Origin of the sequence: Gordonia cholesterolivorans (assembly GCF_039531975.1) — a bacterium.
GTDB classification, from domain to species: Bacteria; Actinomycetota; Actinomycetes; order Mycobacteriales; family Mycobacteriaceae; genus Gordonia; species Gordonia sihwensis.
In genome coordinates, this window is the sequence record NZ_BAAARB010000011.1 from 1 (window position 1) to 114,182 (window position 114,182).

The 114,182-nt window shown below is 68.6% G+C and carries 105 protein-coding genes and 1 riboswitch (1 of these 106 running past the window's edge); of the genes, 31 read left to right on the forward strand and 74 right to left on the reverse strand.

The annotated features are described in order from the left end of the window. Positions 1–233: 233 nt before the first annotated feature. From ABFX36_RS11175 to ABFX36_RS11190, 4 genes are all read right to left on the reverse strand, one after another. Positions 234–1,205: a sigma-70 family RNA polymerase sigma factor gene (locus ABFX36_RS11175; protein WP_062366042.1), complete on the reverse strand. Its 972-nt coding sequence runs from the start codon at positions 1,203–1,205 to the stop codon at positions 234–236. Positions 1,206–1,256: 51 nt separating this feature from the next. Then, on the reverse strand, positions 1,257–1,697 hold the full coding sequence (locus ABFX36_RS11180; protein ID WP_006896212.1) for a VOC family protein: 441 nt from the start codon (positions 1,695–1,697) through the stop codon (positions 1,257–1,259). Between the two features lie 109 nt (positions 1,698–1,806). Continuing rightward, complete coding sequence (locus ABFX36_RS11185; RefSeq protein WP_006896211.1) at positions 1,807–2,337, reverse strand: MOSC domain-containing protein; 531 nt, start codon at positions 2,335–2,337, stop codon at positions 1,807–1,809. 4 nt (positions 2,338–2,341) lie between these two features. Beyond that, positions 2,342–2,716 carry a nuclear transport factor 2 family protein gene (locus tag ABFX36_RS11190; protein WP_278125010.1) on the reverse strand — a complete coding sequence of 125 codons (375 nt, stop codon included), beginning with the start codon at positions 2,714–2,716 and terminating at the stop codon, positions 2,342–2,344. A 71-nt stretch (positions 2,717–2,787) separates the two neighbouring features. Here ABFX36_RS11190 and ABFX36_RS11195 point away from each other — a divergent pair, with 71 nt between their 5' ends. Next, positions 2,788–3,666, forward strand: coding sequence for a LysR family transcriptional regulator (locus ABFX36_RS11195; protein ID WP_346076341.1), 879 nt, complete (start codon positions 2,788–2,790; stop codon positions 3,664–3,666). A gap of 15 nt (positions 3,667–3,681) precedes the next feature. Here the strand turns inward: ABFX36_RS11195 and ABFX36_RS11200 are convergent, their stop codons facing one another. Further along, entirely contained in the window at positions 3,682–4,908 is a 1,227-nt protein-coding gene (locus tag ABFX36_RS11200) for a multidrug effflux MFS transporter (RefSeq protein ID WP_346076343.1), read from the reverse strand. A 66-nt stretch (positions 4,909–4,974) separates the two neighbouring features. On the opposite strand from ABFX36_RS11200, the gene ABFX36_RS11205 reads away from it, so the two are divergent. Continuing rightward, positions 4,975–6,099, forward strand: coding sequence for a class I SAM-dependent methyltransferase (locus ABFX36_RS11205; protein ID WP_346076345.1), 1,125 nt, complete (start codon positions 4,975–4,977; stop codon positions 6,097–6,099). 10 nt (positions 6,100–6,109) lie between these two features. Here ABFX36_RS11205 and ABFX36_RS11210 read toward each other — a convergent pair whose 3' ends face one another. The 9 genes from ABFX36_RS11210 to ABFX36_RS11250 form a co-directional block, all read right to left on the reverse strand. Further along, the gene (locus ABFX36_RS11210; protein WP_346076347.1) at positions 6,110–6,709 is read right to left on the reverse strand and encodes a TetR/AcrR family transcriptional regulator; all 600 of its coding nucleotides are present in this window, start codon (positions 6,707–6,709) and stop codon (positions 6,110–6,112) included. Between the two features lie 106 nt (positions 6,710–6,815). After that, a complete protein-coding gene (locus ABFX36_RS11215) occupies positions 6,816–8,327 on the reverse strand; it encodes an aldehyde dehydrogenase family protein (protein ID WP_346076349.1) in 1,512 nt (503 codons plus the stop codon). A gap of 109 nt (positions 8,328–8,436) precedes the next feature. Continuing rightward, the gene (locus ABFX36_RS11220) at positions 8,437–10,287 is read right to left on the reverse strand and encodes an ABC transporter ATP-binding protein (RefSeq protein ID WP_346076350.1); all 1,851 of its coding nucleotides are present in this window, start codon (positions 10,285–10,287) and stop codon (positions 8,437–8,439) included. Then, positions 10,284–12,056, reverse strand: a complete 1,773-nt coding sequence (locus tag ABFX36_RS11225; protein ID WP_278125019.1) for an ABC transporter ATP-binding protein — start codon at positions 12,054–12,056, stop codon at positions 10,284–10,286. The genes ABFX36_RS11220 and ABFX36_RS11225 overlap by 4 nt, the downstream gene beginning before the upstream one ends. Continuing rightward, positions 12,053–13,033 (reverse strand): alpha/beta hydrolase, encoded by a 981-nt coding sequence (locus ABFX36_RS11230; RefSeq protein WP_278127456.1) that lies wholly within the window; start codon positions 13,031–13,033, stop codon positions 12,053–12,055. Before ABFX36_RS11230 ends, ABFX36_RS11225 begins: the two co-directional genes overlap by 4 nt. Before the next feature lie 89 nt (positions 13,034–13,122). Continuing rightward, the gene (locus ABFX36_RS11235; protein ID WP_346076352.1) at positions 13,123–13,869 is read right to left on the reverse strand and encodes a hypothetical protein; all 747 of its coding nucleotides are present in this window, start codon (positions 13,867–13,869) and stop codon (positions 13,123–13,125) included. Positions 13,870–14,254: 385 nt separating this feature from the next. Further along, positions 14,255–15,409 carry an acetyl-CoA C-acetyltransferase gene (locus ABFX36_RS11240; RefSeq protein ID WP_346076354.1) on the reverse strand — a complete coding sequence of 385 codons (1,155 nt, stop codon included), beginning with the start codon at positions 15,407–15,409 and terminating at the stop codon, positions 14,255–14,257. 31 nt (positions 15,410–15,440) lie between these two features. Then, the gene (locus ABFX36_RS11245; RefSeq protein ID WP_346076356.1) at positions 15,441–16,283 is read right to left on the reverse strand and encodes an SDR family oxidoreductase; all 843 of its coding nucleotides are present in this window, start codon (positions 16,281–16,283) and stop codon (positions 15,441–15,443) included. Then, entirely contained in the window at positions 16,280–17,548 is a 1,269-nt protein-coding gene (locus tag ABFX36_RS11250; protein ID WP_222111779.1) for an acyl-CoA dehydrogenase family protein, read from the reverse strand. Before ABFX36_RS11250 ends, ABFX36_RS11245 begins: the two co-directional genes overlap by 4 nt. A 42-nt stretch (positions 17,549–17,590) precedes the next feature. Here ABFX36_RS11250 and ABFX36_RS11255 point away from each other — a divergent pair, with 42 nt between their 5' ends. Continuing rightward, the gene (locus ABFX36_RS11255) at positions 17,591–19,135 is read left to right on the forward strand and encodes a FadD3 family acyl-CoA ligase (RefSeq protein ID WP_346076359.1); all 1,545 of its coding nucleotides are present in this window, start codon (positions 17,591–17,593) and stop codon (positions 19,133–19,135) included. Positions 19,136–19,154: 19 nt separating this feature from the next. Here the strand turns inward: ABFX36_RS11255 and ABFX36_RS11260 are convergent, their stop codons facing one another. After that, a complete protein-coding gene (locus tag ABFX36_RS11260; protein WP_308128729.1) occupies positions 19,155–19,508 on the reverse strand; it encodes a hypothetical protein in 354 nt (117 codons plus the stop codon). 60 nt (positions 19,509–19,568) lie between these two features. After that, positions 19,569–21,104, reverse strand: coding sequence for an AMP-binding protein (locus ABFX36_RS11265; RefSeq protein WP_346076361.1), 1,536 nt, complete (start codon positions 21,102–21,104; stop codon positions 19,569–19,571). Positions 21,105–21,151: 47 nt separating this feature from the next. Here ABFX36_RS11265 and ABFX36_RS11270 point away from each other — a divergent pair, with 47 nt between their 5' ends. Both ABFX36_RS11270 and ABFX36_RS11275 read left to right on the forward strand, forming a co-directional pair. Then, a complete protein-coding gene (locus tag ABFX36_RS11270) occupies positions 21,152–22,024 on the forward strand; it encodes a LuxR C-terminal-related transcriptional regulator (protein ID WP_346076363.1) in 873 nt (290 codons plus the stop codon). Between the two features lie 179 nt (positions 22,025–22,203). Then, the gene (locus ABFX36_RS11275) at positions 22,204–22,605 is read left to right on the forward strand and encodes a hypothetical protein (protein WP_006896197.1); all 402 of its coding nucleotides are present in this window, start codon (positions 22,204–22,206) and stop codon (positions 22,603–22,605) included. 57 nt (positions 22,606–22,662) lie between these two features. Here ABFX36_RS11275 and lysS read toward each other — a convergent pair whose 3' ends face one another. The 3 genes from lysS to ABFX36_RS11290 all read right to left on the reverse strand — a co-directional run bounded on the left by lysS (position 22,663) and on the right by ABFX36_RS11290 (position 25,783). Beyond that, a complete protein-coding gene (gene lysS / locus ABFX36_RS11280) occupies positions 22,663–24,195 on the reverse strand; it encodes a lysine--tRNA ligase (RefSeq protein WP_006896196.1) in 1,533 nt (510 codons plus the stop codon). 49 nt (positions 24,196–24,244) lie between these two features. After that, complete coding sequence (locus ABFX36_RS11285; protein WP_006896195.1) at positions 24,245–24,658, reverse strand: hypothetical protein; 414 nt, start codon at positions 24,656–24,658, stop codon at positions 24,245–24,247. 225 nt (positions 24,659–24,883) lie between these two features. Continuing rightward, positions 24,884–25,783 carry a hypothetical protein gene (locus tag ABFX36_RS11290; protein ID WP_157225323.1) on the reverse strand — a complete coding sequence of 300 codons (900 nt, stop codon included), beginning with the start codon at positions 25,781–25,783 and terminating at the stop codon, positions 24,884–24,886. A gap of 205 nt (positions 25,784–25,988) precedes the next feature. Here ABFX36_RS11290 and ABFX36_RS11295 point away from each other — a divergent pair, with 205 nt between their 5' ends. Then, the gene (locus ABFX36_RS11295) at positions 25,989–27,659 is read left to right on the forward strand and encodes a TIGR03767 family metallophosphoesterase (protein ID WP_006896193.1); all 1,671 of its coding nucleotides are present in this window, start codon (positions 25,989–25,991) and stop codon (positions 27,657–27,659) included. 32 nt (positions 27,660–27,691) lie between these two features. Here ABFX36_RS11295 and ABFX36_RS11300 read toward each other — a convergent pair whose 3' ends face one another. After that, positions 27,692–28,189 (reverse strand): MarR family transcriptional regulator, encoded by a 498-nt coding sequence (locus ABFX36_RS11300; protein ID WP_006896191.1) that lies wholly within the window; start codon positions 28,187–28,189, stop codon positions 27,692–27,694. Between the two features lie 56 nt (positions 28,190–28,245). Here ABFX36_RS11300 and ABFX36_RS11305 point away from each other — a divergent pair, with 56 nt between their 5' ends. The 4 genes from ABFX36_RS11305 to ABFX36_RS11320 all read left to right on the forward strand — a co-directional run bounded on the left by ABFX36_RS11305 (position 28,246) and on the right by ABFX36_RS11320 (position 32,155). Beyond that, positions 28,246–30,030 carry a chloride channel protein gene (locus ABFX36_RS11305; protein ID WP_346076368.1) on the forward strand — a complete coding sequence of 595 codons (1,785 nt, stop codon included), beginning with the start codon at positions 28,246–28,248 and terminating at the stop codon, positions 30,028–30,030. Beyond that, on the forward strand, positions 30,027–31,025 hold the full coding sequence (locus ABFX36_RS11310) for a cytochrome c oxidase assembly protein (RefSeq protein WP_346076370.1): 999 nt from the start codon (positions 30,027–30,029) through the stop codon (positions 31,023–31,025). Before ABFX36_RS11305 ends, ABFX36_RS11310 begins: the two co-directional genes overlap by 4 nt. Beyond that, positions 31,000–31,455 carry a hypothetical protein gene (locus ABFX36_RS11315; RefSeq protein ID WP_346076371.1) on the forward strand — a complete coding sequence of 152 codons (456 nt, stop codon included), beginning with the start codon at positions 31,000–31,002 and terminating at the stop codon, positions 31,453–31,455. The genes ABFX36_RS11310 and ABFX36_RS11315 overlap by 26 nt, the downstream gene beginning before the upstream one ends. Before the next feature lie 112 nt (positions 31,456–31,567). Continuing rightward, entirely contained in the window at positions 31,568–32,155 is a 588-nt protein-coding gene (locus tag ABFX36_RS11320; protein WP_006896183.1) for a TetR/AcrR family transcriptional regulator, read from the forward strand. Between the two features lie 26 nt (positions 32,156–32,181). Here ABFX36_RS11320 and ABFX36_RS11325 read toward each other — a convergent pair whose 3' ends face one another. The 13 genes from ABFX36_RS11325 to hpt form a co-directional block, all read right to left on the reverse strand. Continuing rightward, positions 32,182–32,655 (reverse strand): MaoC/PaaZ C-terminal domain-containing protein, encoded by a 474-nt coding sequence (locus ABFX36_RS11325; protein ID WP_006896182.1) that lies wholly within the window; start codon positions 32,653–32,655, stop codon positions 32,182–32,184. Then, positions 32,652–33,458, reverse strand: a complete 807-nt coding sequence (locus ABFX36_RS11330) for a type III pantothenate kinase (protein WP_006896181.1) — start codon at positions 33,456–33,458, stop codon at positions 32,652–32,654. Before ABFX36_RS11330 ends, ABFX36_RS11325 begins: the two co-directional genes overlap by 4 nt. A gap of 14 nt (positions 33,459–33,472) precedes the next feature. Continuing rightward, entirely contained in the window at positions 33,473–33,898 is a 426-nt protein-coding gene (gene panD / locus ABFX36_RS11335; RefSeq protein WP_006896180.1) for an aspartate 1-decarboxylase, read from the reverse strand. An 8-nt stretch (positions 33,899–33,906) separates the two neighbouring features. Further along, positions 33,907–34,800, reverse strand: a complete 894-nt coding sequence (gene panC, locus ABFX36_RS11340; RefSeq protein ID WP_045537706.1) for a pantoate--beta-alanine ligase — start codon at positions 34,798–34,800, stop codon at positions 33,907–33,909. Then, positions 34,797–35,702, reverse strand: coding sequence for a Rossmann-like and DUF2520 domain-containing protein (locus tag ABFX36_RS11345; RefSeq protein WP_428832055.1), 906 nt, complete (start codon positions 35,700–35,702; stop codon positions 34,797–34,799). Before ABFX36_RS11345 ends, panC begins: the two co-directional genes overlap by 4 nt. Before the next feature lie 154 nt (positions 35,703–35,856). Beyond that, positions 35,857–36,792: a DUF6779 domain-containing protein gene (locus ABFX36_RS11350; RefSeq protein ID WP_006896177.1), complete on the reverse strand. Its 936-nt coding sequence runs from the start codon at positions 36,790–36,792 to the stop codon at positions 35,857–35,859. A gap of 62 nt (positions 36,793–36,854) precedes the next feature. After that, the gene (locus tag ABFX36_RS11355) at positions 36,855–37,415 is read right to left on the reverse strand and encodes a DUF3180 domain-containing protein (protein ID WP_062366064.1); all 561 of its coding nucleotides are present in this window, start codon (positions 37,413–37,415) and stop codon (positions 36,855–36,857) included. Further along, positions 37,412–37,921 (reverse strand): 2-amino-4-hydroxy-6-hydroxymethyldihydropteridine diphosphokinase, encoded by a 510-nt coding sequence (gene folK / locus ABFX36_RS11360; RefSeq protein ID WP_346076379.1) that lies wholly within the window; start codon positions 37,919–37,921, stop codon positions 37,412–37,414. Before folK ends, ABFX36_RS11355 begins: the two co-directional genes overlap by 4 nt. Then, the gene (folB, locus tag ABFX36_RS11365; RefSeq protein ID WP_222111785.1) at positions 37,918–38,316 is read right to left on the reverse strand and encodes a dihydroneopterin aldolase; all 399 of its coding nucleotides are present in this window, start codon (positions 38,314–38,316) and stop codon (positions 37,918–37,920) included. Before folB ends, folK begins: the two co-directional genes overlap by 4 nt. Next, entirely contained in the window at positions 38,309–39,154 is an 846-nt protein-coding gene (gene folP, locus ABFX36_RS11370; RefSeq protein WP_346076466.1) for a dihydropteroate synthase, read from the reverse strand. Before folP ends, folB begins: the two co-directional genes overlap by 8 nt. Before the next feature lie 53 nt (positions 39,155–39,207). Next, positions 39,208–39,858, reverse strand: a complete 651-nt coding sequence (folE, locus tag ABFX36_RS11375) for a GTP cyclohydrolase I FolE (RefSeq protein WP_231650312.1) — start codon at positions 39,856–39,858, stop codon at positions 39,208–39,210. Between the two features lie 50 nt (positions 39,859–39,908). Next, positions 39,909–42,236 (reverse strand): ATP-dependent zinc metalloprotease FtsH, encoded by a 2,328-nt coding sequence (gene ftsH / locus ABFX36_RS11380; RefSeq protein WP_222111786.1) that lies wholly within the window; start codon positions 42,234–42,236, stop codon positions 39,909–39,911. 217 nt (positions 42,237–42,453) lie between these two features. Then, complete coding sequence (gene hpt / locus ABFX36_RS11385) at positions 42,454–43,017, reverse strand: hypoxanthine phosphoribosyltransferase (protein WP_006896170.1); 564 nt, start codon at positions 43,015–43,017, stop codon at positions 42,454–42,456. Between the two features lie 251 nt (positions 43,018–43,268). Between hpt and ABFX36_RS11390 the strand changes: the two genes are divergently transcribed. Together ABFX36_RS11390 and ABFX36_RS11395 are read left to right on the forward strand one after the other, a co-directional pair. After that, the gene (locus ABFX36_RS11390; RefSeq protein ID WP_346076383.1) at positions 43,269–44,012 is read left to right on the forward strand and encodes a DUF8020 domain-containing protein; all 744 of its coding nucleotides are present in this window, start codon (positions 43,269–43,271) and stop codon (positions 44,010–44,012) included. A 263-nt stretch (positions 44,013–44,275) separates the two neighbouring features. After that, positions 44,276–44,944, forward strand: coding sequence for a DUF8020 domain-containing protein (locus ABFX36_RS11395; RefSeq protein ID WP_346076385.1), 669 nt, complete (start codon positions 44,276–44,278; stop codon positions 44,942–44,944). A 1-nt stretch (position 44,945) separates the two neighbouring features. Here the strand turns inward: ABFX36_RS11395 and tilS are convergent, their stop codons facing one another. From tilS to dacB, 3 genes are read right to left on the reverse strand one after another with little or no spacing between them, the layout of a single operon-like run. Further along, positions 44,946–45,899 carry a tRNA lysidine(34) synthetase TilS gene (tilS, locus tag ABFX36_RS11400; protein WP_346076387.1) on the reverse strand — a complete coding sequence of 318 codons (954 nt, stop codon included), beginning with the start codon at positions 45,897–45,899 and terminating at the stop codon, positions 44,946–44,948. Positions 45,900–45,904: 5 nt separating this feature from the next. Further along, entirely contained in the window at positions 45,905–46,999 is a 1,095-nt protein-coding gene (locus ABFX36_RS11405) for a zinc-dependent metalloprotease (RefSeq protein WP_346076389.1), read from the reverse strand. Positions 47,000–47,018: 19 nt separating this feature from the next. Beyond that, complete coding sequence (dacB, locus tag ABFX36_RS11410; RefSeq protein WP_346076468.1) at positions 47,019–48,332, reverse strand: D-alanyl-D-alanine carboxypeptidase/D-alanyl-D-alanine endopeptidase; 1,314 nt, start codon at positions 48,330–48,332, stop codon at positions 47,019–47,021. A gap of 176 nt (positions 48,333–48,508) precedes the next feature. Here dacB and ABFX36_RS11415 point away from each other — a divergent pair, with 176 nt between their 5' ends. After that, positions 48,509–48,988, forward strand: a complete 480-nt coding sequence (locus ABFX36_RS11415; protein ID WP_006896164.1) for an inorganic diphosphatase — start codon at positions 48,509–48,511, stop codon at positions 48,986–48,988. A 456-nt stretch (positions 48,989–49,444) separates the two neighbouring features. Here ABFX36_RS11415 and ABFX36_RS11420 read toward each other — a convergent pair whose 3' ends face one another. The 3 genes from ABFX36_RS11420 to ABFX36_RS11430 form a co-directional block, all read right to left on the reverse strand. After that, a complete protein-coding gene (locus tag ABFX36_RS11420) occupies positions 49,445–51,139 on the reverse strand; it encodes an MDR family MFS transporter (protein WP_346076391.1) in 1,695 nt (564 codons plus the stop codon). After that, positions 51,139–51,615, reverse strand: coding sequence for a MarR family winged helix-turn-helix transcriptional regulator (locus tag ABFX36_RS11425; protein WP_346076393.1), 477 nt, complete (start codon positions 51,613–51,615; stop codon positions 51,139–51,141). Before ABFX36_RS11425 ends, ABFX36_RS11420 begins: the two co-directional genes overlap by 1 nt. Before the next feature lie 153 nt (positions 51,616–51,768). Beyond that, complete coding sequence (locus ABFX36_RS11430; protein WP_346076395.1) at positions 51,769–53,004, reverse strand: aminotransferase class V-fold PLP-dependent enzyme; 1,236 nt, start codon at positions 53,002–53,004, stop codon at positions 51,769–51,771. A gap of 17 nt (positions 53,005–53,021) precedes the next feature. Next, positions 53,022–53,135: riboswitch (SAM riboswitch) on the reverse strand. A gap of 298 nt (positions 53,136–53,433) precedes the next feature. Between ABFX36_RS11430 and ABFX36_RS11435 the strand changes: the two genes are divergently transcribed. Both ABFX36_RS11435 and ABFX36_RS11440 read left to right on the forward strand, forming a co-directional pair. Continuing rightward, positions 53,434–54,009 carry a hypothetical protein gene (locus ABFX36_RS11435; RefSeq protein WP_278125069.1) on the forward strand — a complete coding sequence of 192 codons (576 nt, stop codon included), beginning with the start codon at positions 53,434–53,436 and terminating at the stop codon, positions 54,007–54,009. Positions 54,010–54,031: 22 nt separating this feature from the next. Further along, a complete protein-coding gene (locus ABFX36_RS11440) occupies positions 54,032–55,138 on the forward strand; it encodes an isochorismate synthase (RefSeq protein ID WP_278125071.1) in 1,107 nt (368 codons plus the stop codon). A gap of 2 nt (positions 55,139–55,140) precedes the next feature. On the opposite strand, the gene ABFX36_RS11445 is transcribed toward ABFX36_RS11440, so the two are convergent. Genes ABFX36_RS11445 through ABFX36_RS11455 form a run of 3 tightly spaced genes read right to left on the reverse strand, consistent with a single transcriptional unit; the run spans position 55,141 to position 57,246 of the window. Next, positions 55,141–56,340: an O-succinylhomoserine sulfhydrylase gene (locus ABFX36_RS11445; protein ID WP_278125072.1), complete on the reverse strand. Its 1,200-nt coding sequence runs from the start codon at positions 56,338–56,340 to the stop codon at positions 55,141–55,143. 13 nt (positions 56,341–56,353) lie between these two features. Next, positions 56,354–56,767 (reverse strand): rhodanese-like domain-containing protein, encoded by a 414-nt coding sequence (locus ABFX36_RS11450; RefSeq protein WP_006896154.1) that lies wholly within the window; start codon positions 56,765–56,767, stop codon positions 56,354–56,356. Then, positions 56,764–57,246, reverse strand: coding sequence for an Rv0361 family membrane protein (locus ABFX36_RS11455; protein WP_045538260.1), 483 nt, complete (start codon positions 57,244–57,246; stop codon positions 56,764–56,766). Before ABFX36_RS11455 ends, ABFX36_RS11450 begins: the two co-directional genes overlap by 4 nt. A gap of 203 nt (positions 57,247–57,449) precedes the next feature. Here ABFX36_RS11455 and ABFX36_RS11460 point away from each other — a divergent pair, with 203 nt between their 5' ends. Further along, positions 57,450–58,841, forward strand: coding sequence for an FAD-dependent oxidoreductase (locus tag ABFX36_RS11460; protein WP_278125074.1), 1,392 nt, complete (start codon positions 57,450–57,452; stop codon positions 58,839–58,841). Positions 58,842–59,141: 300 nt separating this feature from the next. On the opposite strand, the gene ABFX36_RS11465 is transcribed toward ABFX36_RS11460, so the two are convergent. After that, positions 59,142–59,645, reverse strand: a complete 504-nt coding sequence (locus tag ABFX36_RS11465) for a hypothetical protein (RefSeq protein ID WP_006896151.1) — start codon at positions 59,643–59,645, stop codon at positions 59,142–59,144. Between the two features lie 176 nt (positions 59,646–59,821). On the opposite strand from ABFX36_RS11465, the gene ABFX36_RS11470 reads away from it, so the two are divergent. Then, a complete protein-coding gene (locus tag ABFX36_RS11470) occupies positions 59,822–60,808 on the forward strand; it encodes a FecCD family ABC transporter permease (protein ID WP_006896150.1) in 987 nt (328 codons plus the stop codon). Then, positions 60,805–61,869 (forward strand): FecCD family ABC transporter permease, encoded by a 1,065-nt coding sequence (locus ABFX36_RS11475; protein ID WP_222111716.1) that lies wholly within the window; start codon positions 60,805–60,807, stop codon positions 61,867–61,869. Before ABFX36_RS11470 ends, ABFX36_RS11475 begins: the two co-directional genes overlap by 4 nt. 21 nt (positions 61,870–61,890) lie before the next feature. Here ABFX36_RS11475 and purT read toward each other — a convergent pair whose 3' ends face one another. The 3 genes from purT to ABFX36_RS11490 form a co-directional block, all read right to left on the reverse strand. After that, a complete protein-coding gene (gene purT, locus ABFX36_RS11480; protein WP_278125078.1) occupies positions 61,891–63,408 on the reverse strand; it encodes a formate-dependent phosphoribosylglycinamide formyltransferase in 1,518 nt (505 codons plus the stop codon). Positions 63,409–63,712: 304 nt separating this feature from the next. Then, positions 63,713–65,191, reverse strand: a complete 1,479-nt coding sequence (locus ABFX36_RS11485) for an HNH endonuclease signature motif containing protein (protein WP_346076400.1) — start codon at positions 65,189–65,191, stop codon at positions 63,713–63,715. A gap of 55 nt (positions 65,192–65,246) precedes the next feature. Beyond that, complete coding sequence (locus ABFX36_RS11490) at positions 65,247–66,683, reverse strand: aminotransferase-like domain-containing protein (protein ID WP_346076402.1); 1,437 nt, start codon at positions 66,681–66,683, stop codon at positions 65,247–65,249. Positions 66,684–66,807: 124 nt separating this feature from the next. On the opposite strand from ABFX36_RS11490, the gene ABFX36_RS11495 reads away from it, so the two are divergent. Continuing rightward, the gene (locus tag ABFX36_RS11495; RefSeq protein WP_278125084.1) at positions 66,808–67,449 is read left to right on the forward strand and encodes a pyridoxamine 5'-phosphate oxidase family protein; all 642 of its coding nucleotides are present in this window, start codon (positions 66,808–66,810) and stop codon (positions 67,447–67,449) included. Here ABFX36_RS11495 and ABFX36_RS11500 read toward each other — a convergent pair. Both ABFX36_RS11500 and ABFX36_RS11505 read right to left on the reverse strand, forming a co-directional pair. Continuing rightward, on the reverse strand, positions 67,371–68,978 hold the full coding sequence (locus tag ABFX36_RS11500; protein ID WP_278125085.1) for an adenylate/guanylate cyclase domain-containing protein: 1,608 nt from the start codon (positions 68,976–68,978) through the stop codon (positions 67,371–67,373). The two genes, ABFX36_RS11495 and ABFX36_RS11500, sit on opposite strands and share 79 nt — an antisense overlap. A 12-nt stretch (positions 68,979–68,990) precedes the next feature. Continuing rightward, positions 68,991–70,277: an adenylosuccinate synthase gene (locus ABFX36_RS11505; RefSeq protein WP_006896143.1), complete on the reverse strand. Its 1,287-nt coding sequence runs from the start codon at positions 70,275–70,277 to the stop codon at positions 68,991–68,993. Between the two features lie 80 nt (positions 70,278–70,357). Here ABFX36_RS11505 and ABFX36_RS11510 point away from each other — a divergent pair, with 80 nt between their 5' ends. Both ABFX36_RS11510 and ABFX36_RS11515 read left to right on the forward strand, forming a co-directional pair. Continuing rightward, positions 70,358–71,014 carry a hypothetical protein gene (locus ABFX36_RS11510; RefSeq protein ID WP_278125088.1) on the forward strand — a complete coding sequence of 219 codons (657 nt, stop codon included), beginning with the start codon at positions 70,358–70,360 and terminating at the stop codon, positions 71,012–71,014. Beyond that, on the forward strand, positions 71,011–71,790 hold the full coding sequence (locus ABFX36_RS11515; protein ID WP_346076405.1) for a site-2 protease family protein: 780 nt from the start codon (positions 71,011–71,013) through the stop codon (positions 71,788–71,790). The genes ABFX36_RS11510 and ABFX36_RS11515 overlap by 4 nt, the downstream gene beginning before the upstream one ends. Positions 71,791–71,830: 40 nt before the next feature. Here ABFX36_RS11515 and ABFX36_RS11520 read toward each other — a convergent pair whose 3' ends face one another. The 3 genes from ABFX36_RS11520 to ABFX36_RS11530 all read right to left on the reverse strand — a co-directional run bounded on the left by ABFX36_RS11520 (position 71,831) and on the right by ABFX36_RS11530 (position 74,446). Beyond that, entirely contained in the window at positions 71,831–72,763 is a 933-nt protein-coding gene (locus tag ABFX36_RS11520; protein WP_346076407.1) for a cation diffusion facilitator family transporter, read from the reverse strand. 64 nt (positions 72,764–72,827) lie between these two features. Beyond that, positions 72,828–73,982 carry an FUSC family protein gene (locus ABFX36_RS11525; protein ID WP_411815640.1) on the reverse strand — a complete coding sequence of 385 codons (1,155 nt, stop codon included), beginning with the start codon at positions 73,980–73,982 and terminating at the stop codon, positions 72,828–72,830. A gap of 20 nt (positions 73,983–74,002) precedes the next feature. Then, positions 74,003–74,446: a DUF3151 domain-containing protein gene (locus ABFX36_RS11530; protein WP_346076409.1), complete on the reverse strand. Its 444-nt coding sequence runs from the start codon at positions 74,444–74,446 to the stop codon at positions 74,003–74,005. Between the two features lie 240 nt (positions 74,447–74,686). Here ABFX36_RS11530 and ABFX36_RS11535 point away from each other — a divergent pair, with 240 nt between their 5' ends. After that, positions 74,687–75,685, forward strand: a complete 999-nt coding sequence (locus ABFX36_RS11535; protein WP_346076411.1) for an Rv0361 family membrane protein — start codon at positions 74,687–74,689, stop codon at positions 75,683–75,685. A gap of 91 nt (positions 75,686–75,776) precedes the next feature. On the opposite strand, the gene fbaA is transcribed toward ABFX36_RS11535, so the two are convergent. Continuing rightward, positions 75,777–76,811 carry a class II fructose-bisphosphate aldolase gene (fbaA, locus tag ABFX36_RS11540; protein ID WP_006896136.1) on the reverse strand — a complete coding sequence of 345 codons (1,035 nt, stop codon included), beginning with the start codon at positions 76,809–76,811 and terminating at the stop codon, positions 75,777–75,779. Positions 76,812–76,960: 149 nt separating this feature from the next. On the opposite strand from fbaA, the gene ABFX36_RS11545 reads away from it, so the two are divergent. Next, a complete protein-coding gene (locus tag ABFX36_RS11545; protein WP_006896135.1) occupies positions 76,961–77,665 on the forward strand; it encodes a DedA family protein in 705 nt (234 codons plus the stop codon). Positions 77,666–77,769: 104 nt separating this feature from the next. Continuing rightward, positions 77,770–78,648: a DUF559 domain-containing protein gene (locus tag ABFX36_RS11550; RefSeq protein WP_346076414.1), complete on the forward strand. Its 879-nt coding sequence runs from the start codon at positions 77,770–77,772 to the stop codon at positions 78,646–78,648. Between the two features lie 30 nt (positions 78,649–78,678). Here ABFX36_RS11550 and ABFX36_RS11555 read toward each other — a convergent pair whose 3' ends face one another. Genes ABFX36_RS11555 through ABFX36_RS11565 form a run of 3 tightly spaced genes read right to left on the reverse strand, consistent with a single transcriptional unit; the run spans position 78,679 to position 80,895 of the window. After that, positions 78,679–79,359, reverse strand: coding sequence for a TrmH family RNA methyltransferase (locus ABFX36_RS11555; protein WP_006896133.1), 681 nt, complete (start codon positions 79,357–79,359; stop codon positions 78,679–78,681). Then, a complete protein-coding gene (gene pyrE / locus ABFX36_RS11560) occupies positions 79,352–79,918 on the reverse strand; it encodes an orotate phosphoribosyltransferase (protein WP_006896132.1) in 567 nt (188 codons plus the stop codon). The genes ABFX36_RS11555 and pyrE overlap by 8 nt, the downstream gene beginning before the upstream one ends. Positions 79,919–79,971: 53 nt before the next feature. After that, on the reverse strand, positions 79,972–80,895 hold the full coding sequence (locus ABFX36_RS11565; protein WP_006896129.1) for a hypothetical protein: 924 nt from the start codon (positions 80,893–80,895) through the stop codon (positions 79,972–79,974). A 69-nt stretch (positions 80,896–80,964) separates the two neighbouring features. Between ABFX36_RS11565 and ABFX36_RS11570 the strand changes: the two genes are divergently transcribed. Next, a complete protein-coding gene (locus tag ABFX36_RS11570) occupies positions 80,965–82,176 on the forward strand; it encodes a M20 family metallopeptidase (RefSeq protein WP_006896128.1) in 1,212 nt (403 codons plus the stop codon). A gap of 187 nt (positions 82,177–82,363) precedes the next feature. On the opposite strand, the gene ABFX36_RS11575 is transcribed toward ABFX36_RS11570, so the two are convergent. Genes ABFX36_RS11575 through ABFX36_RS11605 form a run of 7 tightly spaced genes read right to left on the reverse strand, consistent with a single transcriptional unit; the run spans position 82,364 to position 90,573 of the window. Further along, complete coding sequence (locus tag ABFX36_RS11575; protein ID WP_006896127.1) at positions 82,364–82,741, reverse strand: PPOX class F420-dependent oxidoreductase; 378 nt, start codon at positions 82,739–82,741, stop codon at positions 82,364–82,366. 29 nt (positions 82,742–82,770) lie between these two features. Then, positions 82,771–83,463, reverse strand: a complete 693-nt coding sequence (locus ABFX36_RS11580) for a response regulator (protein WP_006896126.1) — start codon at positions 83,461–83,463, stop codon at positions 82,771–82,773. Next, the gene (locus ABFX36_RS11585; RefSeq protein ID WP_006896125.1) at positions 83,463–86,006 is read right to left on the reverse strand and encodes a sensor histidine kinase; all 2,544 of its coding nucleotides are present in this window, start codon (positions 86,004–86,006) and stop codon (positions 83,463–83,465) included. Before ABFX36_RS11585 ends, ABFX36_RS11580 begins: the two co-directional genes overlap by 1 nt. A 10-nt stretch (positions 86,007–86,016) precedes the next feature. Then, positions 86,017–86,673 (reverse strand): potassium-transporting ATPase subunit C, encoded by a 657-nt coding sequence (locus tag ABFX36_RS11590; RefSeq protein WP_346076419.1) that lies wholly within the window; start codon positions 86,671–86,673, stop codon positions 86,017–86,019. Positions 86,674–86,677: 4 nt separating this feature from the next. Then, entirely contained in the window at positions 86,678–88,774 is a 2,097-nt protein-coding gene (gene kdpB / locus ABFX36_RS11595) for a potassium-transporting ATPase subunit KdpB (RefSeq protein ID WP_045538766.1), read from the reverse strand. Next, on the reverse strand, positions 88,774–90,462 hold the full coding sequence (gene kdpA / locus ABFX36_RS11600) for a potassium-transporting ATPase subunit KdpA (RefSeq protein ID WP_346076422.1): 1,689 nt from the start codon (positions 90,460–90,462) through the stop codon (positions 88,774–88,776). Before kdpA ends, kdpB begins: the two co-directional genes overlap by 1 nt. 12 nt (positions 90,463–90,474) lie before the next feature. After that, complete coding sequence (locus tag ABFX36_RS11605; RefSeq protein WP_081598092.1) at positions 90,475–90,573, reverse strand: potassium-transporting ATPase subunit F; 99 nt, start codon at positions 90,571–90,573, stop codon at positions 90,475–90,477. A 311-nt stretch (positions 90,574–90,884) separates the two neighbouring features. Between ABFX36_RS11605 and ABFX36_RS11610 the strand changes: the two genes are divergently transcribed. Next, positions 90,885–91,499: a hypothetical protein gene (locus ABFX36_RS11610; protein ID WP_006896120.1), complete on the forward strand. Its 615-nt coding sequence runs from the start codon at positions 90,885–90,887 to the stop codon at positions 91,497–91,499. A gap of 9 nt (positions 91,500–91,508) precedes the next feature. Here ABFX36_RS11610 and ABFX36_RS11615 read toward each other — a convergent pair whose 3' ends face one another. Then, the gene (locus ABFX36_RS11615) at positions 91,509–92,864 is read right to left on the reverse strand and encodes an HNH endonuclease signature motif containing protein (RefSeq protein ID WP_346076425.1); all 1,356 of its coding nucleotides are present in this window, start codon (positions 92,862–92,864) and stop codon (positions 91,509–91,511) included. Positions 92,865–93,273: 409 nt separating this feature from the next. Between ABFX36_RS11615 and ABFX36_RS11620 the strand changes: the two genes are divergently transcribed. Further along, the gene (locus ABFX36_RS11620) at positions 93,274–94,209 is read left to right on the forward strand and encodes an alpha/beta hydrolase (protein WP_346076427.1); all 936 of its coding nucleotides are present in this window, start codon (positions 93,274–93,276) and stop codon (positions 94,207–94,209) included. 116 nt (positions 94,210–94,325) lie between these two features. On the opposite strand, the gene clpB is transcribed toward ABFX36_RS11620, so the two are convergent. The 7 genes from clpB to ABFX36_RS11655 all read right to left on the reverse strand — a co-directional run bounded on the left by clpB (position 94,326) and on the right by ABFX36_RS11655 (position 103,761). After that, positions 94,326–96,878, reverse strand: a complete 2,553-nt coding sequence (clpB, locus tag ABFX36_RS11625; RefSeq protein ID WP_346076429.1) for an ATP-dependent chaperone ClpB — start codon at positions 96,876–96,878, stop codon at positions 94,326–94,328. Between the two features lie 261 nt (positions 96,879–97,139). After that, the gene (locus tag ABFX36_RS11630; protein ID WP_346076431.1) at positions 97,140–97,850 is read right to left on the reverse strand and encodes an MTB12 C-terminal domain-containing protein; all 711 of its coding nucleotides are present in this window, start codon (positions 97,848–97,850) and stop codon (positions 97,140–97,142) included. Between the two features lie 120 nt (positions 97,851–97,970). After that, positions 97,971–98,651: a response regulator gene (locus ABFX36_RS11635; protein ID WP_346076433.1), complete on the reverse strand. Its 681-nt coding sequence runs from the start codon at positions 98,649–98,651 to the stop codon at positions 97,971–97,973. After that, on the reverse strand, positions 98,648–99,886 hold the full coding sequence (locus ABFX36_RS11640; RefSeq protein WP_346076435.1) for a sensor histidine kinase: 1,239 nt from the start codon (positions 99,884–99,886) through the stop codon (positions 98,648–98,650). The genes ABFX36_RS11635 and ABFX36_RS11640 overlap by 4 nt, the downstream gene beginning before the upstream one ends. A 742-nt stretch (positions 99,887–100,628) precedes the next feature. After that, positions 100,629–101,270 (reverse strand): hypothetical protein, encoded by a 642-nt coding sequence (locus ABFX36_RS11645; RefSeq protein ID WP_006896112.1) that lies wholly within the window; start codon positions 101,268–101,270, stop codon positions 100,629–100,631. Positions 101,271–101,702: 432 nt separating this feature from the next. Then, entirely contained in the window at positions 101,703–102,383 is a 681-nt protein-coding gene (locus ABFX36_RS11650; RefSeq protein WP_278125117.1) for a potassium channel family protein, read from the reverse strand. Continuing rightward, entirely contained in the window at positions 102,376–103,761 is a 1,386-nt protein-coding gene (locus tag ABFX36_RS11655) for a TrkH family potassium uptake protein (RefSeq protein WP_006896110.1), read from the reverse strand. The genes ABFX36_RS11650 and ABFX36_RS11655 overlap by 8 nt, the downstream gene beginning before the upstream one ends. 106 nt (positions 103,762–103,867) lie before the next feature. Here ABFX36_RS11655 and ABFX36_RS11660 point away from each other — a divergent pair, with 106 nt between their 5' ends. Together ABFX36_RS11660 and ABFX36_RS11665 are read left to right on the forward strand one after the other, a co-directional pair. Continuing rightward, positions 103,868–105,340 carry an amidase gene (locus ABFX36_RS11660; RefSeq protein WP_062366524.1) on the forward strand — a complete coding sequence of 491 codons (1,473 nt, stop codon included), beginning with the start codon at positions 103,868–103,870 and terminating at the stop codon, positions 105,338–105,340. A 29-nt stretch (positions 105,341–105,369) separates the two neighbouring features. Continuing rightward, positions 105,370–106,074, forward strand: a complete 705-nt coding sequence (locus ABFX36_RS11665; RefSeq protein WP_039867311.1) for a GntR family transcriptional regulator — start codon at positions 105,370–105,372, stop codon at positions 106,072–106,074. Positions 106,075–106,079: 5 nt separating this feature from the next. Here ABFX36_RS11665 and ABFX36_RS11670 read toward each other — a convergent pair whose 3' ends face one another. From ABFX36_RS11670 to ABFX36_RS11680, 3 genes are read right to left on the reverse strand one after another with little or no spacing between them, the layout of a single operon-like run. After that, on the reverse strand, positions 106,080–107,552 hold the full coding sequence (locus ABFX36_RS11670) for an NAD-dependent succinate-semialdehyde dehydrogenase (protein ID WP_346076440.1): 1,473 nt from the start codon (positions 107,550–107,552) through the stop codon (positions 106,080–106,082). Positions 107,553–107,576: 24 nt separating this feature from the next. Further along, positions 107,577–110,498 (reverse strand): FAD-binding and (Fe-S)-binding domain-containing protein, encoded by a 2,922-nt coding sequence (locus tag ABFX36_RS11675; protein ID WP_346076442.1) that lies wholly within the window; start codon positions 110,496–110,498, stop codon positions 107,577–107,579. A 4-nt stretch (positions 110,499–110,502) separates the two neighbouring features. Then, complete coding sequence (locus ABFX36_RS11680; protein ID WP_006896105.1) at positions 110,503–111,789, reverse strand: aspartate aminotransferase family protein; 1,287 nt, start codon at positions 111,787–111,789, stop codon at positions 110,503–110,505. A 77-nt stretch (positions 111,790–111,866) separates the two neighbouring features. Between ABFX36_RS11680 and ABFX36_RS11685 the strand changes: the two genes are divergently transcribed. Next, the gene (locus ABFX36_RS11685; protein ID WP_346076445.1) at positions 111,867–112,841 is read left to right on the forward strand and encodes a D-2-hydroxyacid dehydrogenase; all 975 of its coding nucleotides are present in this window, start codon (positions 111,867–111,869) and stop codon (positions 112,839–112,841) included. Here the strand turns inward: ABFX36_RS11685 and ABFX36_RS11690 are convergent. Beyond that, positions 112,823–113,755 carry a LysR substrate-binding domain-containing protein gene (locus tag ABFX36_RS11690; RefSeq protein WP_062366518.1) on the reverse strand — a complete coding sequence of 311 codons (933 nt, stop codon included), beginning with the start codon at positions 113,753–113,755 and terminating at the stop codon, positions 112,823–112,825. The two genes, ABFX36_RS11685 and ABFX36_RS11690, sit on opposite strands and share 19 nt — an antisense overlap. Positions 113,756–113,889: 134 nt before the next feature. Between ABFX36_RS11690 and ABFX36_RS11695 the strand changes: the two genes are divergently transcribed. Beyond that, positions 113,890–114,182 carry the beginning of a Glu/Leu/Phe/Val dehydrogenase dimerization domain-containing protein gene (locus tag ABFX36_RS11695; protein WP_346076448.1) on the forward strand. The gene runs 955 nt beyond the window's last position, so only the first 293 of its 1,248 coding nucleotides appear in the window; its start codon is at positions 113,890–113,892; the stop codon falls past the right edge of the window.

Below are 114,182 nucleotides of genomic sequence, written 5' to 3' on the forward strand. Positions count from 1 at the left end.
CCGCGGCATCGATCAGTGCGAGTAGTTCGGCGGGCCGCTCCGGCAGCGCACCGGTGGCAACGACAGTCGCGATCGAATCGGTGATCGGACCGCTCATCACTGCCACCTCCCCCGAGTGTTTCAGCTGGTCAAACCATGTTTTCTTGACCTACCAGAACTCTACCAACGGGGTATGACAGAACACATTAGGGAATCGATCATATGTGCCAATCTGCTTCAGCCAGTCCCCACCCTCACCGGTCCTCAGCGGCGCCCGACAGCGTCTCCGGCAGGCCCGCCAGCGAGAACAGTTCGGGCTCGAAGAAGGCACCGACGTGCGCCACCCGACCGTCGACGATCGTCAGGACATCGAGTTGGAAACGACGCCAGACGTCGCCGTCGCGCATGAACATCCCGGCCGCCGGCAACCCGTTGCAGGACGTCTTGATCATCCTGATGTCGCCGGCTTCCTTGGCCGGGCACTGGCTGAGGGTGAGCACTCCGATGTTCTCGGCGCCGAGATACCAGCCCGGGAACGGCGGCATCTCCCACACCGCATCGGCGGCGAGCACGTCCACCACGCCGGGGATGTCGTGCCGCTCGAAAGCAGCGCAGAACTCGTCCCACACCTGCCGCTCGTGGTCGGACAGCTCTGCGACGCGCCGGCCCTCGAGCCGGGTGCCCTCGCCGACCGCCCTGCGTGCGCGCGACAACGCGCTGTTGGCCGCCGCGACTGTCATGTCGAGTGCTTCGGCGGTCTCGGCCGCACTGAACGCGAGCACGTCGCGCAGAATCAACGCCGCACGCTGACGCGCCGGAAGCTCCTGCATGGCGGCGACCATCGCCAGCCCCACCGACTCCCGCGCCGTCACCGTCGACGCGGGATCGCCCAGCGCGCCGTCCGGCAGCGGCTGCAGCCACGGGATCTCATGGTTCGGGATCACCGGTTCACGGGGATCGGAGGCCTCGGTGCCCAACCCGCTCGGCAGAGGCCTCCGCGCCCGGCTCTCCAGGGCGTTGAGACAGGTGTTAGTCGCGATCCGATACATCCACGTGCGGACCGACGACCGTCCTTCGAAGCTGTGAAAGGCCTGCCACGCACGCAGATACACGTCCTGCAGCACATCTTCGGCGTCGGTGGCCGATCCCAGCATGTGATAGCAGTGCACGAGAAGCTCGGCGCGCAGGGCGCTGGTGGCCGCTTCGAAGTCACGGTCGTCGGTCATCGCCTCGTCAACTCCTCCGCCGCTCCTGGGCGGCCACTGATGTACCGGTCGTCACTGCGCCTGCTGCTGCGCGGCGTACGCCTCGGGTCCGGTCTCCACCGCGGCCGGATCCATCCACATGATCTCCCAGCCGTGGCCGTCGAGATCGTAGAACGAGCTTCCGTACATGAACCCGTGGTCTTCCACGTCCCCGGCCGTCGCACCGGCTTCCAGGGCCTTGCTCACGATGCCGTCCACCTCCTCACGGCTCTCCGCGCTCAGGCACAGGATCGCGCCGCTGGTGGTCGTGGCGTCGATGATCTGCTTGGTGGGCACGAAACTCTGGTAGAAGTCGCGGCGCAGCAGCATCGCGACGATGGTCTCGCCCAGCACCATCGCGGCGGCGTTCTCATCGGTGAAGCGGTCGTCGAACGTGTATCCCATCTTCCCGAAGAACTCCCGGGACGCGTCCAGGTCGGCGACGGGCAAGTTCACGAAGATCATCTTGTGCATCGGGGTCTCCTTGCAGTCTGCGGCGTCCCTCTCGGAGGCCGTCATAGAGATAGACAGCCCGGCCCGGCAGAACTGATCGGTCGACGCGAGATCTATTTCCGCGAAGAGCTCACAGATCCCGGATCGCGGGGGCGTCCGGGACGGTCAGCACCTCGATCGGATCGCCCGCGGTGATCGTTCCTCGCTCGACGACGCGCAGGTAGGGCCCCACGCGGCGGGCCTGAGCGAATCGTTTCACCCACCCGCGGCCGTCTTCGCCCATCCATCGTGCGAACGTCTGACAGGGGATCCGCGGCGACGTGACCTCGACGATCACCTTCTCGCCGATACGCCATCGCTCACCGATCCGCGCACCGTTCACATCGATTCCGACCGTCCGCAGGTTCTCCCCGAAGAAGCCGGGCGGAATCTCCCGGCCGAGCTCGGCCGCCCAGTAGTCGGCGTCCTCCTGCGCATAGACGTACAGCGCCTTGTCTGGGCCGCCGTGATGCTTGCGATCGGCCTGCACATCGGCGAACGCCCCGTATTCGCCGATCCGGACCGGCCCGCTGACCGGCCGCTTGTCGATGGCCGTGGTCCCCACACTGCCTGGATCGGGATGCAGGGCTGCTACGACGCAGATCGCGGTGACTTCGGCCATGCGGTCAGCCTACGGCGAGGATCTCCCGGGGATCGAAGGTGACGTTCACACGAGTGATGAGACCGGCCTCGACATGCGTCCAGTTCACGACCGCGGTCGGAGGCGCCCCGGCCATGCCGAGATCGAACCAGGTGATGACGTCGGTGTCGTCGGCGAGCCGTTTGCGGATCTCGAGGCTGTCGGTCCCGGCCGCCATGCCGTTCAGCCCCTGCAGGAACTCATCGGGTCCGGATGCCGTGCCGAGAACTCCGACGAACTCGCAGTCGTCCGCCAGATGAGGCCGCAGGTCGGAGAAGTCCTTGCGCCGCCAGCAGTCGACGTAGAGTTCCGCGATCTGGAGCGGAGTGCGTGCGGGGACGGCAGATGATGTATCAGTCATGTCTTCACTGTCCGCCCGCATACGGGTATACGTCCAACAGCTGGTACTTCTGCGAACTAGAATCACTGATTATGGAGCTGCACCAGCTGCGATATCTCGTCGCGGTCGCCGACCACGGCTCGTTCACCGCCGCCGCCGAGGAGTTGCTGGTCAGCCAATCGGGAGTCAGCGCCCAGGTCGCAAAGCTGGAGAAGGAACTCGGGCATCGCCTTCTCGACCGCTCCGGCCGGACCGTCGTCCCGACCGCGGAAGGCGATGAGATCCTGGTCCACGCGCGCGCAGTCGCGCGGGCAGTCCAGGCGGTCCGGACCACCGCTGACGAGCTCACCGGTCTCGTCCGCGGGCACGTTCGGCTGGGCACCGTGATCGGCTGCACCATCCCCGGCTACCTGCGTGGGTTCGCCGACTTCCGGAGTGGCCACCCCGACGTCTCGGTCACCGTCACCGAGGACAACTCCGACCGGCTGATCGCCGATCTGGAACGCGGCCGGCTCGACGTCGCGGTGGTGGCGCACGCCGCACCGCTGCCGGCCGCCCTCGGACCTCGCACCCTGATTCGCGAGCCGTTGGCGGCCGTGGTTCCGAACCGTCATCCGTGGGCCGACTACGACCGTGTCCCGCTGTCGGAACTCGCCGACGTCACCGTGCTCTCGCTCCCCGAGGGCACCGGTGTCCGGGCGGCCCTCGCCGAGACCGCCGCAGCCGAGCAGGTGCCCATCGTTCCGGCCGTGGCAGCGCATTCGCCCGCCGCGGTGCTGGCGCTCGCCGAACTCGGCAGCGGCGTCGGACTGCTCACCGCGTCGATGGCCGCCGGCCATCCGGGGGCGGTCGCGATCCCGGTGGCGCGCTCGCGGCGGACGTCGCTCTCGCTGGCCCGCCGACCGGACCCCTCCGCGGCAGCCCGGGCCATGACTGCAGCGCTCGTCCGCCGGCTCACCCCCGCGCAGTGATCTCCGGCCCGGCGGTCAGCGGATCGTAGTCGCGAACGACCCCGCGGCCAGAACGGTGCAGCCGAACACGACGATCGCCATCGGCGTCGCGCTGGCCTCCCCACCGATACCGACCAGAGGCGAGACGATCGCACCGACTGTGAACTGAAGGGACCCGAGGACCGCGGAGCCGGTGCCCGCGCGCTCCCGGACCTCGCCGAGTGCCAACGCGGTCGCGTTGCCGGCAGTGAAACCGAAACTCGAGGTGAGGCAGAACATCAGTACCAGCAGCAGCCAGTGGACGCCGGGCACGGCCAGTGCGACGACCAGCATCGCGACGCCCACAGCCGAGAGCACGGCCACTCCCGAGGCGAGCAGGGCGTGCGGGCGGAACCGCCCGAGAAGCCGGTTGTTGGTCCAGCCCGCGATACCGATGCCCACCGCGTTCACGGCGAACAGCACCGAGTACATCCCGGGCGAGAATCCCATCACCTCTTGGATCACGAACGGCGAGGCCGAGATGTACGCGAACATCGCACCGAACCCGATGCCGAAGGTCAACGTGTAGCCGAGGTAAGGGCGGTTGCCGAGAACCGCCCCGATGCCGCAGCCGATCGCCCGCGGCTCGATCGGATGCCTGCGCGGCGCGGGCAGCGTCTCGGGGACGAAGGCGACGACGGCCATGAGCATCACCGCCGCCAGGCCGGCGAGGACGAAGAACACACCGCGCCACCCGATCGGCCCCACGAGCGCTCCGCCGAGCAGCGGCGCGACCACCGGCGCCGCACTGGTGATGATCATCATCACGCTGAACAGTTTCGCCGAGCGGTCCCCCGAGGTCCGGTCCGCGATCACCGCACGAGCGACCACGACACCGATCCCGCCGGTGACTCCTTGCAAGAAGCGGCAGGCGATGAGGACGATGATCGACGGTGCGAGTGCGCACCCGAGCCCCGCGACGGCCAGCAGAACGGTACCGACGATCAGCGGCCTGCGGCGTCCGAGTCCGTCCGAGAGCGGTCCCACCAGCAATTGCCCCGCCGCCAGACCGAGCATGAAGGCGGTGAGCGTGAGCTGAACCGACGACGGCGACGCCTGAAGATCGTCCGCCACCCGCGGGAGTCCGGGCAGATACATGTCCGTCGCGAGCGGAGCGATGGCCGACAGCAGGGCGAGGCTGAGCAGCATCGCCAGACCGATGCCGCTGCCGGGAGCGCTCGCACCGTCGAGGCGGGACGTCCGGTCAGACGTATCCGATGACATGAGTCGAAGCTACCGGCCACCGCCGGTGATGCCGGATCCGCCGCCGCGGGCCGGTAACCTGCGGGCGTGGACTTCTCCCTGCTGCGACGTGCCCCCGACGTCGAAGGCCCCGGTCTCGTCGCAGCCGATGCCGCCGACCGGTTGATCCTGGACGAGGCGGCCGATCTGCTCGCGGCCGCACCGGACGGCACGGTGGCGGTGATCGACGACGCCTACGGCGCCCTCGCACTCGGCGCGGTCGACACGGGGGCGACCGACGTCCGCAGTCATCAGGACCTGATCACCGGCGAACGCGCTCTGCAGCGCAACGCCGAGGCGATGGGTGCGGGTGCGGACATCCGCCGTCTGCCCTCTGTCGCCGACGCCGTCGCCGGCGCCCGGGTGGTGCTGGCACGACTGCCCCGCGGCCTCGACCGGCTCGCCGAGGTGGCTGCGCTGATCGCCGCCCACGCCGACGCGGACGTGACCGTGGTGGCCGGCGGCCGGATCAAGCACATGTCGGTCGCGATGAACGACGTGCTCGGCGAGTTCTTCGATCGCGTCGACGTCAGCCACGCCCGGCAGAAGTCGCGAGTTCTGTTCGCCCGCCGACCGCGCGCCCGGCTCGCCGACGAACGAGCCCGTTCGTGGCCGCAGACCCGGCGGGACGGCGACCTCGGTCTCACCGTCGCGGCCCACGGCGGCGTGTTCGCCGGAGCCCGCGTGGACGTCGGCACTCGATTCCTGCTCTCGGTACTCGACGGCGCACGACCCGATGCGGCCACCGCGGTCGACCTCGCCTGCGGCAACGGCGTGGTCGGCGCCGCGCTCGCGCGGTCGCGGCCCGGTCTCACCGTTCTCGCGACCGATCGGTCGGCCGCCGCGGTGGCGAGCGCACGAGCGACGGCCGAAGCGAACGGTCTCGCCGACCGCGTCCTCGCGGTTCAGGCCGACGGTCTGGAGACGACCCCGGACGGGACCGAGGAATTCGTGGTGCTGAATCCGCCGTTCCACAGCGACGCCGCTCTCTCGACGGGTATCGCCCACTACCTCTTCGCGGAGGCCGCCCGCGCCCTGCGGTCCGGTGGCGAGCTGTGGTGCGTGTGGAACTCGCACCTGCGCTACCGCCGGTCACTCGAGCAGATCGTCGGCCCCACCAGGCAGATCGCGCGGAATCCGAAGTTCACCGTCACCGCGTCGGTAGCGCGCTGACCCGCCCGATTCAGCGCGGAAGGATTCCGTCGAGCACGATCGACAGGTACTGGTCGGCGATCTGCTCGACGGTCTTGGCACCCCCCGGCCGGTACCAGCGCACCGCCACCCAGACCGTGTCGCGGATGAACCGATAGACGAGTTCGACGTCGAGGTCTTCGCGGAAGTCACCTTCCTCGACGCCACGCCGCAGGACCGCCGCCCACAGGGCACGGAACTCCACGTTCCGTTCGGCGATGTAGTCGAACCGCTCCTGCCCGATCAGTTGCCGGGATTCGTTCTGGTAGATCGCCACGGCGGTGTGCTGGGAGTCGATGGCCTCGAAGGACACGATCACGAGCCGACGGATAGTATCTGTCGCGGACAGCCCGGCTTCGGTGATCTCCCGATAGCGTGCGAACAACGCGTCGAGGAAGCTCCGGAGCAACTCGTCGACGATCGACTCCTTGGAGTCGAAATGGTGGTACAAGCTGCCGGACAGGATGCCTGCGGCGTCGGCGATGTCACGGACCGTCGTCGAGCGGAGCCCGCGTTCAGCGAAGAGCTGACCGGCGATCCCGAGCAGTTCATCGCGGCGGGTGGGTCCGGTCGCGGTTGTCTTCGACGCCAACGTGCCTCCTCGTACGACTTCTCCCACCCTAGCAAGTGCTTGCTTGGCTGGGGAACGTCGCCGGGATACGGCCGCGCGCGAACACGCTGCGCGCGCGGCCGCCGGCTCAGCGCTTCTTGTTCGACTTCTTGATCGCGCGACGGTTGAGGAACCGCCACACCTTCATCTGCATCGCGGTCATCCGCGCGTCCCGCTTGGTGAACGGCGGCGTCATGACCTCGGCGAAGGAGATCGGCAGCGACGACACGGTGACGGCGCGGGCATGACTGAACGTGTTGAACCCGAACTCACCGTGGTAGTTGCCCATGCCCGACCGTCCGACGCCGCCGAACGGCAGCCCCTGGGAGAGCATGTGCAGTCCGAAGTCGTTGCCGGAGATGGAACCGCTGCGGGTGTTGTCGGCGACCGTCCGCAGATTCGCGTTGTCGTCCCCGGCCCAGTAGAGGGTCAGCGGGTGACCCGCCGAGTTGATCTTGTCGATCGCCTCCGACAGTTCGCGGTACGGGTAGACGGTCAAGACCGGGCCGAAGACCTCGTCGTCCTCGATCTTCATTCCGGGCTTCACTCCGGTCAGCAGAGTCGGCGGAATCTTGCGCTCCTGTGCGTTCGGCAGTTCCTCGCCGACGGGCAGCACCTGCCGCTTGGTGGCGCCGAGGCTGACCGCGTCGTCGATGAGGCCGACGATCCGCTGGTAGTTCTTCTCGTTGATGGTGGAGGTGTAGTCGCCGTTCCCGACGATCGTCGGGAAGTTCGCCGTCCACCGCGCGATCACCTTGTCGGTGAACTCGCCCACCTTGTCCTCGGGTACGAAGACGTAATCGGGACACAGGCACACCTGGCCGCCGTTGATCATGCGGGCGTCGGCCAGGAAGTGCGCCGCCTTGGTGATGTCGGTGCCGCGGTCGACGATCGCCGGATTCTTGCCGCCGAGCTCAAGAGTGACCGGAACGAGGTTCTTCGCGGCCTCCTGCGCCACCGACGAACCGACCTCCGGCGAACCGGTGAAGAACATGTGGTCGACCTTCAGCTTCGCGAAGTCCGAACCGCCGCCGTGCTTGCTGGTGATGACCGCGAGCTCCTCGATCGAGAAGTAGTCGGGGGCCACCCGGGCGATGACGTCGGTGGTCTTCGCGGTGATCGACGACGGCCTCATGAGGACGCGGTTGCCCGCGGCGAACGCGGACGCGGCGGGCACGATCGTCAGCTGCAGCGGGAAGTTCCACGGCCCCATGATCGCGACGACACCCAGCGGGTCGCGGCGCAGCCGCTGGGTGAATCCGACCATCCCGGCCACCCTCGCCACGTTGGTCTCGCGCATCCACTTCTCGGCACTGCGGCGCTGGTGCGCGAGGTCGATCATGCAGCCGGCCACGTCGGCCGCGATCGAGAGATCTGCGGGCCGGGACCCGAAGTCCTCGGTCAGGGCCGCGGTGATCTCGTCGGCGTGGTCGAGCAGCAATTGGCCCAGGCGATTGATCCGGTCGATGCGCGTCTTCGCATCCGGAATGCCGTCGCGCAGGAATGCGGCCTTCTGGATGTCGACCAGTTCTTCCATGGTGTGCGCCTCGGACGACACCTTGTCTCCCGCACGCACTGCCACATCTGCCGGCTTGGTCATTCCACTCTCCACTCGTGAGTCACTGACGTTCTGTGAGACAAATTCTCGTAGTCATCCCAAGTGTAGCCACCGGGTGGCGCGAATCACAGGGCGGGCGGTACGGCGCCGGTCAGCGGTACATCCTGGCGAACTCGCCGTCCGCGGCGAGGAGTTCATCGACTGTCCCGGCCTCTGCGACACGGCCGTCCACGAGCACAGCGACGACGTCGGCGATCGCGAGAGTCGACATGCGGTGGGTCACCACGATGGTCGTGGTGTGTTCACGCAGCGCTGAGACGCCCTCCTGGATCAGGACCTCCGACCGCGGGTCGGCCGAACTCGTCGCCTCGTCGAGGATCAGAATGCGCGGGCGTGCGGCGAGCGCCCGGGCCACCGTCACGAACTGCTTCTCCCCGGAGCTGAGACTCTCGTGGTCTCCCGACACCTCGGTGTCCAGGCCGTTCGGCAGAGCACCGACGAGCCGTTCCATCACCGACGACGTCGGCGTGCCTCCGTCGGCGGAACCGAACGCGATGTTCTCGCGGACCGTCCCGGTGAAGAGCCAGGGCTCCTGTGCCACGACAGCCATCTGCGACCTCACCTGAGACCTGCTCATCGTGGTGATGTCGACGCCGTCGATCGTGATCTCCCCGCCGGAGGGCTCGTAGAAGCGCTGCAGCAACGACGTCAGTGTGGTCTTCCCCGACCCGGTGGCACCGACCAGCGCCAGCGTCCGTCCCGGCGGGAGTTCGAGGTCCACCCCGCGCAGAACCGGGCCGCCGGGTTCGTATTCGAACGACACGTTCCGGAAGCGGATGTGCGGCGGCGGTGCGTCGTCGGTGACCGGCGACGGTGCGACGTCGTCGACGGCCGGACCGACCTCATCGGCAGCGCCGAGGAACTCGCGGACTCGAGTGAACGATACGATCCCGGACTGGATCCGCGGAAGGTTCGACGCCAGTTCGGAGACCTGATTCGACAATTGCTGGGTGTACATCACGATCGCTTGCAGCGCACCGAGGGTGAGCGCACCGTCGAGCATCTTCAGTGCGCCGAGTACCGCGATGGTGACGAAGACGAGGGCATTGCAGAGCGACATCGCAGGAGACAACGTGCCGCTCCACGTCTGCCCCGACCGAGTGGCGTGTGCGAGTCGGCCGTTCAGTCGGTCGAACTCGCGCACTGGTCGCTCGTACGCGTCGTACACCGTGAGCATCTCCCGCGCGCTGTAGACGTCCTCGATGTGCGAGGTGAGCGACGATGTGGTGGCCCACTGCGTCTGCATGTGCGGACGGGCGCGCCGGATCACGAACACCGACAGTGCGACCATCACCGGAATCACCGCGAGAGCCACGCCCAGGAAGAACAGCGACACCAGTCCGAGCGCCACGATCACCGCGAGGCACGTCAGCACGATCACCGGTACTGCGACGAACGCAGGACCGATCATCGTCGCCAGATTGTCGACGTCGACCGTGGTGGTGTTGACGACGTGACCCCGACGCCCGCCGTCGACCGCGCTGAGCGGCAGCCGATGGATCTTCTGCTCCAATTCCGTACGCAGACCCCGGACCGTGTCCTGAACGAACGAGTTGAGGAGCAGTCCGCCGGCCGAACGAGCGACGAGGATGACGATGATCAGGACGATCGACCAGCCCACCCAGTGATCGATGACGTCCCAGTCCATCCGGTGGCCGGGGACGGCTCCGCTGCGCTCGATCAGATTCGCCGTCGCCGTGTCGCCCTCGGCACGGTACTCGGCGACGACCTGCTCGGTAGTGCGGTCGGCAGGCAGTGCGGCTCCGAGAGCGCCGGCGAAGACCGCATTGGTGAGCTTGGCCAGCGCCGCGGGCAGCAGCACGCCGCACAGCGTCCCGATCACGGAGCACAGCAGCGCTGGAAGTAGCTGCCTGCGGCCCCGCCCGCAGACGCGACCGAGTTCCCGCATGAGCATCCCGTAGACGCGGATCGGCCCGGTCATCGTGCCGCCTCCGGCACCCGAGCGTCGGCGTCCGGTACTCGACGCCCCTGGGCCGCGGCGAGTTCGCGATACACCTCGCAGCTGTCGAGGAGTTCTCCGTGAGTGCCGACGCCCACCGTGCGGCCCCGGTCGAGCACCACGATCCGGTCGGCGTCTGCGACCGTCGCGACCTGCTGCGCCGCGATCAGCAGCGTCGTGTCAGGCAGGGCCTCACGCAGGCCACGCAGCACCGCGGCCGCCGTCGGCCGGTCCATCGCGGACAGCGCGTCGTCGAGCAACAGGACACGGGGTGCTCGGACGATCGCGCGGGCGAGAGCCAACCGCTGCCGCTGTCCGCCGGAGAAGTTACGTCCGCCCTGCGCGACAGCGGTGTCGAGTCCGTCGCGGTCGCGTAGCGCGCCCCCGATCCGAGCCGCGTCAAGGGCCCGCCACAATCGGTCATCGGCCGCGTCGCCGTCGGCGAGACGCAGGTTCGACCGCACAGTTCCGGCGACGAGCTGATGATCGCCGCGGATCAGCACCACGTCTCGCCGCAGTGCGGCCAGGGGCAGATCGGTCACCCGGACACCGCCGAGATCGACGTGTCCCAACGTGGCGTCGACGAGCCGCACCACGATCGCCATCAGGGTCGACTTGCCGCTGGAGGTGCCGCCCACCACGCCGGTGATACCGCCCGCCGGACAGTCGACGGTGATCTCGGCCAACGACGACTGGTGCGCCCCGGCGTATCGGACCCCGACCCCGGCGAAGTCGACGGGCACCGCTTCACCGAAGGCCGGCGACTGGGCCGTGCCTCCGGCGTCCGCCTCCGCGGAATCGAGGACTTCGCGGATGCGCCCGCCGCTGGCCTGGGCTCGCGGCCACAGCATGATCACGGGCAGAAACAAGACCAGCCCCGAGACCACCTGCGACAGGTAGCCGGTGAACGCGGTGAGATCACCGATCGTCATCTTCCCGGCACCGATCAGGTCCGCCGACCACATCGTGGTCATGGCGACCGCGATGTTGGTGATCGCGAGCGCCACCGGGAACAGCAGCGCCTGCGCTGCTCCCACCCGGCGCGCCAACCCGGTGAGGTCGTCGTTCGCCTCCCGGAATCGGACGCCGACAGTCCGTTCCCTCCGGAACAGTCGAATCACCCGGACGCCGACGAGCTGTTCGCGGAGCGTGAGATTGACCCGGTCGATCGCGCGCTGCAGTCGCGCCGCCAGCGGTGCGACCACCAGGACGAAGCCTCCGATGACCAGGGCCAGGAAGACCGCGGTGAGCGCGACGACGGGCATCAGCCGCCACGACTGGCGGAACGATCCGACCACCGCGCCCACCGTGATCAGCGGGGCGGTGACCGCCGTCGCCGCGAACGCGAACACCGCCTGCCCCACCGCGTTGGCATCCACCGTGGACCGAGTCAGCAGCGAGTGGGTTCCGAATCCGCGGTACTCCTCGGCGTCCATGCGCGCCGACTTCCGGAACATCCGCGACCGCAGTTCGGCCGAGGCGTCCGCCGCCAGCCGCGAACTCAGCGCCACCGCCACCACCGAGGAGAGGGCTCCGCAGGCCACGATCGCGACCATCAGCAGACCGGTTCGCTCGATGTAGCCGACGTTTCCGGCGATGACGCCCGAATCGACGATCCGTGCGTTGAGCGCCGGCTGGCTGAGCACGGCGATCATCGAGACCAACTGCATGGCGATGATCCCCGCGCACAGCCGTTTATGGTCGGAGATCGCCGACCGGACGAGCGCGACGGCGGCGTGCCCGGAGGTCACGCGCCGATGGCGCGGCCGAGCTGTGGCCAGGACTTGTGGAGCTGGTCCTGCCAGTACGGCCAGGAGTGGGTTCCGCCCAGCGGACGGTCGACGGTGGCCGGGATGTGCAGTTGCTGCAACCGGGCCGCCAGCTCCTCGGTGCAGAACTTGGTCGCGGCCTCGATCCCACCGCCCACCAGCAACCGATCACCGAGCACCTGCGGATCTGGAACCTCAGTGAGGTTGTCGTGGGAGCCGGGCAGGCCGGTCGCCGTGCTCAAGTACAGCGACAGTCCGCGCAGACCGGCCGCGTGGATCAGCGGATCGTTCTTCTTCCACAGGGGACCGTTGTACGGTCCCCACATGTTGCGGGCATCGGCTTCACCGCGCACCTCGGTGACGATCCGGATGAACAGCTGGCCGTGCTGCGAGGAGGTGCTGGCACAGCCGCTGTACGAGCCGACCGCCTTGTACAGCCCCTTGTTCTGGATGGCGAGGTTCAGCACCGAGGTGGCGGACGACGAGATGCCGGCGATCGCGTTCTTTCCCGTGGTCCGGTACCGGCCATCGATGGCGCCGGGCAGTTCCTTCGCCAGAAAGGTCGACCACTTGTTGACGCCGAGTTTCTCGTCGGGCTTGATCCAGTCCGTGTAGTAGGAGAAGGCGCCCTGCATCGGAATGACCACGTAGACGTGCTTGTTCTGGAAGAACTTGACCACGTCGGTGTTCCGCTGCCAGGTGGCGGTGTCCTCGCCGCCCCCTGCTCCGTTGAGCAGATACAGCACCGGTGCGGGCCGCGAGGTGTCCTTCGGAGAGAGCACGGTCAGGGGGATGTCGCGGCCCATCGCCGCCGAGTGAACGCTGATGTTCGACTCCCGCGGACTCGTGACCGCAGACGAGGCACCGGGCGCGGCGTGGGCTACGCCTCCGCTCACAATCGAGCCCGCAAGTGCGACTGCGGCTGCCAGCGCGACCGACATCCGTCGGCGTTCGGTCAACTTCACTGTTTCTCTCCTCCTCGCGACGTGTCGCGTGACTTCCTTCTCACGGCCCCGCGCGGCAGCGACGCCGCGCAGACCTGTCGATCTCATCGGTCCGCCGCGCGCCGGAAGCCTGTCGGTCCCGGTTCGCAGATCAGGCCGTACAGCGTGGTCCCGCCGGGATGCGCGCCGCTCGGTCCGGCGGGAGGGAACTCCGCTGTGGCGAACTGCCTCAGCCGCCATCCCCGGAAGAACGCATCCCGCAGTCGTTCGACACCGGTCCAGACGTAGAACGAGCAACCGTGCAGTGAGCAGTACTCCTCGACGGGCCGCACCAGAGCAGGCAACAGGTCCGCTCCGCGGGAATCCGGTGTCAGTGCGGCGATCGGAATGCTCACCGAGCCCTCCTCGGGCGCGGGTATGAGGTCCATACGCGACAGCTCGACGAGGCGGCGCGCCACGGCGGGATGAGCGGCCAGCCGCTCGGCGTCGGCGCGCAGTTCGACCGGATCCGCCGGATCCCTGCCGTCCGCGGGGTACCAGCCGAGGACTCCGCGGAGTCGTCCGGCGCACTCGTCATCGCGCTCGTCACCGCGGACGCCGACCGCGCATCCCGACCGGACCATCGGCCGGAGCAGGACCGTCGCCAGCAACCTCCGGACTGTCGGGTCGTCGACCGTATCGCCGAGCACCCAGTTGAAGATCGGCACCTCACCGAGCGCGTCCCCGACCAGTGCAGCGGCCTCCGGCAGTGCGTCCGGGGTCAGTACTGTCGCCGCCGGCCGCGCGACTGCGCACGCGGCCGGGCCGTGACTCCGCGTGGGAGTCACGGCCCGGCTGTCCGTGGACATCATGGCGTTACCGCGACTGAGGCCTCAGGCCTTGCCGTTGTCGTTGCTGATGCCGTAGCTGCCACCCTCGTTGGTGGAGCCGGCGTCGGCCAGCACCGCGTTGATGGTCTTCGCGAGGTCGAGCAGCGGGTCGATGTTGCCCATCGTGGTTTCCTTTCAAATGGAGACTTCGTACGTGATGCACGCGATACACGGCGCAGTGGTGCGCTGTGACTCACTTCTAAAGCATCTGTTCGGACGATACTCACGAGTAGGGCTCGGCCGGTAAATCGGACGTGATTAAGACACGATGAATTGTCACAAATCTTGGCTAACACCGGCGTTTCGCCGCCGTGCGCTCGAGACACGCCCGAGAGCGCGGAACATCAAATCCGTGCGCCGTCTCAGCTCAGCCGAGGCGCTCGATGACGGTGACATTGGCGGTACCGCCGCCCTCGCACATGGTCTGCAGTCCGAATCGGCCGCCGGTGCGCTCCAACTCGTTCAGCATGGTGGCGAACAGTTTGGCTCCGGTCGCGCCGAGCGGATGCCCCAGCGCGATCCCGCCGCCGTTCGGATTCACCCGAGCCGGATCGGCTCCGGTCTCCTTGAGCCACGAGAGCACGACGGGCGCGAAGGCCTCGTTGATCTCGACGACGTCGATGTCGTCGATGCTCATTCCGGTCTTCTTCAGCGCGTACTCGGTGGCCGGAATCGGCGCCGAGAGCATCATCACCGGATCGTCGCCGCGCACCGACATGTGGTGGATGCGCGCGCGGGCCGTGAGACCGTACTGCTTCAACGCCTGCTCGGACACCACGAGAGTGGCCGACGCTCCGTCGCAGATCTGCGACGCGACGGCCGCGGTGAGCTGCGACCCCTCGGCCAGGACGTCGAGCGAGGCCATCTTCTCCAGGGAGGTCTCGCGCGGGCACTCGTCGACCACGCAGTCGCCCAGCGGCACGTACTCGTTGTCGAAGCGACCCTCGGCGATGGCCGTCTTGGCGCGCTGATGGCTCGCGAGCGCGAACTCCTCCATCTCCCGCCTGCTGATGTCCCACTTCTTGGCGATCATGTCGGCTCCGACGAACTGACTGATCTCCTGATCGCCGAAGCGCTGCGTCCAGCCCTTCGACTCGGCCGTGGGAGTGGTGAAGCCGAACGGCTGGCCGGCGATCATCGCCTGGCTGATCGGGATCGCGCTCATGTTCTGCACACCGCCGGCGATGACGACGTCCTGCGTCCCGCTCATCACGCCCTGTGCGGCGAAGTGGATGGCCTGCTGGCTCGAGCCGCACTGACGGTCGACGGTGGTGCCGGGGACTCCCAGCGGCAGTCCGGCCGCGAGCCATGCGGTACGTGCGATGTTGCCGGCCTGCGGACCGATGGTGTCGACACAGCCGAAGACCACGTCATCGACCACCTCGGGGTCGATGCCGGTGCGGTCGACGATCGCCTTGATGACATGTGCGCCCATGTCGGCGGGGTGGACGGCGGCGAGTGAGCCGTTGCGCTTGCCGACGGGAGTGCGGACCGCGTCGACGATGTAAGCGGAAGTGGTCATGGGAGAGCTCCTAGAGAATCACGGGGTCGGGTCAGGCACGCTGGCTGGAGACGGACACGATCTCACCGGTCATGTACGTGGTGTAGTCGCTCGCGAGCATCGCGATCACCGACGCGATCTCCCAGACCTCGGCGGCGCGGCCGTAGGCCTCCCGCGCGGCGAGTTCATCGAGGAGATCGTCGCTGGTGACCTTCGCCAGGAAGGGATGCTTGGCGATCGAGGGCGAGACCGCATTGACGCGGACTCCGTAGTCGGCGGCCTCGACGGCCGAACAGCGGGTGAGCGCCATCACGCCGGCCTTGGCCGCGGCGTAGTGGGCCTGACCGCGCTGCGCCCGCCAGCCGAGGACCGAGGCGTTGTTCACGATCACCCCGCCCCGAGGCGACCGGGACTGCGCCGCGTCGTTCTGCGCCGCGTTGCGGAAGTAGCGCAGTGCGGCGCGCGTGGCGCGGAACGTGCTGTTCAGCGTGATGTCGAGGACGCGGTCCCACTGCTCGTCGGTCATATCCGCGACGGGTGTCTCGCCGCCGAGGCCGGCGTTGTTGACCAGGACGTCGATGCGGCCGAGTTGCTCGGCGGCATCGGTGATCAGCGCATCCACCTGTCCGGTGCTCGAGACGTCGCAGACGAAGGAGGCCACCTGCTGCTCGGGGAACTCGGCCGACAGCTTCTCCACCGTCTCGCCGAGGCGGCGCTCATGGAAGTCGGAGACGAGGACGTCGGCGCCTTCGAGCAGGACCCGACGTGCGGTCGAGAATCCGATACCGGTGCCGGCGGCCGCGGTGACGATCACCTTTCTGCCCGTCAGCAGGCCGTGGCCGCCGACCTCCTCGGGCGCGGTCGCCAGCGGCGAGACGGGTCGGGTATCACTCATGCGCGTGCCTCTCGGGGAAGGCCGAGCACTCGCTCGGCGATGATGTTGCGCTGCACTTCGTTCGAGCCGCCGTAGATCGTGTCGGCACGGGTGAAGAGCAGAAGTCGTTGCCACTCGTCGAGTTCGACGTTCTCGGGGTCGGTGATGTCGTTCGCGCGACCCTCGGTGGTGGCGGGCGGACCGATCAACGAGGGCGCACCGACCACCGCGACCGCGAGCTCGCCGAGGTCGCGATGCCAGTTGCCCCAGAGCAGCTTGGTCACCGACGCCGCGCCGGCCTCCGACACGATGTCGCCGGCGAGCGTGCGCCGCGCATTGGCCTCCATCACGGTGAGGCCGACCTTGGCCCGGCGCAGCCGCTCGGCGACGGCCGGATCGTCGATCGACCCGTTGGCCCGGGCGACGGCGACGATGTCGTCGAGTTCCCTCCGGAAGCCGACCTGCTGACCCAGTGTGGAGACGCCGCGCTCGAACTGCAGCAGTCCCATCGCGACCTTCCATCCGTCGCCGGGTTCGCCGACGATCAGGTCGGCGCTGGTGCGCGCGTCGTCGAAGAACACCTCGTTGAACTCGGAGGTGCCGGTGATCTGCTGGATCGGCCGGATGGTGACGCCCGGTTGATCGAGCGGGACGAGCAGAAAGCTCAGTCCCCGGTGTCGCGTCGAGCCCTTCTCCGTGCGGGCGATCACGAACGCCCACTGCGACAGATGCGCCAGCGAGGTCCAGATCTTCTGGCCGTTGACCACCCACTCGCCGGACGCGTCGTCGAGAACCGCGGTGGTCGCGACCCCGGCGAGGTCGCTGCCCGCGCCCGGTTCCGAGTAGCCCTGCGCCCACAGTTCGGTCACGTCGACGATGCCGGGCAGGAAGCGCGCCTGCTGGGCCGGTGTGCCGTACTCGATGAGCGTCGGGCCGAGGAGTTCCTCGCCGAGATGGTTCACCCGCGCCGGAGCGTTGGCTCGCGCATACTCCTGGTGGAAGATGATGCGCTGCTCGATGGTCGCGCCGCGGCCGCCGTGGCGCACCGGCCAGCCGAGGCACGTCCAGCCCGCCGCTGCGAGATGGCGATCCCACTCCAGCCGCTCGGCGAAGAACTCGTGTTCGCTTCCGGGGCCGCCGCGACCGCGGAGCTCGGCGAAGTCGCCGACGAGATTGGCTTCGAGCCAGTCCCGAACCGCCGCCGCGAAGACTTCCGCGGCGTTCGGCGTCGCCGCTGCCCATTCGCCCAGATCGACGCTGCGATCGGCGAGATTGATCGTCGTCATGACCGCTAGCTTAACCTACCAAGCATTTGCTAGGTTTTGGATATGCTCCCGAATCCGCTCACCACTCCCGCCGCCCTGCATCGCGCCGAGAGGCAGTGGCCCGACGGCGTCGCGATCGTCGACGACCAGTGGGGCGAGCGCGTCTCGCTGACCTGGCCGCAGTTCGCCGACCGCGTCCGGCGGTTCGCGGCGGGCCTCATCGGGCTCGGCGTCGAACACGGCGACCGGGTCGCGGTATGGGCGCCCAACAGTCACCACTGGCCGATCGCCGCGCTCGGAATTCAGTACGCCGGCGCCGTTCTGGTCCCGCTGAACACTCGCTACACCACAAGCGAGGCCGGTGACATCATCGACCGTTCCGGCGCGAGCGTCGTCGTCGTCTCCGGTGAGTTCGCCGGCATCGACCGCCTCGGCGAAGTGCTGTCGTCGTCGATCCCCGAAGGTCGTACCGTGATCTCGATCCCGCTCGGCGACGCTGCCGAGAGTCCGGGCGCGGTGCCGTGGGAGTCGCTGCTGGAGTCCGCGACCGACGACCTCGTCCGGCAGGCCCGGGCAAGGGCCGAGGCGGTGCGGGAGGACGACCTCTCCGACATCCTGTTCACCTCCGGAACCACCGGGGCCCCGAAGGGCGTGATGGCCGAGCACCGCCAGACGCTGCACGGATCACATGCCTGGGGCGACAACGGCGGCCTCCGCGACACCGACCGCTACCTGATGGTGAACCCGTACTTCCACACCTTCGGCTACAAGGCGGGGATTCTGCCGTCGATCCTGTTCGGCGCCACGATGTTCCCCCTGGCCGTCTACTCGCCGAGCGCCTCCATGGAGTCAGTCGCACGCGAGCGGATCACGGTGTTCCCCGGCGCCCCGACCATCTTCCAGACGATTCTCGACGACCCGGCCCGTGCGGACTTCGACCTCTCGAGCCTGCGGCTCATCGTGACCGGTGCGACCATCGTTCCCGTGGTCCTGGTGGAGCGACTGCAGTCCGACCTCGGCGTCGACACCGTCATCACCGCGTACGGCCAGACCGAGACGAGCGGATTCATCACCACCTGCCGCCCGGACGACGACGCGCAGACCGTCGCCGAGACCTGCGGCCGCGCCTTCTCGGGCATGGAGGTGACACTGTCGGAGCAGGGCGAGGTGCTCACCCGCGGACTCATGGTGATGCGCGGCTACCTCGACAACCCCGAGGCCACGGCGGAGACCATCGACGCCGACGGCTGGCTGCACACCGGCGACATCGGCACCCTCGACGACCGCGGCAATCTCACCATCACCGACCGCCTCAAGGACATGTACATCTGCGGCGGTTTCAACGTGTACCCCGCGGAGGTTGAACAACTGCTCTCACGGTTCCCCGACGTCACCGAGGCCGCCGTCATCGGGGTCCCCGACGAGCGCCTCGGCGAGGTCGGCAAGGCCTTCCTGACCGTCCGCCCCGGAGCGTCGGTCGAGCCCGAGGCGGTGATCGCCTTCGCTCGCGACCACCTCGCGAACTTCAAGGTCCCGCGCGTCATCGAGATCGTCGACGCATTCCCTCGCAACGCCGCGGGCAAGATCCTCAAGCGCGAGATGCACTGACTGCTCGCAGCGCGGCCGGTCAGCCGCGCTGCGAGCGCGAGAACTCCGTCTCGCACATCGAGACGCCGAAGTCGTGCATCCCGACGACGGCGACGCCCATCGCGATCAGTGTCACCACACCGACGATCACCCACGTCCGCGTGCGCTGCGACAGCGAGACCGCAGCCAGGGACCCCACCACGACGACGGCGAGATAGGCCGTCCACGCGATCCACGCCCCGCGCGCCGCGGCATCGGTATGCGAATCCTGCAGAGCCGGCAGACAGCGATCGACCCCGTCGTCCATCAGGATCAGGCCACCCACCGACGCGATGGCTCCGACCACTGATCCGAACAACGCGGCGATACCGGTCCGAATCCAGACATTCTGCACATGACAACTGTGCCACATCCAAAACCGGTCAACCGGTACGTTTCCATCTTCGGCGAGTGATCACCCCTCGCGGCGCAGGACGAAGCGCTGGATCTTTCCGCTCGGCGTCTTGGGGAGCGCGTCGACGAAGTGCACCGTCCGCGGATACGCGTGCTTGGAGTACTCGTCGCGGACCAGGTTCTTGAGCTCGGTCGCGAGAGCGTCGCCCGCGGCGTAGCCCTCCGAGAGCACGACGAAGGCCTCGACCACTTCACCGCGGATCCCCTCCGGATCCGGCCGGCCCACCACCGCGACCTCGTTCACCGCGGGATGGCCCGCGAGGACGCTCTCGACGTCGAACGGGCCGATCCGGTAACCGGCGGCCAGGATCACGTCGACGTCGCGCGACGTGAAAGAGAAGTAGCCCTCGTCGTCGACCTTGCCGGTGTCGGCGGTCAGGTACCACTTGCCGTCGGCGGTGAAGCGTTCGGCGGTCTTCTCGGGAGCCGCGTCGTAGCCGGAGAACCACAGCAGCGGGCTGGCCTGCACGTCGAGCGCGATCTGCCCTTCGGCGATGCCGCCGGTGAAGCCCGGCATCGCCTGCCCCATCGAGCCCGGCTTGAGCGGCTCGGCCAGTTCCGGATGCCAGTGGTTGCCGATCACCATGCCGAGCTCGGTCTGCCCGTAGTGGTCGCGCACCTCGCAGCCGAGGTTCTCGACTCCCCACGACACGATGTCGGGCGTCAGCGGCTCCCCCGCCGACGACGCCCGTCGCAGGACGATCCCGTCGAGGTCGGCACTCGCACGCATCGCGCGATAGATGGTCGGCGCCGCCGCGAAGTTGGTGACGCCGAACTCGCGGATGACGGCGACGGTCGACTCAGGGGTGAAGCCCTGGTTCAGCAGCAGGCTCGTCCGGCCCGCCACCATGGGCGCCAGCAGTGCGTAGTAGAGGCCGTACGCCCACCCCGGATCGGCGGCGTTCCAGAACACATCGTCGGCGTTCACGTCGAGCGAGTAGTGCAGATACGTCTGGAACGCCGCGAGGCTGAAGAGCGGAACCGGGACACCCTTGGGCTTGCCCGTGGTGCCGGAGGTGTACAACTGCGCCAGCGTGGCCTCGCCGCCGATGGCGACCGACTCGGCCAACGGCTCGGCCGAGACCGATTCGGCGACCAGCTCGTCGACGTCGAGGACCGTCACCGCATCGATCGGATCCACCTTGTCGCGCTGCGAGGCGTCCGTGATCACGAACTGGGCGCCCGAGCCCTCGGTCCGCAGTTCGATGGCCCCGGTCGCGAAGGCGGTGAACAGCGGCACGTGCACTGCGCCGAGCCGCCACAGCCCGAGCAGCGTCACCACCAGCGCACGACGTTTGCCGAGCAGCACCGGCACCCGATCCCCGCGCCGCACGCCCCGCCCGGCCAGCACGGTCGCCATCGCGCGAGACTCGTGGGCGAGCTGGGCCCAGGTCATCGACTCGAAGGTCAGGTCCGGCTCGACGAGCGTGAACGCGACACCCTCCGGATCGTGCCTGTCGCAGAGCAAGTGCGCCGCACTCGCGTCCGGCGCCCGGTACTCCTCGAGCCAGGCCCGGGTCTGCTGCTCTGCATTCATACGACTCTCCACTCGTGTCGACGGCATGATCTGGGACAATCATTCTTGTGACCCGTGACACCGACAACCCTCCGAAGAGGGGTGCGCCCCACGACGAGCTGGCTCGGCAGCTCCGGCGCCCGCTCGAGCGGCTCCGCCGGCACACCGGCGCCAGTCTCGCCTTCGCCGGCCGCGTGGTGCCCGACGCCGCCTCGGGCGACGGGCACGCCGTCGAGCTCAGCTACTTCGACGGCGACGTGGTCGGTCCGCTCCGGGGAGTCCAGCTCGACTACGGTCACGGTCTCGGCGGACGGGTCCTGACGAGGCGCCGGGCCACCGCGGTGCACGACTACGTCCAGTCGCCGCTGATCACGCACACCTATGACGCGATCATCCGCGCCGGACAGCTGTATTCGATGGTCGCCGCACCGATCATCGTGGGCCGCAAGCACATCGGAGTCCTGTATGCGGCGCGTCGGAGCCGGCACGATCAGCTCGACGCCACACTCGACGTCGTCACCGACGAGGCCCGCGCCGTCGAGCAACAACTCACCGTGGCCGAGGTGCTCGGGGCGATCCGCACGGACGACGAGGAGCGTGAGCTGACCGCGTGGCGGAGCCGCGTGCAGGCCTCGTACACCGAACTGCGTACCCTCGCGGCCGACATCGACGACGCCTCGGTGCGCGCGCGGATGCTGGAGATCGCCGCGCAGTTGGCGGGCGAGGCGCCCGCAGAGGAACTGCCCGTCCGTCTCACCGCCCGCGAACAGGACGTGCTCAGTCTCCTCGGCGCGGGGCTCACCAATCCGGCGATCGCCGCGCGGCTCGGCATCGGACTGCACACAGTCAAGGGTCACGTGAAGTCGCTGCTGGTGAAGCTCGACGCGAACTCCCGCTTCGAAGCGGTCGTCAACGCCCGTCGAATCCGTCTCCTCCCCTGACTTCGCCGTGTGAGTGAAATCGCAGTTCACCGCGGCTGAGCGTCATTCGTACGACCGACCAGCGGGCTAACGGTTCGCCGATCCCTCGTGACATTCCGGGTAGCGGTCGACATACACCGACACACGCAGGACGACACCGCGGCCCGGCCGCTGCCGCTGCACCTGCGAGAGGAGTGGTCATGATGCGAAATCCCATTCGCAGCACGACACGGATCGCCGCGGCGGTCGCCATCGCCGCATCCGTAGCGGTCGGAGCCGGAGCGGTCAGCGCCGGTGAGGCCGCGGCCGACGGCTTCCCGAACGGACCGTACTGCAACGGCCCGGCGAAGGTGCTCGCGGAATCGGCATGGTCGCAGGTCGCGATCTGCCCGGTTCAGGGACCCACCGGCTGGGAGTACAGCGGGAAGGGCAAGGTCACCGGGAACACCATCGACCTGTGGGGAGCCACCCAGAACGGCTACGGCTTCCACGCCTACAACAACGGCTACACCTACCACGTGCACCGCGACCGGTTGCTGATCACCGGCCCGAACGGAGGTGTGGTCTCCAACGAACCGTGGATCAGCTACATGGAGCGCTGACCGCGTGCGTCGGTCGCCGGCCGGTCGGGACGCGATCCCGGCGGCCGGTGACTGCCGCTACTGAATCGGCTTGACGAGCGGGAACAGCACCGTCTCGCGGATTCCGAGGCCGGTCAACGCCATCAGCAGCCGGTCGATGCCCATGCCGGTGCCCGCGGTGGGCGGCATGCCGTGCTCCATCGCGGCCAGGAACTCCTCGTCGAGGACCATGGCCTCATCGTCGCCGGCCGCGGCCAGCCGCGCCTGGTCGACGAAGCGTTCACGCTGAATCACCGGGTCGACGAGTTCGGAGTAGCCGGTCGCCAGCTCGAAGCCGCGCACGTACAGGTCCCACTTCTCGACCACGCCGGGAACCGTGCGGTGCGAGCGCACCAGCGGCGAGGTCTCCACCGGGAAGTCGCGGACGAAGACCGGCTCGTCGAGCTGAGAGCCCACCAGGTGCTCCCAGAGCTCCTCCACCAGCTTGCCGTGTCCGTAGCCCTTGTCCTTCGGGACCTCGAGCCCGACCCGGTCGGCGATAGCCAGCAGCTCCTCGACGGAGGTCTGGGCGGGGACGATCTCCTCGCCGAGGGCCTCCGACAGCGACGGGTACATCGACAGCGAGGTCCACTCGCCGGAGAGGTCGTACGTGCTGCCGTCGGGCATGGTCGGCGTCAGGGTGCCGAGCGCACCCATCGCCACCGACTGGACGAGTTCGCGGGTCATCACGGCGGCGTCGTCGTAGGTGCCGTAGGCCTGGTAGGTCTCCAGCATCGCGAACTCCGGCGAATGCGTGGAATCGGCGCCCTCGTTGCGGAAGTTGCGGTTCACCTCGAAGACGCGTTCGATGCCGCCGACCACGCAGCGCTTGAGGAACAGTTCCGGCGCGATACGCAGGTACAGATCCATGTCGAAGGCGTTGGAGTGGGTCACGAAGGGGCGTGCCGCCGCTCCGCCGTGCAGCGTCTGCAGCATCGGCGTCTCGACCTCGAGGAAGCCGCGGTCGGTCAGGAACTTGCGGAGCTGCGCCATCACCTCGATCCGGGTGCGCGCGATGGCCCGCGCCTCGGGACGGACGATGAGGTCGACGTACCGCTGGCGGACGCGCGACTCCTCGTTCATCTCCTTGTGCGCCACCGGCAGCGGTCGGAGCGCCTTCGACGCCATCTCCCACGAGTCGGCCATGATCGACAGTTCGCCGGTGCGGGAACTGATCACCTCGCCGTGGACGAAGACGATGTCGCCGAGGTCGGTGTCGGCTTTCCACCGCGCGAGCGACTCCTCGCCGACGCCGTTGAAGCTCACCATCGCCTGCAACTGCGTGCCGTCGCCCTCCTGCAGGGTCGCGAAACAGAGCTTGCCCTTGTTGCGGAGGAAGATGATGCGGCCGGCGACGCCCACCTCGACCCCTGTCTCGGTGCCGGCTTCCAAATCCGGGTACTCCGCACGGATCTCGGCGAGGCTGTGCGTGCGCGCGACGGCGACCGGATACGCCTGCCGCCCCTCGTCGAGGATGCGCTCACGCTTCTCCTGACGGACCCGCACCTGCTCGGGGGTCTGGTCGGCGGCTGCGGTCTTGGTGGTCGGCGCGCTGGAAACCTGGTCACTCACGCACCCAAGGTTAAGCGGCCCACCAGGGGCAAGACCAATCAGCGGGTCATTACGGCGTATCGAACAGTCCGAGCACGTCAGCGCCGACGGAACCGTTGATCCCGCGCTCGCGCAGCGCGGCGTGCCCGCCGACCACGAACCGTGCGCCGAGGACGCCGCGCGCCTGCAGATGCCATGCCAGCATCTCGGCGTCGTATCCGTCGTCGCTCACCAGCACCCACCGCGCGTCGACGGTGGCCGTGCGCAGGCGATCGGGCGAGTCCGGGGAGAGCAGATCGAGGGCGTCGTCCACGTCGAGCGCCATCGCGCCCACGAGTGCGCCGGCGGCCGATCGTGCGACGGCGCTGCGAAGGTCGACGGCCACGGCGCCGTCGGCGAGCGTCGCGAGGTACTCCTCGGCCTGCAGGGACAGCGGAGCGTCGGTGTACGAGGTGGTGACGGGTGCAGAGAATGCGAGAGTCATGGAGAGGTGATCCTGTGATCGAACGAGCGGGGGTTGGCGAAATCGGCCGACCGCGTAAGCGCGGTGTCAGCCTCGACAACACTCCTGACAGCTCTTGATCACGACGACGAGTTTGCCACAGCTTCGCGCCGTTGACCAGACTCGGCGCAGTCGTGAGTTAAATTCGCTGCCTGCGCTTATGCCGTATTGCGTTACCCGAATCGGGTAATGGAATACGGCACAGGCTCACTCGAGCCGATGCCGGCCGCGGTGCGGCAGGGGCGGTCGACCGTCTGCCCCCCATCCGAGCCGGATGGTCCGCTTACGGCCATAGGCGATCGCGTCCAGGTCGCGCTCGAGGTCGCTGTCACGAGCGCGCGCGGTGTCGTGGTGTGCTCGGCCGTCGAGTTCCACGATCAACCGCCAGTCCGGATACTCGACGTCGCGGAACCCGCGTCGTCCGACGCCGGTCGGCGTCTGCCGCACCGACGCCGGCAGTCCGTGGGCCCGTTCCACATCGCGTAGATAGCAGTGTTCGAGCACCGAGCACGTGCCGTCGCGGACGTCGAAGAGCACACGCTCGAGGAAATCCCGCCTGCTCGTCCGCTGCCTGCTCGCCAGCGCCGCGAGGAGCCGGTCCGCCGTCGTCGCACGGGCCTGGACGGCTCCGGAGAGGCACGCGACGGCGTCGAAGTCGGTCCGCGCCCGGCCGGCCACATCGAGTACCGCGTGCTCGGGCCGCACACGCGGCGGGTGCGTGTGCATCAGCGCCCGCTCCGCCAGGTGACGGCTGTAGTGGACCACCACGCCCGGCCGACTCGACAGCCGTCGTCGGGCATCCACGACGACATGGATCGGACCCGAGGCGGTCGACGACGAGGCGGCGAGAATCGCCGACTCGTGACTCAGTGCCGCAGGCATCGCCCACAGCACCGCGATCCATTGGCGTTGCCGCTCAGTCGGCGGTCCGGTGTGCGTCACGTAGACACCGGGGCATGCGGCGACCCAGTCCCAGCTCCGCAAGCGTTGCCTGACGAACGCGGACGTCAGTTCGCACTCGAGGACCTGTCGTCGCGCGACCACACCCTCCTGATTCGCCAGCAGATGTGTGAGCGCCACCCGTGGTCGATCCCCCGATTCCCCCATCCGTCGAGTGTGAGCCGGGCCCGGTCGCCACGGACGACGTTCGGGTCGCCTGTGGACAACGGGCGACCCGAAAGCCATGTGCCGTACGCCGTTACCCGATTCGGGTCAGGAAGTACGGCGTAAGGCGAACGCCCGGTCAACTACTTCTGACACGAATTCGTCGCAGACGCATAATCCGAGTGTGCTCCGCATTACAGTGTCTGCCATGCCGTCGAACCGCTTGTCCCGCCGCCAGTTCCTGCGTGCGAGCGCAGCGACCGCCGGAGCCGTCGCCGCGGGCAGTGTCCTGGCCGGACACGTCCACGCCGACCCCGCCTCCGCCGCGAACACCGCGGGTACCACCCTCGCGCAGGTCGCGGCTCCGGGGCGGGCTCGCAAGGGCGGCTACCGGCAGCTGGTCGCGGGCAAAGGCTGGCCGCTGTTCATCCGGCAGGAGCTGGCGGCTGCCAAGCCCGGACGCGAGACGGCCCGGAGCGCCCTCGCCTCGTTCGTCCAGCTCACCGACATCCACATCGCCGACGTGCAGAGCCCCGCGCGGTTCGAGTACGTCCATCCCGTGCAGGCCCCGGCCTTCCGCCCGCACGAGGCGCTCGGCACACAGGGCGCCGTCGCGCTGGTGAAGCGCATCAACGCTCTGGCGCGCGGGCCGTTCACCGGAAGGTCGTTCGACTGCGTCGTCTCCACCGGCGACAACACCGACAACCACGAGATCGTGGAGCTCGGTTGGTTCCAGCACATCCTGTCGGGCGGTTCCATCACCCCGAACACGGGGGCGAAGAACCGATTCGAAGGACTGCAGGCGCTGGGGTCGTCGCTCTACTACCGTCCCGAACTCGACTCGTGGGACATCTACAAGGACCGCGGCTTCATCCAGATCCCCGGCCTGCTTCACGCCGCGATCAAGACGCACTCCAGCCCAGGCCTCGACATGCCGTGGTACGCGGTGTTCGGCAACCACGACGATCAGCTGCTCGGCACCGTGCCGAACAACATCGTCGACTGGCTGTACCACTCGAACGTCAAGTACGACCTCCCCGACACCGATCCCACGGCGGCCGCCATCGGCAGGGCGCTGAGCACCGACCCGGCGGCGCTCGGTCCGCTGCTCGCGAAACTGCGCACCACCGGCCCCGTGATCCCGGTGACGGCCGACGCCGGCCGACGGCCGTTCTCGCCGCGGGAATTCATCCGCAGGCACTTCGACCCCGCGATCAAGGGCGCGGGTCCGCTCGGGCACGGTTTCGCCGATCCCGACGGGCCGTCCTGGTACCGATTCGACATCTCCGAGAACGTCCTCGGACTCGCACTCAACACGACGAACAGTCTCGGCATCGCCGACGGGTCGATCAGCCAGAAGCAGCTCGACTGGATGAACCGCACCATCGCCGCCAACCGCGACAAGCTCGTGATGGTGTTCAGCCATCACACATCCAAGACGATGACCGCGAAGCTGCCCAACCCGGAGACTCCCGGCGAACAGCAGTACGGCGGCGACCACCTCGTCGCGCAGCTCCACCGGCACACCAACGTGATCGCGTGGGTGAACGGCCATACGCACCGGAACGAGATGATCGCCCACCGCGGCGCCACGCCGAAGAACAGCTTCTGGGAGATCAACACCGCCAGCCACATCGACTACCCGCAGCTGGCCCGGATCATCGAGGTCGCCGACAATCGCGACGGCACACTCAGCATCTTCACACCGCTGATCGAAGCCGACAGCCGCTACACCGCCGACCCGTCCGACCTGTCACCTGCGGGGCTGGCCAGCCTCTACCGCGAACTGTCGTACAACGACATCCACCGCGACGACGCGCTGCTCGGCGCCCCGAACGACCGCAACTGCGAGCTCTTGCTGCCGAACCCGCTGCACTGAGCCGGAGAACCCGAACACCTTCTCCGAGATCGCTAAGCCCAGAGGTCTTGAGCCCGCGACACCGCAGGCTCGCCGCCGACCTCGGAGAATGCCGTGAGTGCGCGGACCAGTTCATGCCGCTGCTCCGCGGTGAGACGGCTGATGACCTGCTCGATCTCGGCACGTCGGCGATCAGTGACCTCCCGCACCGTCGCCGCCCCGTGAGAGGTCAGCGTGACGATGAGTTCGCGCCGCGTCTGTTCGCTCGGAGTCCGTTCGACCAGCCCGGCGTGAGAGAGCCGATCGATCATCCGCGATGCGGTCGACGGCTGGACCGCAAGTCTGTGCGCCAGCGATGAGAGGTTCATCGGGCCACTGTTCGACAGCAGCACCAAGACGCGGAACTGGGCGATGGTGATCGAATCATCCACTTGAGCAATAGATTTCGCCGATAGCGAGACCAGAAGACGCGAGGCGGTCAATACGGCGTCGGCCACGTCGTCGACGCTGATCGAATGTCCGTCCGCGGGGCGTCCTGCTGCTGCCGTCACAAGAGAAAACTACCCTACCCATCGATTAGCCGATGCAACTGTTGCATACTGCAATCGTGCTTGCGTTCACTTCTGGAAGTCCGAACGGCGCGATCATGCCGCGCCGGACGCCGTTCCCGACATGGCTGCGCGAGTCGTCCACGGGCATCGTCCCGGTGGCGGTCTCGGTGGGAGTGGCCGTCGGTGTGGCCGCCGTCGGATTCCGGTGGCTCATCGTCGGCGCCACGATGTTGTTCACCGGTTACACCGACTTCTCGGCGCAGGGCCGGGTCGGGCACAACGGTGTACCGGCGTTGGGCTTCTGGTTCGTCGTGTTGACTCCGGTGATCGCCGGGCTCGTCTACGGGCCGTTGGTGTCGTGGCTGGCGCCGGAGGCGCGCGGCCACGGGGTGCCGGAAGTGATGTTCGCGGTAGCCGAGCGCGGCGGCCACATACCGGCACGGATCCCGATGGTGAAGTCACTGGCGTCGGCCCTGTGCATCGGCGGCGGAGGGTCGGTGGGCCGTGAGGGACCGATCGTCCAGATCGGCGCCGCACTGGGCTCGACGGCGGCGCAACTGCTGAAACTGAACACTCCTCGCATGCGGTTGCTGGTCGCATGCGGCGCATCGGCGGGGATCTCGGCGACGTTCAACGCCCCGCTGGCCGGGCCGTTCTTCGCGATGGAACTGATCCTCCGCGACTTCGCCGCCGAATCGTTCGCCGCAGTGGTCCTGGCCAGTGTGACCGCGAGTGTCGTCGGCCGGTCGCTTCTGGGCGACAGTCCGTTTCTGACACTGCCTTCGTTCACTCCGCACGGCGGCGTGGAATATCTTCTGTTCATCGTTGCGGGCGCGGTTCTCGGGCTCGTCGGTGTCGCCTTCTCGAAGGTCCTCTACCTCATCGAAGACGTCTGCGACTGGGCGTGGCGAGGCCCCCAATGGCTCCGACCGGCCGTCGGCGGGCTCCTGCTCGGCGGCGTACTGTGGGTGCTTCCGCAGCTCTACGGCGTCGGATACCCCGTGCTGGAGAACGCCATCGCCGGCCGATACACGGTGGCATTGCTGATCGCGCTGATGGTGGGGAAGATGCTGGCGACCAGCCTGACCATCGGTATCGGCGGGTCCGGCGGAGTGTTCGCGCCCACCCTGTTCATCGGGGCCGTCGGCGGCACCGCCGTGGGCGCGGCCGTTCACGGACTGCTGCCATCGATGACCGGCTCACCGGGGGCCTACGGCTTGATAGGCATGGCCGGCGCATTGGCCGGAGCCACCCGGGCTCCGATCACGGCGGTCGTCATCATCTTCGAGCTGACCGGCGAGTACTCGATCATCCTCCCGCTCATGGCCGCCGTCGCCGTGTCCACCGGTGTCGGCAAGCTCCTCTCGAAAGACACGATCTACACGCGCAAACTGACCCGTCGCGGGGTCGACATCGTCTCAGGGCATCGTCACCGCCCTCCGACCGTCCGGGTCGCGGACGTCGTGAGCTCGCCACCGGCGACGCTGCATGAGACGGCCACGTTGGCAACGGCAGCCGAGGCCCTCCAACGGACAGAGGTCGGCGCGGTACCGGTCGTAGACGACTCCGGGGTCTACCGCGGCATCCTCAGCGCGCAGGCCATCGCGGACGCACTCACTCGCGGATACGGTCCGACCACCGTCCGCGAGCTGGTGACGACGTGCCCGACCGTGACGGCCGACGCGCCCCTCGGCCAGGCCATGCCCGTGCTGGACGCCGCCCCCGCCATCGGCGTACCGGTGATCTCGGCCGACGGAGCCCGGCTGGCCGGGTGGCTCACGCATAAGGACGTGCTCCATGCCTCATCACCCCCGGCACAATCACCCCCGGCGCAGACATGAGAACGGCGGCGCCTCCCCCGGCCTGGCCCCAGGTCCTGACGGTCTGGACCGCGACCCCCGTGGCCACAGCGCTGATCGCGGTGCTGACCGCGGCATATGTTCTGTGCGTCCTGGTCCGACTGCGCGGCGGACGGCCATGGCCGCGATCCTGCCTGCTGTGGTGGTTCGCCGCGGTCGCCACAACGATCGTCGCGCTGAACAGCCCGCTGGCCACGTACTCGGGCAACCTGTTCTGGGCGCACATGATCGTGCATCTGCTGTTGATCACCGTCATTCCGGCGCTGCTGGTCGCCGCGGCACCGATCCGGCTGATCCGCTCGAGTTCGGCGAGAACACGGACGGCAGTCACGTCAGCGGTGTCCAGTACGCCGTTCCAATTGCTCACTAGGCCGGCTGTGACCGTCCCGCTGTACGCGGCCGTGCTCGTGACCACCCACCTGACCGGATTTCAGCAGGCCATGGCCCAGCACATGTGGATCCATCACGCCGAGACAGTCCTCTACCTCGTCACCGGCTATCTGCTTCTGCTTCCTCTGCTCGGCAACGAGTACGTCGGCCGCCACCTGGTCTTCCCGCTGCGCGCCGCCACGATCATCGCGTGCATGGTCCCCGACGCGATCGTCGGAGTGACATTGATGATGTCGCCGCACATCATCGCCCCCGCGTACAGCCGATCGCGCCCCGACTGGGGACCTACCGCGCTGGCCGACCAGACCGCGGCCGGAGCGATCATGTGGGTCGCGGGAGACGGACTGATGATGGTCCTCATCCTGGTCATCGCCCGCGAATGGGTGGCGACGAGGGAGTCGAGCTTCGGCGGCTGGCTCGACGGAGTCCGCGCCCGCGCGACCCTCGGCGCGAACACCGCCGCGCTCGACGACGACGCCGCCGCTCTGGACGCCTACAACGCCAGGCTCGCCGCACTGCACCACATGCCACGGCCACACCACCAATCAGAGGAGTCCGTCCATGACGATCGACCACATCGCCGCTGACCGCCCGGCCGGCGGAACCCGGCTGCGGTACGCATGCCTCACGCTGTGCGCATTGCCGCTGCTCGCCGGCTGCTACAGCGGCGGCACCGAGCGACACGACGACGCCCCGCCGCCACCGCCCAACGAGGCCGCGATCCTGAACGACGCGTCGCCCCAATCCATCATCGACACCTACCGTCGCGGGGGTCTGCAGGTCTCGAACGACCACGACACGACCGCGACCGCCTGCGGCGAGGCCCATTGTCAGGCTGCCGCCGCAACGGACCAGGTCACGGTGATGCAGTTCAGCACCACGCGCGAGGCCACCACCTATCACCAGACCCACCCCGACACGTTCCTCGTGGAGAACATCGTCGTCACTCTGCCGTCCGCCACGCCGGCCGACGCCCGCGCTCAGTACGAGCACCTGACCACCATGGCCGTCGAGTAGGCCGATCAGCGCTGCCTCCCCCGCGCTCTGCTATACGTTCGTACCGTACGCATTGCAGATGTAACGACGACGCGTCGGCATCGTAGAATCTGCGGCGGACGAGGAGGAGACGATGAGCGATCCCAGGGCGGGCGAAGCGGACCTGACTGCGAAGGCCAAGATCCGCAACGCGGCACTCGATCTGTACGCCGAGCACGGCGAGGAGCGGGTGTCGATGCGAGCCGTGGCCGCTGCCGCCGGAGTCACCGTCGGACTGGTCCAACACCATTTCAAGACCAAAGACGGTCTGCGGCGGGCCGTCGAAGAACTGATCGTCGAATACCACCGCGCGGCGATCGCAAGCGTGCCGAACGACGGCACGCCGGCGGAAGTGGCTGCGGCACGAGACGCCGCCGTACGCGCGATGCTCAACGACAATCCGGTCGTCGTCGGCTACATGCGCCGCGTTCTCCTCGACCCGAACAGCCCTACGACGCTGCTGCGCCAACTGACCGAACTCGCACGCGACGAGGTGAGCAAGATGCGCGACGCCGGACTGGCCTCGACGCGGCGCAGCGTCGCGGAACAGACCGTGGCCATGATGGTCCGCAACGTCGGACAACTGTTCCTGCAGCCGATGGTCGACGCGATGTGGGGCCAACTGGTCGACGGTCCGGCCGACGACGCGAAGCCCGCGCTCACGGTCGACGCCCGAAACTGAGGCCCGTACGCCGGGCGGCGGAGAGTTCAGTCGGCGGGTGCCGGCGGACGCGCGTGGAGATAGGACGCCGAGTGCGTGCGCAGGACCGGCTTCCCCTCCACCGTCAGCTCGGTGTCGACCTCGACCAATGCCCGGTCGCGGTCGTCGAAGGTGACGCCGGTGACGGTGAGTGTCCCGGTCAGCACGTCGCCGGGACGCACGGGCCGGAGAAAGGCGACGTCGCGGATCTCCTTGCCCGCGATCACCGCCCAGTGGTCGTAGACGGCCAGGACACTCAGGCGTTGCATGATCGCGAAACTCTGCACACCGCTGGCGATCAGGCCGCCGTAGGGGCTCGAGGCGGCGATGTCCTCGTCCACATGAAATCCCTGGGGATCCCAGCGCTGCGCGAAGTCGACCAGGTCGTCGGCGGTGAGGGTGTACTCCCCGAGCCGATAGACCCGCCCGACCTCGATGTCGCGACCGTACGCGACGGTCCGGCTGCCGGTCTCAGCGGTCATGCCCGCCCCCTTCCGATGCGGCGGCTGCGCTCGTGGACGCGCCGCAGTCCGTCGAGCGCGAGGTACGGGTGATGTTCGGCGATGGTGCGACACTCGCCCACCATCAGCGGCGCCATGAATCCGGTCGCCACAACGGTCACGTCGGGGCCGTCGAAACCCGGCACGTCGCGCCGGATGCGTTCCACCAGACCGTCGACCTGACCCGCGAAGCCGTAGATGATGCCCGACTGCAACGCCTCGACGGTGTTCTTCCCGATGACGCTGCGCGGCGGCATCAGCTCTACTTTGCGGACGGTGACGGTGTGCTCGCTGAGCGCTTCGACGGAGAGGTCGACGCCCGGGGCGATGACCCCGCCGAGGAACTCGCCCTTGGCCGAGACCGCGTCCACCACGGTCGCGGTGCCGAAGGCGACCACGATGCACGGTCCGCCCGGATAGTTCTCGTGCGCGGCCAGACTGTGGGCCACGCGGTCGGTCCCGACCTCCTTCGGGTTGTCGACCAGCAGCGGCACACCGGTGCGGACCCCCGGTTCGAGCAGCACATGCGGACCGCGCCCGAAGTATCGCGGCAGCATCTCCCGCATCTCACGCAGCAGCGACGGCACGGTCGACAGACCGGCCACGCCCGTCACCTGCTCGATGTCGGGCCCGAGGAGCCCGCGCAGCTGCAAGGCGAACTCGTCGGCGGTCATGTGCGGCTGCGTGTGGATCCGCCAGTCGCGGATCAGTTCCGCGTGGTCGCCGGAACCCGCGAACACCCCGAGATGGATGTTCGTGTTCCCGACGGTGACGGTGAGGAGCACGGGGTCCGCCGGCCTCAGACCGCGGCAGTCGCGAGCCGGCGCGGGTCCTTCAGCCCGGAGCCCTCCGGAACGTCGGCGGGATCGTCGCCCAAGGTGACCGGACGGTTGTCGGCGTCGACGAAGACCACGTGCGGCGCGTACTCGGCGAGCTCGGCTTCGTTCATGATGCCGTAGGCGATGATGATCACCAGGTCACCGGGGTGGACCAGGTGCGCTGCGGCACCGTTGATCCCGATGACACCGCTGCCGCGCTCGCCGGCGATCACATAGGTCTCGAGCCGGTTGCCGTTGTCGATGTCGACGATGCACACCTGCTCGCCCTCCATCAGGTCCGCGGCGTCGAGCAGATCGGCGTCGATGGTCACCGAGCCGACGTAGTGCAGGTCGGCCTGGGTGACGGTCGCGCGATGGATCTTCGACTTCATCATGGTGCGGAACATAGCTGTCCTTACCCTTCTTCTCGCTGCGTGAAGCCGGTGCCGATGGCGACGCCGACGTTGTCGATGAGTCGTGCCGGTCCGACGCGGGCGGCGACCAGAAGTCGGCCGTCACCCTCCTCCGGCGGTTCTTCCAGACCCCGCCCACGCAGTTCGAGGTAGTCGACCTCGATCTGCGGGGCGGTGGCCAAGACGGCGTGTGCCGCGGCGAGGATCGCTTCGCGGCCGCCCTCGGCCGCGTGCGTTCCCGCCAGCAGTGCCGCCGACAGCACGGTCGCGAGTTCGCGCTCCTCTGCCGACAGGTAGCGATTGCGCGACGAGAGAGCGAGGCCGTCGGCCTCGCGCACGGTGGGCACCCCGATGATCTCCACGTCCATGTTCAGGTCGTTGACCATCTGGTTGATCAGCACCAACTGCTGGTAGTCCTTCTCTCCGAAGTACGCGGCGTGCGGTGCGACGATGTTGAGCAGTTTGTTGACGACGGTGAGCATGCCGGCGAAATGCGTGGGTCGCGACGCACCCTCGAGGATCGCCCCCGTCTCGCCGGGCTGCACCGTGGTGCGCGGGCCGGTCGGGTACATCGACGACGCCGTGGGCGCGAAGACGAGTTCCACTCCGAGCGGTTCCAGCAGGGCGCAGTCGGCGTCGAAGGTGCGCGGATACGCGTCGAGGTCCTCGCCGGCACCGAACTGCAGCGGATTGACGAAGATCGAGACGACGACGACGTCGCACCGCAGCTTCGCGGTCTTCACCAGCTGGAGGTGCCCCTCGTGCAGCGCCCCCATCGTCGGCACCAGCGCGACACGCTTGCCCGCGGCGCGCAGCGCCTTCGTGACGCGGTGCAACTCGGCCGGGTCGCGATGCACCGTCGTCCGGCCGGGAGCGTAGAGATCGGATGCGGTCACGCGTATTCCTCCAGGAGCTCGTGCAGTTCGCGGCTCGCGCCGCTCTGAACGGCGGCCCGCGCCGAGAGCGCACGGTAGCCGTCCACCAGATGACGGTCGGGCAGTGCCGCCAGCGCGGCGAGATGGCGACGGACCGCCTCGGTGTCGTCACGCGCCACGGGGCCGGTGAGCGCGTCGCCGCCCATCTCGAGCACGTTCTCGAGCGAGGCGCGGACCAGCGGCCCGAGCACTCGCTGCGCGATCCCGGAGTCGGGCCCGTCGACGGTGGCGGTGGCGCTCCGCTCCCCCGCCGGCCCGGTGATGGCCGCGGTCAGTGCGGTCAACGCATCGGTGACCAACGCGATCAGATTGTTCGCTCCGTGCGCGAGAGCGGCGTGGTACAGGGTTCGGTCGGCCTCGGCGACGCGGACGGGAGTGCCGCCCATCTCGAGCACCAGCGATGCGGCGATGGCGTCGCCGATCTCGTCGGCAGAGGTGATTCCGAAACACGCCGACGCCAGCCGGGCGGTGTCGTCGGACGTGCCGACGAAGGTCATGGCGGGGTGCAGCGCGACGGTGACGAGACCGAGGCGGGCGAGCGGTTCGAGGATCGCCACTCCGTGCGCACCCGCGGTGTGCGCGACGATGGTGCCCGGCCGCGGACCGGCGGCGGCGACGGCGTCGACGACGCTGGGCAGTTCCGTGTCCGGAACCGCCAGAATCAGAAGCTGTGAACCGGCGACGACGCCGGGGAGATCGAGCACGCGGGCTCGCGGCAGGCGGAGCGCAGCGCGATCGCGCGACTGGGGAGACCGTGCGGTCAGCGAGGCGACATCGTGGCCCGCGGAGGCGAGGGCTTCGCCGAGGGCGGTGCCGACACGACCGGCCGAAATGATTCCGACGCGCAGGCGCGCCGGGGCCATCGGTGAACTCACCGCCGTTCCTCCATTCGTTCCAGTCCCGGCTCGTGATCTCGGAGCCTCGGGTACCAGACGTTCGCCACAACGATAGGCGCGCCACGACGGTCGAGGCTACGCGGTGTGACAACTTTCACCGGATCGGCGCCGGCTGTGAAGTTCAGTCGCGGCGGCGTCGGCCCCCGCGACCGCGGTTCTCCGCCGAACTCGCGCGGAGCTGGCTCAGCAGTTCACTGGCCGGACGTCCCGCCGAGTGCGCACCGTCGTCGCTCGACGGTGCCGCACGGCGGCCCTGCGGCTGCGGTTCCGGCTCGGGTGCGGCGGGCTGCTGCGGCGCCGTCGGCGGGACTGCCGGCGGCTCGTAGGCCTGGGCGCCGTAGGCGACCCGCTCGATGGGTCCGGTCTCGGTCTGCGGCTCGGGCGAGGCCGCGTCGGCCGGATCGTCGGTGACCACCGGGATGATCTCGGTGAGCTCGCCGGGATCGACCTCTTCGACGTCCTGCGGCTCCTCCGGCACATGCCTGCCCGGGTCCGACGGCGGCGCGGTGGTCGCGAAGTCGCGCTCAGCGGCCACGCGATCGTCGGCCGAAGCCGCCGCGTAGCCCGCTCCGGCGAGTCCCGATCCCAGTTCACGCGGGCGCTCCAGGCCGATCGCCGCACGCATGTCGGGCAGCGGGGTGCCGAGCAGTTGTTCGAGGCTCGCGCGCAGTGCGAGCACCTGCGCCTTGAGTTCTTCCAGTTCGACGTTCGACTCGGCCGCGATCTCCTGGCGGATCGCGGTCTCCACATCCGACTCGTACTGGCGGCGCGCCGCGATCTCGCGTTCCAGCTGAAGCTCGTAGACCAGGCGCAGGTCCCGGCTGCGCGACTCGGCGACGTCGGCCTGCCGCCGGTACTTCGTCACCAGCACGGCGCCGATCACCGCGGCCCACAGCGCCGCGATCACGGCCAACGTGGCGGGAACGGAGAAATTATCACCGATCACCATCAGCAGGCTGGCGACCAGCGCCAGCACGACGAACAAACCGATGAGCCATTGTCCGGCCGACGACGGTCGTCTCTTGGCGGCCTCTTCGGATCGTTCCTTAGTGGTCATGAAGGCAAACTTACCGCCCTTGACACGCCGACAGCCGTCACCGGGTGGCCCGTGTCGGAGAATCAGGCCGGTGCGGGCGGACTGTCGGGTGTGGTCTCGGCATTGTCGGCGGACGGGTCGTCCGGCGCTCGGCAGCAGTGTTCCAGCCACAGTGCCGCGGCTACCAGAACCACGCCCCCGACCAGCCCGACGATGGCTCCGACCCGATCGGCGCGCGCCGCTTCCAGGATCCCGTTCTGCAGGAGGAATACCAGAATTCCCGTCCAACCGCCGGTGGCGACGGCGCCGAGGATCGCCGACGCCTTCGCCAGCGCTACGAGACGCGCGGCGTTGATCGGATGCAACTGCCCCTTGGCCGGGCCGACCTCCTTCTCCGCCACCCGTTTGCGGACGACGAAACCGATCACACCTTCGAGCGCCGCGAGCACGTACAACGAGATGCCCGACGGCCACGGCAGGCTCGGGAAGGCTCCGTAGTTGTAGTGGATGAGGATCCAGAGGGCCACTCCGGCGACCACGGCGACCAGCACCAGATCACGGATTCGGGTGAAGCCCAGCTTGTGACGCTCACCGTCGTCGTCGCTGTGGGACGGATCGGGTCCGAGGGGGGTCGGCAGTGTCATCCGAGTTCTCCCGCTCGCCGAACCCCCGCGACCTCGGCAGGATCGAGCGCGGAGACCAGATCGGCCACCGCCCGCACACCGTCGGAGGTCCACAGCCGCGCCTGCGGCTCCACCTCCAGCCACGGCACGAGCACGAACGCGCGGTCGGCCGCCCGCGGATGCGGCAGCGTCAACTCCGGGTCGTCGGAGACGACCGTTTCTCCGTCCACGTCCACCGAGACGACGTCCACGTCGAGCGTGCGCGGCCCCCAGCGCACCTTGCGCACCCGCTGCGCGGACTCTTCGAGCCGCCGGCACAGCTCCAGCCACTCCCGCGGGGTGCGGGCGCCCTCCGCCACCACGGTGATGTTCGCGAAATCGTCCTGCTCCACGCCGCCCCACGGCGGAGTCAGGTACAGCCCCGACACGCCGCGCAGGTCGGCACCGAGCGCCTCGACCACACTCCGCAGGTGCGCGTGGCGATCACCGATGTTGGATCCGGCCGACAGAACCGCGCGCGAGGTCACGACGTCCCCTGTCTAGCGGCGGCCACCGATCGAGTCTTCACCGACCGGCGCGTCACGACGGCGACATCGTCGAAGGCCAGGGGAATCGGCGCGGACGGCTTGTGCACCGTCACCTCGCACGCCGATATGCGCCCATCCTTCATGACGGCGTCGGCGATCTCCGCGCCGACGGTCTCGATGAGATCCCGAGGCGGGCCGGCGACGATGTCGTGCGCCAACTGCGCCAGCGCACCGTAGTCGACGGTGTCGGCGAGGTCGTCGCTGGCCGCGGCCGCCTGCAGATCGAGCCAGAGCGTCACGTCGATGACGAACTCCTGACCGTCGCGGCGCTCATGGTCGAAGACCCCGTGGTTGCCGCGCACACGCAGTCCGCGCAATTCGATGCGATCAGCCATGGTCCCTGCCTCTCCGGCCGCCGCCCCGCCAGGCGAGGGCCACTTCGATGGCGTCGCGGCTGGAGGCGACGTCGTGCACCCGGACTCCCCACGCCCCGCCCGCGGCGGACAGCGCCGAGATCGCCGCGGTGGCCACCTCGCGGCCGCTCGGCGGACGGTCGACGCCGTCGCGCCGGAGAAGGGAACCGAGGAAACGTTTGCGGGAGGCGCCGATCAGCACGGGGAAGCCGAGTCCCACCAGCGTCGGCAGCGCGTGCAGCAGCGCCCAGTTGTGATCGGCGGTCTTGGCGAAACCGAGTCCGGGGTCGAGGACGATCTGATCGGGATCGACGCCCGCCGCGACCGCCACGTCCACCTGGCCCAACAATTCGCCGGAGACTTCCGCGACCACATCGCGGTATCCGCCGGCCTCGTCCACCCGATGCGTGAAGTGGCGATCGTCGCCGGGTGCGTCGTCGGCCGGGCGCCAGTGCATGAGAATCCAGGGCACGCCCGCCTCGGCCAGCACCGCGCCCATGTCCGGGTCGGCACGACCGCCGGAGACGTCATTGATGATCGCCGCACCGGCTTCGAGCGCATCGGCGGCAACTGCCGCGCGCATCGTGTCGACCGACACCCGCGCACCGGCCGCGACCAGCTCGCGGATCACGGGTACGACGCGGGCCGACTCGGTGGCCGGATCGACCCGAACCGCTCCCGGCCTGGTCGATTCGCCACCGACGTCGATGATGTCCGCGCCCGCCTCGAGCAGAGCCACACCGTGCGCCACGGCCCGATCTCGCTGCAGATAGCGGCCGCCGTCGGAGAACGAATCGGCGGTCACGTTCAGCACCCCCATGACGAGGGTGCGATCGAGCTCGTCGGTCTCCGAACTCACCGGACGCTGCGGGCTCACCGCGTTATGAGGTCGAGTGCTTCGCCGCGGGAGACCGCACTGGTCTTGAACAGGCCGCGCACGGCCGACGTGGTGGTCCGGGCGCCCGGCTTGCGGATGCCGCGCATCGCCATGCACAGATGCTCCGCTTCGATCACCACGATGACGCCGCGCGGGTTCAGCTTGCGGACCAGTGCGTCGGCGATCTGACTGGTGAGCCGTTCCTGCACCTGAGGGCGCTTGGCGTACAGGTCGACGACGCGTGCCAGCTTCGACAACCCCGTCACCTGACCGGTCTCGCCCGGAATGTAGCCGACGTGCGCCACACCGTGGAAGGAGACCAGGTGATGCTCGCACGTCGAGTACATCGGGATGTCCTTGACCAGCACCAGCTCCTCGTGGTCTTCGTCGAAGACCGTCGCGAGCACCTCGTCGGGATCGGTGTAGAGGCCCGCGAACATCTCGCGGTAGGCGTTCGCCACACGCGTCGGCGTCCGCTTGAGCCCCTCGCGGTCCGGGTCCTCGCCGACGGCGAGCAGCAGTTCCCGAACCGCGGCCTCGGCGCGGGCCTGATCGAAGACCCGCTCGCCGGCCGCCGCCGGTACGCCCAGCGCGTCGACGGCGTGCTCGTTCAGATCACCGTCGTGATCGATGCTGCTGGTGGTCATCTCCCCCTGCTCTCCGTTCACTGGACTCCGGCGTTCAACTCGCGTCTCCTTCACTGACCGTCGCGCGAATCATCTGCCGGCGGCCAACCGGGTGCCGACCAGTCGCGGGGAGCGCCGTAATCCGGCCGAGTACCGTGGCCGTGCCCCTGCCCGGGCTGCTGATCGGAGCCGGGCGTCCCGTACTGGCGCGGTCCGTCGTGCGGTGCCCCGTACTGCGGCGCCCCGTAGTGGGGTCCGCCGTTCTGGGTTCCGCCGTTCTGGGGCGTCCCGTTCTGGTGCGGCGCGTTCGGTTCCGGCGGCCCGGACGGCTGCTGACCGTAGGGCGTGCCGTACTGCGGTGCCTGCGCGTGAGGCGGAGCACCGTACTGCACCGGCTGACCGAAAGCGGGCGCCGCCGGATCGGCCTGGCGGGCCGGAACCGGTACCGGCTCCTCCACCGGCGGCCACGGCTCGCCGCGCTCGGCCGCCAACTCGCCGGGAGTCTTGATCGGCGGTTTGGTGCTCGGGATCCGCTCACCGAAGATGTCGAACTTGGTGATGCGCGGGCGCTTGCCCACCTCCCCGAGGATCGCCTCGAGATCCTTGCGGACCAGGGTCTCCTTCTCCAGCAGAGCGCCGGCCAGCACGTCCAGCACATCGCGGTACTGGTTCAGGATCGACCACGCCTCGGTGTGCGCGGCCTCGATCAGATTCCGTACCTCGTCGTCGATCTCCGCGGCGACGCCCACCGAGTAGTCCGGTGTCGACCCCATGCCGCGGCCGAGGAACGGATCGCCCTGCTCCTGGCCGTAGCGGACGGCGCCGAGCTTGGCGCTCATGCCGTACTCGGTGACCATCGCCCGCGCGATCTTGGTGGCCTGGTCGATGTCGGAGCTGGCTCCAGTGGTGGGCTCGTGGAAGACGAGCTCCTCGGCGGCACGACCGCCCATGGCCATCACCAGCCGGGCGATCATCTCCGATCGGGTCATCAGGTCCTTGTCCTGCTCCGGAACGGCCAGGGCGTGGCCGCCGGTGCGTCCGCGGGCCAGGATGGTGACCTTGTAGATCGGATCGAGGTCGGGCATCGCCCACGCGGCGAGCGTGTGACCGCTCTCGTGGTAGGCGACGACCTTCTTCTCGTGCTCGCTGATGATCCGGCTCTTGCGGCGCGGGCCGCCGATCACGCGGTCGACGGCCTCCTCCAGCGCCTCGCCGGTGATGACCGTCTTGTTCTCGCGCGCCGTCAACAACGCCGACTCGTTGATGACGTTCGCGAGATCGGCACCGGACATGCCCGGGGTGCGCTTGGCGAGCCCGTCGAGGTCGGCGTCCGGCGCGATCGGCTTGCCCTTCGCGTGCACGGCGAGGATCGCCTTGCGCCCGGCGATGTCGGGGTTGCCGACCGGGATCTGGCGGTCGAAGCGGCCGGGACGCAGCAGCGCCGGGTCGAGGATGTCGGGCCGGTTGGTCGCGGCCATGACGATGACGCCGGAACGGTCACCGAAACCGTCCATCTCGACGAGCAGCTGGTTCAGCGTCTGCTCGCGCTCGTCGTGCCCGCCGCCGAGTCCGGCGCCGCGCTGTCGGCCCACCGCGTCGATCTCGTCGACGAAGATGATGCACGGGCTGTTCTGCTTGGCCTGTTCGAACAGGTCGCGCACACGCGAGGCGCCGACACCGACGAACATCTCCACGAAGTCCGAGCCGGAGATCGTGAAGAAGGGCACGCCGGCCTCGCCGGCCACGGCGCGCGCGAGCAGCGTCTTACCGGTGCCGGGCGGACCGTACAGCAGCACACCCTTCGGGATCTTGGCGCCGAGCGCCTGGTATCGAGCCGGGTTCTGCAGGAAGTCGCGGATCTCGTCGAGTTCCTCGACGGCCTCGTCCGCACCCGCCACATCGGCGAAGGTGGTCTTCGGCATGTCCTTGCTGAGCTGTTTGGCCTTCGACTTCCCGAAACCCATCACCCCGCCGCGTCCACCCTGCATCCGGCTCATCACGAAGAAGAAGAGCCCGAAGAGGATCACCATCGGCAGGACGAAGATCAGGATCGACTGCCAGATCCCGGAGTCCTTGGTGACGTTCGTCTGGTACTCGGACCCGGTGTCGACCACGGCGTTGAAGATCCGGCTGGTGACGCCGGCCGGGTACTGGGTCGAGATCTTGCTGGCCTCGGAGTCCCCGACCTTGATCGGATCCTTCAGTTCGATGCGGAGCCGCTGCTCCCGGTCATCGATCTGGATCGACTTGGTGTTCTTCTTGTCCAGCTGGGCCATTGCGACCGACGTGTCGACATCGGTGTACTCGCGATCGGAATTCCGCATCATGCTGAAGCCCCAGATGGCGAACAGAATGACGGCCACGATGGCCAGATTCCGGAACAGTGTCTTGCGATTCATGCGTGTACGCGTGGGCGCGGGTCGTTGTGTTCGGTGTTCACCACGCCGCCGTGCCCATTTGTCCTTCCCGTCGGCTCGAAATACGAGGCTACCTGTAGAGGGCCGGATCGTCGCCGCCGTACGGCCTGCTCCGTCGAGCCCCGGCCCGCGTTGGCGGCTGAAGACTCAACGTCGCAGGTGGTCCGGTTGTTCCGCCGACCGTGCCGCGGCCACCCGATCAGGACGAGTAGACCGACGGATGGAGCCTGCCGACGTACGGCAGGTCGCGGTAGCGCTCGGCGTAGTCGAGTCCGTATCCGACGACGAACTCGTTGGGGATGTCGAAGCCGACGTCGGCCACGTCGAGCGTGGCTCGCACCGCGTCGGGCTTGCGGAGCAGCGTCACCACCTCGAGCGAACGCGGCGAACGCGTCGCGAGGTTCTTGATGAGCCACGAGAGCGTGAGGCCCGAGTCGATGATGTCTTCGACGATCAGCACATCCCGGTCGGTGATGTCGCGGTCCAGGTCCTTGAGGATGCGCACCACCCCGGACGAGGAGGTCGACGAACCGTAACTCGAGACGGCCATGAACTCGAGCTGCGACGGGATCGGCAGGGCGCGGGCGAAGTCGGTCATGAACATCACGGCGCCCTTGAGGACTCCGATCAAGACCAGATCGTCCGGAGCGTTCCGATACCGGTCGCCCACCGCACGGGCCATCTCCACCGTTCGAGCACGGATCTGTTCCTGGGTGATCAGGACTTCTTCGATGTCGTCGCCATAGCTGTCGTCGCGCTCCACCCCTATAGCTTCGCACGGCCCGCGGCGCCGTTGAGTCCGGGTTCTCGATGAGCGAACTGTGGAAGTGAGTGCGGGAGGAGGTCCGGAGCGCGTCCGCAGCGGCGATTCCGTGACACAAGTGACGCGTTTCTCACGCATTCTGCGCACATCTGGTTCGGATCGCCCTGTTCGCGCCCTTCGTAGTGGAACGTTGTCGGCGACTGAGCCTCGTGGCCGCGACGTCATCGAACCACCTGGAAAGAAGTACGAGCATGTCTGTCCGAAACGCACCGCGGGCGATCATCGCGGCCATCGCTGCCGTCGCCGCGGTACTCCCCTTCCTCGCCGCGCCCGCGCACGCGGCGCCGAACGACCCTCGGCCGCACGCCCGAGTGCAGTCGAGCCGCGACCACGTCATCGTCACAGTCGCCAACGCCTCGGTCAGCCGCGAGGACGACACCCTGATGCTTCGAGACCGTTCCGGACGGGTGCTCGAACGGTTCCCCCTCACGTTCATCGCGCCCGATGACCGCACGTACCCCATCGACGCCGATGTCTCCGGACGCACCGTGCGACTGACCCCGTCCAGGGACCTCGCGCGGTCGTCGCGGACCGACGCGGCGCTTCTGGAGAAGGTCCGCGTCGCCGACGCCAACGGCTACAGGAGCAAGGACGAACGCGACGACGCCGCTTTGTCGCGCCTGAGCCGCGAAGTGACCACCGGCGCCACCGTCTCGACCGTGATCGGCGCCGCCTTGGGCGCAGTCCTCGGAGGTGCGGCCGGCTGCCTGTTCGGCCTCGCGGCGGGACCGCTCGGGTGCTTCTTCGCCGGAGTGCCGCTCGGCGCGACCGCCGGCGCCGGTCTCGGTGTGATCATCTCGGGCGGCGTCGCCGGGGCGGCCGTGCTCCACTACTTCGACACCGTCAACCGGCCCTTCAAGGACCTCACGCCGCCGACGTCCACGTCGCCCTCCACAACGGCACGCGCGTCGGCGGCCACTCCCTCCAAACACTGATCCGTCAGCACTGACTCGGCGACCGCCGAGCAGACCGCGGCCCGCCCGGCTATCCGGGCGGGCCGCTCGGCGTCGTCCGAAGGAACCCTTTTGGCGTATCCCCCGTCACATAAGTCACAGTGTGTGCCGTTCTGGCACATATTTGTCGGGGAAGTCTTAGTTTTCTCTCAGCTCAGTTGCGATCCGGCGTCGAGACCGTCACTTCCGGTGCCGGGTCACGATCGGGGGTTCCGGGCTCACAGCCAGTCACATGAGAGGGAGTCATGTCTCTTCGCACATCACTACGCAGCGTCTTCATCGCCTTACTCGCGCTCGCCACGGCCTTGCCGTTCCTGGCGTCGCCCGCGCATGCCGCACCGCAGCAGCCACGCGCACAGGTCCAGCGCAACGCCGACGACGTCACCGTCAAAGTCTTCGGGGCAACGGTCGCCGTGGAGGGCGGCAACCTGGTGTTCCGTAACGCGTCCGGCAAAGCGCTCGACGTGGTTCCGCTGACTTACGTCGGCAAGGACGCCCGCACGTACCCGATCGACGCGACGGTCAAGGGCGACGTCGCCACGCTGGTGCCGTCGAAGGACGCGGCGCGGTCGACGACCACACCGGCGAGCGTCCTGGAAGCGGGTAAGAAGCCGGCTCAGCGGGTCATCTGCGGACCGCAGACCCGCAAGCAGCGCGATAAGGAAGCGCTGGACCAGATGAACTCCGAGCTCGGCACCGCGGCCACCATCGGCGGCATCGCCGGCGCGATCATCGGCGCGGTCCTCGGCCTCATCCTCGGAGCCGGTAATCCGGGGATCGCCTTCATCGCGGGCCCCGTCGGCGCACTGCTCGGTGCAGGAGGCGCGGTCGCGGGTGCCGCCATCAATGGCACGTTTGCCCGCTACTTCAAGACCATCAACAGCCCGTTCAAGCCGAAGGTCTGCAACATCTGACTCATCTCGGTACTCGCTTCACCGTGAGCTCTTGAGCCCGCCTCGTCACGACGAGGCGGGCTCGCTCGTCGCCGCCCACCGCGACCGGCCCCTGTCCGCGCCAGTCCGTGATGAGCGCGTCCACGGAACGGACCACCCGGTAGACGGGGTCGTTCGCCCCCACCGATCGGAGCCACCCGCGGAGCACGCGGGTCCGCAGCGCGGCCGGGGCCGAGCGCAGCGGTTCCACGTCCAGCACCCGGCCGTAGGCACACTGTTCCAGCAGTTCGGTGGCCGGTGGGTCGAGTGCGTCGGCGTCGTCCTGCAGCTGCGACGCGGTGCGCGCGAGTGACTCGGCGGCACCGCCTCCGATGACCTCGTCGAGCAGAGGCAGCACCTCCTTGCGGATCCGCACCCTGGTGAACCGCGGATCATCGTTGTGCGGATCGTCCCAGACCGGGAGTCGCCACCCGGCGCAGGCCTCGCGGGTGTCCGCACGCCGCACACCGAGCAGCGGCCGTCCCCAGGGCGCGGACCACTCCCGCATCCCGGCGATCGACCGGGCCCCGGAACCTCGGGCCAGCCCGAGCAGGACCGTCTCGGCCTGGTCGTCGAGCGTGTGGCCCAGCAGTACGGGCCGGGCGTCGCGGGCCTCACCGAGCGCCGCGTACCGCGCGCGACGCGCGGCCGCCTCGAGTCCCCCCGCACCCTCCACGGTCACCTCGCGGACCTCGGCCGAGGCACCCACTTCGCGGGCCGTCTCGGCGGCTCGCGCAGCCACGGCGGCCGAGCCGGTCTGCAGCCGATGGTCGATCACCACCGCGTGCACGGTGAGGCCGGCCCGGATCGCGGCGGCCGTCAGAGCGAGTGAGTCCGCACCGCCGGACAGCGCGACGCACACCGCGTCGTCGTCCAGGTGCCGATCGGCGAAACCGCGGACCGCGCCGATCAGCGTCTGCTGCGCTCGCCTGGTCATCGCCGCTAGCCGAGCACCCGCTCGATCCAGTCGTCCGGCGCGTCGATCTCCGACATGAGCGGCATCGTCTCGGGCGACGACCAGACGGTGTTGAACCGGTCCATTCCGACGCGGTCGACCACATGGTCCACGAAAGCCTTGCCCCGCACGTACTGCGCCATCTTCGCGTCCATCCCGATCAGCGCGCGGATGAGCCGCTGCAGCGGATTCCGGGGCGCCTTGCGACGCTGGTCGAAGGCCGCGCGGATGGTCGCCACCGTCGGCACCTGCGCGGGACCGACAGCGTCCATGACGTGATCGGCATGTCCTTCGAGCAGCGTTCCGAGCACCAGTACTCGCTCGAACGCCGCGTACTGTTCGGGCGACTGCAGCAGTTGCATGAGACCGATCACGCCCTTCTCACGCGGCTTGCCGCTGCGGACCGACTCGGTGATCCGGGTGACGAGCTCGGCCACCGACTCGTCGCCTTCGCCGGTTAGCGCTCCGACGTTGGTCCTCATGTAGTCGGCGAGCCACGGGTTCGCCGAGAACTGCACCCGGTGGGTCACCTCATGCAGGCAGACCCACAACCGGAAGTCGGACGGATCCACGCGGAGCTGACGTTCCACCGCGATGATGTTCGGAGCCACCAGCATCAGCACGCCCGGTTCCCCGGTCTGCGGATCGGGACTGAATGGGTCGTACTGACCCAGAATCGCGCTCGAGAGGAAGGCCAGCAGACCTCCGGCCTGCACTCCCGCGATCCGTCCGGTGAAACCGGGCCGGTGCGGGCGGACCTCCGGTTGCCGCGTGGCCGCATCGTCCGGACCGAGCATCGCCGGCATCGAGCGCGCGGCGGCGTCGATCCACCCCGATCGGTCCAGGATCTGCGCGGCGGGGACGGCGAGTCCGTCGGCAAGACCCGTGACCTCCCGTACCGGGCCCTCCGCACGCACCGCCGCGTCCGACAGTTCGGCGTACGCCTGGTCGGAGGTGTAGCGCGTGATCCGCGGGCCGGGCCGGGCGACTCGCTTGCCCACCGTGGCGGCCAGGCCCCAGTCGATGTTCTCGACCGGCGTGGCGGAGGACTCGTCGGAAGCCGAGTGCTCGGGAACGTTCATTGATCTTCCTTCCGGTCGGTCAGCCGCGGCAGCCGCAGTCGCGGAGCGCCCCGACCACCGCGTCCACGGCCGGACGCGCGTCGGCCGGTGAGGTCCCGCCGGAGATCATCGCGAACGCCAGGACTCTGCCGTCGACCGTCTGCACTGTTCCGGTCAACGAACTGACGCCGGTCAGTGTTCCGGTCTTGCCGCGAACCCATCCCGCCCCGTCGGTCGACGCCGGGAAGAACCGGTCGGCCAGGGTTCCGGTGCCGTGAGCGACGGGCAGCGAGTCGAGCAGCGAGCGCAGCTTCGGCCGACCGTTCCCGGCGGCCGCCGACATCAGTTCGTCGAGCAGCGACGCGGGCACGCGATCGGAGTACGAGAGGCCCGAGGAATCCACCAGCGTCGCATCCCCCACGTCGAAACCGTTGGTGCGGAGGGTCTTCAAGACCGCCTGCGCTCCGCCCGAGATGCTCGGCTCACCGCCGGTCGCCTCCGCCAGCTCGATGCCGAGCGACTCGGCGAGAACGTTGTCGCTGTACCGCATCATGTCGCCGACCCGGACCGTCAACGGTGCCGACTTCACCGAGGCGATCACCGGCGCACCCGACGGGGCCGTGGTCTCGGCGACCGGGCTGTTGAGTCCGAGCGCCTCGGCGAGTGCGCGGCCGGCGGCGAGCGCCGGCTGATCGGTGCGCGGCGAGTACTCGTCGTTCGGCTTGAGTCGGCCGCCGTCGACCATCAGCGACTCGATCGGCGTGATGTCGCCGCCCTCGATGTCCCGACGGTCCCAGGTCTTCTGCATCGTCGGGCCGGTGAACAGCGAGGTGTCGACGGCGATGGACGTGACGTGCCTGCCGCTCCGCTTGATCTGCTCGGCCAGATCGGAGATCCGGCCGGGCGAGGAGTAGAACGACGGCTCGCCCGCAGGCGTCGACGTCAGAGTCGGATCGCCCGCTCCCACCAGGATCGCTTCACCGTTCGCGCCGACGACCACCTCGGTGGTGACGCGCGAATCGTGCGGCAGGGCCAGCAGCACGGCCGATGCGGTGAGGATCTTGGCGTTGGAGGCGGGCACACGTGGTTCGTCGGCGCCCTGCGACCACAGCACTTTGCCGGTCAGCGGGTCGGACACCTGCCCGGTCAGTTTGCCCAGTGCCGGATCCTTCAAGGGCTTCGCCAGTTGCTTTGCGACCCCCGCGGCCGTCGGGACCGGCGCGTTCGGCGACACCGGGACGATGGCCGGGTCCAGCGATGCCGCAGCCGGACGGGCCGGGGTTCCGGGAGGAACCGGATCGGCCCGGTTCTGGTAGAGCCACCAACCGACGCCCGCGCCCGCCACCAGCACCATCACCAGCACGACGATCAGGATCCAGCGCAGCACTCTGCGCGGCCGCCGGGCGGCGGGACTTGTCGGCTGGGCCACGTATCCTCCGGTCTGCGGTCTGCGTTCGACGGTGTTAACAGTATCCTTGACAGCCGTTGAAGCAATTTCCGGACAGTCCGTCAGCAACGCCAGGAGGCAGCATGGAGTTCGAAGTCACCGTCGAGATCCCCAAGGGTGGCCGCAACAAGTACGAGGTCGATCACGAGACGGGCAAGGTCTACCTCGACCGCTACCTGTACACGCCGATGGGCTACCCGGCCGACTACGGCTACATCGACCACACCCTGGGCGAGGACGGCGATCCGCTGGACGCGATGGTGCTGCTCACGGAGTCGGTGTTCCCGGGTGTCATCGTGAAGGCGCGGATCGTCGGCATGTACACGATGACCGACGAGGCAGGCGGCGACGACAAGCTGCTCGCCGTTCCGGCCGGCGACCCGCGCTGGGACCACATCCAGGACATCGACGATGTCAGTGAGTTCGAGCTCAACGCCATCTCGCACTTCTTCGAGCACTACAAGGATCTCGAGCCGGGCAAGGAAGTGACCCCCGGCGGCTGGGTCGGCAAGGCCGAGGCGGCCAAGGTGGCCCAGGCGGCTGTCGACCGCTACCAGGGCTGAGCCCTCCCCGCACAGACCGAAGAGGAGCAGAGCGCACCCGCGCCCTGCTCCTCTTCCGTCTGCGGCTCGTCCCCCGTTTCGACTCGCTGCGCTCGCTCAACAAGCCTGGGGAGAGCCACCCAGCCCCCGGGCTCATCGAGTAAGCGAGCACGCGCATCGAGACCCCACACAGTTTCGACTCGCTGCGCTCGCTCAACAAGCCTGAGAACACTCGCTCAACAAGCCCGCGAACAGCCACCCAGCCCCAGGCTCATCGAGTAAGCGAGCGAGCGCAGCGAGCACGCGCATCGAGACCCCACACAGTTTCGACTCGCTGCGCTCGCTCAACAAGCCTGGTGAGAACGCTCGCTCAACAAGCCTGAGAAAAGCCACCCAGCCCCCAGGCTCATCGAGTAAGCGAGCGAGCGCAGCGAGCACGCGCATCGAGACCCAGCAACACGCAGCGACTCGCTCCGGTCAGTCGGCCGCGACCGGCTTCGGGTCGTCGCTCTTGCTCTCGGGCGACGGCGGGCGGCGGAGCGAGACCTCCGACCACGTCACCGTGCCGATGATCGACAGGATCGACAGGATCGAGACCGACAGGAACACCTTGTCCATCGAGTCCGCGAAGCCGCGCTTGATCGGCTCCGACAACTCCTTCGGAAGCTTCTCGATGACGGAGGTGTCCTTCATCGTCGCCCCGGCGCCGCCGCCGGCACCGGGGTCCTCCGCCGCGGTGATCAACGAGTGACCGAAGGCCGCGACCTGCGGATCATGGCTGGTAGCCGCCTGCTGGACGGCCGCGGTGAACTCAGGAGTGCCCGACGCGTCTTTGAGCTGATCGGCGATGTTGGGGCCCATCGTCGAGAACAGCAGCGAGAAGAAGACCGCGACGCCGAGCGTGCCGCCGATCTGCCGGAAGAAGGTCGCGGTGCCGGTCGCCATACCGGTGTCGCGGACCGGCAGGATGCTCTGCATCGCCAGCATGAGCGGCTGCGTCAGGTTGCCGAGGCCGAAACCGAGTCCGGCTGCCGCCAGCATCACGAGGTACAGCTGGGTCTGCGTGTCGACGAAGTGCAGCAGGAACGACATCGTCGTGATCAGGATGGAGCCGATGATCGGAAACACCTTGTATCGCCCGGTACGCGAGATCAGCTGGCCGGCCATGATGGAACCGATCATCATGCCGGCCACCATCGGCAGCATCTGCAGACCGGCGACCATCGGGCTCGAGCCACGGAGCACCTGGAAGTACTGGGGCAGCATCGAGATACCGCCGAACATGACCGCACCGACGATGAGGGAGACGAGGATGCCCTGTGCGAAGACCCGGTTCTTGAAGACGCGGAGCGGGATGATCGCCTCGTCGCCCATCTTGTTCTCGATCACAATGAACGCGGCGATACCCGCGGCGCCGATCAGGTAACAGATGACGCTGTTCAGCGACGTCCAGCCCCAGTCACGGCCCTGTTCGGCGACGATCAGCAGCGGCGCGACGGCCACCGCGACAGCGGTAGCGCCCCAGTAGTCGGTGCGGTGTCCGGTCAGCTTCTGCTGCGGGTAGTTCAGCACCTTGTAGACCACCACCAGTGCGATGAGGCCGATCGGCACGTTCACCAGGAACACCCAGCGCCAACCGGAGACGCCCAGGATCGAGTTCGCGCCGGCGAGGAAACCGCCGAGCACCGGGCCGAGCACGCTGGACGTGCCGAAGACCGCCAGGAAGTAACCCTGGTACTTGGCGCGTTCCAGCGGTGCGACGATATCGGCGATCGTGGTGATCGCCAGCGTGAACAGACCGCCCGCGCCGAGACCCTGGAGCGCACGGAAGCCGGCCAGCTCGTACATCGACGTCGACATGCTGCACAGGAGCGACCCGATGATGAAGATCGTGATCGCGAGCAGGAAGAACTGCTTGCGTCCGTAGATGTCCGACAGCTTGCCGTAGAGCGGCGTCACGATCGTCGAGGTCACCAGGTAAGCGGTGGTGACCCACGCCTGCAGGTCGTATCCGTGCAGGTCGTCGGCGATGGTGCGGATCGCCGTCGACACGATCGTCTGGTCGAGCGCGGCGAGGAACATGCCGATCATGAGTCCGCTCATGATCGTGAGGACCTGACGATGCGTCAGGTTCCGGCCGGGGAAGTCCGCGGCGGCAGTTGGTGAACTCATCAATCAGCTTTCGTGGTGCAGGGGAAGATTCGGGTTTCGACCGCGTCGACGAACCGGCCGAGGAGGCGGACGAATATCTCGAACTCCTCCGCGGACCAGTCCTCCACGGTTTCGCCGACGAGTCGTCGTCTCGACTCGGCGATCTCGCAGACCTTCTCCCGGCCGTCGTCGGTGAGGACCAGCTGCGACGCACGCCCGTCTTCGGGGTGCGCCTCGCGCCGGACGAATCCTTCCTTCACCAACTGCGCGACGTGCCGACTGGTGGTCGAGGGGTCTGTCACCAGCCGATCGGCGAGGTCGCGCGAGCGCATCGGGCCGTTCCGCAGGACGAAGAGCGCTCGGTACGCGGCGGTCTCGAGTGAGCCATTGCGTTCGTTCCAGATTCCGGTGTGCAGCGCCCGATCCCTGAGCCGCGTGTATCGGCTGAGGGCGACGAACATCTCGTCGAGCTGTTCGGGCGTCGCTTTCACTCTCATCCCTCTTCGTTGCAGTCTGCAATCAACTAATTGCGCTCTGCAAGTATGAGAGGTGCCGGCTCCCGGCCGCAACTGAGAAATTTCGGCATAAATGGACGTACGTCCCGCGCCCGGCGAACCCCACCGCGCCCGCTGTGAAAGCGGACGAGAAATCTACCGCCGCACCAGATCCGACAGCGCTGCCAGCAGACGATCGACATCGTCCGACGACGTCCCGAGACCGAAGCTGGCCCGGACCGCACCGTCGGGGTAGCCCAGCTTCCGCAGCAGCGGATGCGCGCAGAACTTGCCGTCGCGCACGCCGATCCCCCGCGTCACCGACAGATATTCGGCGACACTGCGCGGGGAATGGTTCTCCACGGTGAAGCCGGCGATGCCGACGCGGTCGGCCGCATCGTCGAAGACCCGCAGCGGATGCACGCCGGGCAGCAGCGCCAACCCCTCGTCGAGACGCTGCTGCAACCGGTGCTCGTGATAGCCGATCTCCTCGAAACCGATGTCCTGCAGGGCCTGCGCCGCCGCTGCGAGCGCCACCACCCCCAGCGTGTTGGGAGATCCGGCTTCGTGACGAGCGGCACCGGTGTGCCACGCGACTCCGCCGTCGAGGTCGACGTCGGCGGTGGCGCCGCCGCCGGCCAGGTACGGTTCCGCCGCATCGAGCCAGTCGCCGCGGCCCACCAGCACGCCCGCACCGAACGGCGCGTACAGCTTGTGGCCGGAGAAGACGAGGTAGTCGATGCCCCAGGACGCGATCGAGACGGCGCGGTGCGGGACCAGTTGCGCGGCGTCCACCAGAATGCGCGCGCCGTGCCGATGCGCCGCCGCGGCCAGCCGTCCGATCGGCAGCACCTCGCCGGTCACGTTCGACGCACCGGTGATCGCGAGCAACGCGGCGGGCGCGGCAGCGAGTTCTGCTTCGAGCCGCCCCACCGTCTCTTCGACGGTGCGGGCCGCCGGCACCACGCGAGCACGGCCGGTCCGGGTCCAGGGCAGCAGGTTGGCGTGGTGCTCGATGTCGAGCACCACCACGTCGCCGGGGGTGACGTGCGCGGCGAGATTGACGGCGTCGGTGGTGTTGCGCGTGAACACCACCGCGTCGTCGCTTCGACCGCCGACGAACCGCCGGACGGTCTCCCGAGCCTGTTCGTATCGCGCTGTCGTGACCTGAGAGAGATGGCCCGCGCCCCGATGCACGCTCGCATACTCGGTCAACGCGCCGGAGAGCCGTTCCGCGACAGACACGAGAGCCGGGGCCGATGCCGCGTAGTCGAGGTTCGCGTAGACGGTCTCGCCCCCTGCGGTGGTCGGCACCGTGGTGTCGGCACCGACCACCGGCGCGAGGGGACGAATGGGTGCCGGGCACACGGCCCGGTCGAGGATTGCGGTCATGACACGACTCCAGTAGATCTCCGCACTTGCCGGACGTCGGTCGACGCCGGCCGGGTCGTCACCTGGAGCACCCCACCGCGGTGGAGGGTTGCCGACCGGCCAGCCAGGGCTTCGCACCGGTTCTCGTGACCCGCCGTCAAGGATGCCGGTACGCGTCATTCGCGGAAAGCATTAAAACCACGGCGGGTGTAATCACCGGCGGATCCGCAGTTAGCGTGGTTTCAACATCCCTGTTCAGAAAGGCCTCCCGTGGTTCATCCGTCCGACCCGCAGTATCCGAGCGGCGCTCCCGGCCGGCCCCTGCCACAACCGCCCCTGACACAACCGCCACAGCCGTCGCCGTACGGGCCGCCCCACCGGTACGGACCCGCGCAGCCGCCGTACGCACCGAACCCCTTCCCGCCCGGCCCGTGGCCGCAGCAGCCGCCGGTGAAGGGTCCGAAGCCGATGTTCTTCGGCATCGTGGCGGTGACCGCACTGGTGGTCGCCGGACTGACGACGCTGCTGATCCTCGCCCCCTGGGACTCCGACAGCGACACCGGTGCGGCGCCGGAGACCACGCGGACGTTCGCGCTCAAGGGCGGGACGTCCGTGGAGGTCCGGGTGCCCGCCGGCTGGACCGCCGTCACCGACACCAACGACGGCGCGCCCGTCGTGGTGCTGCGGGCCGCCGACGACGACCGGGTGCTGTCGCAGATGTCCGACGACCTCACCTCGCTCGGCGAATCCGGCTCGGGGACCCCGGTACACACGGTGGTGGTGTTCGCCGACAGTTGCTCCGGAACCGCCTCCGTCGGCGAGTGGAAGACCAAGAGCCGTGACGACTCCGCGAACGGCCACACCGAGCAGTGGCTGTACGCGACCTCGAGCGTCGACGGTCGCACCTGCGTCAACATGTCGGGTGCCGACGCGGGCGCCGACCCCGTCTCCGCCGGATCCGCGGGCCGCGACCTCCTCAAGCGGTTGATCAGGGAGAAGCGCATCACAGCAACGAAGTCCGTCTAGCTCTCGCGGGTAACCTGGCCAGGTGCCTGCCGGTCTGTCGTTTCTGCTGTCGAACACCGATCTCAACGCCCGCGGATTCGGAGTGCGCGCCGCGTTCGGCTCCGTGGCGCAGGCGCGAGAGGCCCTCGCCGCCGGCACCGTCGACTTCGTCGGCGGCGCCCTCGGCTTCGACACCGGCGGTCCCGCATCATTGATCGCCCCCGAACGGGTCGACTTCTCCCCCGCAGCCACTCCCGCGACGGTCGACGGCTCGGTGGTCGCGGAGGTCTCGGTGACCCCGGACTCGGTGCACCGCGAGCGAGTCGTCCGCGCACTCGACGCCATCGCGTCGGGCGCCGCCGAGAAGGTGGTCGTGGCTCGCAGCCTGGGCGCGTCGCTCACCCGGGCCGTCGAGCCTGCCGAACTGATCGGCCGATTCACGGCCACTGCCGGCGGGTCGACGGTGTTCGCCGCCGATCTGAGCGCAGCGCCGGGACACGACGGCAACTGGCTGATCGGCGCGAGTCCGGAACTCCTGCTCCGCAAACGCGGTTCCATCCTCCAATGCGTTCCCTACGCGGGGTCGGCCCCGAAGTTCGACGCCGGAGGCCGTCCCGTTCCGAACGCCGCCGAGGAACTCAGCCGTTCGGCGAAGGACTTGCGCGAGCACGCGTACGTCGTCGACTATCTGCGCGACCTGCTCCAACCGCTGTGCAGCCGTATCGCCATCCCCGACCGGCCGCAGACCATCTCCACCAACCACGTCTGGCATCTGGCGACGCCGATCACCGGAGAGCTGGCCGATCCGACGATCACGGCGCTGGAACTGGCGGCGCTGCTCTCCCCGACGCCCGCCGTCTGCGGGACACCGACCGAAGCCGCGGCGCGGATCATCGAGGAGGTCGAAGGACCGCGGGAGTTCTACGCCGGAACCGTCGGCTGGTGCGACGCCGCCGGCGACGGGGAATGGGTGGTCTCGATCCGGTGTCTCGAGCTCGACTCGTCACGCACGAGGGTCAGCGCCTGGGCCGGAGGCGGCATCGTCGCCGGCTCCGACCCCGACGCCGAGGTGGCCGAGACTACCGCGAAGTTCCAGACGGTGCTCAGTGCACTGGCCGACGCGGACCGCCCGGTGCGTGCCGACGCCTGAGCTCAGCCCAGCGCCGCGTCCAGATCGCGCAGCAGATCGTCCGCGCTCTCCAGACCCACCGACAGCCGGACCATCGAGTCGGTGAGACCGATCGCCGCACGGCCGTCGGGCCCCATCGCCCGGTGGGTGGTGGTGGCCGGATGCGTGATGAGGCTCTTGGCGTCACCGAGGTTGTTGGAGATGTCGATGATCTGCAGTCCGTTGAGCACTTCGAAGGCCCGCTCCTTGCCGGAAAGACCCGGCCGGTCGGCGAGTTCGAACGTGATGACCGTTCCCCCGCCGGACATCTGCGAGCGCGCCAGCTCGTACTGCGGGTGCGACGACAGGAAGGGATAGATCGCCTTGGCCACCCGGGGATCGGCGTCGAGGAATTCGGCGACTCGCAGCGCGGTGGCGACCGACTGGTCGAGGCGCAGCTTCATCGTCTCGAGGCCCTTGAGCATCACCCACGCGTTGAACGGACTGAGCGCCGGACCGGTGTGACGCATCAGTTCCCGCACCGGGCCGTCGATGAACTCCTGCGTGCCGAGCACCGCACCGCCCATCACCCGGCCCTGGCCGTCGATGTGCTTGGTTCCCGAATACACGATGACGTCGGCGCCCATGTCCAGACCGCGCTGCAGCAGCGGGGTCGCGAAGACGTTGTCGAGCACCACCGTCGCGCCGGCCGCGTGCGCCATCTGCGACACCTTGCGGACATCGACCAGCGTCTGCATCGGATTCGACGGCGTCTCGAAGAACACCGCGTCCGTCGGCTCGGCGAGGGCCCGCTCCCACTGGTCGAGGTCTTCTCCGTCGACGAAGACCGTCTCGACGCCCCAGGACGGGAGGATCTCGTTGCAGATCACGAAGCAGGAACCGAAGAGGCTGCGCGCCGCGACGAGGCGGCTGCCCTTCTTCAGCAGCGCACCCAGTGCCACGAACACCGCGGCCATGCCGCTCGCCGTCGCGAAGCAGGCCTGCGTCCCCTCGATCTGGCGGAGCCGCTCCTGAAACATCGCGACGGTCGGATTCCCGTAGCGGGTGTAGACGAAACGCTGTTCTTCGCCGGTGAAGGCGCGTTCGGCCGCCTCGGCCGACTCGTAGACGTATCCGCTGTTGAGGTAGAGCGCTTCGGAGGTCTCGAAGAAGCCGGAGCGAAGGATCCCACCGCGCACGGCGACGGTCTCTGGAGAAACCCAGTCGGGCAGCTCTCGGCTCATTTCACAGACTCCTTCATGACTGTCGCCAGGGCAGCGACGCGGCGCGCCAACCGGCCCCGCCACGGTGCCCGTCGGCGTCGATCGGGCCTTCGAACCCGTCGAGAATGTTGTACGCCTGCCCGAATCCGGCGGCGACCGCGGCCTCCGCGGCACCGATGGACCGATGGCCCGAGCGGCACAGGAACAGCAGTTCGTCGTCCGGCTCCACGCCGGCCTCGCGCAGTTGGTCGACGAAGCGCGGATTGGGCGCACCGTTCGGGTAGTCGATCCACTCGACGAACAGCGTGCGCTTGCCGAGCGATTCGGTGTCCGGCACTCCGACGAAGTTCCATTCCGCTTGCGTGCGGCAGTCGATGAGGACTGCCTTCGGATTCTCCGCGAGCCGCTGCCATGCCTGCTCACACGTCACGTCGCCGCTGTAAGTCATCGGTTGCACACCTTCCACTCACCGTTCTCCCGGATCAGCCGCAGCGAGGTCGTCTGTTCGTCGTCCGCGGTGTTCTCGCGGTTCCAATGCGCTTTCACGGTGGCGCTGTCGCCGGTGACTTCCACGTCCATGTTCGGCACGACGATCTTGCCCTTGGCCTCGTTCTCGGCGCGGTTCTGCTCCGCGAACTGGACCGACTTCGGGAAGTCGGCGGCGTCCACATCGGCCTGACAGAACGAGCCGACGTACTGGTCGTAGTTGAGCGTGCCCATCGCGCTGTACATGTCGTTGACCGTGTGCTGCACCTGAGCGGAGTCGCTGAGCCGTTCCTCCGGCGGATTCACCAGAGCGGCGATCAGGACCCACGCCAGCAGCACCACCACGAGCGCACCGGCCAGAATCATCGGGAGCGCCGCTTTCCACGACCGCGGCTGGTCGTCCTCCGGGAGGTCGTGAGACGCCGGCTGGTCTTCGTTCATGACAGCCGAGTGTATCGGCCCATGTCCAGGGACTTTCAACCGTGCCGTCCGGCAACGGGCCACCTTCACCGGGCGCGATTCGTCAATAGTTTTCGGCACCCGATCTTCGACTGAGGTATACCTCACATCGAAATTTTGGCGGCGACCTCACAAGACATAACGTAGAGGTATCCCTGTCCAACCAGCTGAGGAAGCACCTGGAAATGAGTGACAACAGCCGCCCGTTGCGGGTCGCGATCGTCGGTGCCGGGCCGGCCGGCATCTACTGCGCCGATGCACTGATGAAGTCCGACACCGCGTCCGAGCGCGGCGTGAGCATCGATCTCTACGAGCGCATGCCCGCCCCGTTCGGTCTCATCCGGTACGGCGTCGCACCCGATCACCCGCGCATCAAGGGCATCATCAACGCTCTGCACAAGGTGCTCGACAAGCCCCAGGTCCGCCTGCTCGGCAACATCGACTACGGCACCGACATCACCCTCGCCGACCTGCGCAAGCACTACGACGCCGTCGTCTTCTCCACGGGCGCCACCGACGACCGCGCTCTGCAGATCCCGGGCGTCGACCTCGAGCGCAGCTACGGCGCCGGCGAGTTCGTGGCCTGGTACGACGGCCACCCGGACTTCTCCCGCGAATGGCCGCTGGAGGAGGAGAAGGTCGCCGTGATCGGTGTCGGGAACGTGGCCCTCGACGTGGCCCGCGTTCTTGCCAAGACGGGCGACGAGCTGCTCCCGACCGAGATCCCGGACAACGTCTACCAGGGGCTCAAGGCCAACAAGGCGGTGGAGGTGCACGTCTTCGGACGCCGCGGCCCCGCCCAGGCCAAGTTCACTCCGCTGGAGCTCAAGGAACTCGACCACTCGCCGAACATCGAGGTCATCGTCGATCCCGAGGACATCGAGTACGACGAGGGATCGGCCGTCGCGCGCCGCTCCAGCAAGATCACCGACCAGGTCGCGACGATCATCGAGAACTACGCGATCCGCGAGCCCAAGCAGGGTGCGATCCACAAGCTCTTCCTGCACTTCTTCGAGAACCCGACGGAGATCCTCGGCGAGGACGGCAAGGTGGTCGGACTCCGCACCGAGCGCACCGAGCTCGACGGAACCGGCAACGTCAAGGGCACCGGCAAGACCCGCGATTGGGACGTCACCGCCGTCTACCGGGCGGTCGGCTATCTGTCGGACAATCTGCCGGAGATCCCGTTCGACGACCAGGCGGGCGTGATCCCCAACGAGGCCGGCCGGATCTTCGACGACGGCAAGCACCTCACCGGCCTGTACACCACCGGCTGGATCAAGCGCGGTCCGGTCGGCCTCATCGGCCACACCAAGGGCGACGCGAACGAGACGGTCGAGTGCATCCTCGAGGACATGCGCAACGGGGTCCTCAACGAGGTCGAGGACGCCTCCGAGGCCTCCGTCGTGGATCTGCTCGAATCTCGCGGCATCCCGTTCACCACCTGGGACGGCTGGTACCGGCTCGACGAGCACGAGCGCAAGCTCGGCGAAGCGCAGGGCCGCGACCGCGTCAAGGTCGTCGAGCGCGAGGACATGCTCGCCGCCTCCGAACCCCACAAGGTGAACCGGGGCTGACGGCCGCGCTGCCCAGTCCCAGGCTGGTTGAGCAAGCGCAACCCCGGCTGCCTGCTCGACCCGACTCCCCCAGGCTGCCTGCTCGACCCGACTCCCCCAGGCTGGTTGAGCAAGCGCAGCCCCCCAGGCTGGTTGAGCAAGCGCAGCCCCCCAGGCTGGTTGAGCGAGCGCAACCCCCAGGCTGGTTGAGCGAGTCGAAACCACCGTCACCCACCACACCCGAAAACCGAAGGGAGGGCGACCGATCCCGGTCGCCCTCCCTTCGCGTCTGCGACGTCAGTTCACCGCCGTCGCCGGTCTCTACGAGCCGTTGCCGACGGTGGTGGACTTGTCCTTCGGCTGCGCTCGACGCACGTTCTGCCAGAACCCGACGTTGTTCATCGGGTTCTCGACTTGCTGCCCGATGGTGTAGCCGGAGATCGACGCGGGCCAGCAGCCCTTCCATGTGGTGTCGAAGGCGACGAAGGTCTTGCCCGGCTTCAGCTCACCGAGCTTGTTGGTGATCTTGCCGTCCTTGTCCTTCGTCTGCGGAACCCACTTGCTGGCACCGCCGAACTCGGTCACCGTCACACCGGTCATGGTCGAGCCGCCGATGTTCGTGACGCCCATCCAGCGATGCATCTGCCAGACGGGACCGTCGGACCAATTCGGACCCCACAGTTTGAAGGTGCAGGAGATCCCGCCGATGATCTGGAGGTCGCCGGGGGTGCCGGCGTGCGCCTGCGGAACCGCAGCCAGAGAACCCGCGCCGATCGCGCCGGCGGCAGCTACCGCCGCCGCCATCCGTGTCAGGGACTTCTTCATGTCAAGAGCCTTTCGTGTCGTCGGTCGGTAGGTCGACTGGTCCCACCCTTACTCGTGTATCGGGGCTCGCACAGACCTTTGTTACCCAATCGTTCAGGAGACGCACAGGATTGAAACCATCGGCAGACCTGCCCCGGGCCGGGTTCGGCGCCATGACTTAGGTAAGGTATGCCTTTGTGAAAAAGGTGATCGGGGCCGTCGTTCTGGTGGTCGCCATAGGCATCGCGTTCGTCGCATCGATCGCGATCGGCACACGCGACGTGCCGCCGGGTGAGGTCCTGAACGCACTGCTGCACGGATCGAGCAGTCCCGACGGGCTCGGAGTTTTGGTCCACAGCAGGCTGATCCGCACGGTGCTCGGTCTCGTGGTGGGACTGGCGATCGGCGCGGCCGGCGCACTCGCGCAAGGGCATACGCGCAATCCGCTCGCCGACCCCGGTCTGCTCGGGATCAACGCGGGCGCTGCCTGCGCGGTGGTCACCGGGGTTTTCGTCTTCGGTACCTCCGGCCCTCTGGCCAACACCGTCCTGGCGCTGGCGGGCGCGTTCGTCGCCGCGGCGGCGGTGTTCGGGCTGTCGACGGTCACCGGATCGTCGCCGCTGACACTCGTGCTGGCCGGAGCCGGGCTCAGCGCGTGTCTCACGGCGGTGTCCTCCGCACTCGTCCTCTCGGACGGCGCCACCCTCGACACCTGGCGGTTCTGGAACGTCGGAGCCGTCTCGGGCCGCGGCGCCGACGTGCTGTGGACCACGCTGCCCTTCATCGTGGTGGGACTGGTTCTCGCCTTCGCGGGCGGATGGTTCCTCAACCTGATGAGCCTCGGCGACGACATGGCGACGGCATTGGGCGGTCGCGTCGGTCTCATCCGGGTCACCGGCATCATCGGCATCGCGCTCCTCGCCGGGGCCGCGACCGCCGCGTGCGGGCCGATCGTGTTCCTCGGGCTGATCGTTCCCCATATCGCTCGCGCGTTCACCGGGCCCGACTACCGCTGGATCGTCCCCTACTCGGCACTCGCCGGCGCACTTCTGATCCTGGTCTGCGATGTCATCGGCCGGGTCATCGCCCGGCCGGGCGAGGCACAGGTGAGCGTGGTGCTGGCGCTGATCGGCGGGCCGATGCTCATGATCATGGTCCGACGCAGGAGGCTCCCGACCGTATGACCGCCACCGTTCGCCCGCCCATCACGATCGGCGTCGGCAGCGCCCGATGGGTCGTCCGCCGCAGACTCGCGGCCTGCTCCCTCGCCGGCGCCCTGCTCGCGCTGGTCCTCTTCCTGATCGGGCTGTCGGTGGGGTTCACCACGCCCGTCGATGTGGCGCGCATTCTGCTCGGCGGCGGCCGCGTCGCCGAGAACATCGTCATCTTCGACGACATGCTGCCGCGTGTGCTCGTGGCGGCGCTGGCCGGCTTCGGCCTCGGTCTCGCCGGTTGCCTCACACAGGTGATCACCCGCAACCCGCTCGCCGTCCCGGACATGCTGGGCATCACCACCGGCGCGAGTGCCGGTGCCGTACTTGCCCTGACCTCGGCGAGCACCGGATTCGGCGGCTTCTTCGCGAACCTCGGCGTGCCGCTGTCGGCGCTGATCGGCGGCCTCGCGACCGCGGCGCTGATGTACGTGCTGGCCTGGACCAAGGGCCAGGTGGTCACCAGCACACTGCGCCTCATCCTCATCGGTGTCGGGATGACCTGGATGATGCAGGCCGCGGTCGGATACCTGATGTCACGTGCGGACCTGCACGACGCCGCGAGCGCGCAGACGTGGATCATCGGCTCGCTGGCGAATACCGGCTGGAGTTCGGTGCCGCCGGTGGCGGTGGCCGCGGCCATCGGAATCGTCTGGACCGCGATCATCGCGCGCACGCTCGCCGTCAGCGGCCTCGGGCCCGACGTGGCCCGTGCGCTCGGCGTACGTCTCGGCGTCGTCACCTACGGAACGCTGCTCACCGCCGTGGTGGTCGCGTCGCTCGCGGTGTCGGCGGCCGGGCCCATCGCCTTCGTGGGCCTGGCCGCGCCGCAGATCGCCGTCCGCCTGGCCCGCAGTTCTCAACCCACGCCGGTGTTCTCGGGCGTGGTCGGGGCGTGCATCGTCCTGGCCGCCGACATCGTGTGCCGCACGGTCCTGCCCGACGGTCTGCCGGTGGGCGTGGTCACCGCGGCGGTCGGCGGACCGTTCCTCGTCTTCATGATCGTGCAGGCGGCACGCAAGTCCTCGGTGTAGCGGATCGTCGGTGCCGGCGGATCAGCTCATACCCGGCGGGATCCGCCCGGGTCGAGGGGGCGGGGGTCCGGCCGGTCGCTGGCCACCGGGCCCCACCGGTCCGCGCGGTCCCGGCTGCGCCATCGGTCCAGGACGCTGCGGAGGTCCCTGAGGCATCGGAGGTCGGGGCATCGGGGGCGCCTCGCGCCGAATCGGGCGCTCCGGAACCCGGATCGCCTGAGTTCCCGCCTCCATCGCCTCGGTATCGGTCTCGTCGGCCGGCGACGGCGCGGTCTGCGGAATCGGCTTGATCTCGGTCGGCGTCTCCGCGTCGTGGTCCGCGCGCAGAGGCGTCACCAGTCCCGCTGCGCGCGTGGCCTTCTCGCGCGCGATCTCAATCGTGGGTGCGGTCGCCACCGCCACCCCCATCCGCCGGCGCGCGTAGCTCTCGGGCTTACCGAACAGGCGCAGATCCACGTCGGGATCGGCGAGGGCGTCGGCGACGCCTGCGAATCCGATGGCCGTGTCCTCGTGCTCGCCGTAAATCACCGCCGAGGCGCCGGGCGCACGGGCAATCGTGTTCACCGGCAGTCCGAGGACGGCTCGAGCGTGGAGTTCGAACTCCGACAGGCGCTGCGTGGCCATGGTGACCAGACCGGTGTCGTGCGGGCGCGGGCTCACCTCCGAGAAGTAGACCTCGTCGCCTTTGATGAAGAGTTCGACGCCGAACACTCCCCTGCCGGTGGCGACCCCGTCGCCCATCGCGGTCGCGATCCGGGCCGCGATCGAACGCGCTATGTCGTAGGCGGCCGGGCTCATCGGCTGCGGCTGCCAACTCTCGACGTAGTCTCCGTCCACCTGGCGGTGGCCGATCGGATCGCAGAAGTACGTGGCCAGTCGCCCGGTGGCAGGGTCGACGGCGCGGACCGTGAGAAGAGTGATCTCGTAGTCGAATTCGACGAACCCCTCGACGATCACGCGGTCGTTGTTGACTCGGGCTCCGGTCCGGGCCGCCTCCCACGCCGCGTCGACGTCCTCGGGGCCGCGAAGGACCGACTGCCCCTTGCCCGACGACGACATCACCGGCTTCACCACACACGGGAATCCGATGCTCCCGGCCGCCGCGCGCATCTCCTCGAGCGATCCCGCGAAAAGGTACGGGGACGTCGGCAGGCCGAGTTCTTCGTCGGCCAGCCGCCGGATGCGCTCGCGATTGAGAGTCGCGGAGACGGCCTTCGCACTCGGGATCACTTCGGCGATCGACTCGGCTTCCACTCGCTCCAGGGCTTCGGTTGCGATGGCCTCGATCTCCGGGAGCACGTAGTGCGGGCGATGTTTGTCGATCACCGCGCGCACTTGGTCCGGATCCATCATGTCGATCACCTCGGCGTGGTGCGCCACCTGGTGCGCCGGGGCGTCGGCGTAGCGATCAACGGCGATCACTTCGACGCCGAACCGCTGCAGCGCGATCGTGACCTCCTTGCCGAGTTCGCCCGAGCCGAGCAGCAACACCTTCACCGCGGTCGGACTCAGCGGAGTTCCGATCACCTTTGCAACCATGCCCTGGATTCTACGGGTGCACAGCTCCGGAGACGGTCGGCGCTCGCTCGGCCGAATGACCTCGTGAGCGGGCGGTGCACCGAACGCACACGTTCTACGCTGGGGGCATGACCGATTGGCGTGCACCTCGTGCGGCCGCGGGGGTCCGGGAGCACTGGAGCCTGCTGGTGGCAGCGCAGCAGGATCGGCTCGTAATACCGAACGACTGCAACCCAGATCATCGTGCCGTCGGAGGAACTTCATTCACTGCTGCCGAGTTCCGCTGAGGCCACCGCACTTCCGTGCTCCCGGCCGGTGTGTCCGGTCAGGCGGCCAGGAGGGTGTCGAGGTAGTTCTCGATCCGGGATTCGCTGGGTTCGGGCGGTGGCTGGGGTTGGTGGTCCGGTAGGAGTTCGGCGTGGTGGATCTGGTTGATCCGCCATCCGGGCGGTCTTGTCCCGCCGCGGCTGGTGTTGCCGCTGGGTCGCCAGACGACGCGCCCGGCGTGGGGTCCGTCGATCAGGATCATCGTCTGCCATTGCCCGGGGCGGGGTCCGACGGAGCGATTGTGGCGTCCGCATGCGGCGCCGAGGTGGTCGATGTCGGTGGGTCCGCCGTCGGCCCAGTCGGGGAAGTGATGGGCTTGGGTGCGGGTGAACGGGGCTGCGCAGCCGGGGGCGGTGCAGCCGCGGTCGCGGGCGAAGATCATCAGCCGCTGTGCCCGCGACGCGAGCCGGCGTCCTCGTCCGAGGTAGAGGGCTTGTCCGGTGTGGGCGGAGAAGACGGCCAGGTGCGGGGTCGCGGTGGCGGCGACTTCGATCAACTCCGCCACCGGCACCCGGGTCCCGGTCGCGGTCAACGCGATCCCGGCGTGCTCGGCCAACTCGTGGTCGGTGACGGTGATGACCAGATCACCCGACCGCCGACCACCCCCAACACCACTGCGGGAGGCGCGCAGCAGCGCTTGCAGACCATCATGGGTGCGCTGCCCCGGCGTGCGAGTATCACGCTCCACCGCGGCCGCCAGCGCGGCCGGGTCCGCCGACTCCACGGTCCCCGACGGGGAGTCGGGGTCGTCGGGGTTGTTCATCCCCGGTGCCGCCCACGACGGCAGTGCGGCTTCCATTTCCGCGCGCAGGGCCGGGGTGAGGTAGCCGCGGACTTTGCTCATCAGCCGCAGATCTTGGGGCAGGATCGTGAAGCCGCGCAGGCGTTTGCGGTCGCGTTCGTCGGTGACGGTCCCGTCCGGGTCCAGGTGCGCCAGCAGTCGGATGCCGGCGGTGCGGACACCGGCCGGACTCAACTCGCGGGCGACCCACGCCAACTGCACCTCGGCCCGTGCTCGGGTGTCGGCGTCGATGGCGGTGGGGATCTTGTCCATGACGGCGTCGATCTCGCGGACGTGGTCGGCGCCGATCGCTCCCTCGCCCACCGCGACCGCGGTCGCCGGCAGTACCGGTGGGCGGGTTTGGCCTTGCAGGTCGGTGAATCGTCCGATGCCTGCGGCGCTGAGGCGTCGGCGGCGGGCGGCGCCGTCACCGAGCCGCAACCCCTGCGCCAGATACTGATGCACGGACAGGTATCCGGCTTTGCGGTAGGCGCCGCGGTCGGAGACCTCCACCAGCACTGCGGCGTCGACACCGTCGAGACGACGATGCGTACGCTCCAATGTCTCGACCGTCTCCAACAGGGTGTCTTCGGTCACCGCGGACAGCGGCAGGGACGCGAACTTGGTCGCCGCAGCCTCCAACAGCCGGGCGAGGGCGGCCGGGTCGTCCGGCAGCAGCACCTCCGACGTGACCATCGAACCCACCCCCTTTCGACCTGCATAGTGTCCGAGAACACTTCCTGCTGTGCTTCTATGTTCGAACTCTACCGCCGCCCTCTGACAAAACCTCTGGCACAGCCCGCCGAAGCGCCTCGGCGAATCTCACCGCCGACGCCGGCGTCAATCGTGCGTAGCTGACGACGACCCCGTCCACCGACTGCTTGTCTGCCAACGGGTAGTCGGAGACGGCGCGCACCAGCCATCCCGATCGTTCCAGTCGATCACGCACCTGGGCTCCCGGAACGCGGTCGATCACGATCGTCGCGTGCAGCCCGGCGTCGACGCCGATGATCGGCATCTCGGGACAGCGCTCAATCACCGCCGCCGACAACGCATTTCGTCGATCACGATAGGTGCGGGCGACCTTCGCCAGATGCGTCGCGAGGTGGCCGCGGGAGATGAACTCCGCGAGGGTGCCCGCCACCGGCTCCGCCACCGACCACGCACGCCCGGCGTACCTCCGCCCTACGGCGTCGGACAGCACGCCCGGCGGCACCGTCCACGCAACCGCCAACCCGACGGTGAGCGTCTTCGACGCTGTGCCCACATACCCCACGAATTCGCGCGCACCGGGAAGTGCCTGCAGAGCGGGCAGCGGCGGAACGTCGTACCGGAACTCGCCGTCGTAGTCGTCCTCGATGATCACCGAGCCGGTCCGGCGCGCCCACTCCACCAATCGCGCGCGTCGATCCACCGACATCCTGTGGCCGAGCGGATACTGGTGCGCAGGCGTCGTGTACACCAGGCAGCGATCGTCCGGAAGCCGGCCGACACACACGCCGTCCGCGTCCACCTCCACCGGTTCCACCGAGAAACCGGCGCGCGCGAGTTCCCGCTGCGCCTCCGCGTATCCGGGCGCTTCGACGAAGGCGCGCCGAATCCCCGACTCCCACGCCGCCTCGCCGAGCAGTGCGAACCCACATGACGATCCGGGAGTCAGCAGGATCTCTTCGGCGTGCACCCCTCGATGCCTGCGCAGGTGCTCCCCCAGTGCGGCCGTCAGAGCCGTCGTCCCGGCCGTCGACGGCTCGGGCGTCCACGTCGCCGCCCGCACGCAGCTGCGCCACCGACGCGCGTCGATCAGCGAACCGTCCGGCACCCCGGGCCGCAGATCTCCGATGATCCGCGGAACCGCACCCTCCCCACGCACGACGACGGGCGCCGATTCCTCCGTCACATGCGATCTCGCACCGAGCCGTACCGCCGCGCGCGCACCGGCACGCACTCGTGTGCCCGCACCGGGGATCCCGTCGAGGAAGCCGGCCGCGATCAGTTCGTCGTAGCAACCGGTCACCACCGATCGCGAGCAGCTCAGTTGCCGGGCCAGCACTCGGGTGGACGGCAGCCAGTCGCCCTCGGCGAGCCGGCCGTCGACGATTGCGGCGAGGAGTTCATCCACCAAGCGTCTGCTCCGCACCGGCGTGGGCAGACTGATCGGCAGATGGAGGTCCCGGGGAGTCCGCGCCACGACGTCACCTCCCCTTCCCCGACCGACCTCTGATATCCGAGGCCCGACCACCATCGATACTGGTCTCCAGAATTGCTCGATTCTGGATCTTCTCTCAAGTCCAGTATGGCTCTGTACTGGAGTCATGGAGAACCTGACTCGCAAGCGCGACCGCCAGAGCACCGACCGCGACAGCCTCGACCGTCTCCTCGACCAGCAGTGGTGGGGAGTGCTGTCCACGGCCTTCGGTGAGGGAGGCACCGCCGCCGTACGCAGCGTGCCCACCCTGCATGTGCGCGACGGCGACCGCATCCTCCTGCACGGATCCACCGGTGCCGGAGTGATGGGATCACGCCGCCCCGCCGATCAGCGCTCGGCCTTCTGCGTCACCGCGATGGACGCCCTCGTCCTCGCGAACTCGACATTCGACTCCACCGTGCATTTCCGCTCGGCGGTGGTCTACGGCCGACTGGAGAACGCACGGGCCGACGATCGCGCCGAACTGCTGACCCGGTTCACCGACCTACTCACACCCGGCCGGAACGACGAGGTACGTCCGATGACGAAACGGGAGATCGCGGCCACCAATGTGACGGTTCTGCGGATCGAGGAGGGTGAGTGGGTCTACAAGGCGAATGCCGGCGAGGGCGTCGTCCGCCCCGACGACGAGGTCACCGCGTGGTGCGGCGTGATTCCGTTCATCAGCGGCTACGGGGTGCCGCGCGCGGCCGAATGGTCCTCCGACCGTCCGCTGCCGGAGTCGGTGCGCCGACTGGTCGGAGTGTAGATCCGTGTCTGAGCCGACCGTCCGCGCAGGACGAGCGCGGTGCGCGGCGACCATAGACGCGCCTCGTCGTCCCCTGCCGCCGCCACCGCCCGCTCCGACGCGAACGGCAGGTGCGGAGCCTCTTTGGCGGCCTCCGACAGTCGTGCGCCCTCGTTCACCGGGTCGCCGATCACCGTGAACTCGAACCGCTGAATCGCGCCGACGTTCCCGGCCACCACGGTCCCGAAGCTCACCCCGATACCCGCCTTCAACTCCGGCACGTTGCGGGCGAGACGATCGGCGATCTCGCGCGACGCGGCCAGCGCCGCGCCCGCGGGATCGTCGATCTCCAGGGGCGCGCCGAAGATCGCCAGGACCGCGTCTCCCTCGAACTTGTTCACCAGGCCCCGGTGCGTCTCCACCGCCTCGACGATCTGTTGAAAGAAGCGGTTCAGCACCGCTACCACCTCGGTCGGCGTGTGCTCGGTGGCCAGTGTCGTCGAGCCGATGACGTCGACGAAGATCACCGCGACGGTCCGCTCGGCGCCGCCGAGCTCCGGATCGCTTCGCAGAGCCTGCGCGGCCACGTCGCGGCCGACGTGACGTCCGAAGATGTCGCGCACTCGCTCCTGCTCGCGCAGTCCCGCGACCATGCTGTTGAACCCGAACTGCAGTTCCCCCAGTTCGGAGGCGTCGTAGACGACGAGGTCGACGGCCGGGCTGACGTCTCCGCCGCGGACTTTGCTCATTCCGGCCTGAACGTTGCGGATCGGTCCGGTCACATCCCAGGAGAACAGGAACATCGCGAGCAGGCCGACTGCGGCAGCCACCGCCACCAGCACCGTCACCGAGACGAACACGCCGACCAACGACGAGCGACCGCTGGTGGCCGCGAACAGCACCACCATGAACACGCCGCTCAGCGGGACGCCGGTGCCGATGAGCCAGGCACTGAGGGCTCGCGACCGGACGGAGCTGCCGCGCACGGAGAAACCCGCCTGCATGAGCTTGGCGTACACCGGCCGCAGCAGCACGTCGACGAAGATGTTGACGATGGCGATCACGACGATGCCACTCATCAGAACGATGAGCACCACTTTCGGGATGAGGATCGGGTCGACCACGCCGTACCAGATACCCAGCATCACCGCGGCCCCCACCCACAGGAGTGCCTGGAGCGCAGTCAGCCGACGACGCGCCCACGCGGTGCGCCGCGCGTCGTCCCGAGTCGGCACTTGGTCGCGCATCGACCACTTGAGTGACCGGACCGTCATCACCGTGCCGACCAGCACGCCCAGCGCCAGCGAACACACGATGTACACCGGCAGGGCCAGGAAGTTGACCCATACGAGATCGCCGCGCAGGAACGAGGGGTCGGGGATACCGACCAGCGCGAGCGAGATCGCCACCACGATCCCGATCAACTGCGCCCCGACGATGGTCGTCGTCAGGAGCAGCTGGATCCGGATGCGCTGCCTGCGCGGCCCCTCATCGACCGCACCGAGCAGCGTCGACCCGTAGTCGCGACTGAGCCCGCGCGGCTCGTTCATCGGGGTCGCCGGTCAGACGAGCTGATGCCGGACGATCGTCTCGTCACGCCCGGGGCCGACGCCGATGCACGAGATGCGCGCACCCGACAACTCCTCGAGCCGGTGGATGTAGTTCTGCGCATTCTGGGGCAGTTCGTCGAAGGTACGGCAGCCGGAGATGTCCTCCCACCAACCGGGCATCGTCTCGTAGATCGGCTTGGCGTGATGGATGCCGGTCTGTGTCATCGGCCAGTCCTCCACCCGCTCGCCGTCGACCTCGTAGGCCACGCAGATCGGGACCTCTTCCAGACTCGACAGCACGTCGAGCTTGGTGAGGAAGTAGTCGGTGATGCCGTTGACGCGGGTCGCATACCGCGCGATGACGGCGTCGAACCAACCGCAGCGACGGGCACGTCCGGTGGTCACGCCGACCTCGCCACCGGTCTTGGCCAGGTACTCGCCCCACTCGTCGAAGAGCTCCGTGGGGAACGGGCCCTCACCGACGCGCGTGGTGTACGCCTTCAGAATGCCCAGGACCGTCGTGATCTTGGTGGGCCCGATGCCCGCGCCCACCGACGCGCCGCCGGCGGTCGGATTGGACGACGTCACGTACGGGTAAGTGCCGTGGTCCACGTCGAGCAGCGTGCCCTGCGAACCTTCGAGCAACACGGTCTCACCGCGTTCGAGCGCCTGGTTCAGCAACAGCTGGGTATCGGCGATCCGGTGCTTGAACCCCTCGGCCAGCTCCAGCGTCTCGTCCACCACCTGCTGCGGGTCGAGACCCTTGCGGTTGTAGATCTTGGTGAGGATCTGATTCTTGATCTCGAGCGCGGCCTCGACCTTCTGCGCGAGGATCTTCTCGTCGAGCACGTCGGCCACGCGGACGCCCACGCGGGCGATCTTGTCCTGATAGCAGGGCCCGATGCCGCGACCGGTGGTACCGATCTTGCTGTTGCCCAGGAAGCGCTCGGTGACCTTGTCGATGGCGACGTGGTACGGCATCAGCAGATGCGCGTCGGCCGACAGCATCAGCGAAGTCGTGTCGACGCCGCGGTCCTCCAGCCCCTTGAGCTCGGTGAGCAGAACGCTCGGGTCGACGACGACGCCGTTGCCGATGACGTTCTTGACACCGGGCGTCAGAATCCCCGACGGAATCAAGTGCAGCGCGAACTGCTCACCGTTCGGCAGGACCACAGTGTGTCCCGCGTTGTTTCCGCCCTGGTAGCGCACCACCCACTGCAGCTTCCCGCCCAGCAGATCCGTCGCTTTACCCTTGCCTTCGTCGCCCCACTGGGCGCCGATCAGCACAATCGCAGCCATATCAGGTGCTCCTCCTAACGTGCCCACCCTACTGGGTCGCGGTCGAAATGTTGGTCCCCGCTGCCGTATAGCCTGGGTAGGTGCCCTCTCTGCTGATCACGGTCAGCCCCGGCGACGAAGTACCGTCCGCCCTGACCCGCCGCCTCGCCGGCCTGCTCGACGACCCGTCGGCCGGCTCCTCCGCCGGCGCCGTCCCCCGGATCGTGGTGGCCCCCACCGACTCCGATGCGATGGCGCCGGACGCGTTCTTGGCGCGGGTCGTCGCCGCCCTGATGAAGCTCGAACGTCTCGACGTCGAGGTGGCCTACGTCGCACCGCACGCCACCGCCGCTACCGGGAACTACGGCCTACCGCACGGCGATGCCGCGATGCGTCTCGCCGAAACCGGTACGGCGCAGCAGCTTCCACTCATCCGAGACGACGCCGCGACAGTCCTCGTCGGACGGGCACGGCATCTGGGGGCAGCGGGCGAGAAACTGCACGGCGAGTGCATCGCCGACTCAGCGACGATCTTCGACGGCACCGTCCGCGCGGTGGAGATCGAGCCACTGACCGTCGAACCCGGAGTCCGCGGCCGCCGCGCCCGGGCACTGCCCGGCGGATGGAAGAGCGGCCGGGCGGTTCAGACCGGAGGCACCAACCTCGTGGTCGAGCGCGAAGGCGAACTGACCGACCGCGTCGTGAAGCGATCCACCTTCTATCGGCATCACATCGACTGGAGACTGGTGCGACCGTGACCACCCCGACCACCGCGGCCCTCAAGTCCGTTCGACCCGGACCGGTGTTCCTCGGGCTGTGCGCGGCCTTCGCCGTCGGCGTGTACCTGCTGCTGCGGTCCGGCGCGGAACGCAGCGCACTCGGCATGTTCGGCGCCCTGCTCTTCGTGCTGAGCGGATGGGTGATCTCGTTGTCTCTGCACGAGTTCGCGCACGCGTTCACCGCCTTCCGCTACGGCGATCGGTCGACCGAAGTCCGCGGGTATCTGACTCTCGATCCGCGCAAGTACACCCACGCGGGGCTGTCGATCGCGCTGCCGCTGCTGATCGTCGCGCTCGGCGGCATCGGCTTCCCCGGCGGAGCCGTCTACCTCAACACCGCGGCCTTCACCCCCGCGCAGCGCACCAAGGTGTCGCTGGCCGGCCCGGCGACCAACCTGGTCCTCGGACTGGCGCTGCTGGCGGCACTCGCGTCGACCACTCCCACCACCGCGAACCTGAACCTCTGGGCCGCCACCGCCGCACTGGCATTCCTGCAGTTGTCGGCGACGCTGCTCAACATCCTGCCCGTGCCCGGGTTCGACGGTTACGGCGCGCTCGAACCGCATCTGCCTGCGAACATCCGTCAGGCGGCGGAGAAGATCGCACCCTTCGGCTTCCTGATCCTGTTCCTGCTGCTGTTCATCCCGCAGCTGAACTCCGCGTTCTTCGGCCTCGTCTACCACGCGTTCGAGGCCTTCGGAATCAGCCCGGCGTTCGTCTCGTACGGGATCCGCTTGTTCGCGTTCTGGCTGTAGGCGCTGCTCCGCACTTCGGGTCGAGACGTTCAGTCCGCTCTCACCAGGTGAGACTTTCGCATTGGGAGCGATCGCCGGGACGTTCCACCTGGACTGTGGCGTGCTCGAGGCCGCGTTCGGCGAAGACCCGCTGCGCGGCGGTCAGCGCGGCACAGTGATCTCCGGTGCTGCTCAGATGCACCGTCGCCACGTCCATGCCCGTCGTCACCGACCACACGTGCAAGTCGTGCACGTCCTGCACCTCGGGCAGGGCGGCGAGGTCGGCACGCAGTTCGTCCAGGTCGACGTGGGACGGCGCCTGCTGGTTCAGGATCTTGAGTGCGTCGAGCGCGAGCTTCACCGCGCGCGGCACCACCCACAGGGCGATGAAGACCGCGACGATCAGGTCCGCATATCCCCAGCCGGTGGTCATCGCGACCACACCGGCGATGAGCACCCCGACGCTGCCGACCGCGTCGGCGAGCACTTCCAGATAGGCCCCGCGAATCGCGAGCGACGTGCCCGAGTCGGCCCGCAGCAGGTACATGACGATCACGTTGGCGGCCAGCCCCAGCAGCGCCACCACGATCATCGGCCCGCCGGGCACCTCCGGATTCGTCCCGAGTCGGACGACGGCCTCGTACAGCACGTAGACGCCGACGCCCAGCAGCAGCACGGCGTTGAGGACCGCGGTGAACACCTCCGCGCGGTACCAGCCGAAGCTGCGGCCGTCGGTCACCCGGCCGTGGCGGGCGAGCAACAGTGCCACCAGCCCCATCGTCAATGCCACCAGATCGGTCGCCATGTGCCCGGCGTCGGCGACGAGGGCGAGCGAGCCGAACAGCAAGCCGGTGACCAGTTCGACGACGAAGAACGTGCCGATCAGGCCCAGCGACACCGCCAGCGGCCAGATCCGCCGGTGCCCCGCGTCCGGTCGTGCCAGGTCTGCCGCGGTCGGGCCGTGACTGTGGCCGTGTTCGTGATCAGTACCCATGACCTCAATATATGCGAACTTTCGCATATATGACAAGAGTGCTGCGTCTGGTGATCTCGAGTACTCATCTGTTCAGGTGCAACTGCGCGATGGCGGACGAACGCTTGAGTCCGGCGACCATCAACAGATCCACCAGAAGCGAGCGCAACTCCACCAGCAGCGCGGCCTCCGAGAGGTCCTCGACGTGGTCGGCCAGCGACGTGCGCGCTCTGCGCACCACCGAGCGCACCTCGCGCGCGGCGTCTGCCGGATCCGGCGGCTGACCGGGCTCGGCGAGCATCATCGCGCGCAGAGTCTCGAACAGTCCGCCGATGTCCTCGATGATGTCGATCATCGGCTCTTCCACCGCCACCCCGCGCTGCGTCAGCCCCAGCGCCCGCCGCGTGACCACGCGGAAGTTGCGGACCGCGTTGTCGATCGGATCGGCGGTCGCGGCGATCTTGCGCAAACGGTCGCGCGAAGCCCAGTACAGCGGTGAGAGGGTCCCGACCTCACGCCCGGCCAGAATGTCGGCCCGGAGGCCGTCGACGGCGGGCTGGGTGCCACGGGCCGCCGCAAGGACCCGATAGACCGCGTCCTCGTCCCGCGCGCGGAGCGCCTCGGCGAGGTCGTGGCTCAGATCGCGCAGCGTGTTGAGAATGCCCGCGGCGTCGCGGCGCGCCCGCCGAGCCGGATTCACCGGCACCAGCGCCCCCACGAGCAGGCCGATGCAGCCGCCCACCAGCGCGTCGACCGCACGCTGATAGCTCGCCGCACCGCCGGGCGGCAGCAGTGTTGCGATGAGCACCGCCGACGACGCCGCCTGGGTCGGGAGCATCGGGCCGCCGTCGACGAACACCGCGAGGGCCATCGCCGCCGCGACCACAACCGTGATCTGCCACGCACCGGATCCGATCTGGGTCACCACCAGGTCGCCGACGAGGATCCCGATGGAGACCCCGACGATCAGCTCCGCCGAGCGACGCCAGCGGCGGGCCAGCGACAGCCCGAGGGACACCACCGCCGCGATCGGCGCGAAGAACGGCCGAGCGTGGTGAAGTAGATCGAAGGCCACGAACCAGGCCAGCCCCGCGGCGATGGCGCACTGCGCGATCGGCACCAGCGACAGCCACAGTCTGCGCACCCGAACGCGCAGGACCGACGGCAGTCGCTGCACGCCCTGCGACCCCAGGTCGCGGAACGACGCCTTGGACTCCGGTTCTTCAGCGGCCTCGTGCACTCACACCACGACCGTCGGTGTCAGTCCAGCCCCAGTTCGGCGATCGAGCGGGGATCGCTGTCGTTCAACAGGTCGAGGCACCGCAAGTACTCGTCCTCCTCGCCGACGGCTTGCGCGGCACGTGCCAGCGCCCCCACACAGCGCAGGAAGCCGCGGTTCTCCTCATGGCTCCACGGGACGGGACCGAAACCCTTCCAGCCGTTGCGCCGCAGTTGGTCGAGGCCGCGGTGGTAACCGGTGCGAGCGTAGGCGTATGCGGCCACGACCCGTGCGATGTCCGGTTCGGGGCCGTCCAACGCGCCGTCGAGCGCCGCCTCGGCCAGATGGGCCCAGGCGATCGAGGCCGACGGGTGCGCGGCGGCGACGGCCGCAGGATCGGTTCCGTTCAGCAGAGCCGACTCCGCTTCGTCGTCTCCCGGCAGCAGGGTGGGCGGGGGTCCGAGGAGATCTCCAAATGACGTCACGTAATCATTCAATCACCTGAGTGGGACGCTCCGGAGAAGCTCGAGACCGACAGGTCCGATATCCTGACGCTGCGCGTCTAGCAGTACTGTCCCCGACGAACATTGGAAATTGAGCAGATGTCTGATTCGGACAAAGACACTTCGGCTGCCATCGAGAAGGTGGTCGGTGCTTTCCGTGCCCAGCGCGAGCAGGGCAAAGCGGATACGAAGGAAACAGACACGAAGGAAACAGACGCACAGATGACTGCAGAGCCGACCCCGGTCAAGAAGCTCGAGGACGCCCCGGCTCCTCAGGGCGGCGGCAATTCCGAGACGCCCACCAAGGCCTTCAAGATTCCGGCTCAGGCCGCCCCGCAGGGAGCGACGCCGCAGGCGGAGGGCGCACTCGTCGAAGAGACCGTTGTCGGAGACGCGCTCTCGGCCGGCGACGCGGCCGCCGGTGACGCGGTGGACGCCGGCACCGACGCGAAGGTCGATCTGGTGAAGGCCGATCTGGTGGAGCAGTCCATCGACCTGCCCGCCGACGATCAGTCCGCGACGCCGACGGCCACCGGTGACGAGGCCGCAGCCGAGGCCACCAGTGGCGAGGCGCCCTCCGACACGGATGCAGCCTCGGCCCCGACCGTCGTGGTCGCCGCCCCGGCCGATCAGCCCGTCGAGGTGCCGGCATCGGAGGCGCCGACCACCGAGATGGCGGTGCCCGCGGCTGTCGCAGCCGGAGCCGCAGCAGCCGGTGCCGCCGCCGCACCTGCGGGTCGGCCCGCACAGGCCAAGCCCGCGCCGCAGGTGGTCGCGCCGGCCGAAACGCAGCGCAAGCGCAGCCGTGGCAAGCTGATCGGCCTCCTCGTCGCCGCGGTCATCGTCATCGCGGCGATCGCGGTCGGCCTCTGGTATGCGCTGGTCGGCAGCTCACCGGAGCACAAGGTGGCCGACGCCGCCAAGGACTACCGGAGCGCGATGACCTCGGGTGACCTCGACAAGCTGCGCGAGGTGACCTGCGGCGCGGATTACGCGTACTACTCCAAGGTCTCCGACGCCGACTTCCAGAAGGCCTTCGAAGCCCAGAAGAACCGCAATGAGCTGATGACCTTCGACGACGTCAAGGCCGTCCAGATCAACGGTGACACCGCACGCGTCGGCGTCGACATGTACCCGAGCAACGATCCTTCGAAGACCGCGCCCGCGCAGATCACGCTTCACCAGATCGACGGTGAATGGAAGGTCTGCCTGAAGCCGTAACGCCCGCGGTCCCGCACTTCACGAGACGGTCCCCCGGAGCATCGCTCCGGGGGACCGTCTCGTCTCGTATCGGGCGCGTCGGCCCGGCCGGTCAGCGGCCGATCGACTTGCCGGATGACCCGAGGTCGTTGCACGCCTCGACCACGCGCTCGGCCATCGACGCCTCTGCCTTCTTCAGGTAGCTGCGCGGGTCGTAGACCTTCTTGTTGCCGACCTCACCGTCCACCTTGAGCACACCGTCGTAGTTGGTCATCATGTGACCGGCCACCGGGCGGGTGAACGCGTACTGGGTGTCGGTGTCGACGTTCATCTTGATGACGCCGTAGCTGACGGCCTCCTCGATCTCGCTCTTGAGCGAGCCGGAGCCGCCGTGGAAGACGAAGTCGAAGGGCTTGGCCGACGCGTCGAGACCGAGCTTGGCGACCGCGGCGTCCTGGCCCTCCTTGAGGACCTCGGGGCGCAGCTTCACATTGCCCGGCTTGTAGACGCCGTGGACGTTGCCGAACGTGGCGGCGAGCAGGTACTTACCGTTCTCGCCGGTACCGAGCGCGTCGACGGTCTTCTCGAAGTCCTCGACCGAGGTGTAGAGCTTGTCGTTGATGGCGTTCTCGACGCCGTCCTCTTCGCCGCCGACGACGCCGATCTCCACCTCGAGGATGATGTTCGCCTCCTTGGTCTTGGCGAGCAGTTCCTTCGCGATCTCGAGGTTCTCGTCGATCGGGATGGCCGAGCCGTCCCACATATGCGACTGGAACAGCGGGTTCTGCCCCTTCGCGACACGCTCGCGGGAGATCTCGATCAGCGGTCGGACGAAGCCGTCGAGCTTGTCCTTGGGGCAGTGGTCGGTGTGCAGCGCGATGGTGACGTCGTACTTCTCGGCGACGACGTGGGCGAACTCGGCGAGGGCGACGGCACCGGTGACCATGTCCTTGACACCCAGACCCGAACCGAACTCAGCACCGCCGGTCGAGAACTGGATGATGCCGTCGCTGCCGGCATCGGCGAATCCCTTGATGGCCGCGTTGACGGTCTCCGACGAGGTGCAGTTGATGGCAGGGAACGCGTAACCGTCCGCCTTGGCCTTGGCCAGCATCTCGGCGTACTTCTCGGGGGTTGCGATAGGCATTCTCACGTCCTAAGAGAGCCAGTGGATGTTTTCCACTCGATTGTTAGCTGTCCGATCCAGTATGACGGTTGCCTCGCCGGGCCGGGCCGGTCCCCTGCCAAGGACATCGTTAAGGGTTCTCGAAGCGACTGCCGGTAGGATCGGGGCCTGTGATCGACACTCTGCTTGCCGAGACCACGACGAACGTGGCACTGATGCCCGGCTTCATGGATCCGTTCAATCTGATCGGGTACTTCGGAGCGGCCGCATTCTGGGGTCTGCTCCTCGTCATCTTCATCGAGTCGGGCGTCCTGTTCCCGGTGCTGCCGGGCGACTCGCTGCTGTTCGTCGCTGGTCTGATCGCCGCGGGCGAGGCGGGCGAGAACGCAGCCAAGGTCGCAGACTCGGGCCTCACCCTGTGGCCTCTGCTGATCGGCGTCCCGATCGCGGGCATCCTGGGTGGCCAGGTGGGTTACTGGATCGGCCGCTACGCGGGGACGTCGATGTTCAAGCCGGATGCGCGCTTCCTCAAGCAGCGCTACCTCGACGAGGCGCACGAGTTCTTCGAGAAGCACGGACCCATCACCATCTTCCTGGCGCGTTTCGTACCCATCGTGCGCACGTTGGCCCCGATCGTCGCCGGCGCCGCGCGGATGAAGTTCGCCGTCTTCACGATCTACAACGTGGTGGGCGCGATCGTCTGGGGCGCGGGCATCGTCCTGCTCGGCTACTGGCTGGGCCAGTTCGAGATCATCCAGAAGCTCATCGAGCCCATCTTCATCGTGATCGTGCTGATCTCGGTGCTGCCGATGGTCTTCGAGTGGCTGCGCCGCCGCCGGATCCAGAAGAGCGAGAGCCCGGTCGAACTCGACTGATCTCGGCCGAGCCGTGAATCCTGTCGAGTTGGTACCCGTGGTGGGTACCAACTCGACAGGATTCGCATTGGAACCGAACGGCACTCCGCCGCGTCTAATCAGATGTGGGGGATACAGGGGACGTCGCGGCCTACTTGGCGGCGCACGACGGCGTCATCACGGCAACGCAGGCGATCGAGCTGGGGCTGACCCGCAGGCAGATCCAGGGCAGGATCGAGCGCGGCGAGTGGTCCGGCCTGGCGCGGGGCGTCTACCGATCGGCGGCGAACGACTTCACTGAGGCCGCGATGGTCCGCGCAGCGGTTCTCGCGCACCGCGGCGTCGCCGACCGGACCACCGCCGCGTGGTGGCACGGCATGGTGGATCAGTTGCCGACACATCTCACCCTCTCGTGCCGGTCGCAGGCGCCTTCCCTCGAGTGGCCGGTCGGCGTCCGTGCCGTGCGCCGCGTGTACCGTCCCGAATCGCTCACCCGGGTCCGCGGGCTGTCGCTGACACACAAGCCGCTGACCGCACTGATGACCGCTGTCGAACTCGCCGAGGGCACCGCATTCCTCGACCGCATGCTGCAGACCCGGCAGGTCCGGCTCGCCGACCTGGAGCGCGCGCTCACCGACCACGCCGGTCTGGTCGGGATCCGCGAAGCCCGCGGGCTCGTCCGCATCGCGGGGTCCGACAGCGAGTCCGAGGCCGAGCGACTCTTCGCACGTTTACTCAGGCAGTGGCGACTCGACGGGTGGGTGCAGCAGTTCCCGACCGGCAGGTGGCGACTCGACTTCGCCTGGCCCGACCACCGGCTGGCCGTCGAGATCTCCGGCTGGAGTTTTCACCGCGATCCACGCCGCCACGGAAACGACCTCGCCAAGGCGAACCACCTTCAGTCACTCGGGTGGCGCGAACTGCAGTTCAACTGGCACATGATCAACGACCGCCCGTCAGACTGCATCCAGCAGGTGATCGACGCGCTGAATCACCCCGGCTGAAGCGCGGATGAACGGCGAACCGGAAGCCGATCACCACGCCTGATCGAGGTCGGCGTGCTGGGCGATCCACGAGTGCATGACGATGCCCGCGGCGACGCCCGCGTTGATGCTGCGGGTGGACCCGAACTGCGCGATGGAGACCGTGAGATCGGCGCTGTCCTGCGTCTCGTCGCTGACGCCGGGTCCCTCCTGGCCGAACACCAGCACGCACCGCCGCGGGAGTTCGGTGCGTTCCAGCGCCGCCGCGCCGGGTGTGTTGTCGACAGCGACCACCGTCAAATGCTCCGCGCGAGCCCACTCCATGAGGTCGGCGACGGTGGAGTGGTGCCGGAGATGCTGGTAGCGGTCGGTGACCATGGCGCCGCGCCGATTCCAGCGGCGGCGTCCGACGATATGCACCTCGGCCGCGAGGAAGGCGTTCGCGGTCCGCACCACCGTGCCGATGTTGGCGTCGTGTCCCCAGTTCTCGATGGCGATGTGGAACTCGTGGCGACGCGTGTCGAGGTCCGCGACGATCGCCTCGCGGGTCCAATAGCGGTAGGCGTCGACGACGTTGCGCCGATCCCCCTCCGCGAGGAGCGTGCGGTCGTAGCGGGGGTCACCGGGCAGCGGTCCCTCGCATTCCTCGAGCCACGGGCCGACACCGACGGCTGGACCGACACCGGTGACCCACTCGGTGGGCCCGACGGCGTCGTCGGGCCGGTCAGGCAAGGCCGAGGTCGGCCAGCCCGAGGAGCGACCGGTACGGCACACCGAGCGCGGTGATGACATCATCTGCGCCGGTCGCACGATCCACCACGGTCGCGACCCCGACCACCTCGGCACCGGCCTCGCGCGCGGCCTCGACCGCCTGCGACGGCGACGCACCGGTGGTCGACGTGTCTTCGACCACCAGCACGCGACGCCCCGCGATGTCCGGGCCCTCGATCCGGCGCTGCATGCCGTGCGTCTTGGCGGCTTTGCGCACCACGAACGCGTCGACGGCCCGACCGTCGGCGTGCATGATCGACGTCGCGACCGGGTCCGCGCCGAGCGTGAGTCCGCCGACGGAGGCGTAGTCCCAGTCCGCGGTCAGCTCTCGCATCAGCTGACCGATCAGCCGTGAGGCCTCCGAGTGCAGCGTCGCGCGACGCAGGTCGACGTAGTAGTCGGCTTCCTTGCCCGACGACAGCGTGACCTTGCCGTGCACGACGGCCAGTTCGGTCACCAGTTCGGCGAGGCGGGCGCGTGCGGCGCCGTCGACGGCGGGGGTGGCATCGGATGCCGACATGGGTCACCAGCTCCTAAGAGGGCTTCGAGAGGTCAGGGGTCCGGGCTGGCGGATCAGCGTTCGCGCGGGTCGTTCAGCGGCGGAAGGTCCGGCGGAGCGAAACGCTCCCGGGACGTGCGGGGATCGGCGACCGGTCGCGGCGCAGGCCGCCGGATCGGCTCGATCCGCGAGGTGCCCGCGGAGTCGGGCGGGCGCGGTGTCGCGTCCAGCCGAGACGGGCGCGGCTCCGGCCGCGGGGCCGGCTGTGATGCCGATGCCTCCATGCGGCGACGACGCTCCTTGTCGCGCAGAGACTCGGTCTTCTCGTCGGCCAGTTCCTCGTTGGTGGGACCGTGCGGATCGCGCGGGTCGGGCGCGTCCTGCGGCACCACGGCGGGCGGCAGTACGCGCAGCAGATCCGCGAAGCGGCGAACGGCGTCGAGTGCGACGTCGAGACGCTCGTCCTCCACCGTCACCGGCATCGCGCCGAGCGCCCAGTTGCCCTCGTTCCACAGGATCTCGACGTAGGCCGGGGTGTCGGTGGCGAGTGTCACCATGCGGCGGTCGCAGATCCGGCGTGCGGCGTCGAGATTGCTCGCGAACATGACGCGCGATCCCATCGCGCCGAGCAGATCCACATCGTCTTCCGCGGGCGCGAGCACATCCTCGTAGCGCAGGTCCACGGTCACCGCCGACGCGGCCGGACGACGCACCGCGACGATGGTCGACGTGTCTTCGAGGTCGAAGACCACGGCTTCGGCACCCTCGTAGACGCCGTAGGCGACATCGCGCACCCGGACGTGCTCCGGCACGTCCATCGCGGCACGATGGAACACGGTGCGAAGCTTGCTGTCGGTCTCGCGGAACTTGAAGGAATGCGTCTCGCCCCACACAGCACGCTGGTGGTGAACCTGTTGCGACCGGTTCCGGTCCAGCCACAACAGGGCGCCCGCACCCAACAGCGCGAGCACCGCAATCACGAAATACACAATGGCCATCGGGCATAGCCTACTATCGAGGGCTCCCTGTGCGCCCGACGACTCGAAGCTGAAGGAGAAAGGCCGACGATGAGGACTGTCAGTCGAGACGTCGTCGACGCTCTGGCAGCCGCTGTCGACGCCGCCGAGGTCGAGGCGCTGACGTGTGCGCTGATCGCCGAGGCGAGCGTCAACCCAGGTGGCAGCGAGGAGTCGACCGTCGCGGTTCTGGCCGATGCGTGCCGCGAAGCGGGGTTCGACGTCGAGGTCTCCGAGGCCGCGCCCGGCCGGCCGAATCTGATCGCGACGGTCAACGGCGACGCCGCCGGCCCGGGTCTGATGTTCCTGGGGCACTCCGACGTCGTTCCGCCCGGGCCCGGCTGGACGGGCGATCCGTTCGTGCCACGTCGTGACGGCGATCTGATCGTCGGACGCGGCGCCACCGACATGAAGGGCGGCATCGCCGCCGTGGTGGCGGCGATGAAGGTCGTCGCGCGTGCCGTCGACGGCGGCGTCGAGGTCTCCGGACCGGTCCGCCTGGTGGTGACCGTCGACGAGGAGGAACACGGGGTCGGGGTGAGGCATCTGGTCGCCGATCCGCCTTCCGGCGAGTACCGCGGATGCATCGTCGCCGAGCCCACCCGGCTCGAGGTGGTTCGCGGTTGCCGTGGCGCGTCGTACTTCGATGTGGCCGTGACCGGCCGCGCCGCACACTCCGGCCGCCCCAGCGACGGCGCCAGCGCGATCCTCGCCGCGGCGAGGGTGATCGAGCTGATCGACGCCGACCAGCGCCGCATGGCCGCGGACCCGGATCCGCTGCTCGGCTACGGAACGTGGAACGTCGGGACCATCGACGGCGGACAGGGCATCTCAGTGGTGGCCCCGAACTGCGCGATGGGCGTCGACCGTCGGCTGATGCCCGGCGAAGACGTCGATGAGATCGGCAGGCGCCTGTCGGAGGAGATCCGCGCCGCGGGCATCGAGTCCGACGGTGTCGCCGTCTCGGTGACTCCGACGATGTATCTGCCCGGCTTCGCCACCCCGGCCGACGATCCGATCGTCGATGCCACCGCGCAGGCCGTCGCCGACTCCGGGGCGCCCACCCGTGTCGGCGGCTGGACCGCCGCGTGCGACGGCGGCTGGATCAGCACCGCCCTCGGCATCCCCACCGTCGTGATGGGGCCCGGCGACATCAACGGGCAGGCGCATCAGCCCGACGAATCGGTGTCGTTGTCCGAACTCGTCACGGCCGCACAGGCGTATGTGCGGGTCACGCTGTCGTTGCTGGCGCGGGGCGGGTGAGGGTTTCGACTCGCTTCGCTCGCTCAACAAGCCTGGAGAAAGCTCGCACAACAAGCCTGGGGCACCCTCGCTCAATAAGCCTCAGGACACCTCGCGCAACCAGCCTGGAGAACGCTCGCTCAACCAGCCTGGAGAACGCTCGCCCAACCGGCCTGGGGCACGCTGGCACGACAGGCCCTTCGGGGATCTACAGCACGTCGCGGACGCGGATCCCGACCGTCGCCGAAGCGCCCCGGCGCAACGACGATCCCCAGATGGTCAGCCGGCCGATGAGCCCGTACTTGCGGATGATCGCGTCGACGGCTCGCTGCCGGTCGACGATCTCGCCGAGCCCGGCCACCTGAGGTCCGCTGGTGCTGCGCCCGCTCGCGTTGCACGCCTGGACCAGCACATTGTTGTTGCGGCGCAGCCGCTTCACCTTCCACGAATCGCCGACCGTCCACAGCAGCATGTCGTCACCGTCGGGCGCCGCCCACAGCGGCGATGCCACGGGGGTGCCGTCCTTCTTGTAGGTGGTCAGCATGACGTACTTGGCGGCGGCGACTTGGGCGACGGTGGCGGTCATGGCACGAGGGTACTGCCGATCTCCGGCCGTCACCGGACGAAGCGATACCCCATTCCCGCTTCGGTGATGAGGTGCTGCGGATGCGACGGATCGGCCTCCAGCTTGCGCCGCAGCGCAGCCAGGTAGACGCGGAGATAGTTGGTCTGGTTCACGTATGTGGGCCCCCACACGGTGGTGAGGATCTCCCGCTGGCTCACCAGATTCGGTTCGCTGCGCACGAGCAGTTCGAGCACACCCCATTCGGTGGGTGTGAGCCGCACGGGCTCACCGTCGCGCAGGACCCGCTTGCCCATGAGATCGACTTCCAGCGCGCCGGCACGCACCACCGGGCTCTCGGCCGGTGCTCCGGCGACGCTGCCCCGCCTGATCGCCGCGCGCAGACGGGCGAGGAACTCCTCCATGCCGAAGGGTTTGGTCACGTAGTCGTCCGCACCCGCGTCCAGAGCCTGCACCTTGTCGGCGGCGTCGGTGCGCGCCGACAGCACGATCACCGGCACCGACGTCCACCCGCGCAGGCCGGCGAGGACGGTGAACCCATCCATGTCGGGCAGCCCGAGGTCGAGGACCACCACGTCGGGGGTCCGCTTGCTCGCCGCCTCCAGCGCCTGTGCGCCGGTAGCCGCCGTGGTCACGTCGAAGCCCCTGGCGCGCAAGTTGATTCGCAAGGCTCGAAGCAACTGCGGCTCGTCGTCCACCACGAGGACGTGCCCGTGTTCGGCCATCACGCGCCTCCCTCCGGGTCGTCGGCCCGGTCGTGCTCCGCGGGTAGTTCCACGACCATCGTCGTCCCGCCGCCGGGAGTCTGCGCCACCGCCAGCGTTCCTCCGACCGCCGACACGAACCCGCTCGCCACCGACAATCCGAGCCCGACACCCGACGTCTGCCGGTTCTGGTCGCCGTACTGGTGGAACGGAGTGAAGACGCGCGACCGCTCCTCCGCCGGGATACCGGGACCGTGATCGATCACCCGGATTCGGCACCGGCGCTCGTCGGAGTCGTCGGCCGGCACCGACTCGGTGCGGATCTCGATCGCGTCGCCGCCGTGGCGCAGCGCGTTGTCGATCAGATTGGCCAGCGCCCGCTCCAGGAGTCCGGCGTCGGTGACCGCCCAGTCGCATCCGATGTCGACCGTGATCTCCGGAGTCCCCGGCGCCCGACGCGACACGGCGGCGCCCGCGCGGTGGATCACCTCCGGCAAGTAGGTGCGGGTGCGCCGGGGACGGACCACTCCCGCGGCCAGCCGCGACGAGTCGAGCAGGTTGCCCACCAGCGAGGCCAGCTGATCGACGGACTCCTCGATCGTCGCGAGCAGTTCGGCGGTGTCCTCCTCGCTGAACACCACCTCCGGGCTGCGCAGACTCGACGCCGCCGCCTTCGCCGCCGCGAGCGGCGTCCGCAGATCGTGGCTCACCGCGGCCAGCAGCGCGCGCCGCAGCTCATCGGTGCGCGCCAACTCGTCGGCCTCCGCGGCCTCGGCCTCGAGCCGGTCCCGCTCGACCGCCGCGGCCACCTGGCTGGCGACGGCCGCGAGTACCCGCTGGTCGGCGGCTCCCACTTCGGGTCCGCGCAGCAGCAGCTGGTACTCGCCGCCGGCGGCCGGACAGACGGTGTCGGCTTCAGCCGCGGTCAGCGGCGGGTTCTCCCCCACCGAATGCGCGACCGTCTCGGTGCGGTCGTCCTTCCGCGCGACCGCGACCGCGGTCTGCTGGTACGTCTCGCGGACCCGCTGCAGCAGCCCGGAGACCCCCGCCCCGTCGAGGACCGCGCTGGAGAAGAGCGCCAGCAGCTCGGCGTCACGACCTGCGCGCTGTGCCTGCCTGCGTCGGACCGTCGCCGAATCCACCAGTGCCGCAATCGCGACCGCGATGATGAGCATCACCGCGAGGGTGATGATGTTGTCCGGTTCGGCGATGGTGAACGTGAAGGTGGGCGCGGCGAAGAAGTAGTTCAGCAGCAGGCCCGACATCACCGCCGACAGCGCCGCGGGCACCACTCCGCCGAGCAGCGCGACCGCGAGGATCACCACGAAGAACAGTGCGCTCTGACTGGTGAAGCCAAGGTATTCGTTCGTCAGCGCGAGCACCCCGGTGAGTGCGAGCGGCGCGAGCACCGCGAGAATCCAGCTGCCGGGCCGGTGGAATCGCGTGTCGCGGATGTCGAGACGATTCCGCACCGCAGCCTTCTCGTGCGTCACCATGTGGACGTCGATGCGCCCGCTGTCACGCACCACGGCCGCGCCGACGCCCTCGTCGAACAGCCGCCGCCACCGCGACCGCCTCGACGTGCCGAGGACCAACTGCGTCGCGTTCATCGCGCGCGCGAACTCCAGGAGCGTCTCCGGGACGTCGTCACCGACCACCGAATACAGGCGCGCGCCGATGCCCGCCGCCACCTGCCGCAGGCCGCCGACGTCGGCGGCTCCCCGATTCGTCAGACCGTCGCCGCGCACCACGTGCACCACCAGCAACTCGGCGCTCGACCGCGACGCGATCCGCCCGGCCCGGCGGATCAGCCCGGCCGATTCCGGTCCGCCGGTGACCGCCACCACCACCCGTTCGCGCGCCTCCCAGGTCTCGGTGATGGCGTTGGCCGCACGGTAGGCGGCGAGCTTGTCGTCGACGCGATCGGCGAGCCACAGCAGAGCCAGCTCGCGAAGCGCCGTCAGATTGCCCTGCCGGAAGAAGTTGGCGAGGGCGCCGTCGATCCGCCCGGCGTCGTACACCTTGCCCTGGGCGAGTCGCTGCCGCAGCGCACGCGGCTCGATGTCGACGAGCTCGATCTGGTCGGCGCCGCGGACCACCGCGTCGGGCACCGTCTCGCGCTGGGTGACGCCGGTGATGCGGGCGACGACGTCGTTGAGGCTTTCGAAATGCTGGATGTTGACGGTGGACAGCACGTCTATTCCCGCGTCCCGGAGTTCCTCGATGTCCTGCCACCGCTTCTCGTGGCGCATGCCCGGCGCATTGGAATGCGCGAGTTCGTCGACCAGCACCAGTTCCGGCTCACGCGCGAGCACCGCGTCGAGATCCATTTCGAGGAGCACGGTCCCGCGGTATTCGACGGGCACACGATCGATCACTTCCAGCCCGTCCAGCAGTGCCGCCGTCGCCGCTCGCCCGTGGGTTTCGACCACCCCGACCACCACATCGACGCCCTCGTCGGCGAGTGTGCGGGCCCGCGCCAGCATCTCGTACGTCTTGCCGACGCCCGGGGCACAGCCGAGGAATACCTCGAGCTGGCCCCGTGGTTCCTCAGCTGATGGCATGTCGCCGATGCTATCGGCAGGCGGTGCCATGCGGCTCTGTCCCGGCCCGCGTCTCGCGCGCGCTCTGCAGGTCGCGGTTCACCTGTTGGACGTTGACCCGCTCCCGCCCGAGGAAACCCAGCTGGCGGCCCCGGGTGTGGTCGGCGATGATCTCGCGGACCTCCTCCGGCGCCAGACCCGACGCCCGGGCGATCCGCGGCACCTGCAGAGCGGCGTACTCCACGCTGATGTCGGGGTCGAGTCCCGAGCCCGAGGCGGTGACGGCGTCGGCGGGCACCTGTGCCGGCTTCACGCCCTCGCGCTCGGCGATCGCCGCGCGGCGGGCATCGATGATCTTGACCAGTTCGGGGCTGTTCGGGCCGAGGTTGCTCGCCCCCGACGCCGCCGGATCGCCCGGCGCCATCGGGTCGTCGACGCCGCCGGCGACCCGGTTGTGCAGGAACGGGTCGGGCTGTCCGGGCGCGGGCCGCTGGTCGACGCCGAGCAGGTCGGAGGCTCGGCAACCGTGCACGTCGGACTGGAACGACCCTTCGGCAGCAGTCGTGTGGAATCGCGAGATGCCCCAGACCGCAACGGGATACAGGCCGCCCACGACGACGGTCAACGCGACCAGAGCGAGCAGTGCCACACCGCTCTGCCGGATCAGGCCGAGCAAGACGTTCTTCATGTCCTCATCCCATCCCCGGCAGCAGCCGGACGAGCAGATCGATCAGCCAGATGCCGATGAACGGCGTCACCACGCCGCCGAGCCCGTAGAGCAGCAGGTTGCGGCGCAGCAGATTGGCCGCGCTCGTCGCCCGATAGCGCACGCCCTTCAGCGACAACGGAATCAGCGCGACGATGATCAGCGCATTGAAGACGACCGCGGAGACGATCGCCGACTGCGCCGAATGCAACCGCATGATGTTGAGTGCGTCGAGCTGCGGGTACACCGTGCTGAACAATGCGGGCAGGATCGCGAAGTACTTCGCGAGATCGTTGGCCAGCGAGAACGTGGTCAGGGCGCCGCGGGTGATCAGCAGTTGTTTTCCGATCGCCACCACCTCGATCAGCTTGGTGGGATCGGAGTCGAGGTCGACCATGTTGCCGGCCTCCTTGGCCGCCATGGTTCCGGTGTTCATCGCCAGCCCCACGTCGGCCTGAGCCAGCGCGGGAGCGTCGTTGGTGCCGTCGCCCGTCATCGCGACCAGTCGGCCTCCCGACTGCTCCTTTCTGATCAGGTCGAGCTTGTCCTCGGGAGTGGCCTGGGCGATGAAGTCGTCGACGCCCGCCTGGTCGGCGATGGCCTTGGCGGTTAGCGGGTTGTCGCCGGTCACCATCACGGTGCGGATACCCATGGCGCGCAACTGCGAGAAGCGCTCGGTCATCCCCGGCTTCACCACGTCCGACAGTTCGATGACACCGAGCACATGCGACCGCAGCCCTCGCCGGATGCCGACCACCAGCGGCGTTCCGCCGCGGGTGGCGATGGTGTCGACGTCGGTGCGCACCTGCGCCGGGAGCTCGCCGACCCACTTCTCGACCGCATCTGCGGCACCCTTGCGGTATTCGCTGAGCCGCCCGTTCTCGTCCACGTCGACGCCGCTCATCCGCGTCTGAGCCGTGAACGGCACCACGGTGATACCCGGATCGGCGCCCGATCTCGCCGCGGCAAGCGAGACCTCGTCGAGCGGGGTCACCTCGTAGCGTTCGATCGCCAAGTCGATGATGCTGCGGCCCTCCGGGGTGTCGTCGGCCAGGCTGCACCGGTACGCGACGCCCGCCAGCTCCACGAGTTCCACTCCGTCTGCCGGATGGAACTCTGTGGCCCGGCGATTGCCGTAGGTGATGGTGCCGGTCTTGTCCATCAGCAGGGTGTCGATGTCGCCCGCCGCCTCCACGGCGCGCCCCGACATGGCCAAGACATTGCGCTGCACCAGCCGGTCCATGCCTGCGATGCCGATGGACGAGAGCAACGCCCCGATCGTCGTCGGAATCAGGCACACCAGGAGTGCGATCAGCTTCACCGGGTCGGCGGCTTGTCCCGCATAGCTCTGCATCGGACCGATCGCGACCACCGCGAGCAGGAAGATGATGGTCAGCGCCGTCAGCAGGATGTCGAGCGCGATCTCGTTGGGAGTCTTCTTGCGCGACGCACCTTCGACGAGCGCGATCATTCTGTCGACGAAGGTGCTGCCCGGCTCGGCCGTGATCTGCACGACGATGCGGTCCGACAGCACGACGGTGCCCCCGGTGACCGCCGACCGGTCGCCGCCGGACTCCCGCACCACCGGCGCGGACTCCCCGGTGATGGCCGACTCGTCGACCGTCGCGATGCCTTCCACCACATCGCCGTCCCCGGCGATGGTCTCGCCCGCCTCGACCACGATCCGCATTCCCGGCTTCAGCTCCGCCCCGGGGATCCGGCTGATGGCGCCGTCGTCGCCGAGAACCCGGGCAACGGTGTCGCGCTTCACCTTCCGCAGGCTGTCGGCCTGCGCTCGGCCGCGCCCCTCGGCGACTGCCTCGGCCAGACCCGCGAAGATCACCGTGAACCACAGCCACACCACCACCGTCCACGCGAACACCGATGGGTAGACGATGGCCAGCACGGTGGTGATCGCCGCACCGAGATACACCACGAACATCACCGGGTTGCGAGCCTGATCGCGCGGGTTGAGCTTGCGCAGCGCCTGGGGCAGCGACGACACGAGCTGCCTCACGTCGAATGCACCGGTCCCCGCCATGCTCGTGTCGTTCGCACTCTCGTCGCTCTGCGTCGCAGTCATCACAGTGCCTCCGCGATCGGTCCCAGCGCCATCGCCGGGAAGAAGGTCAGTCCGGCGACCAGCAGCGTGGTGCCGAGAAGAAGTGAGCCGTAAAGGATTCCGCTGGTGGGCAGCAGCGAGACCGATGTCTCGTTCTGTTTGGGCTTCTGCCTGGCCAGCAGTCCGGCCAATGCGAGCACCAGGACGATCGGCACCAGCCGGCCGAACAGCATGGCCAGCCCCAACGAGATCTGGAACCAGTCGTTGGTGGCGGCGAGTCCGCCGAACGCGCTGCCGTTGTTGTTCGCCGCCGACGCGTATGCGTACATGATCTCGCTGAACCCGTGGATCGCACTGTCACTGCCGCGGGCACCGTCGTTGCCGAGAGCCTCCGGTGTGGATCCGAGAAGAACAGTCACCGCGGACCCCGCGAGCACCAGCGCCGGCATCACCAGTACGTAGAGCGCGGCGACGGTGATCTCCTTCTGACCGATCCGCTTGCCCGCGAACTCCGGCGACCGACCCACCAGCAGGCCGCCGACGAAGACCGTGATGATCGCGAGCACCAGGAGTCCGTAGAGGCCCGAGCCGACGCCTCCGGGGGCGACCTCGCCCAACAGCATGTTCCAGAGCAGCCCTCCGCCCGATGCTGCGGCGAAGCTGTCGTGAGCGGCGTTCACCGCACCCGTCGACGTGCCTGTGGTCGACACCGCGAAGAGAGCGGAGCCCGGAATCCCGAACCGATACTCCTTGCCCTCCAGCATGGCGCCCGCGGCCTGCGACGCGATCCCGTCGGTCCGCGACTCGAAGGTCCAGACCAGCGCCAGCATCGCGCCCCAGATGACGGCCATCACGCCCAGCAGCGTGAGCCCCTGTCGGCGATCACGCACCAGCGTGTCGTAAGTGCGGGTGAGACAGACCGGAATGATCAGGATCGCCAGCACCTGGACCACGTTGGTCAGTGGCGTCGGGTTGGAGAAGGGGTGCGCCGAGTTGGCCCCGTACGTTCCACCGCCGTTGGTGCCGAGAAGCTTGATCGCCTCTTGGGACGCGAAGGGACCCAATGGGACCCGTCCCGCGGTCCCGTCCACAGTGGTGAATTCCGCTGCCGTGTGCCACGACTGGACCGCCCCTTGGAAAACCAGGATCGTCGCCACGATCAGCGCCAGCGGCAGCAGAATCCGGACGGTGCCCCGCACGAGATCGACCCAGAAGTTGCCGAGCACTCCGTTGCCCCGGCGGCTGACGATGCCCCGGATCAGCGCGATCGCCACGGCCATGCCGACCGCCGCAGACAGGAAGTTCGCAACCGCCAGGCCGAGCATCTGCGACAGGTTGCTGATGACGGTCTCGGGCTCGTACGACTGCCAGTTGGTGTTGGCGACGAACGAGATCGCGGTGTTGAAGGCGACCGCCGGAGACATGCCGGGCTTTCCGTCCGACCACGGGAGATGCCCCTGCAGACGCTGCAACGCGTACAGCACCAGGATCGAGACACCGGAGAATCCGAGGACCGACAGCGCGTAGCCGCGCCAGGTCTGATTCGCCCGCGGATCGACGCCGATCACCCGGTAGAGCAGACGCTCCGGCGGAGAGTCCTTCACGGACTCGTACACCCGCGCCATGTAGTCGCCCAGCGGCACATACACCACCGCGAGCACGACGAGAACAGCTGCCAGCTGCAGAATGCCGGCCGAAAGATCAGTCAATGCCCCGACTCTCTAGAACTTGTCCGGGTACAGCAGCGCTGCCACCAGATATCCGACGACGCCGATTGCGGCGATCAACAGCACCACCGACACCGTGCCAGCCCCGGTCATCGCCCAGTCCCCCGCTCCAGTGCGAACAGCAGTCCAGCGCACGCGGCTATCGCGAGCACGGCGATGCAGACCATTACGACGTCAGCCATCTCCCGGCCTCCTCAATCCGACGGCCCGCCGGTCCGGCGGGCTCGGACCTCACGCTCGTCGCACGAGATGCGCTGCGCCAGATGCCTTAACGCGATCTATACGGCGGCGCCGAGGATCTTGACGGCTCCGTTCACACCGCATGCCCCCACGCTCGGCGATTTGCGCGCGGACCGCCGTCTCCGGTGTAGTTGCATGGTCCAGCTCACCCTCAGGAGTTTCACGTGAAGCGCAGCATCCAGTTGGCCACCGTCGGCGCGACCGCCGCTCTCGCCGCGACCGTCGGGGTCGCATTCGCCCCGGGCGACGCCGCGGCCGGCGTCGTCGGCGGGTACCAGCAGCCGGCATCCGGAGCCGTCTCGATCACCTCCGGGACCAACGAGATCAACGTGATGGTGATCAACCGCAAGGACGCGGACCAGTGCACCGTCACCGCCACCCGGAGGGACGCCAAGACCGGCACCAAGACGTTGACCCGCACCGTGAAGCTCAACGCACTGAACCAGCACACCGGCATCGCGAACTTCGCAGGAATGTTCAACAAGACCGACTACACCGTCTCCGGCACCTGCGTCGGAACCAAGGCGACCGAGCCGTCGGACGAGCCGGGAGACGCGAAGTCCGGAGAAGCGAAGTCCGACGCCGCCGAGACCGGCGAGCAGATCACCACCAACCTCCTCGGCGGGACCAACAAGGTCGTCGTGAAGGTCGACAACTCGGTGAACTCGAACTACGCGCAGTGCTTGCAGATCGTCAAGGGTGTGTCGTGGGATCTCGGCCTCCGCGGCGCACCGCTGGAGACCGTCATGAAGATCGCCACGACCTTCTGCCCGCGGTAGCCGCCGCAGTCACGCGGCTGCCGGCGCCGACGTGAGCGTCCTGCGCGCGTTCGACCGCAACTCCCTTCGCGGCCGGTGCGGCTGGTCGGTGTTCGCAGGCTCACGGAACCAGGGATACCGATCGTGGCCGATGAACACCTCCCACCCCGATTGATGAATCAGCGTGTGGTGCATCCGGCACAGCAGAACGCTGTTGTCGAGCGACGTCTCTCCACCCTGCGACCACGGAATGCAGTGATGCGCATCGGTCCATCCGACGGGCCGGCCGCACCCTGGGAATGCGCACCCTCGATCTCGCACTTCGAGTGCCCTTCTGATCCCCGCCGTGACCAGCCGCTGTTCACGGCCGACGTCCAGCGGCACCGACTCGCCGTCGACCACGATGCGCCGCACCGCCGCATCGCAGAGAACCAGACCCACCGTCGCGGACGACACCGGCCCGGTGTAGCCGAGCGACGAGACCCTCTGCTCCGCCTCCGACCGCCTGCCACTCACACGTTCCTCCGTGCGACTCGGCACGACCAGAGTGACGTGCGGAAGGACGCCGCCGCTCGACGGGCGATCGCGTCCGCTGAGGAAGGAGCGGACTATCTGCCCGAACGCATCTGCCCGCCGCCGTCCCACCGCGCGCGGATCGGGTGAGCCGTCCGGCAGCGGCACCGGTCGGCACAACCGATCCAGCGCCGCGCTGAGTTCCTCTCCGGTGAGCACATCCACGTCGAGCGTCGCCGAGAGCCGACCGTCGGCCCCGACTGCCAGGCTCATCTCATTGAGCTCCGAGTTCTCCGCGACCGGCACCGAGTCCGGATCGGATTCATCGATCTCCGGAGCCCATTCGAGCGCGAGCTCCCGCGCTCGGCGAGCCACATCCGCCGGAGTCTCCTGCACCGTCAGCCGCCGAGCCAGATCCTCACGCGCCGCGGAGTCGAGCGGGATCCGCTTCTCCACGAACGCGATCCCGCGTCCGACGGCATCGACGTGTTCCACTGAGACCCCGCCTGCGCGCGCCTGCCGCGACAACGACGGGAGCGTCGCCGCGACGCCACCCACCCGAGCGAGACGATGTGCCGCCGCCGGCGAGTGACCGAGTCCTTTCAACAGGTCGACGACCGATCTCACTCGCTTGCGAGTCGGAAGCCCCGATCGCGCGGCAGCCTCCGACACTCCAGCCAACGCCGTCGTCGTCAGATTCAGCAGGCGGGTCAACTCCGCCATCAACACGAGGAGTTCGCGGTCGTCGACGCCGGCGCGAGCCACCGAGTCGATCAGTCGCGCGAGCGAACCTCCCGACTCGCCTCCCATTGCCGGAGACAACTCGTCCGACAGACGATCGGCGAACTCCTTCACAGCTTCAGTCAGATTCATGATTCCCCCTTTCGCACGGCCTCCCTCGCCGCGATCGATTCGCAACGCACTGCATCACGCAACAAGCACGCCAGGGTCGCTCAACAGTCACCCCGAGCCGGGTGCCGGTCCGACGAATCCGGACCGGCTCCCGACCCCATCTGCACTTTCGATTCTCAAAGAACTCGAAGCGTCCCCCGAAGAGACCTTCACGCTCGATCTGTGATCTATGCTACATTCGACTTCTAGATAGCACAAGTGTTCGACTCGTCGGGTGGGGTCTCATCCACGGACTCGTACCCAGGAAGGATTATTCCTAGGCAACTACCGGGCCTGGGCCACGTCAACAGAAGTGGGAAGACTGGATGCAGCGGCCGACAGAGACATACCCATCACATGATCGGCCGAGATTCGACAGAGAGGCGAGCACGTGTCCAACGACATCAAGCACATCAAGTTCCAGAACCCGGACATGTTCTGGGAGATCGCGGCGGACCTCTACTTTCCGCCGTCGTTCGACGAATCCGAGAAGTACCCGACCGTCATCAGCGCGCATCCGATCGGCAGCTGCAAGGAGCAGACCGCGGGCAACATCTACGCCACGCGCCTGGCCGACGAGGGCTACGTGGTCATCGCCTTCGACGCCAGTTTTCAGGGTGAGAGCGGCGGCACCCCACGGCTGATCGAGGATCCGACCCAGCGTGTGGAGGACTTCCGCCGGGTGGTCGACTACCTCACGACGCTCCCCTACGTCGACACCGACCGAATCGGCGCGCTGGGTGTGTGCGGCGGCGGCGGATACGTGCTCGCTTCGGCGCAGAGTGAGAAGCGGATCAAGACAGTTGTCTCGATCACCGGCGTGAACTACGGTCGCATGGTCCGCGAGAACGCGGCGGCAGCCGGCGGCCCGGTGGCCGCGCTCAAACAGATCGCCGAGCAGCGCACCGCCGAGGCCGCGGGAGCCGAGGGCGCGATCAGTGCTGCTCTGCCGCCATCGGCCGAGGCCGCGCAGCAGATCGGCGACATCGACGTCGTCGAGGCCTACGACTACTACTGCACCCCGCGCGGACAGTCCGCGAACGGCAAGGCGATCTTCGACGTCGCACACGGCGCGTCGGCCATGGTGTGGGACGCCTTCGCCTTCGCCGAGACGCTGCTGACCCAGCCGATCATGGTCGTCGTCGGCGACAAGCCCGGAGCATTCGGCGCCTACCGCGACGGATTCGAGATCAACCGCCGCGCGGCGTCCGAGGTCAAGGAACTGGTGGTGCTCCCCGGCGTCTCGCACTACGACCTGTACGACCAGCCGCGGGGTGCGGGTGCGGCATTGGAGAAGGTCATTCCCTTCCTGGCCGCGAACCTCTGATCCATCCGACACGACGGAGGTCCCGCACTCGAAACCCGAGTGCGGGACCTCTGTGCGATTCCGTCGGTACCGCTCAACCGGCGGAACTCAACCGATGAGATTCAACGAGGCTCGGCTCAGCCGACCACGAGGGTCTCACCGTCGCCGCTGACGTCCACCGGGACGGTGTCGCCATCGCGTACCCTGCCGGCCAGCAACGCCTTCGCGAGCTGGTCGCCGATGGCCTGCTGCACCAGGCGACGCAGCGGACGCGCACCGTAGAGCGGATCGAATCCGCGTTCGGCCAGCCATTCCTTGGCCTTCGGCGTCACCTCCAGTTCGAGACGACGCTGGTGCAGACGCTTGGCCAGGTTGTCGAGCTGGATGTCGACGATCCGGACCAACTGCTCGGGCGAGAGGGAGTCGAAGATGACCACATCGTCGAGCCTGTTGATGAACTCCGGCTTGAACGCCGCGCGGACGGCCGCCATCACCTGATCCTTGTCACCGCCGGCGCCCAGGTTGGACGTCAGGATGAGGATGGTGTTGCGGAAGTCCACCGTGCGTCCCTGACCGTCGGTCAACCGCCCCTCGTCGAGCACCTGCAGCAGCACGTCGAAGACGTCCGGGTGAGCCTTCTCGACCTCGTCGAACAGGACCACCGAGTACGGACGACGACGCACCGCCTCGGTCAGCTGGCCACCGGCTTCGTACCCCACGTACCCGGGAGGTGCACCGACGAGCCGCGCGACGCTGTGCTTCTCGCCGTACTCGCTCATGTCGATCCGCACGATCGCTCGTTCGTCGTCGAACATGAACTCGGCCAGGGCCTTCGCCAGCTCGGTCTTGCCGGTTCCGGTGGGACCGAGGAACAGGAACGAGCCCAGCGGACGGTTGGGATCGGCGACGCCCGCGCGAGCGCGCCGGACCGCGTCCGAGACGGCCTTGACCGCCTCGAGCTGACCGATGACTCGCTTGCCCAGCTCGTCCTCCATGCGCAGCAGCTTGGCCGTCTCACCCTCGAGCATCTTGCCCGCGGGCACGCCCGTCCACGCCGAGACCACCTCGGCGACCTGGTCGGGACCGACCTCCTCCTGCAGCATCACGTCCTCGTCGGGATCGGTGCCGCTCTTCTCGATCGCGGCCTCCAACTCCTTCTCGAGGCCGGGGATCCGGCCGTACCGGAGCTCGGCGGCCCTCCCGAGATCACCGTCGCGCTCGGCCCGCTCGGCCTCGCCGCGCAGACGCTCCAGTTCCTCCTTCACATCGCGGACGGCGTCGATGGCGGTCTTCTCCGACTGCCAACGGGCCGACAGCTCGTTGAGCTTCTCGCGGTGATCGGCCAGCTCGCGGCGCAATGCCTCGAGTCGTTCCTTGGACGCGGCGTCGGTCTCCTTCTCCAAGGCGACCTCCTCCACTTCCAGGCGCCGGACGATGCGCTCCACCTCGTCGATCTCGACCGGACGCGAGTCGATCTCCATCCGCAACCGTGACGCGGCCTCGTCGACCAGGTCGATCGCCTTGTCGGGCAGGAACCGCGACGTGATGTAGCGGTCGGAGAGCGTCGCGGCAGCCACCAGAGCCGAGTCGGTGATGCGCACGCCGTGATGCACCTCGTACCGGTCCTTGAGTCCGCGAAGGATGCCGATGGTGTCCTCCACCGACGGCTCACCGACGTACACCTGCTGGAACCGGCGTTCGAGGGCCGCGTCCTTCTCGATGTACTTGCGGTACTCCTCGAGCGTGGTGGCACCGACCAGCCGCAGCTCACCGCGGGCGAGCATCGGCTTGATCATGTTGCCCGCGTCCATCGCGGACTCACCGGTCGCGCCGGCACCGACGATGGTGTGCAACTCGTCGATGAACGTGATGATCTGTCCGTCCGACGCCTTGATCTCGTCGAGGACCGCCTTCAGCCGCTCCTCGAACTCGCCGCGGTACTTGGCGCCCGCGACCATCGAGCCGAGGTCGAGCGAGATGACGGTCTTGCCGCGCAACGATTCCGGGACGTCGCCGGCCACCACGCGCTGGGCCAGACCCTCCACGATGGCGGTCTTGCCGACGCCCGGCTCGCCGATGAGCACCGGGTTGTTCTTGGTACGGCGCGAGAGCACCTGGACCACGCGGCGGATCTCGGAATCACGTCCGATCACCGGGTCGAGCTCGCCCTCGCGGGCACGCTTGGTGAGGTCGGTGGAGTACTTCTCCAGCGACTGGTACGTCGCTTCCGGGTTCTCGCTGGTGACGCGCGCTGTGCCCCGGACGGACACGAACGCGTCACGCAGCGCCTCCGGCGTGGCGCCTGCGCCGGCCAGCAGTCGTGCCGTCTCCGACTCACCGGTGGCCAGCCCGACCATCAAATGTTCGGTCGAGACGTACTCGTCGGAGAGGTCGGTGGCCAGCTTCTGCGCAGCGGTGATCGCCGCGATGGACTCGCGGCTCAGCTGCGGCTGCGCGCTCGCACTCGACACGGTCGGAGCCCGGTCGACGAGGGTCTTGGCCTCGTTCCGGATCCGCACGGGGTCGACGCCGACCGCCTTGAGCAGCGGCGATGCGATGCCGTCGGTCTGCTCGAGGAGTGCGACGAGGATGTGGGCCGGCCGCACGTCGGGGTTGCCCGCCGCGGCCGCGTCTTGGACGGCAGCCTGCAGTGCAGCCTGCGTCTTGGTGGTGGGGGTGAAGCTGTCCACTGACATTCGCCTTTCTGTTGAGCTGTCCGGTTCGGCACTGCCGAACCTAAGTCTACGAGGCTCAGGTTTGCCTCTCGAGTTGTTCAACTATCTGAAAGTTGAGTCCATTCCACTAAACCCCAGGGGTTGTCAGTGATACAGGACACAGGTCGAATGTAGCCCCACCTGCAACTGTCGTCCGACGTCGACGAGTCTTCAACGCCGCGCTTCGACGAACGTTTCGTCCGGAGCACGCATCGCGCTTCCAGCCGCGTCACACCGTCACAAGCTGCACGGCATCTGTGCGTACGCGGAGATGTCGCACACCGACTTGTCGGACAGCTTCCATGCGCCGTCCTTCCACACCCACCGCAGCGGGATATAGCGCGAGCCCGACCCCGGAAGCGTCATCTGCAGTCGGGCGTTCGCCGTGGTGCCGTTCTGCGTCAACGGGCCCACCACCTGGTACCGGAAGCCGGTGTACGAATACTGCTTCACCAGGTACAGCACTTTCGAGATGGGACCGACCGCGCGGGAACCGCCCTCGAGGAGCTTCGCCTTCTGAGCGGACGACGAATTGCCGGACAGCGTCGTCAACTGGCTGTTGAACTCGGCGAGCGTCGGCGGAGTGGGACCGGATCCCTGCGGCTGAGCGGTCGTCGGCGCCTGCTGCCGGGTGGCGACGACGGGGGCTCCGGGTGCGAGTCCTGACTCGTCGGTCGCCGGCGCGTCTTCGGCGACCGGCGCCGACGCGTCGGCCGTGGCCGCCGGGGTCTGCGTTCCGCCCTGGACCGCAGGGGCCTGCTGGGTGTCACCGAGACTGACCACGGTGGCAGGCGATTGCGCAGCAGTCGTGGGAGCGGCACCGCTGAGCATCATGGCGACCACGCCGACCACGACGATCAGGGACGAGATCACGGCAGCCAGACCGGCCGCGGCGATCACCGTCGGCGAATTGACACCGGTACCCGACTGACCTGTTCTCCGACTCATTCTTCCTGCACTCCTGACCGCCCCTGGACAACCGTCTGCCCGGTTGTCCGGTCGCGCACCACCGCGCGACACAATTTAGGCAAGGCTAAACTATGCAGTCGAATGCGGCAACGCCGACCTCTACCGTTCGTGCTGCGCCGCGACGACGCCGTTCTCGTACGCGCAGATGACCAAATGCACGCGGTCGCGGGCATCGAGCTTCGTGAGCAGTCGTCCGATATGAGTCTTGACGGTGGTGATCCCCAGGTGCAGGCGGTCGGCGATCTCACCATTGGACAGTCCTGCGGCGACCAGTTCGAACACGTCCCGCTCGCGGTCGGTGAGACGGTCGAGTTCACCGCTGCGCACCGCCGGCCGCTCCGGCGAGCGCCCGAACTCGGTGATGAGTCGCCTGGTGATCGACGGCGAGAGCAACGCATCACCGCGGGCGACGGTGCGAATCGCTTCCAGCATCTGCTCCGGCGGCGTGTCTTTGAGCAGGAACCCACTGGCCCCGCCGCGGAGCGCGGCGAAGACGTATTCGTCGTCGTCGAACGTGGTGACGATCAGCACTCGGGCCGCGGCGTCGTCCGCGACGATCAGACGGGTGGCCTCGATCCCGTCGATGCCGGGCATCCGGATGTCCATCACCACCACGTCGGGCGCAAGCCGGCGGGCGGCGCGGACCGCCTCGCCTCCGTCCCCGGCTTCACCGACAGCGGTCAGGTCGGACGCCGAGTCGATCAGCAGCCGGAATCCGGCGCGCACGAGCTGTTCGTCGTCCACCACCAGCACGGTGGTCGTGTCCGCGGGATCGTTCACGGCGCGCCCGCCGCGTCCGTCACCCGCACGGGCAGTCGTGCCCGGACAGTGAATCCACCGTCCGGATCTGGACCGGCGACGACGTCCCCGCCGAGGAGTTCGACGCGCTCACCGATTCCGGCGAGGCCGAGCCCGGCGCCGACCGGATCGGCCGGCGCCCCGTGTCCGCCGTCGTCGGACACGGTCAGCAACAGGTGGTCCGGACGGTGGGTGAGCCGGACGGTCACCGCGGCGCCCGGAGCATGCTTGACGGCGTTCGTGACGGCCTCCTGAACGATTCGATATCCGGAGAGTTCCACCGCGGGCGGATACGACCTCGGCGGTCCGTCCTCGACGACACTCACCGAGACCACTCCATCGTCGCTGATCTGCGCCGCGAGCGCGGTGAGGTCGGCCAACCCGGGGGCCGCAGCCGCGTCGCCGGGCGCAGTTTCGCGGATCTCGCGCAACAGTCCGCGGAGATCGGACAGTGCCGAGCGGCCCGCAGTCTCGATGGTCGCGAGTGCGCGGCGTGCCTCCTCGGGCTGCTCGTCGAAGACCACTCGGCCGATCCCGGCACGGACGACGATCATGCTCAGCCCGTGCGAGACGACATCGTGGACCTCGCGCGAGAGGCGGAGGTGGTCCTCGGCTCGCAATCGACGCTGCCGCTCCAGCGCCGACAGCCGTTCCTGTTCCCGCACCCGAGCCTGGAACTTCCGTCGGCTCCGCGTCGCGTCGCCGATGATCCAGGCCGGAACAGCGAGAAGCAGGTGAACCGCGTCCTGCTCGATCTCGGGGTGCAGCGAGAAGGCGACCGCTCCGCCGAGCGAGACGGCCAGCACCGCGCCCGCAGTGACCACCGCCGACATCCGACGCGCGCAGCGGTCCGCAACCGTGTAGACGGCGATCGGGAACACAAGCCCGGCATCGGATACGAACGGCGTGAACTGCACGCGTAACAGCATCGCGGCCACCGACACCGCGGTGATCACGCACAGAACCGCGACGGGGCGTCGCCGTCGAAGTATCAGCGGAGCCGCGGCCAGCGCCCCGAACGCGGCTTGCGCGGCCGGAGACCCGTGACGGTCGACCACCCCGAGCAGCAGTGGCCCGGTGAACAGCGCGAAGCACGTGATTGCGATCGTCAGATCCACCAGCATCGCGAATCCGCCGGCGCCCAATCGGTTCTCGATTCGAACGTGCCACGGCGGTCGCGCCGACGGCACTGTCGACGGATGCACGGGATCTGCCATGTCTCTAAATCTAGAAAGGATGAGGCTCCGGCCGCGTCATTCCGGAGTCCTCGCCTGACGTCCTCCCCCGGTACCACCCCGGCCAGCGGATCGTCTCGGAGTACCGCCGAGAATCCGGCTCGTCAGCCGACGACAGCCGAGACCGCCGGCGGCACCGTTGAGTCATGAGCACTTCCACTTCACGTCCCTGCAGCAGTCGTTCCCACATCTCGTCCATCTCGTCGCTGTCGGCAGCCCTGTTCGGTTCCGCTTTCGTGGCGGGACTGATTCACGGTGCACTCCTCTACGCCGGGCGCTCGCCCGTCCACGAGCAGCACCAGGCCGGTACATCGGCGTGGTGGCAACACGCGGTACTGGCCGGACTCGCGGCCGCTCTCGCGATGGCCGTCGGCATCCATCGCCGTCGCACGGGTCGCCGCGGACCGGTCGTTCTGCTGCCTCTCGGACGACGGGCGGCTCTTCGTGTCCGCCGCACGCTCAGAGCCGCAGCCGCGGGGCAGAGCCGTTGGCGCCTCGCGGCCGCCCTCCCGCCCACCGCACTGCTCGTGTTCTGCGTATACCGCGCCGGCGTCCAGGTCATCGGCGGGCTCGACCCGAACTTCACGGTCAACGCCTGGGGCGGACCCGGTTACATCGGCGCGATGGCGTGCCACTACCTGGACGCAGCACTCCTGATGGCGTCCGCCGCGTTGCTGCTGGACATGATCCTGCTCCCGGCAGACGACGGTGCGGTCCGTACCGGTCACACCGCGTCGCGTTCACGGGGCACCGCCGCGGGAACCGGGGGACGACCGGACAGGACTCCGTACATCGTCCTACCGTGCCAGTCGGTGGTCGCGAAGGGCTCGGCCGCCCAACCCGCCACGAACCAGTCCCGCAATTCCGGCGAGCCGGTCCAGGCGTAGAAGGGCCTGTCGCGCTCGGCGCAGTATCGTTCGACGACCCGCATCATGTCGATGAGCGTGCGACCGCCGCGTCCCCCGGGTTCGACCGTGGTGAGGGTGCAGTTGACCGCGTCCTCGACCGGCGACCACAGCGGCGGCTGTGTCCAGAGCTCGGCCAACCTCTCGCGCAGACCCGGTGTACGTGCCGCCACCTCGACGTCCGCGGGAGTGAGCGGCGGCTCACCGTCTGGCGACAGATCGACGTCGTGCGGCTGCCAGACGAGTACTCCGACCAGCCGCCCGTCGCTGCGGGCGCCCGTGACACACCCGACTCTCAGCAACGGACGAAGGAGCAGGCGAGCGAGCCACTCCCGCTTGTCCGAATCGCCGACGTGCTCGCCCAGCAACCACTGGTAGAGCGGAATCTCCCGGATCCCGTGGGCGGCGAGCCGCACGGCCTCGGTCAGGTCGGTGTCATCAAGGGTGACGATCTCGGTCATTCATGCGGTCCCATCGCTGCGATCCGGTGCTCGACCGCACCGGGTGCCGGAAGAAAGCCGAGAGGCCGCTTCGCAATGAGCGAAGCGACCTCTCGTCGAATCGAGCTACGTCGTCTCGAACTACGGCGTCGCCGGGGTGTCTCCACCGCTGCTGCCGCCGCTGGAACCGAGAGCGTCCAGGATCGGGGTCAAGAAGTCGATTTCGAGGCGAAGCGGGCCGTCTGCCATTTTCTACTCTTTTCTCTATCGGGGAGGTCGTCCGATCAGTTGTCAACCGAACGCGTTAATCACGTTGCGCCGTCGTGTCAGATCCATCACAGAATGACGGATTTTCGTTACAAAACCGTTATCTGGACAGTTGTCGGCGTTCGCCGTGAATACCCGGCCCGACCAGGGGTTATGGGAGAAATCGGCGAATTTCGAGCTCTGGGCTCACTTGTTGTCCGCGAACCGCTCCACGGCCCGCCTCGGACCCGCGACGATCAACACATCGTCCTCATGAACCACGGTGTCGACGCCGGCGAACTCGAACGCGCCGTCGCCCTTCTTGATCGCGACGATGGTGACGCCGTAGGTGCTCCGCACTCGGCTCGACTTGAGATCAAGACCGACGAGGTCGCGCGGTACCGACGACTTCCCCATCGCGAACTCGTGGTCGAACTCCGCGTAGTCGAGCAGCCGTCGATCGATGACGAGATGCGCGACTCGCTCGCCCATCTCGTGCTCCGGCAGCACGACGTGATGGGCGCCGACGCGAGTGAGGATGCTCCCGTGCTGACGCGACAACGCCTTCGCCCAGATGTCGGGAACCTCCAGATCGGCGAGCACCGACGTGGTCAGCACACTGGCCTCGAGGTCGGCCCCGATGCAGACGATCACGTGATCGAACGTCTCGACGCCCAACTGGCGCAGCGCCTGTGGATCCGTCGAATCGATCACCGCGGCGTTCGGCAGGTCGTCGGAGTATCGCTGCACGAGGGCCGGATCGCTGTCCATCGCGAGCACCTCGACGCCCTGATTCACGAGCTCGATCGCCAGCGACGCCCCGAATCGGCCGAGACCGATGACGGCCACGCGCCGCTCGTCGTCGCGAGTCCTTCTGAACCTAGCCAACGATCGGGCGCTCCTCGGGTCGTTCGAATCTGCGGGCCTTCTCCCGCAGCGCGAGAGCCGATCCCAGCGTAATCGGACCGAGGCGGCCGAGCAGCATCAACCCGACCAGAAACAATTGCGCCGCGCCGGGAAGATCCGGCGTGATCCCCGTCGACAGTCCGACGGTGGCGAACGCCGACACCGTCTCGATCAGCACCGTATCGAGGGTGTAGTCGGTGAGGTACATCAGCGCGAGCGTGGCGGCGACGACCGCGCCGACGCCGAGGAGCGCGACGGTGATCGCCTGCCGCTGGACGTCCGGCCCGATCCGCCGCCTCATCGCATGTACGCTCGGCTCACCCCGGATCTCGCTCAAGATCACGTAGCCGAGGATCGCGAAGGTGGTGACCTTGATGCCGCCCGCGGTACCCGCACTGCCGCCGCCGATGAACATCAGGACGTCGGTCACCAGCAGCGAGCTCGACTTCATCGAGCCGACGTCGACGCTGTTGAATCCGGCCGTGCGCGGCGAGACTCCGGAGAACATGCCGGCGAGCAGCTTGTCGGAGAGTCCCAGATGGCCCAGCGTGGCCGGATTGGTCCACTCCGTGGCGGTCAGCGCCACCACGCCGACCACGGCCAGCGCCGCGTAGGTGACCAGTGTCATCCGGGTGTGCAACGACAGCCGCAGCCGGGCGGCGCGGCCCACACCCCGCAGCCTCAGTCCGGCGCGGCGCATCTCGCGCGCCAGCTCGAAGAGCACGGGGAAACCGAGTCCGCCGAGAATCAGCGCCGCCGAAACGGGCACGATGATCCACGGATCGCCGACGAAGCCGACGAGGTTGTCGCTGAAGAGGGCGAACCCGGCGTTGTTGAACGCCGAGACCGCATGGAAGACGCCGAGGTAGGCGGCACGCCCCGTCGACTCGCCGTAGCCGGTCGCGAACCGGACCGCGAGAATCGCCGCGACCACGGCCTCGATCACCACCGTGGTGCCGATCACCCCGAGAATCACCCGCCGGCCGTCGCCGAACACCGTGGACTTCGATTCCCGCTGCGCCGCCATCTGTGTCTGCAGCCGCACCCTCCGTGCGATGAGCAGACCGAAGATCGTCGCCAGCGACATCACCCCGAGTCCGCCCACCTGAATCAACACCAGGATGACCACCTGGCCGAAGCCCGACCAGTGCTCGGCGGTGTCGACGACCGAGAGCCCGGTGACACAGGTCGCCGACGTCGCGGTGAACAACGCCGCCACCAGGCCCGTGCCCCGTCCGTCGGCCGACGACGTCGGAAGCGTCAGCAGCACGGTTCCGGCGACGATGACGAGAACGAAGCCGATCAGGATCAGACGTGCAGGTCGTAGCGCCGGGCGTCGCCGGCCCGCGGCGGGCAGCATTTTCAGAAGACTACCCCGCACAGGCCGGAGACCCTTGACGAACCGACTCGCCTGCGTAGGATTGTCGACAATCAACAGACCGCGATCGAGAGAGACGGTCGATGTCATGAGCACACCGCACGCGAGCACCTGCGCACTCACCGCATTGGAGCTGACCGAGGCCTATCGCGCCGGCACCCTCTCGCCGGTGGAGGCGACCGAAGAAGCTCTTGCTGCGATCACCCGCCTCGACCCCGCGCTGAACGCCTTCTGCCTGGTGGATCCCGAGGGAGCCCGTGCCGCGGCGCGCGCCGCCGAGCAACGCTACCGGCACGGCGATCCGCTCGGCCCGCTCGACGGCGTACCCGTGACGATCAAGGACATCTTCCTCACCGCGGACCACCCGACGCTCCGCGGCTCGCGACTGCTGGCAGACGGGCAGGCGGCCGCCCCTCCGACCGACGACGCCCCCGCTGTGGCCGCGACGCGCGATGCCGGCTGCGTGGTCCTCGGCAAGACCACCACACCCGAGTTCGCGTGGAAAGCGGTGACCGATTCTCCGCTGACCGGGATAACGCGGAACCCCTACGACCCGGCACTGACTCCCGGTGGATCCAGCGGCGGGTCGGCGGCCGCCGTCGCCGCCGGACTCGGCCCGCTGTCGGTCGGCACCGACGGCGGCGGGTCGGTCCGGATCCCCGCCTCCTTCACTGGAACGGTCGCGCTGAAACCCACCTACGGCGTGGTGCCGATGTACCCGTCCAGCCCGTTCGGGACCCTCGCGCACGCCGGTCCGATGACCCGAACTGTCACGGACGCCGCCGCGTATATGGATGTGCTGGTCCGGCCGGACTACCGCGACTGGTCCGCGGTGCCGGCACAGGCGACGGCCCCCGAGCCCGGGGGATTTCTCGCGGCCGTGCTCGAGGGCACCCGCGCCGACCGCCCGCTTTCCGGCCTGCGGATCGCGTACAGCCGCGACCTCGGCTTCGGCACCAACCATCGAGACGTCGAGCGAGAGGTGAGCGCCGCGGCACGGACGCTCGAGAGCCTCGGCGCGCGGGTCGAGGAAGTGACGCTGGAACTCGCCGACCCGGCCGATGCCTTCCACGTCCTCTGGTTCGCCGGAGCCGCGGCCGTTCTGAAGCCGTTCGGCGACGATGTGTCCGACCGGATCGACCCCTCCCTTCGCGCGGCCCTGCACCGGCATTCGGAGTTCACCGCGCAGCACTACCTCGACGCCGTCGCCGTGCGGATGGCGCTCGGCGTTCAACTCGGCGCACTGCACACGGACTACGACCTGCTGCTGACTCCCACCACCCCCGTGCCGGCATTCCCGGTCGGGAGCGACGTCCCTCCGGGATGGCCCGACGACGACTGGACCTCGTGGACGCCGTACACCTACCTTTTCAATATGACTCAGCAACCCGCACTGTCGGTGCCGTGCGGCGTCACCGACAGCGGCCTTCCGGTCGGCGCTCAGCTCATCGGACCGCGCTTCGCCGATCTGCTGGTGATGCGGGCGGGAGCCGCGTTGCAGGCGGCAGTCGCCGACCGCGTACCGCGACCGCGGATCCACGCATGCTCCGAAGAAGCGTGAAGACGGGAAGCGGGATGACGGGAAGCGTGATGACAGCGAGCGACCGTCCGGCGAGTTCGTTGGAACCCGTCGTCCAGGAATCGACCCCCGCGATCATCGCCCGCGCCCTGCGCCGGGCGATCTCCGCCGGAGAGTTCCCGCCCGGATCCCAACTCGGCGAAGCCACCCTGGCGAAGCAGCTCGGAGTCAGCCGGGGACCGTTGCGCGAGGCGATGCAGCGGCTCACCCAGGAGGGACTCCTGATCTCGCGCCGCAATCGGGGCCTGTTCGTTCCCGAACTGACCGCCGACGCCGTCGCCGACATGTACCTGCTGCGTACGACGATCGAACGCGCCGCGGTGGAGCGGATCCTCGCGGCCGGAACGGGGCCGTCATGCGCCGACCGTCTCGACGCCGTGGTCGCGCGGATGTCGGCGGCTGCGACGAGACGCGACTCCCCTGCGATGATGGCCGCCGACCTGGAGTTCCACCGCACCATCGTGGAGTCCGCCGAGAGCGACCGGCTCTCGCGGGTGCACGAGACGGTGATCGTCGAGACGAGCATGTGTCTTCGGGCCATGGCGCCGACATACGCTCCTGGCTCGGACCGGGTGTCGGAGCACCGCGAGATCGCCGACGCCGTTCGCGCCGGCGACCGGACTCGTGCGGTCGCCGTCCTGGAAGCGCACATGAGCGACGGGCTGGCCCGGTTGACCGGCGGCACAGCCGAACCGGCCGCCGGCCACCTGCCGTAGCGGGCCTAGGTCGCGTTCCGCACCGGCATCGCCACGTACTTGGTCTCCAAGAACTCGTCGATGCCGGAGAATCCGCCCTCCCGGCCGAGACCCGATTGCTTCACGCCGCCGAACGGTGCCGCGGGATTCGAGACCAGCCCGGTGTTGAATCCCACCATCCCGGTCTCCAGTCGCTCGGCGATGGAGAAGCCGCGATCCGCGGACTCGGTCATCACGTAGGAGACCAGGCCGAACTCCGTGTTGTTCGCAAGTTCGACGGCCTCGTCGTCGGAGTCGAACGGCACCAACGCGGCCACCGGCCCGAAGATCTCCGTGCGCACCATCTCAGCGTCGGACGCGACGCCGGTCAGGACCGTCGGCGGGTAGAACCATCCACGCCCCTCGGGCCGCTCGCCGCCGCACAGTACCTCCGCACCGCGGGAGACGGCGTCGCGCACCAGATCGTCGACCTTGTCGACGGCGGCGCGGTTCACCAACGGACCCACATCGGTGCCGTCGACCGCCCCGTCTCCGACGGTCAGCTCCGACATCCGGGTAGTCAGCCGCCCGGCGAAGTCTCCGATCACCGAACGGTGCACCAGGATCCGGTTGGCGGCCGTGCACGCCTCGCCCATGTTCCGCATCTTGGCCGCGAGGACCGCCTCGATCGCGACGTCGAGATCGGCGTCCTCGCAGACGATGAACGGGGCATTGCCGCCCAGTTCCATCGACGTCCGCAGCACCCCGCGGGCGCAGTGTTCGAGCAGCGACTTGCCGACGTCGGTGGAGCCGGTGAACGACAGCTTGCGCGCCTTACCCGAATCGATCCACGGCTCGACGACCGAGCCGGCCGACGAGGTGCAGACCACCGAGAGGACTCCGTCGGGCAGCCCCGCCTCGCGCAGCAGATCGGTGACGTACAGGGAGGTCAGCGGAGTGAGGCTGGCCGGCTTGTAGACCATCGTGCAACCGGCGGCGATGGCCGGCCCGATCTTTCGCGCGACCATCGCGAGCGGAAAGTTCCACGGCGTGATCAGGATGCACGGTCCCACCGGTTCCTGGGTGACGATGATCCGCGACTTGCCGTCGGGACTGCGCCGCGCATCGCCGCGGATCCGCACGGCCTCCTCGGCGAACCAGCGGAAGAATTCGGCGCCGTACGCCACCTCGCCGCGGGACTCGGCCAGCGGTTTGCCCATCTCCGCGGTCATCACCGCCGCGACCTCGTCAGCCCGTTCGGTGAGGAGTTCGTACGCTCTCCGCAGGATCTCCGACCGCTCGCGCGCGGGGGTCGCCGCCCACTCGCGCTGGTGTGCCGCCGCCGAGTCGATCGCCGCGACCGCATCGCTCTCGCCACCGTCGGCGAGCGTCGCCAGCACCTCTCCGGTGGCCGGGTTCTCGACGTCGAACGTGCTGCCGGAAGACGCCTGGCGCCAGCGTCCGTCGATGTGGATGCCGGTGCCTAGACCGGCGATGATGTCGGCGACGGAACGGGTCATGACATACCTCCTGTGATGATTGAGCTATCGGGGTCCTCCCCCGCCGGCCGCGGGGTCGGCGGAGTGCGATTCGAGTGGGTCCGGGTCGAGCAGTTCCAGCAGATGCCGTCCTCGCCGGTCGGCGCCCGTGGCTCCGCCGGCGGCCGGATCGGTGACGGCGAGGCGACGGATCGCGGTGGCGCACGAGAAGCCGTCGGTGAGCACCGGAGTGTCGGGATGACGCCGCAGTGCGGGCGCCAGCGCTTGCTCGGCCACCGCGTCCGACACCTCCTCATGGCCGGCGGTGAAACCGAAATCGCCTGCCACACCGCAACACCCGGTCGCTTCGACGATGCTGCCGACGCCGAGTGCGGTGAGCGTCGCACGCTGGACCCGGTTTCCGAAGGTCGCGTATTCGTGGCAGTGAGTCTGAAGCACCACCGCCTCGGGTGGTCCGTCCGGCCACTGTGGCGCACGCCCTTGCTCCGCGAGGTGCCCCAGGTGCACCGCCACCGATCGTACGCGCGCCGCCACGCGGCGTGCCCGCTCCGCATCGGCCGCACCCACCGACTCCTCCGAGAGCAGTCGCGGCAGATCCTCGCGCAGTGCCGCGGCGCAGCTCGGCTCCACGACGACGATCGGCGCCTCCGGGTCGAGGGCGTCGAGATGCCGAGCCGTGCGCCGCAATGTCCTGCGGGCGGCGTCGAGCCGACCGGTGGTGATCTGAGTGAGCCCGCAGCAGTGGTGCTCGCTGCAGGCGACCGCGGAGTGGACGCCGCCGAGCACCCGGACAGCCGCACCGGCCACCTCCGGACGCAGCCCCCGGGTGAACGAGTCGAGGAACAGCACCACCTCGGCCGGTCCGGGCGCGCCGACACTGTCCGGAGCGCGTCCGAGTTCGGCGCGCAGCCGCGCTGCGGACGCGAACTGCGGCAGCACCCGGCCCTGCGCCAGACCGCCCAGCCGCGCACCGGCGCGGCCGGCCCGCGAGGCCAGCAGCCGGTTCAGCGGTCCGGCGGCGTACGGGGTGAACCGCAGCCACGTGGGCAGCAGACCGAGCGTGTAGTGCGCCCGCGGCCGCAGCCGTCGGGCATATCTGCGGTGCAGCGCCTCGGACTTCATCGCCGCCATGTCCACACCCGTCGGGCAGTCGGACGAGCACGCCTTGCACGCCAGACACAACTCCAACGATTCGGCGACCATCGGTGAGTCCCAGTCCGCGGCGGCACCGCCCCGGACCAGTTCCTGCAGCACCCTCGCGCGGCCGCGCGTGGAGTCCTTCTCGTCGCCGGTGGCCCGGTAGGACGGACACATCACTCCGCCCGAGTGAGTCCGGCACCGTCCGATGCCGATGCACGACTGGGCGGGATGCGGGTCGACGTCGGCCAGCGCGAGGTCGGCGTCGATCGGCCGGGTGGCCCGGAGTCCGCCCGGCGCGAGCAGGCCCCGAGGGTCCCAGATCGACGCGAAGCGGTCGAAGGCCGTCAGCATCTCGTCGGAGTACATGATCGGCAGCAGCTCCGACCGCGCGCGTCCGTCGCCGTGCTCCCCGGAGAGCGAGCCCTCGTAGCGCACCACGAGGTGCGCGGCATCGGTGCAGAACTCGCGGAACACGGTGCGCCCCTGCGAGGTCCGCAGATCGAAGTCGATTCGGATGTGCATGCAGCCGGCGCCGAAGTGGCCGTACATGACGCCGGTGAGACCGTGCCGGCCGAGCAGGTCGCGGAAGTCGGCGAGGTAGTCGGCCAGCAGGTCCGGCCGCACGGCGGCGTCCTCCCAGCCGGGCCAGGTGGAGATGGTCTCGCCCGTCGCGGGATCGGTGAGCCGCGAGCTGAGTCCGGCGCCGTCCTCGCGTACGCGCCACAGGTCGGCGCGCTCCGCCGGATCGTGCACCTGGCGGACGTCGACCGTGTGTCCGGCGGTCCGCAGCTCGTGCACCAGTTCATCGGCCGCGTCGGCACCGCGGTCGGTCTCGATGAACAGCCATGCGTGCCCGGAGGGCAGATCGGCCACCGCGTCGGCGCCGCGCCGGCGGCGCATCGTCTCCACGATCACCTCGTCGACCCCTTCGACGGCGGTGGGTCCGTGGAGCAGCAGCAACGGCACGTCGCGCGCCGCGTCGACGATGTCGGCGTATCCGGCCACGATCAGCGAGGTGGTCGCGGGCCGCGGTACCAGCGCGACCGTGGCCGAGGTGATGACGCCGCACGTTCCCTCGCTGCCGACCAGCGCACGGGCGACGTCGAAGCCCTCCTCGGGAAGCAGATGCCTGAGGTGATAGCCGGACACCTGCCGCGGAATGCGTCCCAGCTCGGTCCTGATGGCGGCGAGGTGGTCGGCGGCCAGCGCGCGCAACTCCGACTCGAGGTGTTCGGCGCGCGCCGCGGCCTGGGTGTCGGCGGGATCGGTGGCCCTGATTCCGTTGCGGGTGGCGGTGACCCGCAGTCCGTCGGCGGTGACCAGGGCGAGTTCGACGACGTGATCGGCGGTGCGGCCGTAGCGCACCGAGTGGTTGCCGCAGGCGTCGTTGCCGACAGCCCCGCCGAGGCAGGCACGGGTCTGGCTCGACGGGTCCGGGGCGAAGGTCAGGCGATCGCCGGTGGACGCGTGCACCGCTGCCCGCAGCGCGGTGAGCACCACCCCGGCCTGTGCCGTGGCCGTACCCGCTTCCTCGTCCACGCGGAGCACCCGGTTCATGTGGCGCGAGAGATCGATGACCAGTCCGTCACCGATCGAGTTGCCCGACATCGAGGTGCCGCCTCCGCGGGCGGTCACCGGCACTCCGAGACGGTGACAGACGGTGAGCGCCGCGGACACCTCTCCCTCCGACCGGGGGAAGAGCACCGCCGCGGGCACCACGCGGTAGTTGGAGGCGTCGTAGGAGTACTCGGCGAGACGCCGCGGAGAGGACTCCGGGGCCAGTCCTTCCGCGCGGAGTGCATCGATCAGCGCGGCGGGGACTGTCATGAGATCAGCCTCCCACTACACGCTCCACGGCGCGAATGAATCTCTCCGTGCCGGTGGCGACCTCGTCTGCGGTGACGGTCAGCGGCGGGATGATCCGGACGATGGCCCCGATGGGTCCGCAGGTGAGGGTCAGCAGATCCTCGTCGATGCACGCCCGCTGCACGGCGCCCGCCAGCCGCACCGCCTCGGCCGAGTCCGGGCTCCCCGCATTGGCCGTCGGATCGCCGAATTCGACGGCCAGCATCAGTCCGGTTCCGCGGATGTCGCAGATCTCATCGACGCCGTCGAGCCCCGCGCGCAGGCCGTCGAGCAATTGCGCGCCGCGTACGCGCGCATTCTCCACCAGCCCTTCCCGTTCGATCACCTCGAGCGTGGCCACGCCGGCGGCCGCCGCGACCGCGTTGCCGCCGTAGGTCCCGCCCTGCGACCCCGGCCAGGCCTTCGCCATGATCGCCTCGGGCGCCGCGATCGCCGAGATCGGAAACCCCGAGGCGATGCCCTTGGCGGTGATGATGACATCGGGCACCAGCCCGTCGGTGTGCTGATGCCCCCAGAATCGTCCGGTGCGACCGACGCCCGCCTGCACCTCGTCGAGCACCAGCAGCGCGCCGTGCCGTCGGGTCCGCTCGCGCAGGCCGGCGAGGTATGCGGGCGGGACCGCGAGGTATCCGCCGTCGCCGAGGACGGGTTCGATCAGAACCGCGGCCAGTTCGTCGGGATGAATCCGAGTGCCGAGGAGGTAGTCGAACTCCTTGAGCGCGTAGTCGACGGCCTCGTCCTCCGACAGTCCCAGCCGCAGGGCGTCGGGGAACGGGGTGGTCGCGACACCGGCCATCAGCGGTCCGAACCCGGCCGAGAACTTGGTGCCCGCCGAGGTGAGCGAGGCGGCGGCCACGGTGCGGCCGTGGAATCCGCGCTGCACCGTGACGATGTACTGGCGCCGCGTCGCCATCCGCGCCAGCCGGACCGCGGCCTCGACCGCCTCCGACCCGGAGTTGGCGTAGAAAACCGAGTCGATCCCGTCCGGCAGATGTTCGCCGAGCTTCTCGGTGAGCCGCAACAGCGGTTGGTGCATCACCGTCGTGTACTGCGCGTGGATGATCTTGGCGCACTGCTCCTGCGCGGCGGCCACCACGTCGGGATGACAGTGACCGGTGCTGGTGACACCGATCCCCGTGGTGAAGTCGAGATAGCGGCGGCCGTCCGTGCCGTGTATCCACGATCCGGACGCGTGGTCGACGACGACCGGAGTCGCCTGCTTCAGAACCGGAGACAGGGACGCGCTGCTCATGTGGTCAGTGTGTCCCCCCGCACATCGACTGTCAACGGTAGGATTGTCGACAATCTGGCGACCGTTACGGTGGAACCATGTCCGACCGCAGACCCATCGTCGTCCTGCTCACCGCCGACGGAGTCGAGCCGCCAGCCGACCTCGACGCGATGGCCCGGATCGCCGAGATCCGCACCGCGACGGACGGCACCCTCGCCGACGCGCTACCCGGCGCCGACGTCCTGCTGGTCTGGGACATCTTCTCCGACGCCCTGTCGCGCGCCTGGCACGCGGCGGACGCGCTGCGATGGGTGCACGTGGCCGCGGCCGGCGTGGACGCGATCCTGTTCGACGGGCTCCGGTCGTCGTCCGTACGGGTCACCAATGCGCGCGGCGTCTTCGACGAGCCGATCGCCGAATACGTGCTGGCCTGCATTCTGGCGCACGACAAGCTCCTCCACGAGACCGAGGAGTTCAGGCGCGAGGAGCGGTGGGTGCACCGGGAGACCCGGCGCGTCGCCGGCCGCCGTGCGCTGGTGGTCGGAACCGGGGGCATCGGGCGAGCCACGGCCCGGCTGCTGCGGCGCGTGGGGCTGCAGGTGCGCGGTGCCGGCCGACGGCCCCGCGAGGACGATCCCGACTTCGGCGTGGTCGTCGACTCGGCCGACCTCGCCGCCCACCTCACCGACGTGGACCACCTGGTGATGGTCGCGCCCCTGACGGAGACGACTCGGGGGATGCTCGGCGCCGGGCAGTTGGCGGCGCTGCCCGACGGCGCGCACGTCGTCAACGTCGGGCGAGGCGCCCTGGTGGATCAGTCCGCGCTCACCGCCGAGATCGCGGCCGGACGGCTCTCGGCGCATCTCGACGTTTTCGACACCGAGCCGCTTCCCACCGATGACCCGCTGTGGACGCTGCCCGGCGCGCACATCAGCCCGCACATGTCGGGCGACGTGATCGGCTGGCGTGGCACGCTCTCCGACCAGTTCCTCGGCATGCTGACCGACTATGCCGCAGGGCGCGATCCCGGGCCCGCCGTCGACAAGGAACGCGGTTACGTTCCCGGCCGCTGACCGCCCGGAGCCCGGAGTCCCACTTCCACCGCGGCCTCGGCCATCGCGTCGATGAATGCCTGCAGCGACGATCGGTCCGAGTCCCTGGTGCGGTACGCGATCGACAGGTTGCGCTCGAATCTCCCGGCCAGCGGCGTCAGCTCCGCGCCCGGCGGCGGTGTCATCCCACCGAGGTCGGACACCAGTGTCACACCTTGACCGGCGGCGACGAGCGCCAGCGCGGTCGACTGCTCGCCGACGACGTGCCGCACATCCGGTTCGAATCCCGCCTCCCGGCATGCCAGGCGCACCGCGCGGCCGAAGTGCGAACGCGAGTCGGACAGGATCCATGCGTCGGCAGCCAGTCCCGCGAGGTCGATCGGGTCGGGACCGGCGGCACCCGCGGGCGCCGCGACGTACATCCGCTCCACCGCGATCGTCTGCCGTTCCAGGGTGCGGATCCGCGGCATCGCGTAGTTCGAGTAGTCGATGACGAATGAGAGGTCGAGCGAACCGTCGCGCACCGCATCGGAACCCGCCTCGGGCGCCAGTTCCACCGACCGCACCGAGACTCCCGGCGCTCGCCGTTCGAGAATCGCCAGTCCGGTCGGCAGGAGCCCCGTCGCCACCGACGCCCACACGCCGGCGCGGAGCGTGGCGGACGAGGCACCGCGCAGTGATTCGATCGCGTTGCCCGCGCTCTCGACCGCGTCGAGGATCGACTCTGAGTGATCGGCGAGCACCATGCCGGCCTCGGTGAGTGAGATGCGGCGTCCGTGCCGTTCGAACAACGGAGTCTCCGCCTCCCGCTCCAGGAGCGAAAGCTGTTGGGACACTGCGGACGCCGAATAGTGGAGGGCGTCGGCCACCGCGGTGACCGTGCCGCGGTACCGAAGCTCCCGAAGCAGTTTCAGGCGGTGCAGCGAGACCTCCATGCATCGAGCCTAATCGGTAAAGCTGAACGGTCGTCTTCACAAATTCCACATGGACCCGGGCGCATCCGGAATCCGATGATGAGGACGACGGCGGATGTACGCACCCGCGAGATCGACCGTGAGGAGGACCGGCCATGACGCTCACCCCGACCGACCCGGCTGCCGCAGGCGGTCTGCCCCCGACCGAGGGCGTTCTGCACGAGACCGTCCTGCCCGCGCCCGGCTCCGGCGGGCGTCGACCGCCGATTCTGCGCATCGAATGGGTCGACGACGAGACCGGCGCCGTGGGCTACCTCGTGATCGACACTCTGGTGCACGGGATGGCGACCGGCGGAACTCGCATGCGCGCGGGTTGCACCGTCGACGAGGTGGCCGATCTGGCACGCGGAATGTCGAACAAGACGGCGGCCTTCGACCTGCCCGTCGG

What these genes read in the sequence shown, in the direction of transcription:
- ABFX36_RS11175 (WP_062366042.1), bottom strand. Translation starts at nt 1,205, where the DNA reads ATGACCGACGACCGTGACTTCGAAGCGGCCACCAGCGCCCTGCGCGCC.
- ABFX36_RS11180 (WP_006896212.1), bottom strand. Translation starts at nt 1,697, where the DNA reads ATGCACAAGATGATCTTCGTGAACTTGCCCGTCGCCGACCTGGACGCG.
- ABFX36_RS11185 (WP_006896211.1), bottom strand. Translation starts at nt 2,337, where the DNA reads ATGGCCGAAGTCACCGCGATCTGCGTCGTAGCAGCCCTGCATCCCGAT.
- ABFX36_RS11190 (WP_278125010.1), bottom strand. Translation starts at nt 2,716, where the DNA reads ATGACTGATACATCATCTGCCGTCCCCGCACGCACTCCGCTCCAGATC.
- ABFX36_RS11195 (WP_346076341.1), top strand. Translation starts at nt 2,788, where the DNA reads ATGGAGCTGCACCAGCTGCGATATCTCGTCGCGGTCGCCGACCACGGC.
- ABFX36_RS11200 (WP_346076343.1), bottom strand. Translation starts at nt 4,908, where the DNA reads ATGTCATCGGATACGTCTGACCGGACGTCCCGCCTCGACGGTGCGAGC.
- ABFX36_RS11215 (WP_346076349.1), bottom strand. Translation starts at nt 8,327, where the DNA reads ATGACCAAGCCGGCAGATGTGGCAGTGCGTGCGGGAGACAAGGTGTCG.
- ABFX36_RS11220 (WP_346076350.1), bottom strand. Translation starts at nt 10,287, where the DNA reads ATGACCGGGCCGATCCGCGTCTACGGGATGCTCATGCGGGAACTCGGT.
- ABFX36_RS11235 (WP_346076352.1), bottom strand. Translation starts at nt 13,869, where the DNA reads ATGATGTCCACGGACAGCCGGGCCGTGACTCCCACGCGGAGTCACGGC.
- ABFX36_RS11240 (WP_346076354.1), bottom strand. Translation starts at nt 15,409, where the DNA reads ATGACCACTTCCGCTTACATCGTCGACGCGGTCCGCACTCCCGTCGGC.
- ABFX36_RS11245 (WP_346076356.1), bottom strand. Translation starts at nt 16,283, where the DNA reads ATGAGTGATACCCGACCCGTCTCGCCGCTGGCGACCGCGCCCGAGGAG.
- ABFX36_RS11250 (WP_222111779.1), bottom strand. Translation starts at nt 17,548, where the DNA reads ATGACGACGATCAATCTCGCCGATCGCAGCGTCGATCTGGGCGAATGG.
- ABFX36_RS11255 (WP_346076359.1), top strand. Translation starts at nt 17,591, where the DNA reads ATGCTCCCGAATCCGCTCACCACTCCCGCCGCCCTGCATCGCGCCGAG.
- ABFX36_RS11265 (WP_346076361.1), bottom strand. Translation starts at nt 21,104, where the DNA reads ATGAATGCAGAGCAGCAGACCCGGGCCTGGCTCGAGGAGTACCGGGCG.
- ABFX36_RS11275 (WP_006896197.1), top strand. Translation starts at nt 22,204, where the DNA reads ATGATGCGAAATCCCATTCGCAGCACGACACGGATCGCCGCGGCGGTC.
- ABFX36_RS11285 (WP_006896195.1), bottom strand. Translation starts at nt 24,658, where the DNA reads ATGACTCTCGCATTCTCTGCACCCGTCACCACCTCGTACACCGACGCT.
- ABFX36_RS11290 (WP_157225323.1), bottom strand. Translation starts at nt 25,783, where the DNA reads ATGGGGGAATCGGGGGATCGACCACGGGTGGCGCTCACACATCTGCTG.
- ABFX36_RS11295 (WP_006896193.1), top strand. Translation starts at nt 25,989, where the DNA reads ATGCCGTCGAACCGCTTGTCCCGCCGCCAGTTCCTGCGTGCGAGCGCA.
- ABFX36_RS11310 (WP_346076370.1), top strand. Translation starts at nt 30,027, where the DNA reads ATGAGAACGGCGGCGCCTCCCCCGGCCTGGCCCCAGGTCCTGACGGTC.
- ABFX36_RS11315 (WP_346076371.1), top strand. Translation starts at nt 31,000, where the DNA reads ATGACGATCGACCACATCGCCGCTGACCGCCCGGCCGGCGGAACCCGG.
- ABFX36_RS11320 (WP_006896183.1), top strand. Translation starts at nt 31,568, where the DNA reads ATGAGCGATCCCAGGGCGGGCGAAGCGGACCTGACTGCGAAGGCCAAG.
- ABFX36_RS11325 (WP_006896182.1), bottom strand. Translation starts at nt 32,655, where the DNA reads ATGACCGCTGAGACCGGCAGCCGGACCGTCGCGTACGGTCGCGACATC.
- panD (WP_006896180.1), bottom strand. Translation starts at nt 33,898, where the DNA reads ATGTTCCGCACCATGATGAAGTCGAAGATCCATCGCGCGACCGTCACC.
- ABFX36_RS11345 (WP_428832055.1), bottom strand. Translation starts at nt 35,702, where the DNA reads ATGGCCCCGGCGCGCCTGCGCGTCGGAATCATTTCGGCCGGTCGTGTC.
- ABFX36_RS11350 (WP_006896177.1), bottom strand. Translation starts at nt 36,792, where the DNA reads ATGACCACTAAGGAACGATCCGAAGAGGCCGCCAAGAGACGACCGTCG.
- ABFX36_RS11355 (WP_062366064.1), bottom strand. Translation starts at nt 37,415, where the DNA reads ATGACACTGCCGACCCCCCTCGGACCCGATCCGTCCCACAGCGACGAC.
- folB (WP_222111785.1), bottom strand. Translation starts at nt 38,316, where the DNA reads ATGGCTGATCGCATCGAATTGCGCGGACTGCGTGTGCGCGGCAACCAC.
- folP (WP_346076466.1), bottom strand. Translation starts at nt 39,154, where the DNA reads ATGGGGGTGCTGAACGTGACCGCCGATTCGTTCTCCGACGGCGGCCGC.
- folE (WP_231650312.1), bottom strand. Translation starts at nt 39,858, where the DNA reads ATGACCACCAGCAGCATCGATCACGACGGTGATCTGAACGAGCACGCC.
- ftsH (WP_222111786.1), bottom strand. Translation starts at nt 42,236, where the DNA reads ATGAATCGCAAGACACTGTTCCGGAATCTGGCCATCGTGGCCGTCATT.
- ABFX36_RS11390 (WP_346076383.1), top strand. Translation starts at nt 43,269, where the DNA reads ATGTCTGTCCGAAACGCACCGCGGGCGATCATCGCGGCCATCGCTGCC.
- ABFX36_RS11395 (WP_346076385.1), top strand. Translation starts at nt 44,276, where the DNA reads ATGTCTCTTCGCACATCACTACGCAGCGTCTTCATCGCCTTACTCGCG.
- tilS (WP_346076387.1), bottom strand. Translation starts at nt 45,899, where the DNA reads ATGACCAGGCGAGCGCAGCAGACGCTGATCGGCGCGGTCCGCGGTTTC.
- ABFX36_RS11405 (WP_346076389.1), bottom strand. Translation starts at nt 46,999, where the DNA reads ATGAACGTTCCCGAGCACTCGGCTTCCGACGAGTCCTCCGCCACGCCG.
- dacB (WP_346076468.1), bottom strand. Translation starts at nt 48,332, where the DNA reads ATGGTGCTGGTGGCGGGCGCGGGCGTCGGTTGGTGGCTCTACCAGAAC.
- ABFX36_RS11415 (WP_006896164.1), top strand. Translation starts at nt 48,509, where the DNA reads ATGGAGTTCGAAGTCACCGTCGAGATCCCCAAGGGTGGCCGCAACAAG.
- ABFX36_RS11420 (WP_346076391.1), bottom strand. Translation starts at nt 51,139, where the DNA reads ATGAGTTCACCAACTGCCGCCGCGGACTTCCCCGGCCGGAACCTGACG.
- ABFX36_RS11425 (WP_346076393.1), bottom strand. Translation starts at nt 51,615, where the DNA reads ATGAGAGTGAAAGCGACGCCCGAACAGCTCGACGAGATGTTCGTCGCC.
- ABFX36_RS11430 (WP_346076395.1), bottom strand. Translation starts at nt 53,004, where the DNA reads ATGACCGCAATCCTCGACCGGGCCGTGTGCCCGGCACCCATTCGTCCC.
- ABFX36_RS11445 (WP_278125072.1), bottom strand. Translation starts at nt 56,340, where the DNA reads ATGAGCCGAGAGCTGCCCGACTGGGTTTCTCCAGAGACCGTCGCCGTG.
- ABFX36_RS11450 (WP_006896154.1), bottom strand. Translation starts at nt 56,767, where the DNA reads ATGACTTACAGCGGCGACGTGACGTGTGAGCAGGCATGGCAGCGGCTC.
- ABFX36_RS11455 (WP_045538260.1), bottom strand. Translation starts at nt 57,246, where the DNA reads ATGAACGAAGACCAGCCGGCGTCTCACGACCTCCCGGAGGACGACCAG.
- ABFX36_RS11460 (WP_278125074.1), top strand. Translation starts at nt 57,450, where the DNA reads ATGAGTGACAACAGCCGCCCGTTGCGGGTCGCGATCGTCGGTGCCGGG.
- ABFX36_RS11465 (WP_006896151.1), bottom strand. Translation starts at nt 59,645, where the DNA reads ATGAAGAAGTCCCTGACACGGATGGCGGCGGCGGTAGCTGCCGCCGGC.
- ABFX36_RS11475 (WP_222111716.1), top strand. Translation starts at nt 60,805, where the DNA reads ATGACCGCCACCGTTCGCCCGCCCATCACGATCGGCGTCGGCAGCGCC.
- purT (WP_278125078.1), bottom strand. Translation starts at nt 63,408, where the DNA reads ATGGTTGCAAAGGTGATCGGAACTCCGCTGAGTCCGACCGCGGTGAAG.
- ABFX36_RS11485 (WP_346076400.1), bottom strand. Translation starts at nt 65,191, where the DNA reads ATGGTCACGTCGGAGGTGCTGCTGCCGGACGACCCGGCCGCCCTCGCC.
- ABFX36_RS11495 (WP_278125084.1), top strand. Translation starts at nt 66,808, where the DNA reads ATGGAGAACCTGACTCGCAAGCGCGACCGCCAGAGCACCGACCGCGAC.
- ABFX36_RS11500 (WP_278125085.1), bottom strand. Translation starts at nt 68,978, where the DNA reads ATGAACGAGCCGCGCGGGCTCAGTCGCGACTACGGGTCGACGCTGCTC.
- ABFX36_RS11505 (WP_006896143.1), bottom strand. Translation starts at nt 70,277, where the DNA reads ATGGCTGCGATTGTGCTGATCGGCGCCCAGTGGGGCGACGAAGGCAAG.
- ABFX36_RS11520 (WP_346076407.1), bottom strand. Translation starts at nt 72,763, where the DNA reads ATGGGTACTGATCACGAACACGGCCACAGTCACGGCCCGACCGCGGCA.
- ABFX36_RS11535 (WP_346076411.1), top strand. Translation starts at nt 74,687, where the DNA reads ATGACTGCAGAGCCGACCCCGGTCAAGAAGCTCGAGGACGCCCCGGCT.
- fbaA (WP_006896136.1), bottom strand. Translation starts at nt 76,811, where the DNA reads ATGCCTATCGCAACCCCCGAGAAGTACGCCGAGATGCTGGCCAAGGCC.
- pyrE (WP_006896132.1), bottom strand. Translation starts at nt 79,918, where the DNA reads ATGTCGGCATCCGATGCCACCCCCGCCGTCGACGGCGCCGCACGCGCC.
- ABFX36_RS11565 (WP_006896129.1), bottom strand. Translation starts at nt 80,895, where the DNA reads ATGGCCATTGTGTATTTCGTGATTGCGGTGCTCGCGCTGTTGGGTGCG.
- ABFX36_RS11570 (WP_006896128.1), top strand. Translation starts at nt 80,965, where the DNA reads ATGAGGACTGTCAGTCGAGACGTCGTCGACGCTCTGGCAGCCGCTGTC.
- ABFX36_RS11575 (WP_006896127.1), bottom strand. Translation starts at nt 82,741, where the DNA reads ATGACCGCCACCGTCGCCCAAGTCGCCGCCGCCAAGTACGTCATGCTG.
- ABFX36_RS11580 (WP_006896126.1), bottom strand. Translation starts at nt 83,463, where the DNA reads ATGGCCGAACACGGGCACGTCCTCGTGGTGGACGACGAGCCGCAGTTG.
- ABFX36_RS11585 (WP_006896125.1), bottom strand. Translation starts at nt 86,006, where the DNA reads ATGCCATCAGCTGAGGAACCACGGGGCCAGCTCGAGGTATTCCTCGGC.
- ABFX36_RS11590 (WP_346076419.1), bottom strand. Translation starts at nt 86,673, where the DNA reads ATGAAGAACGTCTTGCTCGGCCTGATCCGGCAGAGCGGTGTGGCACTG.
- kdpB (WP_045538766.1), bottom strand. Translation starts at nt 88,774, where the DNA reads ATGACTGCGACGCAGAGCGACGAGAGTGCGAACGACACGAGCATGGCG.
- ABFX36_RS11605 (WP_081598092.1), bottom strand. Translation starts at nt 90,573, where the DNA reads ATGACCGGGGCTGGCACGGTGTCGGTGGTGCTGTTGATCGCCGCAATC.
- ABFX36_RS11615 (WP_346076425.1), bottom strand. Translation starts at nt 92,864, where the DNA reads ATGAATCTGACTGAAGCTGTGAAGGAGTTCGCCGATCGTCTGTCGGAC.
- ABFX36_RS11630 (WP_346076431.1), bottom strand. Translation starts at nt 97,850, where the DNA reads ATGAGTCGGAGAACAGGTCAGTCGGGTACCGGTGTCAATTCGCCGACG.
- ABFX36_RS11640 (WP_346076435.1), bottom strand. Translation starts at nt 99,886, where the DNA reads ATGGCAGATCCCGTGCATCCGTCGACAGTGCCGTCGGCGCGACCGCCG.
- ABFX36_RS11645 (WP_006896112.1), bottom strand. Translation starts at nt 101,270, where the DNA reads ATGACCGAGATCGTCACCCTTGATGACACCGACCTGACCGAGGCCGTG.
- ABFX36_RS11655 (WP_006896110.1), bottom strand. Translation starts at nt 103,761, where the DNA reads ATGCTGCCCGCCGCGGGCCGGCGACGCCCGGCGCTACGACCTGCACGT.
- ABFX36_RS11660 (WP_062366524.1), top strand. Translation starts at nt 103,868, where the DNA reads ATGAGCACACCGCACGCGAGCACCTGCGCACTCACCGCATTGGAGCTG.
- ABFX36_RS11665 (WP_039867311.1), top strand. Translation starts at nt 105,370, where the DNA reads ATGACAGCGAGCGACCGTCCGGCGAGTTCGTTGGAACCCGTCGTCCAG.
- ABFX36_RS11670 (WP_346076440.1), bottom strand. Translation starts at nt 107,552, where the DNA reads ATGACCCGTTCCGTCGCCGACATCATCGCCGGTCTAGGCACCGGCATC.
- ABFX36_RS11675 (WP_346076442.1), bottom strand. Translation starts at nt 110,498, where the DNA reads ATGACAGTCCCCGCCGCGCTGATCGATGCACTCCGCGCGGAAGGACTG.
- ABFX36_RS11680 (WP_006896105.1), bottom strand. Translation starts at nt 111,789, where the DNA reads ATGAGCAGCGCGTCCCTGTCTCCGGTTCTGAAGCAGGCGACTCCGGTC.
- ABFX36_RS11685 (WP_346076445.1), top strand. Translation starts at nt 111,867, where the DNA reads ATGTCCGACCGCAGACCCATCGTCGTCCTGCTCACCGCCGACGGAGTC.
- ABFX36_RS11690 (WP_062366518.1), bottom strand. Translation starts at nt 113,755, where the DNA reads ATGGAGGTCTCGCTGCACCGCCTGAAACTGCTTCGGGAGCTTCGGTAC.